This is a genomic window from Streptomyces sp. NPDC057617 (assembly GCF_042800555.1).
In the GTDB taxonomy this organism is placed as follows: domain Bacteria; phylum Actinomycetota; class Actinomycetes; order Streptomycetales; family Streptomycetaceae; genus Streptomyces.
In genome coordinates, this window is the sequence record NZ_JBHVGV010000003.1 from 115,344 (window position 1) to 199,770 (window position 84,427).

71 protein-coding genes, 1 other RNA gene, 1 pseudogene and 1 riboswitch (1 of these 74 running past the window's edge) are annotated in these 84,427 nt (G+C 71.2%); of the genes and pseudogenes, 31 read left to right on the top strand and 42 right to left on the bottom strand.

The window, feature by feature from the left end:
• Together ACFU9P_RS09450 and ACFU9P_RS09455 are read right to left on the bottom strand one after the other, a co-directional pair.
• Nucleotides 1-309: the 5' end (the start) of a carbohydrate ABC transporter permease gene (locus tag ACFU9P_RS09450; protein WP_376377258.1), read on the bottom strand. 648 nt of this gene lie to the left of the window's left edge; 309 of the gene's 957 nt are visible here — the first part of the coding sequence; the start codon lies at nt 307-309; its stop codon lies beyond the left edge, outside the window.
• An 11-nt stretch (nt 310-320) separates the two neighbouring features.
• The gene (locus tag ACFU9P_RS09455) at nt 321-1,649 is read right to left on the bottom strand and encodes an ABC transporter substrate-binding protein (protein WP_384078882.1); all 1,329 of its coding nucleotides are present in this window, start codon (nt 1,647-1,649) and stop codon (nt 321-323) included.
• 192 nt (nt 1,650-1,841) lie between these two features.
• On the opposite strand from ACFU9P_RS09455, the gene ACFU9P_RS09460 reads away from it, so the two are divergent.
• Nucleotides 1,842-2,882 carry a LacI family DNA-binding transcriptional regulator gene (locus ACFU9P_RS09460; protein ID WP_384078439.1) on the top strand — a complete coding sequence of 347 codons (1,041 nt, stop codon included), beginning with the start codon at nt 1,842-1,844 and terminating at the stop codon, nt 2,880-2,882.
• A gap of 45 nt (nt 2,883-2,927) precedes the next feature.
• Nucleotides 2,928-3,170 (top strand): DUF2277 domain-containing protein, encoded by a 243-nt coding sequence (locus tag ACFU9P_RS09465; RefSeq protein ID WP_384078440.1) that lies wholly within the window; start codon nt 2,928-2,930, stop codon nt 3,168-3,170.
• Nucleotides 3,171-3,231: 61 nt separating this feature from the next.
• On the opposite strand, the gene ACFU9P_RS09470 is transcribed toward ACFU9P_RS09465, so the two are convergent.
• The 4 genes from ACFU9P_RS09470 to ACFU9P_RS09485 all read right to left on the bottom strand — a co-directional run bounded on the left by ACFU9P_RS09470 (nt 3,232) and on the right by ACFU9P_RS09485 (nt 7,804).
• A complete protein-coding gene (locus ACFU9P_RS09470) occupies nt 3,232-3,903 on the bottom strand; it encodes a DedA family protein (protein WP_384078441.1) in 672 nt (223 codons plus the stop codon).
• A gap of 209 nt (nt 3,904-4,112) precedes the next feature.
• Nucleotides 4,113-4,559, bottom strand: coding sequence for a DoxX family protein (locus tag ACFU9P_RS09475; RefSeq protein WP_376377266.1), 447 nt, complete (start codon nt 4,557-4,559; stop codon nt 4,113-4,115).
• Nucleotides 4,560-4,626: 67 nt separating this feature from the next.
• Nucleotides 4,627-6,708, bottom strand: a complete 2,082-nt coding sequence (locus ACFU9P_RS09480; protein WP_384078442.1) for an FAD/NAD(P)-binding protein — start codon at nt 6,706-6,708, stop codon at nt 4,627-4,629.
• A 214-nt stretch (nt 6,709-6,922) separates the two neighbouring features.
• On the bottom strand, nt 6,923-7,804 hold the full coding sequence (locus tag ACFU9P_RS09485) for an SDR family oxidoreductase (RefSeq protein ID WP_376377387.1): 882 nt from the start codon (nt 7,802-7,804) through the stop codon (nt 6,923-6,925).
• 85 nt (nt 7,805-7,889) lie between these two features.
• Here ACFU9P_RS09485 and ACFU9P_RS09490 point away from each other — a divergent pair, with 85 nt between their 5' ends.
• A complete protein-coding gene (locus tag ACFU9P_RS09490; RefSeq protein WP_376377269.1) occupies nt 7,890-8,468 on the top strand; it encodes a TetR/AcrR family transcriptional regulator in 579 nt (192 codons plus the stop codon).
• Nucleotides 8,469-8,520: 52 nt separating this feature from the next.
• Here the strand turns inward: ACFU9P_RS09490 and ACFU9P_RS09495 are convergent, their stop codons facing one another.
• From ACFU9P_RS09495 to ACFU9P_RS09505, 3 genes are all read right to left on the bottom strand, one after another.
• Entirely contained in the window at nt 8,521-10,299 is a 1,779-nt protein-coding gene (locus ACFU9P_RS09495; protein WP_384078443.1) for an alkaline phosphatase D family protein, read from the bottom strand.
• A gap of 177 nt (nt 10,300-10,476) precedes the next feature.
• The gene (locus ACFU9P_RS09500; RefSeq protein ID WP_376377273.1) at nt 10,477-11,130 is read right to left on the bottom strand and encodes an HNH endonuclease family protein; all 654 of its coding nucleotides are present in this window, start codon (nt 11,128-11,130) and stop codon (nt 10,477-10,479) included.
• 511 nt (nt 11,131-11,641) lie between these two features.
• Nucleotides 11,642-12,124, bottom strand: coding sequence for a nitroreductase family deazaflavin-dependent oxidoreductase (locus tag ACFU9P_RS09505; protein WP_384078444.1), 483 nt, complete (start codon nt 12,122-12,124; stop codon nt 11,642-11,644).
• Nucleotides 12,125-12,411: 287 nt separating this feature from the next.
• Between ACFU9P_RS09505 and ACFU9P_RS09510 the strand changes: the two genes are divergently transcribed.
• A complete protein-coding gene (locus ACFU9P_RS09510) occupies nt 12,412-13,170 on the top strand; it encodes an ABC transporter permease (protein ID WP_376377277.1) in 759 nt (252 codons plus the stop codon).
• Between the two features lie 51 nt (nt 13,171-13,221).
• Here ACFU9P_RS09510 and ACFU9P_RS09515 read toward each other — a convergent pair whose 3' ends face one another.
• Both ACFU9P_RS09515 and ACFU9P_RS09520 read right to left on the bottom strand, forming a co-directional pair.
• Nucleotides 13,222-13,362 (bottom strand): hypothetical protein, encoded by a 141-nt coding sequence (locus ACFU9P_RS09515; RefSeq protein ID WP_384078445.1) that lies wholly within the window; start codon nt 13,360-13,362, stop codon nt 13,222-13,224.
• 24 nt (nt 13,363-13,386) lie between these two features.
• Complete coding sequence (locus ACFU9P_RS09520) at nt 13,387-14,250, bottom strand: NAD(P)H-binding protein (RefSeq protein ID WP_384078446.1); 864 nt, start codon at nt 14,248-14,250, stop codon at nt 13,387-13,389.
• Between the two features lie 90 nt (nt 14,251-14,340).
• Here ACFU9P_RS09520 and ACFU9P_RS09525 point away from each other — a divergent pair, with 90 nt between their 5' ends.
• Nucleotides 14,341-15,090, top strand: a complete 750-nt coding sequence (locus ACFU9P_RS09525) for a TetR/AcrR family transcriptional regulator (protein WP_376377284.1) — start codon at nt 14,341-14,343, stop codon at nt 15,088-15,090.
• 60 nt (nt 15,091-15,150) lie between these two features.
• Here the strand turns inward: ACFU9P_RS09525 and ACFU9P_RS09530 are convergent, their stop codons facing one another.
• A complete protein-coding gene (locus tag ACFU9P_RS09530) occupies nt 15,151-15,837 on the bottom strand; it encodes an HAD-IA family hydrolase (RefSeq protein ID WP_384078447.1) in 687 nt (228 codons plus the stop codon).
• Between the two features lie 207 nt (nt 15,838-16,044).
• Nucleotides 16,045-17,265: a peptidoglycan-binding protein gene (locus tag ACFU9P_RS09535; protein ID WP_384078448.1), complete on the bottom strand. Its 1,221-nt coding sequence runs from the start codon at nt 17,263-17,265 to the stop codon at nt 16,045-16,047.
• A 184-nt stretch (nt 17,266-17,449) separates the two neighbouring features.
• Between ACFU9P_RS09535 and ACFU9P_RS09540 the strand changes: the two genes are divergently transcribed.
• A complete protein-coding gene (locus ACFU9P_RS09540; protein WP_384078449.1) occupies nt 17,450-19,501 on the top strand; it encodes an MFS transporter in 2,052 nt (683 codons plus the stop codon).
• An 18-nt stretch (nt 19,502-19,519) separates the two neighbouring features.
• Here ACFU9P_RS09540 and ACFU9P_RS09545 read toward each other — a convergent pair whose 3' ends face one another.
• Both ACFU9P_RS09545 and ACFU9P_RS09550 read right to left on the bottom strand, forming a co-directional pair.
• A complete protein-coding gene (locus ACFU9P_RS09545) occupies nt 19,520-20,035 on the bottom strand; it encodes a GNAT family N-acetyltransferase (RefSeq protein ID WP_384078450.1) in 516 nt (171 codons plus the stop codon).
• 80 nt (nt 20,036-20,115) lie between these two features.
• Nucleotides 20,116-20,784, bottom strand: a complete 669-nt coding sequence (locus ACFU9P_RS09550; protein WP_384078885.1) for an O-methyltransferase — start codon at nt 20,782-20,784, stop codon at nt 20,116-20,118.
• 390 nt (nt 20,785-21,174) lie between these two features.
• On the opposite strand from ACFU9P_RS09550, the gene ACFU9P_RS09555 reads away from it, so the two are divergent.
• Complete coding sequence (locus tag ACFU9P_RS09555; RefSeq protein ID WP_384078451.1) at nt 21,175-21,528, top strand: hypothetical protein; 354 nt, start codon at nt 21,175-21,177, stop codon at nt 21,526-21,528.
• Nucleotides 21,529-21,893: 365 nt separating this feature from the next.
• Nucleotides 21,894-23,936: a bifunctional glycosyltransferase 87/phosphatase PAP2 family protein gene (locus ACFU9P_RS09560; RefSeq protein ID WP_384078452.1), complete on the top strand. Its 2,043-nt coding sequence runs from the start codon at nt 21,894-21,896 to the stop codon at nt 23,934-23,936.
• A gap of 25 nt (nt 23,937-23,961) precedes the next feature.
• Here the strand turns inward: ACFU9P_RS09560 and ACFU9P_RS09565 are convergent, their stop codons facing one another.
• From ACFU9P_RS09565 to ACFU9P_RS09585, 5 genes are all read right to left on the bottom strand, one after another.
• Nucleotides 23,962-24,882, bottom strand: coding sequence for an ECF transporter S component (locus ACFU9P_RS09565; RefSeq protein WP_384078453.1), 921 nt, complete (start codon nt 24,880-24,882; stop codon nt 23,962-23,964).
• The gene (locus ACFU9P_RS09570; RefSeq protein WP_384078454.1) at nt 24,822-26,969 is read right to left on the bottom strand and encodes an ATP-binding cassette domain-containing protein; all 2,148 of its coding nucleotides are present in this window, start codon (nt 26,967-26,969) and stop codon (nt 24,822-24,824) included. The genes ACFU9P_RS09565 and ACFU9P_RS09570 overlap by 61 nt, the downstream gene beginning before the upstream one ends.
• The gene (locus tag ACFU9P_RS09575; protein WP_384078888.1) at nt 26,966-28,135 is read right to left on the bottom strand and encodes an energy-coupling factor transporter transmembrane component T; all 1,170 of its coding nucleotides are present in this window, start codon (nt 28,133-28,135) and stop codon (nt 26,966-26,968) included. The genes ACFU9P_RS09570 and ACFU9P_RS09575 overlap by 4 nt, the downstream gene beginning before the upstream one ends.
• A gap of 143 nt (nt 28,136-28,278) precedes the next feature.
• Complete coding sequence (locus tag ACFU9P_RS09580; protein ID WP_384078455.1) at nt 28,279-29,049, bottom strand: SCO2322 family protein; 771 nt, start codon at nt 29,047-29,049, stop codon at nt 28,279-28,281.
• Nucleotides 29,046-30,395: a prenyltransferase/squalene oxidase repeat-containing protein gene (locus ACFU9P_RS09585; protein ID WP_384078456.1), complete on the bottom strand. Its 1,350-nt coding sequence runs from the start codon at nt 30,393-30,395 to the stop codon at nt 29,046-29,048. The genes ACFU9P_RS09580 and ACFU9P_RS09585 overlap by 4 nt, the downstream gene beginning before the upstream one ends.
• Nucleotides 30,396-30,589: 194 nt before the next feature.
• Nucleotides 30,590-30,664, bottom strand: a riboswitch (cobalamin riboswitch).
• A gap of 503 nt (nt 30,665-31,167) precedes the next feature.
• Between ACFU9P_RS09585 and ACFU9P_RS09590 the strand changes: the two genes are divergently transcribed.
• The 3 genes from ACFU9P_RS09590 to ACFU9P_RS09600 all read left to right on the top strand — a co-directional run bounded on the left by ACFU9P_RS09590 (nt 31,168) and on the right by ACFU9P_RS09600 (nt 35,173).
• Entirely contained in the window at nt 31,168-33,618 is a 2,451-nt protein-coding gene (locus tag ACFU9P_RS09590; protein ID WP_384078457.1) for a lamin tail domain-containing protein, read from the top strand.
• Between the two features lie 159 nt (nt 33,619-33,777).
• Nucleotides 33,778-34,200, top strand: coding sequence for a hypothetical protein (locus tag ACFU9P_RS09595; protein ID WP_384078458.1), 423 nt, complete (start codon nt 33,778-33,780; stop codon nt 34,198-34,200).
• A 7-nt stretch (nt 34,201-34,207) separates the two neighbouring features.
• Entirely contained in the window at nt 34,208-35,173 is a 966-nt protein-coding gene (locus ACFU9P_RS09600) for a hypothetical protein (RefSeq protein ID WP_384078459.1), read from the top strand.
• 21 nt (nt 35,174-35,194) lie between these two features.
• On the opposite strand, the gene ACFU9P_RS09605 is transcribed toward ACFU9P_RS09600, so the two are convergent.
• The gene (locus ACFU9P_RS09605; protein ID WP_384078460.1) at nt 35,195-35,824 is read right to left on the bottom strand and encodes a TetR family transcriptional regulator; all 630 of its coding nucleotides are present in this window, start codon (nt 35,822-35,824) and stop codon (nt 35,195-35,197) included.
• Nucleotides 35,825-36,080: 256 nt separating this feature from the next.
• Here ACFU9P_RS09605 and ACFU9P_RS09610 point away from each other — a divergent pair, with 256 nt between their 5' ends.
• From ACFU9P_RS09610 to ACFU9P_RS09630, 5 genes are all read left to right on the top strand, one after another.
• Entirely contained in the window at nt 36,081-37,481 is a 1,401-nt protein-coding gene (locus ACFU9P_RS09610) for a glycosyltransferase family 4 protein (protein ID WP_384078461.1), read from the top strand.
• A 227-nt stretch (nt 37,482-37,708) separates the two neighbouring features.
• On the top strand, nt 37,709-38,440 hold the full coding sequence (locus ACFU9P_RS09615) for a class I SAM-dependent methyltransferase (RefSeq protein ID WP_384078462.1): 732 nt from the start codon (nt 37,709-37,711) through the stop codon (nt 38,438-38,440).
• Nucleotides 38,441-38,442: 2 nt separating this feature from the next.
• Nucleotides 38,443-39,549 (top strand): prenyltransferase, encoded by a 1,107-nt coding sequence (locus ACFU9P_RS09620; protein ID WP_384078891.1) that lies wholly within the window; start codon nt 38,443-38,445, stop codon nt 39,547-39,549.
• Nucleotides 39,550-39,687: 138 nt separating this feature from the next.
• Nucleotides 39,688-40,281, top strand: a complete 594-nt coding sequence (locus ACFU9P_RS09625) for a hypothetical protein (RefSeq protein WP_384078893.1) — start codon at nt 39,688-39,690, stop codon at nt 40,279-40,281.
• A 49-nt stretch (nt 40,282-40,330) separates the two neighbouring features.
• Entirely contained in the window at nt 40,331-41,110 is a 780-nt protein-coding gene (locus tag ACFU9P_RS09630) for a maleylpyruvate isomerase family mycothiol-dependent enzyme (protein ID WP_376377322.1), read from the top strand.
• A 125-nt stretch (nt 41,111-41,235) separates the two neighbouring features.
• Here ACFU9P_RS09630 and ACFU9P_RS09635 read toward each other — a convergent pair whose 3' ends face one another.
• The 4 genes from ACFU9P_RS09635 to ACFU9P_RS09650 all read right to left on the bottom strand — a co-directional run bounded on the left by ACFU9P_RS09635 (nt 41,236) and on the right by ACFU9P_RS09650 (nt 46,080).
• A complete protein-coding gene (locus tag ACFU9P_RS09635) occupies nt 41,236-42,057 on the bottom strand; it encodes a DUF5336 domain-containing protein (protein WP_376377323.1) in 822 nt (273 codons plus the stop codon).
• A gap of 259 nt (nt 42,058-42,316) precedes the next feature.
• Nucleotides 42,317-43,273: an N-acetylmuramoyl-L-alanine amidase gene (locus tag ACFU9P_RS09640; protein ID WP_384078463.1), complete on the bottom strand. Its 957-nt coding sequence runs from the start codon at nt 43,271-43,273 to the stop codon at nt 42,317-42,319.
• A gap of 148 nt (nt 43,274-43,421) precedes the next feature.
• Entirely contained in the window at nt 43,422-44,096 is a 675-nt protein-coding gene (locus ACFU9P_RS09645) for a class I SAM-dependent methyltransferase (RefSeq protein WP_384078464.1), read from the bottom strand.
• Nucleotides 44,097-44,244: 148 nt separating this feature from the next.
• Nucleotides 44,245-46,080, bottom strand: coding sequence for an MFS transporter (locus ACFU9P_RS09650; RefSeq protein WP_384078465.1), 1,836 nt, complete (start codon nt 46,078-46,080; stop codon nt 44,245-44,247).
• Between the two features lie 250 nt (nt 46,081-46,330).
• Here ACFU9P_RS09650 and ACFU9P_RS09655 point away from each other — a divergent pair, with 250 nt between their 5' ends.
• Nucleotides 46,331-47,779: an MFS transporter gene (locus tag ACFU9P_RS09655; protein WP_384078896.1), complete on the top strand. Its 1,449-nt coding sequence runs from the start codon at nt 46,331-46,333 to the stop codon at nt 47,777-47,779.
• Nucleotides 47,780-47,913: 134 nt separating this feature from the next.
• Here ACFU9P_RS09655 and ACFU9P_RS09660 read toward each other — a convergent pair whose 3' ends face one another.
• From ACFU9P_RS09660 to ACFU9P_RS09685, 6 genes are all read right to left on the bottom strand, one after another.
• Nucleotides 47,914-48,546 carry a response regulator gene (locus tag ACFU9P_RS09660; RefSeq protein WP_384078899.1) on the bottom strand — a complete coding sequence of 211 codons (633 nt, stop codon included), beginning with the start codon at nt 48,544-48,546 and terminating at the stop codon, nt 47,914-47,916.
• Between the two features lie 84 nt (nt 48,547-48,630).
• Nucleotides 48,631-49,917 (bottom strand): sensor histidine kinase, encoded by a 1,287-nt coding sequence (locus ACFU9P_RS09665; protein WP_384078466.1) that lies wholly within the window; start codon nt 49,915-49,917, stop codon nt 48,631-48,633.
• Entirely contained in the window at nt 49,914-50,660 is a 747-nt protein-coding gene (locus ACFU9P_RS09670; RefSeq protein WP_384078467.1) for an ABC transporter permease, read from the bottom strand. Before ACFU9P_RS09670 ends, ACFU9P_RS09665 begins: the two co-directional genes overlap by 4 nt.
• Nucleotides 50,657-51,607 carry an ATP-binding cassette domain-containing protein gene (locus tag ACFU9P_RS09675; RefSeq protein WP_384078902.1) on the bottom strand — a complete coding sequence of 317 codons (951 nt, stop codon included), beginning with the start codon at nt 51,605-51,607 and terminating at the stop codon, nt 50,657-50,659. Before ACFU9P_RS09675 ends, ACFU9P_RS09670 begins: the two co-directional genes overlap by 4 nt.
• Nucleotides 51,608-51,764: 157 nt before the next feature.
• Nucleotides 51,765-51,944 (bottom strand): hypothetical protein, encoded by a 180-nt coding sequence (locus tag ACFU9P_RS09680; protein WP_217308845.1) that lies wholly within the window; start codon nt 51,942-51,944, stop codon nt 51,765-51,767.
• A 149-nt stretch (nt 51,945-52,093) separates the two neighbouring features.
• Entirely contained in the window at nt 52,094-53,428 is a 1,335-nt protein-coding gene (locus tag ACFU9P_RS09685; protein WP_384078468.1) for a hypothetical protein, read from the bottom strand.
• Between the two features lie 309 nt (nt 53,429-53,737).
• On the opposite strand from ACFU9P_RS09685, the gene ACFU9P_RS09690 reads away from it, so the two are divergent.
• From ACFU9P_RS09690 to ACFU9P_RS09705, 4 genes are all read left to right on the top strand, one after another.
• Nucleotides 53,738-54,814 (top strand): ABC transporter substrate-binding protein, encoded by a 1,077-nt coding sequence (locus ACFU9P_RS09690; protein WP_384078469.1) that lies wholly within the window; start codon nt 53,738-53,740, stop codon nt 54,812-54,814.
• Between the two features lie 231 nt (nt 54,815-55,045).
• On the top strand, nt 55,046-55,912 hold the full coding sequence (locus ACFU9P_RS09695; RefSeq protein WP_376377402.1) for a Nif3-like dinuclear metal center hexameric protein: 867 nt from the start codon (nt 55,046-55,048) through the stop codon (nt 55,910-55,912).
• Complete coding sequence (locus tag ACFU9P_RS09700) at nt 55,909-56,652, top strand: zinc ribbon domain-containing protein (protein ID WP_376377404.1); 744 nt, start codon at nt 55,909-55,911, stop codon at nt 56,650-56,652. Before ACFU9P_RS09695 ends, ACFU9P_RS09700 begins: the two co-directional genes overlap by 4 nt.
• The gene (locus tag ACFU9P_RS09705) at nt 56,652-58,175 is read left to right on the top strand and encodes a bifunctional RNase H/acid phosphatase (protein WP_384078470.1); all 1,524 of its coding nucleotides are present in this window, start codon (nt 56,652-56,654) and stop codon (nt 58,173-58,175) included. Before ACFU9P_RS09700 ends, ACFU9P_RS09705 begins: the two co-directional genes overlap by 1 nt.
• 29 nt (nt 58,176-58,204) lie before the next feature.
• Here the strand turns inward: ACFU9P_RS09705 and eda are convergent, their stop codons facing one another.
• Nucleotides 58,205-58,828, bottom strand: a complete 624-nt coding sequence (eda, locus tag ACFU9P_RS09710; protein WP_384078471.1) for a bifunctional 4-hydroxy-2-oxoglutarate aldolase/2-dehydro-3-deoxy-phosphogluconate aldolase — start codon at nt 58,826-58,828, stop codon at nt 58,205-58,207.
• 91 nt (nt 58,829-58,919) lie between these two features.
• On the bottom strand, nt 58,920-59,726 hold the full coding sequence (gene yaaA / locus ACFU9P_RS09715; RefSeq protein ID WP_384078472.1) for a peroxide stress protein YaaA: 807 nt from the start codon (nt 59,724-59,726) through the stop codon (nt 58,920-58,922).
• Between the two features lie 115 nt (nt 59,727-59,841).
• Here yaaA and rnpB point away from each other — a divergent pair.
• The 3 genes from rnpB to ACFU9P_RS09730 all read left to right on the top strand — a co-directional run bounded on the left by rnpB (nt 59,842) and on the right by ACFU9P_RS09730 (nt 62,085).
• An RNA gene (rnpB, locus tag ACFU9P_RS09720) (RNase P RNA component class A) lies at nt 59,842-60,244 on the top strand.
• 403 nt (nt 60,245-60,647) lie between these two features.
• Entirely contained in the window at nt 60,648-61,727 is a 1,080-nt protein-coding gene (locus tag ACFU9P_RS09725) for a serine/threonine-protein kinase (protein ID WP_384078473.1), read from the top strand.
• A 4-nt stretch (nt 61,728-61,731) separates the two neighbouring features.
• Nucleotides 61,732-62,085: a DDE-type integrase/transposase/recombinase gene (locus tag ACFU9P_RS09730; RefSeq protein ID WP_384078474.1), complete on the top strand. Its 354-nt coding sequence runs from the start codon at nt 61,732-61,734 to the stop codon at nt 62,083-62,085.
• Nucleotides 62,086-62,187: 102 nt separating this feature from the next.
• On the opposite strand, the gene ACFU9P_RS09735 is transcribed toward ACFU9P_RS09730, so the two are convergent.
• The 5 genes from ACFU9P_RS09735 to ACFU9P_RS09755 all read right to left on the bottom strand — a co-directional run bounded on the left by ACFU9P_RS09735 (nt 62,188) and on the right by ACFU9P_RS09755 (nt 68,492).
• Entirely contained in the window at nt 62,188-63,615 is a 1,428-nt protein-coding gene (locus tag ACFU9P_RS09735; protein ID WP_384078475.1) for an MFS transporter, read from the bottom strand.
• On the bottom strand, nt 63,612-64,859 hold the full coding sequence (locus ACFU9P_RS09740) for an aminotransferase class I/II-fold pyridoxal phosphate-dependent enzyme (RefSeq protein ID WP_384078476.1): 1,248 nt from the start codon (nt 64,857-64,859) through the stop codon (nt 63,612-63,614). The genes ACFU9P_RS09735 and ACFU9P_RS09740 overlap by 4 nt, the downstream gene beginning before the upstream one ends.
• The gene (locus tag ACFU9P_RS09745; protein WP_384078477.1) at nt 64,852-65,814 is read right to left on the bottom strand and encodes a hypothetical protein; all 963 of its coding nucleotides are present in this window, start codon (nt 65,812-65,814) and stop codon (nt 64,852-64,854) included. Before ACFU9P_RS09745 ends, ACFU9P_RS09740 begins: the two co-directional genes overlap by 8 nt.
• 145 nt (nt 65,815-65,959) lie before the next feature.
• Nucleotides 65,960-66,721 carry a hypothetical protein gene (locus tag ACFU9P_RS09750; RefSeq protein ID WP_384078478.1) on the bottom strand — a complete coding sequence of 254 codons (762 nt, stop codon included), beginning with the start codon at nt 66,719-66,721 and terminating at the stop codon, nt 65,960-65,962.
• A gap of 52 nt (nt 66,722-66,773) precedes the next feature.
• Nucleotides 66,774-68,492 (bottom strand): PEP/pyruvate-binding domain-containing protein, encoded by a 1,719-nt coding sequence (locus ACFU9P_RS09755; RefSeq protein ID WP_384078479.1) that lies wholly within the window; start codon nt 68,490-68,492, stop codon nt 66,774-66,776.
• A 439-nt stretch (nt 68,493-68,931) separates the two neighbouring features.
• Here ACFU9P_RS09755 and ACFU9P_RS09760 point away from each other — a divergent pair.
• Nucleotides 68,932-69,242: pseudogene (locus ACFU9P_RS09760) on the top strand (transposase); the annotation flags it as partial.
• A gap of 84 nt (nt 69,243-69,326) precedes the next feature.
• The gene (locus tag ACFU9P_RS09765; RefSeq protein ID WP_384078480.1) at nt 69,327-69,695 is read left to right on the top strand and encodes a tyrosine-type recombinase/integrase; all 369 of its coding nucleotides are present in this window, start codon (nt 69,327-69,329) and stop codon (nt 69,693-69,695) included.
• Nucleotides 69,696-70,177: 482 nt separating this feature from the next.
• Here ACFU9P_RS09765 and ACFU9P_RS09770 read toward each other — a convergent pair whose 3' ends face one another.
• The 3 genes from ACFU9P_RS09770 to ACFU9P_RS09780 form a co-directional block, all read right to left on the bottom strand.
• A complete protein-coding gene (locus ACFU9P_RS09770; RefSeq protein ID WP_384078481.1) occupies nt 70,178-75,682 on the bottom strand; it encodes a beta strand repeat-containing protein in 5,505 nt (1,834 codons plus the stop codon).
• A 326-nt stretch (nt 75,683-76,008) separates the two neighbouring features.
• Nucleotides 76,009-76,161 carry a hypothetical protein gene (locus tag ACFU9P_RS09775; RefSeq protein ID WP_376382828.1) on the bottom strand — a complete coding sequence of 51 codons (153 nt, stop codon included), beginning with the start codon at nt 76,159-76,161 and terminating at the stop codon, nt 76,009-76,011.
• A 34-nt stretch (nt 76,162-76,195) separates the two neighbouring features.
• Nucleotides 76,196-76,483 carry a DUF1360 domain-containing protein gene (locus ACFU9P_RS09780; RefSeq protein ID WP_376382826.1) on the bottom strand — a complete coding sequence of 96 codons (288 nt, stop codon included), beginning with the start codon at nt 76,481-76,483 and terminating at the stop codon, nt 76,196-76,198.
• 441 nt (nt 76,484-76,924) lie between these two features.
• Between ACFU9P_RS09780 and ACFU9P_RS09785 the strand changes: the two genes are divergently transcribed.
• On the top strand, nt 76,925-79,009 hold the full coding sequence (locus tag ACFU9P_RS09785) for a HelD family protein (protein WP_384078906.1): 2,085 nt from the start codon (nt 76,925-76,927) through the stop codon (nt 79,007-79,009).
• Nucleotides 79,010-79,174: 165 nt separating this feature from the next.
• Here ACFU9P_RS09785 and ACFU9P_RS09790 read toward each other — a convergent pair whose 3' ends face one another.
• Nucleotides 79,175-80,101: an alpha/beta hydrolase gene (locus ACFU9P_RS09790; RefSeq protein ID WP_384078482.1), complete on the bottom strand. Its 927-nt coding sequence runs from the start codon at nt 80,099-80,101 to the stop codon at nt 79,175-79,177.
• A gap of 197 nt (nt 80,102-80,298) precedes the next feature.
• On the opposite strand from ACFU9P_RS09790, the gene ACFU9P_RS09795 reads away from it, so the two are divergent.
• The 4 genes from ACFU9P_RS09795 to ACFU9P_RS09810 form a co-directional block, all read left to right on the top strand.
• Complete coding sequence (locus tag ACFU9P_RS09795) at nt 80,299-81,222, top strand: helix-turn-helix domain-containing protein (RefSeq protein WP_384078483.1); 924 nt, start codon at nt 80,299-80,301, stop codon at nt 81,220-81,222.
• A gap of 137 nt (nt 81,223-81,359) precedes the next feature.
• Nucleotides 81,360-82,952 carry an FAD-dependent monooxygenase gene (locus tag ACFU9P_RS09800; protein WP_384078484.1) on the top strand — a complete coding sequence of 531 codons (1,593 nt, stop codon included), beginning with the start codon at nt 81,360-81,362 and terminating at the stop codon, nt 82,950-82,952.
• 5 nt (nt 82,953-82,957) lie between these two features.
• Nucleotides 82,958-83,698 (top strand): TetR/AcrR family transcriptional regulator, encoded by a 741-nt coding sequence (locus tag ACFU9P_RS09805; protein ID WP_384078485.1) that lies wholly within the window; start codon nt 82,958-82,960, stop codon nt 83,696-83,698.
• Between the two features lie 206 nt (nt 83,699-83,904).
• Nucleotides 83,905-84,427: PadR family transcriptional regulator (locus ACFU9P_RS09810; RefSeq protein ID WP_384078486.1), on the top strand; the 523-nt coding region annotated here is incomplete at its 3' end.

The window sequence follows — 84,427 nt, forward strand, 5'->3', positions numbered from 1 at the left end:
CAGCACACCGAGCCCGGTGAGCAGCACACTCAGCCAGAGGCTCTTGATCATCACGGGGTCGTGGAACAGCGTGACCCAGTTGTCGAAACCGGCGAACTCCGGGGCGCCCAGACCGCCCCAGCGGGTCAGGGACAGTACGGCGACCAGCACCAGCGGCACGATCGCGAACAGGCCGAAGAACAGTGCGGCGGGCAGGGCCCAGCCCACCCCCGGCCGGCTGACGCCCGTCCGGCCGGACGGGCGCTCGCGGGGGGCGGCAGCGGCGGCACCGGAGGCGGTGCCGGGGGCGGCGGCCATATCGGATTTCATGCTCAGGGGCCTCAGGACGTGGTCAGGGCCTGCATGGCCTTGATGAATCCGTCGGCGTCGATCTGCCCGTTGAAGAACTGCTGGACCGCCGTCAGCAGGGGCGTGGCGTTCGTCTGGAGGTACGCCTGGTCCCAGGAGAGCTGGAACGAGGGCGCCTTGTCGACCAGGTCGAACTGGTACTTCAGATACTCCGCGTTGTCCGCCGAGTCCAGGAAGGGGGCGGTGTTCGTGGTGGTGGGCAGATTGCCGATGGCGAGCTGCGCCTTGACGAACTCGTCGGAGTACATCAGCTTCAGGAACTTGGCTATGTCGTCGGCGTGCTTCGTGCGCTTGAGCACCGAGTAGAAGTTGTTGGTGTTGCCGACGACGGACGCCGGATCGCCCTGGCCGCCCTCGACGGTCGGGAAGCTGGTGTAACCGAGATCCTTCTTCGCGAAGTCAGGGTTGTCGTTCTGGTGGGTCGAGAACTCCCACGAACCCATCAGCTCGAAGCCCGCCTTGCCGGTCGCCAGCAGCGCCGCGGAGCCGCCGTCGGTGAACTTCACGGAGTCGTAGTTGGTGCCGAACGCGCCGGAGTCGACCAGCTCCTTGAGCATGCTCAGCGCCTTCTTGCTGTCGGCGCTCTCCCAGACGCTCTTGTCGCCGGAGAGGGCCTTCTGGAGCAGTCCGGGGCCGGCGATCCGGTCGTACAGGTACTCGAACCACATCAGGGTGGGCCAGCGGTCGCCGCCGCCGAGCGCGATGGGTGTGACGCCCTTCGCCTTCAGCTTCCGCACCGCGTCGAGCAGCTCGTCCCAGGTCTTCGGCGGCTGCACACCGGCGTCCGCGAGGACCGCCTTGTTGTGGAAGAGCAGCACGGGCTGGGTGCCGCGCATGGGGATGCCGTACGCCTTGCCGTCCACCTTGGCCGTGTCGTACACCGACGGCAGGAAGTTCGACTTGAGGCCGCCGAGATCGCCGGGGTTCTTGGCGATCAGGTCGTCGACCGGCAGCAGCAGGTCCGCCTTGACGAAGGGCTGGATGCTGCCGCCGCCCCAGTTGAAGAAGACATCGGGTGCCTGCGGGGTGTTGATGATGGTCTGGAGCTTCTGCTGGTAGTCGGCGCCCGGAACGGTGTCCAGGACCGCCTTCACCTCGGAGGTCTTGTTGAAGGTGTCGACGATCTGCTTCTCCACCTTGTTCGCGGAGTCGCCGTAGACCAGGACATGGAACTCCCCGGCGCCGCCGGCGGAGCTGTCACCACCGCCGCAGGCCGCGAGGCTCAGCCCCAGGACGAGCGTCACCCCGCCCGCGACGGCCTTCGAGAGCCGGCCGCGTTTCGAGAACCGGCCGCGTGTCATCCGTGCGCGTGTCGTCGCTGCGCTTGTCTTCATCGACAGACCTCTCGACCTTTCGAAAGTATCGGCCACATTGCCGAAAGTATTCTGGCGAGTGACCGTAGAACCCCTCCACGGACCGGTCAACAGCCCCGTCGTCGCGCGACCAAACCGTTACCGACTTGCGGTGACTCCCGGTGGCTTATCCTTCGGTCCATGCGTGATGACAGGAGTGCAGGCCGGGTCACCCTGGCCCAGGTGGCTACGCAAGCCGGGGTTTCGCTCTCGACAGTTTCGAAGGTCCTCAACGGGCGTCCCGATGTCGCGGCTCCGACCCGGGTCAAGGTGGAGGCGCTGCTCGAAGAGCACGGGTACCGGCGCTCGGCGCCCGGCGCGCCCGAGGCACCCCTCATCGAGATCGTCTTCCACGAGCTGGACAGCACCTGGTCGATGGAGCTGATCAGAGGCGTGCAGAACATCGCCAAGGAGACCGGGGTGAGCGTGGTCCTCACCGAGACCGGCACGCGGCACTCCCCGGGCGCCGACTGGGTCGAGGGCGTGCTGCGGCGCCGCCCGCTCGGGGTGGTGCTGGTCTTCTCGACGCTCCCGGACGACCTCAAGAAGAAGCTGTGGTCCCGGGCCATCCCGTTCGTCATCATCGACCCGGCGGGCGATCCCGAGCCCGATGTGCCCTCGGTCGGGTCGGCCAACTGGGCGGGCGGGCTCGCCGCCACCCGGCATCTCACCGAGCTGGGCCACCGCAGGATCGCGGTGATCACCGGGCCCGAGGACATGATGTGCTCGCTGGCGCGGCTCGACGGCTTCCGCTCGGCGATGAGCATGGCAGGACTCGACGTCGATCCTGAGCTGGTGCGCTTCGGCGACTTCCATGTCGAGTCGGGCCGTACGCACGCGATGGAACTGCTCAGCGCTCCCGACCGGCCGACCGCGATCTTCGCGGGCAGCGACCTCCAGGCGATGGGGGTGATGGAGGCGGCCCGGGTGCTGGGGCTGCGGATCCCCGCGGACCTGTCGGTGGTGGGGTACGACGACATCCCGCTGGCGCAGTGGTCGAGCCCGGCGCTGACGACGGTGGACCAGCCGCTGGTGGCGATGGCGGAGGAGGCGGCGCGGATGCTGCTGAGACTGCGGAAGTCGGACCAGGCGGACGCGCGGATCGAGTTCGGGACGAGGCTGGTGGTACGGGACAGCACGGCGCGGCTGACTCCGGGGCCGTCGGGTCCGTCGGGGGACTAAGGGCTGGCCGGGGGCGTTGTCGTACCCATGGTTCACACTTGGGGCATGTGCCGAAGCATCAAGACTCTCCGTCCGCCCGTCCTCCCCGAGGAGGCCACCGAGGAGGACATCCGGGCCGCCGCGCTCCAGTACGTGCGCAAGGTCTCCGGCTTCCGCGCGCCCGCCGCGCACAACCGCGAGGTCTTCGACCGGGCCGTCGACGAGATCGCGGAGGCGACCGCGCGGCTGCTCCGGGACATCGAGATACGGGGCGTGGGCCAGGCCCGTACGGCGGCGGGGAGCGCCTGAGCCGGTCTGATCGCCGTACTTACGGGTGCTTTCGCGCCGTACGTAGTGCGGGTACGAGCCGTCAGGCGGCCGGGGCCGGGGTCCGGTCCGGGCGCTTGACGATGTACGCCGCCAGCGCGCCCGCCGCGAACAGCGCCAGCACGGACACCGCCGTGCCGGTCCAGCTCGCGCCCAGCCACTGGCCGCCGAAGTAGCCGAGGCCCGCGCTGTAGCCCGTCCACGCCACGCCCGCCAGCGCCGACCAGGGCAGGAACTCCCGTGCCTTGCGGTGCGCCACACCCGCGCCTATCGAGACGATCGAGCGCCCCGCAGGGACGAAACGGGCGAGGACGACGAGGATGCCGCCGCCCCCGGCGAGCGCGGTCCCGAGCCGTTCCTGCGCGGTGGCCAGCCAGCGCGAGCGCGTGATGGCCAGGCCCAGCCGGCCGCCGCGCCGGGCGATACGGAACGCGAAGAGATCACCGAGCACGGAGGCACCGGCCGCGCACAGCATCAGGATGAGCAGCGAGGGCACATCGGCGGGCACTTCACCGGGCACCTGCGCCATGTGGTCAGCCGCTTCAGCGACGGCCGCCTCGGCGACGGTGGTCGAGCCCGCCGCCGCGGCCGTCGCGGCTGTCACCACCAGGACGCCACTGGGCAGTACGGGCAGGAACACATCCAGCAGGACGGAGACACCCACGACCGCGTAGATCCATGGGCTGCCCGTGAGCGCGCCCAGACTTTCCAGCACCTTCTCGACTCTCCCCGCCCGTTCCCCGCCCGCGCCTGTGACAGTGCCGCGGTCGCAGGGAAGCGGCAGGGCGGCTGCCGTCGTACAGCGTACGCCTGTGCGGTACGGAGAGTGAGGGCGGGTCGCACGACGCCGGCGTCCGGACCTCGTACGGAGTCGGTCCGGTCGCCGGCGGGCGGGCGTGCCACAAGGCTGTACAAGGCTCAGGCTCAGGCGGGCACCGCCGTACGCCGCTCCTGGCCGGCCCGCTCGCCCTCGCCGCCGGCGCCTCGCGAGGAGAACAGCCGGTCCAGCGAGAGTGCGCCGGGGCCGGTGAAGACGATCAGCAGGAACGCCCAGCAGAACATGGCGGCGGGCTCGCCGTTGTTCTGCATGGGGAAGAGGCCCTCGGGCTGGTGCACATTGAAGTAGGCGTACGCCATGGAGCCCGAGGACACCAGTGCCGCCACCCGGGTGCCGAGGCCCAGCAGGACGAGACTGCCGCCGACGAGCTGGATGATCGCGGCGATTCCGCCCGGCCAACTGCCCGCGGAAACGGTGTCCTTGCCGAAGAGGCCGAAGAGCGAGGCGGCTCCGTGGCAGGCGAAGAGCAGCCCGACGACGATACGGAACAGCCCTATGGCGTACGGCTGGGCATGGTTGAGGCGTGTGTACATGGGGGGTAGTACTCCTTCGATCGATTGGTCTGGACCGATGAGAAGCTCCCCCTCACGTTAGGCAGACCTAATCAATGCTTGCAAGTTCAACATTTTGCCGTGGATCATTTCGCGCCGAGTCTTCCGCCGGCTCTTCCGTGACCCTGATGTCCGGAGTGCGCAGGATGGCCCGTGCCACCGCGTCGGTGTCCGCGAGCATCACCGAGTCGACGCCCGGCCGCGCCCCTGCCGCGGTCACCCAGTGCACCCCTTCCGTGGGCACCCCGAGAGCGAACCTCCGTGGGTGAGGTTCCCCCTGGCGGCCTATCAGGTGGTACGGACGGCGTGTTACATCCAGGCCGCCGGTTTCGTAACCGCCGACCCGGTGCGGCCGGCACTGACCGGTCTTCAGAAGGCGTGAGAGCAGGGGGTCGCAGCTCCGTCTCAGATCCGGTTCCGGCAGCCGGGCCTCGATCAGGGTCGTGGCCCGTACGGCGGAGCCCGGCACATCGGGGGACTCGGCCACGAACGCGCCGTCCACCGCCCGTACCGCCGTGCGCGGCCCGATCACATCGAGCACCCCCGCCTCGATCAGCGCGGCCATCTCCTCGATACGGCGGCGCGGCGGGCCGATGGAGAGGAACGCGTTGAGCGGGGTGTACCAGCGGTCGAGATGGTCACGCCGGGACGATCCGGAGAGACCGGCGTGGTCCACGATCTGGCGCACCTCGTTCCGTACGTCGCGCAGCACGTCCAGGGCCGCCTTGACCGGGCCCGCGACATTGCCGAGCGCCGCCTCGGCCGCGTCCCGCCGCAGATGGGCCAGCAGCCAGGCGCGGTGATCGGCCGGGTCGCGGAAGGACTCGCCGCGGTACGGGCGCGAGATCCGGTCCCAGGACCAGCGGGCGTCCGGGGCGATCCCGGCGGCGTCCAGGACCGCGGACTCCTGGGGGCTGCCGTGGGGAGCGGCGAGGAAACGGTCGAGGAAGTCGTCGCGGCCGCGGGTGTGGCCCCGCCCCGCTGAGGCGCTTCGCGAGGCGCTTTCCGGTTCCGGGGTGCTCTGTGAGGTGCTTTCCGAGGCGCTTTCGCCGAGCATCGTCGCGTAATAGACCGCCTCCACCTCCTTGGCGACCAGCGGCCATATCTCGTCCAGGAAATCCGGCGGATCGCCCTCGTCCGCGCGCTTGCGGAACACCGCGATCACATCCGGGGTCAGCACGAGCGGCAGATGCCGCCCCGACGGCCCCTTCGCGTTGTCGCCGCGCGCCTGGTACGGGACTCCGCGCCGCGATCCCGCGTACAACTGCGGCTCGCGCCCGGACGGGTGGTATACGAGAACGCCCTCGGCGTCCCGCGCGAAAATGCCGCCGCGGCCGGCCGTCAGCAGCGCCATGTGGTCGAAGAAATTGAGACCGAGGCCCCGCAGCAGAACCGGTTCGCCCGGCGCGGCCCCGGACAGGTCGACATCCGCGGGGTTGGCGGGCGGCAGATAGCGCAGCCGGTGGCGCTCGGCGTACTGCGCGAGGGTCGCCTGGGTCTGGCCGGAAACCACCGGTAGATGGCCCTGCGCGAGCACCACCGCAGAGAGGCCGGAAATCACGGTGCCATCGTCGAGGACAAGCGTCTGGGAGGGCCGGTACGGGGTGGACGAGCGGGAGGTACCGGCTGAACAGGACGCATCGGTGGGCGAGTTCAAGCCATCGGCGCCATCATCCGTACCGTCGTCGAGGCGGATCGCGCGGGCCCGGTGGACCTCGACCGTCACATTTTCCGGCGCGTTCTCCACTGTTGTGCGGAACGCCCACTCCAGATAGCGGCCGTAGGAGGCGCGGCTCGGATACTCGTCGGGGCCGAGCCGCTCCTCGGAACGGCTCGCGGCCCACTCGTACAGGCTCGGACCCGGACGTATCGGGCCGGCGCACTCGACGCTGGGGTCGGTGAACACGGTCACCTGCGAGGCCACGGTGTTCATCAGCAGCTCGGCCGGCTGATCCGTACGCCACACAAGACCCGCGCCCGGCGGCGCGGGATCGACGAGATGAACGGTCAGCGGCGCGTCCGGCGCCAGTTCGGGCACGGACGCGCAGAGTCTTTCCAGGACCGAGGTGCCGCGGGGACCGGCGCCGACGACGGCGAATGAGCGGGACTTGGGAGGCCGTGCATCGGACAAAACTGTGACTCCCGGGGCATGTGGGGTACGGGAAGCGGATGGTCCGCATCATCATGCCGCTGCCGACCCGGCAGCCGAAGCCTTGGGCCCAGGATCACGCCTTGTGTGAATGATCACTGAATCCCTGTCAGGGGTGCCGGGGGGCGCCGCGGGTGTCGGTCCGTATGCCGGGATCAGGGGGGGACCGCAAGCGCCGCGATGTCCCGGCCGTCGGTCAGGGCTGGATGTTCTCCAGGTCCTCCAGAAGGCGCGGGTGCTTCGGCTCCCAGCCGAGCGCCTGCCGGGTGTGGGTGCTGGACGAGGGCTGGTCGGCTGCGAAGATCGGGCCGAGAGGGCCGTAGGTCTCCGCCGGCACCGACTCGACCGGCAGGCCCAGCCGCCGGCCGATGACCGCGGCGATGTCACGCACCTTGTCCCCCTCGTCGGCCACGGCATGCCAGGCGGTGCCGGCCGGCGCGGTCTCCAGGGCGAGCCGGAGGAGGACTGCCGCGTCGAGCGCGTGCACGGCCGGCCAGCGCTGTGCGCCGTCGCCCGGGTAGCCGGACACCCCGGTCCGGCGCGCGATGCCGGCCAGCATTCCCGCGAACCCGCCCGTGCCCTGGTTGTGGACCGTGCGCGGCAGGCGTACGGCCGTGCTCCGGACCCCGCGCGAGGCCAGGCCCAGGACCGCCGTGACCGCACGGCCACGACCGCCGACCGGCCCCTCGGTCGGCACCGGGTCGGCCTCGGTGGAGACGCGGCCCGGCACATAGGGCGTGCCCGAGACGGTGACGAAGGGGCGGTCGCTGCCGACGAGTTCCTCGCCGAGGGCCGCGAGGGCGGCGCTTTCCTCGGCGATCGCCCCTGCGAGGGCGTCGGGGCTGCTGAAGTCGTTGGCGAATGCCAGGTGGACCACCCCGTCGGCCCGGGCGGCGCCGGCGCGAAGGACGTCCAGGTCGGCGAGGGCTCCCCGGAGCGGCTCGGCGCCGGCCGCCTCGGCGGCCAGCGCGGACGCGTCGGAACGGGCGAGCGCGAGAACGGTGTGGCCGTTGCCGAGCAGTTCGGCGACGACGGCGGAACCGATCAGACCGGTGCCACCCGTGACAAAGACATGCATGGAGATCTCCCGCAAGTGATGGGACTCTTGTCCCGTCACCATAGCAGGGTGATGGGACAAGAGTCCCATCACGTATGATGGCCTCATGGGTCGGTGGGAACCAGGCGCGCGCGAACGCCTTGTCGTGGCTGCTGTCGACCTGTTCACCGAGCAGGGGTACGACGCCACGACGGTCGCGCAGATCGCCGAACGCGCCGGAGTCACCAAAAGCACCTTCTTCCGGCACTTCCCCGACAAGCGCGAGCTGCTGGTGGCCGGACAGGAGACGCTGAGCCGGCTGCTGGCCGAGGGGATCGCCGAGGCGCCCGGCAACGCCAGCGCGCTTGAGGCGGTCGCTGCCGGTCTTGAGCGCGCGTCGAGCGCGATGGGCGCCATGAATCGCGAGCTCGCTCCTCGCTTGAAGGCGGCCGTCGCCGCCAGCGCCGAACTTCAGGAGCGGGACGCCCTCAAAAGCGTCAGCCTCGCGGCCGCGATGACAGCCGCTCTGGTCGCCCGCGGCGTACCCGGTCCGACCGCGGCTCTCGCGGGCGAGCTGGGCGTCCTCGCCTTCAAACGGGGGTACGCCGAATGGTCCGAGGGCGACCGTGACGGCAAGGACGAACTCGCCGGGTACGCCCTGGCGGCCCTGGACGAGCTGCGCGCGGCGAGCGCGTCGCTGGGCTGACCGGGCAAACCCACCCGTCGTTCAGGCTCACCCGTCGTTCGAGGTCAGGTGTTCAGGGAGTCAGAGAGCGCTTCTCTGCTGTTGTCAGCTCGTCGTCGGTGGCGCCGGTGCGGGCCTGGTCGAGGGTCAGCTCGGCTGAACGGCCGCGCAAGGCCAGGGTCATGAGCTGGTTGGCGAACCAGGGGCCGCCTGTTTTACGCCAGGTCATCGCGGAAGCGCCGATCCGGCCGTGGCGGGTCAGGGAGTGGCCCAGGCGACGGGCCGCGCGGCTCCAGCCGAGGCGGAAGCCCAGCTTGATCCAGCCGGGGACGGAGTTGTGGACCGGGGAGCAGGTGAGCTGGAGGATCCTCGCGTCGGGTGTGGCGTCGGCCGGCCAGGTGGGCTCGGCCACGTACGCGTGGTGGACATCGCCGGACAGTACGGACACCGTCGCCGGGGCGCCGGGCCCGCGGCCGGCCTCCGCGATCAGGGCGGACAGCCGCTCGAACGAGGCGGGGAAGGCGGCCCAGTGCTCCAGATCCGCCGCGCGCCGCAGCTTCTCCCCGAACCGGGCCCAGCGCGGGCCGCGTTCGCCCCGGCAGAGCGCCGCGTCCCAGGACTCCACGTCGTGGATGAAGGGCGGCAGCAGCCAGGGGAGCGAGGTGCCGATGAGGAGATGGTCGTACGGGCCGGGCTCCGTGACGTACGAGCCCGGTGCGGACGGACTCGTTGCGGACGGGTACGGGCCCGCCCCGGCCGGAAGCGGCGCCACCGAGGCCCGGTCCGCCGGGGGCCCGGCCGTGGCGCGGCCGTCCATTATCTGGTCGCGCACCCACTGCTCCTCGCTCTTGTCGAGCATCGCGCGGCGCGACTCCTCCAGGACCCGGGCGCCCCGCGAGTCGACCATCAGCAGCCGGGTGCGGCCGAAGTCGCGCCGGTAGCTCCAGCGCACACACGCCGGGTCGCGGTCGGCCTCGGTGGCGAACTGCCGTAGCGGTACGGTCCCGTCCGGCTCCGCCCGTACCGCCGCGTACAGCGGGTCCGCCGCCAGCTCCGCCGGGGAGAGATTGCCGAGGTGCTGGTAGACCCAGTACGACATCAGCCCGCTGAGCACCCGCTCCTGCCACCAGGGCGTCGCCCGCATGTCGGCGAGCCACGCGGCGCTGGTGTTCCAGTCGTCGACCAGGTCGTGGTCGTCGAAGATCATGCAGCTCGGTACGGTGGAGAGCAGCCACCGTACGTCCGGGTCGCCCCAGGACTCGTCGTACAGATAGGTGTATTCCTCGTAGTCCGCGACCTCGGCGCCCGGCGGCTCGGCAGGATCGCGCTGCTCCGCCAGCTTGGCGCGGGTCGCCTCCGAGGTCTCGTCGGCGTACACCTGGTCGCCGAGGAGGAGCAGTACGTCGGGCCGGGCGGCCGTGGGATCGGCCGCCAGGTGTCCGGCGAGGGTGCCCAGCGCGTCGGGGCCGATCGGATCGGGCTCGCCCTGCGCGGGTGACGCCCACCGGCAGGACCCGAACGAGACGCGCAGCTCCGCGGCTTCGGCTGCGGGGTCCGGGCTGTGGATCACGCTCGGCGGGAAGGCCGCGAAGGCCGGGTCCTCCGGCGGCCAGACCCGGCGGCCGTCGAGGAGCACGTCGTACGTGGTGGCGGTGCCGGGGGTGAGGCCGGTCACCTGGACGAGCGCGTAGTGGTGGCCGGCGACCTGGAACGTACGGGACGTTCCGTACGCGCCGTCCGCGCACCGGACCTCGGCCTCGGCGGGCCGGTCGGCCTCGACCCACACGCTCGCCGTACCGCCGCCGCCGAAGTCCACGTACCGCAGCAGCGGTCCCAGGCGCAGTCCGGTCATGATTGCCCTCCTCCGTCGCACCGTAGGGTACGGAACGGCGGAGGAGGGCGGGGAGGCGGTCCCGGCCGGTGTGGGGGGCGGGGAAGGGCCGGGAGCCGAGCCGCCGGGTCAGTGCGGCAGTGGGTCGGTGAGGCGCTGGCGGCCGGGTGTCGGCAGCCAGATCTCAGTGGCCGGGTGTCAGCAGCCGTTCAGGACGCTGGTGAGCGCGCTCTTCTCGGCCGAGTCGACGCTGAGGTTGTAGTAGTACTTCACCTGGACCCAGGCGCGGACATAGGTGCAGCGGTACGCGGTGCGCGGCGGCAGCCACTCGGCCGGGTCGCGGTCGCTCTTCGACTGGTTCACGTTGTCGGTGACGGCGATGAGCTGCGGGCGGGTGAGGTCGTTGGCGAAGGACTGGCGCTGCGAGGTGGACCAGCTGCTGGCGCCGGAGGTCCAGGCCTCGGCGAGCGGCACCATGTGGTCGATGTCGACGTCGGACGCGGCGCTCCAGGTGGCGCCGTCGTACTGGGAGTACCAACTGCCGCTGGTGGCCTGGCAGCTCGAGTTCTGCACGACGTTCGTGCCGTCGCGCTTCAGCACGACCTCGCGGGTGTCGCAGGAGCCGGACTGGGTGATCCAGTGCGGGAACAGGTCACGGCTGTAACCGCTGGTGGAACCTTCCGCCCGGACGGTGAGCTGGCCGAGGTAGCTGCGGGCGGTCGCCGCGCTGACCGGGGTGGGCATGGCCGCCTGCGCCGAGGGCGCGGTGAGCAGGGTGGTGGCGGTGGCGAGGGCGGCCGAAGCGGCGAGGACGGCGATACGGGGCATTCGACGCGCGTAGATACCAGACATGCGAACTCCCTTGAGGTGGGGGGAAGCTGACGGGACCGTGTGGGGGGTGGGGTGTACGGGCCGGGCCGCGCGAGATCGCGCGGATCCGGCCGCCATCGTGGTCGTGGCGGGTTTCCGTGGGGTGGGTACCAGGTAACAGGGTGGCGACATGAGCACGTCACATCAAGAGGCTATGGCCGCCGGGTAGTTCCTGGCTGGTGGGCAACTCGCCTCAATCGGGGCAAAGTTGACGCTGCGGAGGCGGCTGCGCACGCGGGGGCGCGGCGCGGTGCGCGGGGCGCGGGGGTACGGCGCGGGGTTCGGGGGTGCTGTACGCCCCGGACGGGCGGGGCCGGGATGCCGTACGCGCCGGGCCGGCGGTGGGCCGACGGGCCGGAGCGCTGTACGTGCAGGGTCGGCCGGGTGCCGGGTGCCGGGTGCCGGGTGCCGGGTGCCGGGGTGCCGTACGCGCCGAGCGGGCCGGGGCCGGTGTCTTGATCTGTGCGTGGCCGGTGGGGGTGGGGTCCGGAGCTCAGTTCCCCGTCGGCGCCGGGGCGTTCGCCGGCCCGGCCGGGTGCTCGGGTTCGAGTACGAAGACGGGGATCACGCGGTCGGTCTTCTCCTGGTATTCGGCGTACGGCGGATACGCGGCGACCGCGCGCTGCCACCACTGGGCCCTCTCGTCCCCGGTGAGTTCACGGGCCGTCATGCCCTGGCGTTCGGGGCCGTCCTGGAGATCCACCCGCGGGTCGGTCTTGAGGTTGAAGTACCAGACCGGGTGGCTCGGGAAGCCGCCCTTCGAGGCCACCGCCGCGTACCGCCCCTCGTGCTCCACGCGCATCAGCGGAATCTTGCGGATCCTGCCGCTCTTCGCGCCGCGCATCGTGACAATGACGACCGGCAGGCCCGTGTCCCAGAGCGTTGTGCCCTGTGTGCCGCCCGAACTCTCATACAGCTCGACCTGGTCGCGCACCCACTGCGCCGGACTCGGCTCGTACTCGCCCTCAAGAGGCATCGCATTCACCCCATCGTCGTGTACGGATGATGTCGGGACAGTCCAGCACAAGCCCCGCGCGAAGGGGAGACCGCCCTTCCCGCTCTGCCGACAACTTCAGGTGGGACGGCAAAGTTCCGCCTGTCGCACCCGGCGACCTCGCCCAGGTCAGGGACCACCTCCGACCTGGACGGTCTACTGACCGGACTCGACCGGCACACCGCCGCTCACCAGGAAGAATCCTCCGCCGGGCCCGCTACATGATCAACCCCGAGGGACTTGCGAACCCGACCACTTAGGCTGGGGGCGTGCTGCTGCGGGTCGATGTCACCTTCTGGGTCGTGCTCGGGCTGCTGCTGGTCGCGGCCGTGGGCGTGGCCGCGTTCGCGCGGCTGGGGCGGGCCCGTGAGATCGCGGTCGCGGGGATACGGGCCGCGGTCCAGCTCGGCGCGGTCTCGCTGGTGATCGGCTGGGTGATCGGGGCGGTCGCGCCCCTGCTCGGCTTTGTGGCGCTGATGTACGGCGTCGCCGTATGGACCGCGGGGCGGCGGGTCACCCGTAACCGGACCTGGTGGTGGGCCGCCCTGCCCATCGGGGCGGGGGTGGCGCCCGTCATGACCGTACTGCTGCTGACCGGCGTCGTACCGCTCAAGGGCATCGCGGTGATCCCGGTCGTCGGCATCCTGATCGGCGGCGCGCTCACCGCGACGGTGCTGAGCGGTCGCCGCGCGCTCGACGAACTGCACGCGCGGCGCGGCGAGGTCGAGGCCGGGTTCGCACTCGGGCTGCCGGAACGGGACGCCCGGATGGAGGTGGCCCGGCCCGCGGCGGCGGACGCGCTGCTGCCGGGCCTGGACCAGACGAGAACGGTCGGCCTGGTCACCCTCCCGGGCGCCTTCGTCGGCATGCTCCTGGGTGGCGCGTCCCCCGTACAGGCGGGCGCGGTACAGCTCTTCGTGCTGGTGGCACTGATGGCGGTTCAGGCGGTGGCGGTGGGTACGGTGCTGGAACTGGTCGCCAGGGGGCGGCTGAACCGGGATGAAACGGAAGACCCGCAGAGGCGGTGAACAGCGAGGTGCTGCTCACCGCGTCCGTTCGGCGGCAGGCGCGGACCGGCGTCAGTTCACCATGTGCCCGACGAGGTCGGCGGCCCGCGTGGTGCCGCCCTCGGCTCGCGCGTCGGCCTGGAGCGGCGTCGAACGGCGGGTGACCCCCGGGCCGGCGACGAGTTCCATCTCGTCGGCGAAACGCGGGTCCACGGCGAATGGGGCGCGGTCAATGCGTCACTTGCCGGACAGATGCGTGCGCAGCACCGTGTCCAGGGCTATGGGTTCGCGGCCGAGCAGGGTGGCCAGGGTCGGGTCCACGGCGGCGAATTCGCCGGCGCGGCCGGCGGCGAAGATGCCCAGTAGCTGATCCGCCGTTTCTGCGGGGGCGCCGTTGCTCACCAACTGCTTGCGGAACTGGTCGTCGGGTGTGGTGGTCCTTGTGATGGTGCGGCCGGTGACTTCGGTGGCGATGGCGGCGATGTCGTCGAAGGTGAGCGCCTGTGCCGCGGTGAGCGGTGGCGTGGGGCCGTCGAAGAGGCCTTCGGCGGCCAGGATGGCGGCGGCCGCGTCGGCGAGGTCGGGGTGCGCGGTCCAACTGACCGGACCGTCGGCGGGGAGCGTGATCTGGCCGGACTCCATGGCATGGCCCAGGAACCGCACCGCGCTGGCCGCGTAGAAGCCATTGCGCAGCGAGGTGAACGGCACGCCGGAGGCGCGCAGTGCTTCCTCGGTGGCGGCGTGGTCGCGGCAGGCCTGGAAACGCGACGAGGGGCCGGCGCCCATGTGGCTGGTGTAGAGGATGCGGCGGGCGCCGGCCGCGACAGCTCCGTCGATCGCGGCGCGGTGCTGCCGTACGGCCTCCTCGCCCAGCGTGTCAACAGAAACGATCAGCACCTGCGAGGCGCCCTCGAAGGCGTGGGCGAGGCCGGCGGTGTCGGTGAAGCTGCCTTGCCGTACCCGCACTCCCCGGTCGGCGAGAGCCTGTGCCTTCTGCGGGTCGCGGACACTGACGCCGACCCGGTCCGCCGGCACGCGTGTCAACAGCCTCTCGACGATCTGGTGCCCGAGCTGTCCGGTGGCTCCGGTCACGATGATCATGATGCCCTCCAGTGAGCTGTTTCCAGTGGAATCACTTGAAGAGTATCATTGATAATAACGTCGGAAGCGTGCACGCGGTATCGTTGATACATGTCACCACGTCCACAGAGCGGGAGCGGCGCTTCCGACGCCGCGGCCATCGGTCGCGAACAGACCCGGCAGCGGGTCATCGACGCTGCCATCGACCTGCTGACGCGCGGGGGCCGCGACGCGGTCACCACCCGCGCGGTCGCTGATGCGGCGGGCCTGCAGCCGCCGGCCATCTACCGGCTGTTCGGTGACAAGGACGGGCTGCTCGACGCGGTGGCCGAGCACGGCTTCGCCGCGTTTCTCGCCACCAAGCACATCGACCCCGACCCGCGGGACCTCATCGAGGACCTGAGAGCCGGCTGGGACGTCGCGGTCGAGTTCGGTCTGGCCAATCCCGTGCTGTACACGCTGATGTACGGCGAGCCCACGAGAGCCGGCTCGGCCGCCTTCAAGGCCGGCATGGAGATTCTGATGGGCCGTATCCGGCGCCTCGCCGCCGGCGGCTGGCTCCGCGTCGACGAGGAACTCGCGGCCCAGATCATCCATGCGACGGCGCGCGGCGCGGTGCTCACCTGGCTGTCCCTGCCGGAACACCGGCGCGACCCGGCCCTGTTGACCACTCTGCGGGAGTCCATGGTCGGCGCCGTGACCAACCAGCAGCCGGCCGTGCGGGACGCGGGGCCGGCCGGTGCTGCCCGCGCATTGCGCGCCGCGCTGCCCGAACAGATGGCCCTCAGCGGCGCGGAGCGGCAGCTGCTGAAGGAGTGGCTGGACCGCCTCGCCGCCGACGAAGGAGCCGCCGCCGATTGAGGCGTCGGCGGCTTGTGCGCAGCAGGTCGTACGGGCCGTACAGGCCCGAGTGAGGGGGGCCTACGACCTCGTGTGCAGGCGGATTTCGCCCGTCGGGAGTGCTTCCACTCGTAGTTCGGTCAGGTCCTGGACGTGGATGTCCGGGGTCAGTGCCGCCGCCCGCGGGCCCACGCCCACCACGCGCATGCCCGCCGCGCGGGCCGCCGTGATGCCCGCTTCCGAGTCCTCCAGCGCCACGCAGTCCTCCGGTGCGAAGCCCAACTCGGCCGCGCCCAGCAGGAAGCCCTCCGGGTGCGGCTTGCTCGCGGCGACGCTCTCGGCGGTGACACGGGTCTTGGGCATCGGGAGTGCGGCCGCGGTCATACGGGCCTCGGCCAGGGGGACGTTCGCCGAGGTGACCAGGGCGTGGGGAAGGGCGGCGATGGCCGCCATGAAGGCGGGCGCGCCGGGGATCGGGACGACGCCCTCGGTGTCCGCGGTCTCCTCGGCCAGCATCCGCTCGTTGTCGGCGAGGTTCAGTTCCATGGGCCGGTCGGGCAGCAGGGCGGCCATCGTCGCGTACCCCTGGCGGCCGTGGACCACCTTGAGCACCTCCTCCGGGTCCAGCCCCTGGCCGACCGCCCAGCGTCGCCAGATGCGCTCCACGGCCGCGTCGGAGTTGACGAGGGTGCCGTCCATGTCGAGCAGGAGGGCGCGGGTGGTCAGGACGGACACGGTCGTCGTCGTGGTGGCGGTGGTGGCCGTCATCGGCGTGACTCCAGAGGTGCGGGAGCGGAGACAAACGGGACAGGGGCAACGGCAGCGACCGGGCGTGACGCGCGGACGGAACAGGGTGGGCAGACGGAGCAGGGCGGGCGGGCGGAACAAGGCAGGCAGAGCAGACAGAAGCGGCTCCGCCCGCCGGTCAGGGTATACGGGCGGAACCACTTTGTTTCGACACTATACAAAGCGAGCTCAGTTCCGTCGACCGTGGCCCCTCGTCTCGGCCTCCAGAGCCCGCCGGGTGTTCGGTCCGTAGATGCCCTCCGGGTCGCCCTCGATGCTCTTGTACGACTGGTAGATGTGTACGGCGCGCTCGACGCGGTCGTCGTACTGCCCATCTGCCTGGCCGCGGAACAGCCAGACCTCCTGGAGCCGGTATTGCAGCTCCACCACCTCGGGGCCCGAGTCCCCCGGCCCGAGCGACCCGCCCTGCGGTGCCTGAGAGGGGCGGCGCGGGGGCGGGGGCGGCTGGGACGAGGGGGTCTTCGGCGGGGTGCTGGACGGGCGCGGGGCGGAGGTCGGCGGCGGGTCGGCGGCGGGCGGGACCTCGCTGAGGGTGGGTGTTGGGGAGGGGGAGGGCGTGGCGCTGGGGCTGGGGAAGGCGGAGCGGGTCGGGGACGCCAAGGACCTCGACGGCCCCCTCGGTGCCGCGACACCCACGGTCGGCCGGTCGCGCGTCTGCTCGGGCAATGCCTGTTCCGCCGGCTCGTCCCGCGAGAACAGCCCGCCCGCGAACGCCGCCGTCCCGATCACCGCCAGCGCCGCCGCGCCGATCACCAGGGCCCGGTACCGCTTGCGGCGCGGTGGCGGCGGCGCCGGGTAGAAGCTCGCGGGAGGCGGTACGGGTGAGCCGGCTGCGGGCGCGAGGGGCGGCATCGGGCCCGCGGTACGGAAGGCCGGCGGCGGCCCGGCGCTGTCGTCGTCCGCGTCGAGTGTCACGTACGGCCGTACGCGCAGCGGGTTGAAGTCCTCGGCCTCGGCGATCTCTTCGGCGGCGGCGCGCTGGAGGCCCGCCTGCCGGGCGGCCTCGGCTTCCGCCGCGGCGTTGCCTTCGGCCCCGGCTCGGGCGGCGGTCGCTTCGGCGGTCCCGGCGCCGGCCGCTCCGGCGGCCTGTGCCTCCGTACTGGCGGCCTTGGCCGAAGTCGCGGCAGCAGCCCCCGCGCCGGCCGCCGATGCCTCCCCCGAAGCCCCTGCCCCAGCCACCGGCGGCACCACCCCCGGCACCACCGCCCGCAGCACCATCGTCGTCTCGGCGTCCGGCTGCGCCTGCGCCTCCGTCGGCCGCGCCCCCTGCGCCTCCGCGTCCCGCCGCCGCGCCTCCGCCGGTTCCTTCCGTATCGCCTCGCACCCGCAGCCGGGTCCGCCTCCGGCGGTGCGCGGCGTACCGCATTCGGGACAGAGCTGTCCGGTCAACGTGGGTCCCCTCCCCTTGAACTGCCGCCGATTATGCAGGCCGTGTGAGAACTGTGTGCGCGCCCCCAAGCCCTTCGGTCGCCCTCCGGCAGTCCTCTGGCAGTCCTCCGGCCGCACTCAGCGGGCCATAACGGGACACAACGGTCAGGATGGAAACCCCCGGTGGATCCAAGGAGATGTCCCGATGGTTCAGCATGTGAGCACCCCCGTCATGCGTCCGGTCCCAGCCGAGGACCGGAGCCAGCCCACCGTTCTGGTCATCATCGGCGCCCTGCTGCTGGGCCTGCTGCTCGCCTCGCTCGATCAGACCATCGTCTCCACCGCGCTGCCGACCATAGTCAGCGACCTCGGCGGTCTTGAACATCTGTCCTGGGTGGTCACCGCCTATCTGCTGGCGTCGACCGCCGCCACCCCGCTCTGGGGCAAGCTCGGCGACCAGTACGGCCGCAAAAGGCTCTTCCAGATAGCCATCGTCATATTCCTCGCCGGTTCCGCGCTCTGCGGCACGGCCCAGGACATGCCCCAGCTCATCGCCTTCCGCGCGCTCCAGGGCCTCGGCGGCGGCGGGCTGATCGTGCTGTCGATGGCGATCGTCGGCGATATCGTCCCGCCGCGCGAACGCGGCCGGTACCAAGGGCTGTTCGGCGCGGTCTTCGGCGTGACCAGTGTGCTCGGCCCGCTGCTCGGCGGCTTCTTCACCCAGGAGCTGAGCTGGCGGTGGGTCTTCTACGTCAATCTGCCGATCGGCGTGGTCGCGCTCGCGGTCATCGCCGCCGTCCTGCGCATACCGGTGCACGCGACCCGGCACACCATCGACTACCCCGGCACCTTCCTGATCGCCTCCGTCGCCACCTGTCTGGTCCTCGTCGCCTCGCTCGGCGGTACGACCTGGGCCTGGGGCTCCGCCGAGATCATCGGCCTCGCCGCGCTCGGCGCCGTACTGCTCCTTCTGTTCATGGAAGTCGAGCGGCGCGCGGCCGAACCCGTCCTGCCGCCACGGCTCTTCCGGCTCAGGACCTTCACACTCGTCGCGGTCATCAGCTTTGTCGTCGGCTTCGCGATGTTCGGCGCGATGACCTATCTGCCGACGTTCCTTCAGGTCGTCCAGGGCGTCACCCCCACCATGTCGGGGGTGCATCTGCTGCCCCTGGTGGCCGGGCTGCTGATCACCTCCACCGTGTCCGGGCATCTTGTCAGCCGGACCGGCCGCTGGAAGGCGATACCCGTGCTGGGCGCGGCCGTCACCGCCGTGGGACTGCTGCTGCTCCATCAGCTCACCGTGACCAGCTCCACCTGGGAGACCAGCGCGTATCTCTTCGTCTTCGGCGCGGGCCTCGGACTGGTCATGCAGGTTCTGGTCGTGGTCGTGCAGAACGCCGCCAGCTACCGGGACCTGGGCGTCGCCACCTCGGGCGCGACCTTCTTCCGCTCGATCGGCGCGTCCTTCGGTGTCGCGATATTCGGTACGGTCTTCAGCAATCTGCTCGCCGCCCGGCTGACCCATACCCTGGCCGGCCAGCCGCTGCCGCCCGGTGTCGGTCCTGGCCGGCTGTCCGCCGATCCGCGGGCCATCGAACTGCTGCCGCCCGCGCTGCGCGCCGACGTACTGCGCGCGTTCTCGACGTCCATCACCGATGTCTTCCTCTATGCCGTGCCGGTCGTGGTGCTCGCCTTTGTCGTCGCCTGCTTCCTCAAGGAGGAGCCGCTGCGCGGTTCGGTGACCGCGCCCGAGGCCAGCGAGACCCTGGCGGCCAACCCGGTCGAGCGCTCCTCCCACGACGAGGTCGCCCGCGCGCTCTCGGTGCTCGGCACGCGTGAGGGCCGCCGCCGGATCTACGAGAAGATCACCGCGAAGGCGGGGTACGACCTGCTCCCCGCGGCCAGTTGGCTGCTGCTGCGCATCCGGCGGCAGGGCTCCGTACGGCCCGGGCTGCTGGTGGAGCGCCTGACCGTACCGCTCAGGTCCGTCACCGACGCGTCCCGGCAGGTGGAGGAGCGCGGCCTGGCCAGGCGCGAGGGCCTCGAACTGACCCTGACCGCACGGGGCGCGGAGACCGCCGAGGCGCTGGCGAAAGCGCGCGAGGAGTCCCTGACGGAGCTGCTGGGGGACTGGTGGCAGCCGGACCGGCCGGCGGCGGAGCTGGAGCGGCTGGTACGGAACCTCAACAGCGAACTGTGCGGCTCCACCGGCGAACGCCCCCCGGCCCCGGCCCCGCCGAGGGACCACGCGGCCTGAGCCGGACCGCCTGCCGGTTCACCGGACCCGCTCCCGTCCCGGGATGTCCCTGCCGTACCAGATCTCGCTGTACGGGCCCGGCTCGCCGTACGGCGGGATCTCCCGGAAGCCGTGCTTCACGTACAACCCCCGCGCCTCGACCAGATCGAGCCGGGTGTCGAGTACGAGCCGCCGGGCCCCGAGCCGTACCGCCGCCTCCTCCAGGGCGGCCAGCAGCGCCCCGCCGCCTCCGGTGCCGCGTACGGCGGGGCTCACATACACCCGGGTCAGCTCCGCCGTCTCCCCGTCCCCGTCCAGCAGCCGCAGCCCGCCGCAGGCCTCGGCCCGGCCGCCGTACCGGCCGACGACGAACTCCCCGGTGGGCGGTACGAGTCGGTCGGCCGGGTCGGCCGCGTCGTCTGTGAGTCCCTGGTCGATCTCGGCGTCGGTCGCGGGGCGTCCCCAGTAACGGCCGGCGACCTCGGCGTAGTAGGCGCGGCGGAGGCGGGTGGCGTCGGGGGTGGTGAAGGGTTCGGGGCGTACGGACCAGGTCATGGCGGAATCGGTACCAGCAGGTGGGGCTGTCGGGCCACCGGATTACGGGCACCCTCGCCGCGCTCCCGGACGGCTCAGGCTCAGGCCAGCACCCGCGCCAGCGCGAAGCCGTCGTACCCCTTGGTGCCCACCGTCTGGACCGCGGTCGCGGAGAGGCGGGGGTTGGCCGCCATCAGTTCGGTCATACGGCGGGTGCCCACCACCGAGGGGTCGTCGCTCGACGGGTCGGCGACGGCTCCGTTTCGTACGACGTTGTCCACGACGATGACACTGCCCGGGCGGGTCAGCTTCAGCGACCACTCCAGATAGTGCGGATTGTTCCGCTTGTCCGCGTCGATGAAGACGAAGTCGAACGGGCCCGCGCCCTCGGCCTCCAGCACCGGCAGCGTCTCCAGCGCCGGCCCCGTCCTGACCTCGGCGATCTTGTCGAGCCCGGCCCTGGCGAGGCTGGCGCGGGCGACCTCGGCGTGGACCGGGTCGTACTCCAGGGAGATCAGCCGGCCGTCGTCGGGCAGCGCACGGCCCAGCCAGATGGTGCTGTAGCCGCCGAGCGTGCCGATCTCCAGGACCGTGCGGGCGCCCTGGATGCGGGCGAGGAGGTGCAGCAGCTTGCCCTGGTTCGGGGCGACGTTGATGGCGGGCAGGCCGGCCGCGTCCGCGGTGGTCAGCGCCGCGGTGAGCGCTTCGTCGGCGGGGGCGAGCTGATCGGTGAAGTAACGGTCGACTGCGGTCCACTGCTCCTGGGACATGTGGGACATGGGGGCCTCTCGTCCGTGTGCGGGTGTGCCGAGTTAGTTTCCGCTGGGAACATACCTCAGGGCCTGGGCGCGGCAATGGCCCTCGGGGCGCGGGCAACGGCCCTTCTCGTACGGGCGGGTGGCCGCTCGGCGTACCGATCGGTGGCCGAAAGGTGCCTATTTACCCCGGCATGTGACCTGCCTAGTGTGTTCGTGCCCGCCGCCGGGCGGGGCGTGCATGGCATATATGGCGTACATGGCTGGGGGGTCATCGGCATGCGTTCATTCGGTGTTTCGGGAATCGGTGCCGCAAGAAGGCGTCTGGTGGCGGGGGCCGCCGCGCTGGGGGCGGCCGTCGCGATGTCGGGGGCGATGAGCACGCCCGCGTAGAAGGTGCGGACCGTGACGGTCAGTACGACCCTGTCGGAACCGACCAGCCTCTTCTGGAATGTCGAGGCGGAGGTGGGATTCGGGGTGCAGAAGTCCTACGCCACCACCGACACCCTGTCGAACACGGTCTCGGCCACGGTTCCCCCGGGCGGTTACGGCTTCTACAAGGGGGTGCGTGTGGTGGAGGGGACGTACGGGCGCTCCTGGTGCCCGGACGGCACGGTGTGGCGGGACATCAACGACGACCAGTACTACCGGACCTATGCGCTCGTGCCGGACGAGGGTTACGTCACCTGCGGTGAGACGCCCGAGCCCGGGACCGTACGGGCCCTCGCCGCCGAGCGGCTCAAGCCGAACTGCGACTGACGGTCCGACTGACCGGCTGACCGGCTGAGACTGACTGACCGCACGGCCTGCGAAGGCCCCGATCGATCGACCTACCGCACAGGGCCCGCGAAGGCCCGCTCACGCACCGCCGGACGGCGCCGCAGCTCCCCGGGAGCCGCGGCGCCGACTCGCGTACCGTCCCCGTAGCCCTCCTAAACCCCGAAGCGAGGGTCATCGGCGCGAAACAGGGGTGACAGTCAGGCGAAGAGGGGGTTGCCTGAGTCTTCCCGAGGGGGCAGTGCGAGGCTCTTGCCCCAGAGACGGCGGTCACGGCCGGCAGGCACGGCGGTCATGGCCGGCCGTCACGGCGGTTTCGGCGGTTTCGGACGGAGGGTCGGCGCGGCGTGGTGAATGCGGAGCACAGCGTGCACGGCGGTGCGGCGGCGGGCGGCGCGGGAACGGGCTTCGGCACGGCCCGCGCGGTGCTCTGGCTGCTCGCCGCCGTACTGGCGGTCAGACAGGCGGCGGCCGTCCTGAGGCAGCCGCCCGGCCGGCGGCTCACCGATCTGGAGACCTGGATCGGCGAGAACGGCGTGCTGCACATGACGGGCTCGCTGTACGACACCGGGAAGTTCACCGGGACGCCGTTCGCCGGGCTGGTGCTCAAACCGCTGTCGCGCGCGGCCCAGGAGAGCCTCGGCATCGCCTGGACCTTCGGGACGCTGCTGCTGGTCGTCGCCCTCGGCCTCGTCGTCGCCCGCGCGCTCCCCGGCCGGATCTCCCGCCGTACGGGACTGCTCGCCGCGCCCGTCACGATCAGCCTGCTCATGCTGTCCCTGCCGGTGCGCAACAGCTTCTACCTCGGCCAGACCAGCATCATCCCCGTCCTGCTGGTGCTGGTCGGCTGCTTCGTCGTACGGGGCGAACGCGGCTCCGGCGTCCTCGTGGGGATCGGCGCGGCCCTCCAGCCCGCCGTCCTGCTCTTCGCGCCCCTGCTCTGGCTGACGGGCCGCAAGAAGGCGGCCGTGTCATCGGCGGGGACCTTCGCGGTCTGTACGACGCTGGCCTGGGCGGCACTGCCGAGCGACTCCTGGGCGTACTGGGTGCACCATGTCGCGGGAGCGGGCCTCGGCGAGCGCCCCGACAGCCTCGCCAACCAGTCCCTGCACGGCGCGCTGCTCCGGCTGGGCCTGACCGGCCCGCTGGAGATCGTCCTCTTCGTCGCCCTCGCCGCGGCCGTCGTCTTCTTCGGGCTGCGCCGCGCGGTCCGTTACGCCCGCGACGGACAGCTACTGCTCGCCGTCGCGCTGACCGGCTGTGCCGCGATCGCGGTCTCGCCCACCGCCTGGCAGCACCAGCTTCTGTGGGTGCTGCTGGCGCTCGTCGGCCGGGTCGGTACGCGGGCCAGGGACCGGCTGGTGTGGCCGGCGGTGGTGGTGCTGGTGATGACCCTGCCGGGGAAGATGCTGCTGCCGAACCTGGAGGTGCTGTATCCGCTGCGGGACAACGTGCCGCTGCTCGCGGCGCTCGCGGCGGCCTGCGCGGTGCCGTTCCTGACCCGCGCCTCGCCGTATTTCGAACAGCCCGTCGCGACCGAGTACGCGCGGCCGGTGCCCGCGCGCTGGCGCCGGATCCCGCTGCTGCCGTTCTGGCGGCGGCTGCTCGGCCGCCCCAATCTGCTGCTCGAACTGCTCGCCATCCGCGTCGGCTACTCCGTCTACTCCCATATCCGGCTCGCCGCGACCGGGGGCCGCGAGGCCGCCGAGGCGCACGGCCGCGAGATCGTCGCCGTCGAGCGTGCGCTGGGCATCGACATCGAGCACACGCTCAACCACGCGGCCGTGAAGGCGGAGTGGGTGGGGAGCTTCTTCAACTTCTACTACACGTCCTTCCACTTCGTGGTGCCGCTGACGATCCTCGGCGTCCTGTACGTACGCCGGCCCGCCGACTACCGCTGGGCGCGCTCCTCGCTCGGCTTCGCCACCGTCCTCGCGCTGCTCGGCTTCTGGCTCTATCCGCTGGCGCCGCCGCGGCTGATGCCGGGGATGGGCTTCATCGACACGGTGCACGGGCCGCAGGATCTGACGAACCCGGACTACGGGGCGCTGACCGCGCTCACCAACCAGTACGCGGCGATGCCCTCGCTGCACTTCGGGTGGTCGCTGTGGTGCGGTCTTGTGATCGTCGTGCTGGCGCCGAAGACCTGGATGAAGCTTCTCGGGCTGCTCCATCCGCTCTTCACGGTCTGCGCGATCGTGGCCACGGCCAACCACTGGGTGCTGGACGCGGTGGGCGGGGCGGCGGTGGTGGGGGCGGGCTTCGGGCTGACATACGTACTGGCGGGGCCGAGGAGGCTGCTGCCGAAGGAGGTGGCGCGGTCGGATCCGTTCCCGAAGGGGGCGGATACGGCCGTGCCGGCGCGGGGAGCGGTACGGGAAGCCCAGTAGACGCGGGTCTTAGCGCGGCTCGGGCTCAGCGTGGCCCGGCCGGCGGCTCGGGCGGCTCGGGCGGCTCGAAGACCGGTTCCGCGTCGAACACCGCCCTGCGGGTCGCCCGGCGCAGCGCCTTCAGTACGGTCGCGCCGACCGTCAGCGTCAGTACGACCGTGAGCACGGCCCGGCCCAGGTCCCAGCCCAGAGAGGTCACCGCGCAGTACGCCAGGAAGCGGACCAGGTTCTCGTGCAGCGGGTCGCCAGGGTGGAAGGAGATCCCGGACGAGGGCCCGCCGAGCCCGCCGATGGTCGTCCAGCCCTGGAGGTTGGTGACCGTACCGTACGCGAACGCCGCGGCCGCCCCGTACAGCGCCAGCATCAGCAGCTCACCGCGCCCGCGCAGCCGGTCCGGCCCCGGCAGCAGCCCCGCGCCCATGGTGAACCAGCCCATCGCCAGCATCTGGAACGGCATCCACGGCCCCACCCCGCCGGTCAGCAGCGCGGACGCGAAGAGGGTGACCGAGCCGAGTACGAAGCCGAATCCGGGGCCGAGGACCCGGCCGCTCAGCACCATCAGGAAGAACATCGGTTCCAGGCCGGCCGTGCCCGCCCCGAGCGGACGCAGCGCCGCGCCCACCGCGGCCAGTACGCCGAGCATCGCGACGGCCTTGGCGTCCAGGCCGGAGTCGGCGATCGTCGCGACCACGACCGCGACGAGGAGGGGGAGCAGGGCGGCGAAGAGCCAGGGCGCGTCCTGGGAGTGGGCGAGGCCGGACGACGGATCGGCGAGCAGCGGCCAGCCGAAGGCGGCGATCCCGATCGCGGTGACGAGGACGAGGGCGCAGACGGCGCGGGGGCCGAGACGGACGGGGCGGACTGGGCGGGCCCCCGGGGTCGGGGTCACTCGGCGGCCTCGCCGTATTCGCGCAGGGCCGTACGTATCTGACTCACCGTCAGCCATGCGCTCGGCGCCATGACCTTCGCGACCTGGGGCGCGAACGCCGGTGACGACACCACCACCTGGGCTGTCGGACCGTCCGCCACGATCTCGCCGTCGGCCAGGATGACCACGCGGTGGGCCAGTTCGGCGGCCAGTTCGACATCGTGCGTGGCCAGGACGATGGCGTGCCCCTCGGCGGCGAGCCCGCGCAGCACGCCGACCAGTCGGGCCTTCGCGGCGTAGTCCAGACCGCGGGTCGGCTCGTCGAGGAGCACCAGGCGGGGCCGCCCGGTCAGTACGACGGCGAGGGCCAGCGCGAGCCGCTGCCCCTCGGACAGATCACGCGGATGCGTCCCGTCCGCCACCTCCGGCAGCAACTCCCGCACTAACGCCCGGCAACTGCCCGCCACGGCCCCCGCGTCCCGGTCCGCCGCCGCGCACTCTGCGGCGACGGTGTCGGCGTACAGCAGATCGCGCGGCTCCTGCGGTACGAGCCCGACCTCGCGGATCAGCTCACGCGGCGGGGTACGGTGCGGGGCGCGGCCCGCGACGAGCACGGAGCCGGTCGCGGGTGCGACCATCCCGACCAGGGCGCCGAGGAGGGTCGACTTCCCGGCCCCGTTACGCCCCATCAAGGCGACGGCCTCCCCGGCCTCGACGGTCAGCGACACCTTGCGGAGAGCCTCGACGCGCCCATGCCGGACGGTGAGCCCGGCGACGTCGGCGAGGGGTTCTCCCGGGCGCGCGGTCGGGGCCGTGGCGGCGCCGCGGCGCCGCAACAGCCGTCCGAACCGGGTCCGGCCGGAGACGACGCGGGACCCGCCGCCCGGAGCCACCTTGTCGGGCGCCACGCCGTCGGGTGCCACCTCATGGGGTGCCTTCCCGGCGGCTGCCACCCCGCCCGGCGCCACCCCGTCGGGTGCCACGTCGGCGGGAGCCGTCCCGGACGGTGCACCCCCGGCCGGGGCAGGCCCGCTGGGCGCTGCCCCGCCCGGGGGTGCTGCGGCGGGTGGGGCCCCGTCACGTGGTGCTTCGCCGGTGGCGGTCTCGCCGGTGGCGGTCTCGCCGGTCGGCGCGTCGAAGGAGCTGGCCCGGGCGGATGCCTTCCTGGCGGGCGCCACCCCGTCCGGGGCAGGACCGGCCGGTGCCTTCCCAGCGGGTGCCACCTCGGCGGGCGCCAACCCGAAGGGCGGCGCAGCACCCGCCGGAGAGCCCTCGGAGGCAGGTGCCTGGCCGGCACGCACGGTCGCGGCCGTCGGCGTCCTGGGTGCCGTGCCCGGTTCCGGCTCCCGCCCCGCCAGGCGTTCCCGCAGCCCCTCCGCCCTGCGTCTCGCGTCCCGTACCGACAGCGGCAGCGGGTCCCAGCCGGTCAGGCGGCCCAGGGCCACCACCGGGGGGTGTACCGGGGACATCGCCATGATGTCGGCCGGGGTGCCTGCCACCGGGGCCCGGCCGGGGCCCGGGAGCAGGATGATCTGGTCGGCGTACTGGACCACGCGTTCCAGGCGGTGTTCGGCGAGCAGGACCGTTGTGCCCAGGTCGTGTACCAGGCGCTGGAGGACCGACAGGACCTCTTCCGCCGCCGCGGGGTCCAGCGCCGAGGTCGGTTCGTCGAGGACCAGGACCCTGGGGTGCGGGGTCAGGACCGAGCCGATCGCCACGCGCTGCCGCTGGCCGCCGGAGAGCGTGGCGATCGGGCGGTCGCGGAGGTCGGCCAGGCCCAGCAGGTCGAGCGTCTCCTCGACCCTGCGGCGCATCACATCGGACGGCAGGCCCAACGACTCCATGCCGTAGGCGAGTTCGTCCTCGACCGTGTCGGTGACGAAATGGGCGAGCGGGTCCTGGCCCACCGTGCCGACGAGATCGGCGAGTTCACGCGGCCGGTGGGTACGGGTGTCGCGCCCGCCGACCGTGACCCGGCCGCGCAGGGTGCCGCCGGTGAAGTGCGGGACGAGGCCGGACACCGTACCGAGCAGCGTCGACTTCCCGGACCCCGACTGCCCCACCAGCAGCACCAGTTCGCCCTCGGGGACCGTGAGATCGACCCCGCTGACCGCGGGCGCGGAGGCGTCCCCGTACACCACCGACACCTGATCGAACCGGATCACGGTCCACTCTCCTCGACCAGAGACACGGGCGCAGACACAGGCACAGACAGGGGCGCAGGCGCAGGCGCGATCCACGCCGGCAGCAGCCCCAGCAGCACCCCCGCCGCCGGCCACAGCGGCAGCGCCGGCGCCGTCAGCGGTACGACACCCGGGTGCAGTGCGCCGGGGTCCACCGCGTCCGCGACGGCCATCAGCGCCGCGACCGCCGCGCCCGACCCGGCGACGAGCCAGGCGCGTACGCCCCACCGGTCGGGCCGGTAGCGGGTACGGACCGACCGCCGGCCGCCCAGCCACAGCCCGCCCACCGCCGCGGCGAGCCCCGCGCCCAGCAGCGGCAGCCCGTACCCCGCGCCCGCCGTGGCGAGCAGACCGTACGATCCGGCGCAGACGCCCAGCAGTCCGCCGAGGGTGAGCGCGGTGGTGGTGTGCCGTACGAGGGGAGGGACCTGGGCCGTACGCCCGTACCCCCGCGCGTCCATCGACGCCGCGACCGCCACCGAACGCTCCAACGCCCCTTCCAGCACCGGCAGTCCGATCCGCAGGAGCGCCCCGAACCCGCCGGCCGTCCGGCCGCGCAGCCTGCGGGCGGTGCGCAGCCGGACCGCGTCGGCGACCATGTTCGGCGCGAAGGTCATGGCCACCACGACCGCCACCCCCGCCTCGTACAGCGCGCCCGGCAGCGACTTGAGCAGCCGGGCCGGGTTGGCGAGCGCGTTCGCCGCGCCGACGCAGATCAGCAGGGTGGCCAGCTTGGCGCCGTCGTACAGCGCGAAGACGAGCTGCTCGGCGGTCACCCGGCCGCCGATCCGAATCCCCGCCGCCCAGTTGGGCAACGGCACTTCGGGCAGCGTGAACAGCGGATGCGAACCGGGGACCGGCGAGCCGAGCAGCACCGAGAACAGCAGCCGGATGACCAGGACCGCCAGCCCGAGCCTGACGAACGCGGCGTACGAACGGGCCCAGGGCGCGTCGGTACGGCGGGCCGCCACCACATAGCCCGCGACCCCCACGAGCAGGGCGAGGAGGAGAGGGTTGGCCGTACGGGACGCGGCGGTGGCCAGACCGAGCGCCCAGAGCCACCAGGCCCCGGCGTGCAGGGCGTTGGAGCGGGTGGCCTCGGGCGCGCGCAGCGCGGAGGGACGGCCAGGACGGCCAGGACGGTCCATGGTGCGGCTCGTGCCGCGGCTCGCGGAACGGTCCGCGGAACGGCTCGCGGTACGGGTCGCCGCGCGGGGCGCGGTGGTACGCGGCGTGGCGGGCCGGGTCATGGCGTACGGCTCGGGCTCATCGCGGACGCGTCGCGGGCCGGTCATCCGCGCCGGCGGCGGGCCCGGCGCAGACCGGCGGCGGCGAGGACGAGAACGGCGGCGGCTCCGGCGAGAAGACCGATGGAAGGACCGCTGTCGCCCTCGGGTTCGGGATGGCTGCCGGGCTCGGTGGGGGCCGGGGCGCCGCTGGACGTCGGAGCGCCGGAGTCCGTAGGAGCGCCGGAGTCCGCCGGAGCGGTCGGCGCGCCGGTCCGGTCCGTACCGTCGTCCGCCACCTGCTCACCGCACCCCGACTCCGGGTAGCCGGATATCGCGCAGAGCAGGGCGTTGGAGTCGTACCGCAGCGGCTTCGCGATCGCCGCCAGCGCCTCCGCCGCCGTCGCGTCCTCCCCGAGCCTGGCGCACCCGGTGCGGGGAGCGGGCGGGCGCTCGCCGTCCGGGGCATCGGCGGCCGTACCGTAATCGACGACCACGGCGATCCGCTTGCGCCCGGTCTCCTCGGGCGTGGCACCGCAGACCGCCGCGAAGCCGGCCTCTTCGCGCGGCCGGGACGCGTCCGCGCTGTCCGCGCTCACCGCGAAGCGGAAGCCCACGACGGTGCCGTCGGCGGGCCGGGCCGTGGCCGGGCCCTCGGCGGCATAGGTCCAGGCGCCGCCGTCGCTCTCCCAGAACGACCAGTAACGGTAGCCCGCCGCCTGGGCGTTCCCCGTCCCCAGGACCAACGCGGTACCCAGGACGAACGCGCCGACCAGAGCCGCGTACACCACCGGAGCCGCGTTCACCAACAGCCGGAAGCGCCGCGTGCCGGTCACGGCTGCTCGCTTCTCTTGCGCCCGTTGATCAGGAAGGGCATGCCCGCGCAGACCACCACCGCGATCCCGAGTATCCACAGAATCCCGCCGTCGCGGCCGCTGTTCCCGACGCTGCTGGTGACCGCCGCCGCGGGAGCGGGCGCGGAGGCCATGGCCTTCGGCCTGGGCCCGGTCGCGTTCAGCCGTTCGACGAGGTCGATCCCGCCGAAGTTGCGCGGGTCCGTGCCCGTGGCGTGCGCGGCGAAGATGAGCTGCGCGTAGGCCGCGGGACCGTTCTCCTGGGCCCAGGCGCCCGAGTTCCGCTTCAGCCACTCCAGGGCGCCCGAGGCCTGGTCCCCGTATCCGGCGGCCGTCAGCGCGACGACGGCGTCCGCCGTATTGCCGGTGTCCGGCAGCGGCTCGCTCTCCTCCGCGCCCGGCATCGGCGGCTGGTCGAGATGGCCCTTCGCGGCGAGCGCGGACGCCAGATAGGCGGCGCCGTTCCTGGCGACCCGCTCAGGACCGGGATCGGCCGTCGGTACGCAACTCGGCGCGGGGCCCGCGTGCACCGGCCAGGCCATCATCCGCTTGCCGAGCCCGCCGAGGACCGCCGCCGCGGTGGCATCGTCATTGGCGGTCAACCCGCCTGCCTTGTCCGGCTGGTACGCGAAGGCCCCCGCGTCCGCGCCCTCCGCCGCGTCGCACGGAATCGCGAGGGCGACCAGCGCGTCGTACGCGTTCCTGTCCTCGGACGACCGGAGGGAGCTGGGCCGTACCCCGGAGGTGGTCAGCGCGCCGATCACCAGCGAGGTGGAGTTCGCGTCGGTCGGTGTGCCGGGGAGATAGCCCCAGCCGCCGTCCTTGTTCTGTACGGACCGGAGCCAGCCCATCGCCTTTTCTATGGCGGGCCGTTGACCGCCGAGCGTGGAGAGCGCCTGGATGGCGGCGGCGGTGGCGTTGGTGTCGACCGCCGTCTTCGCGTCGCAGGGGACGGCGGGATCGGGGCGGTACGCGGGGAACGCACCGTTCGCGCACTGCTGGCCCTTCAGCCACGCGACGGCCTGGTCCGCCGGGCGCACCCCGGCCGCGAACTGCCCCATCATCGACAGGGACTGGCGCCACACACCGTCGTAGGTGGGGTCCTTCTCGCCGTAAAGCCCTGGCGGGAGGGCGGCGGGCGCGGGGGACGGTACGGAGGGCGAGGGCGAGGCTTCGGGGGAGGCGCCGGAAGAGGCGTCGGCGGAGGAGGCCGGGGAAGGGGCCGGGGAGACGGGGACATCGCCTCCCGCCACGGCGGCCGGCGCGAACGCCACGCCGAGCAGGGCCGATACGGCGAGCGCCGCTGCACAGCGGCGAACGGTGGTCATGCGGCTAGGGCCCTCTCCTGCGGGAGCCGGCGCGGGCACACCACCGCCCCTTCCGGCGGGGGCCGGCCCGCGCCACGGCGGGCCATCCACCCCTGCCGGTCGCGGCATTGGGCACCAGACTCCGGCTCCGTAATCCTCGACGATGCCGGCCACCGGCGGTTTCCGGTGGCACGAGCCGGTCACGACCGCGTACGGGGCGTTCCGGCTGCGCCGCCGGGCGAGGGCGGCTCACGGTTGCGGGTCAGCGCCGGTTTCGCACCGGCTTTCCCCCGTACGGGCATGATGACGACCCGCCCACTCTATCGGCCGCACAGGACACGCTGGTGCCGGGACCGCTGGGGGTACGGGCCGGGTGCGGCTGGGACCGCTGGGCGTACGGGCCGGGGGCACCCCGTACCGCTTCCGGCGGGCGCGCGGCCTGCGCCGGGGCACCCCGTACCGCTTCCGGCGCGCACTCATCCCGTACCCCGACTCGTACGCGCACCGCACCCCGGCCCGCACACGCGCCCCACTCCGGGGCGAGTCCGACATCTCCGTACCCGGTGCGCCATGTCGTCCGACGGGCGGGTTAAGTCCGGCGAACAGTGGGGAAACACTTGCCCGTTGCGGCGTGGCCCCTCTTGTTGGCAGTGTGTCTACGCGCGTATCTTGAGCCGGCTTTCTGGCTTCTCGTACCACTCCTTCACACCATGTCCGCCCTACCGCCACGCCTTTGACCGCACCCCCCGCGCCAGCACGCACCCGACAGAACCCGTAGCAGAAAGAGCCCATCGTGCCCCAGTCCATACCCCCGGCCCCGCGCGGTCGGCGCGCCCGCCGTATCGCCCTGGCGCTCCCCGTCGGCCTCGTCGGAACGCTCATCGCGCTCCCGTTCACCGCGCAGGCGGCCCCGTCGGCCGACGCCGTGATCGCAGAGGTCTACGGCGGCGGCGGTAACTCCGGCGCTTCCCTGACCAATGACTTCATCGAGCTGGGCAACGCCGGCAGCGGGGCCTTCGACCTCACCGGCTGGTCCGTGCAGTACCTGCCCGGTGCGCCGACCGCCAGCTCGAAGTGGCAGGTCACCCCGCTGTCCGGCGCCATCCCGGCCGGCGGCAGCTACCTCGTCGCGGAGAGCAAGGGCACCGGCGGCGACACCCCGCTGCCCACCCCCGACGCGAGCGGCGCCATCGCGATGTCCGCGACCACCGGCACGGTCGCGCTCGTCCACTCCACCACCCCGCTGGCCTGCCTCAACGCCGCCGACTGCGCGGCCGACGGCACCATCAAGGACCTGGTGGGCTTCGGTACCGCGGCGGTCCGTGAGACCTCGCCGGCCGCCGGCGCGAGCAACACCGCCTCGGTCTCCCGCAACGCGGCCCTCGCCGACACCGACAACAACGGCGCCGACCTGACCGCGGGCGCGCCCACCCCGCGCAACGCCGCGGGCGGCGGCAGCGACCCGGGCGACCCGTCGCCGTCGCCGAGCCCCAGCACCTCGGAGCCGGCGCCGGACCCGACCCCGGGCCCGCTGCGGATCCATGACATCCAGGGCAACACCCGGATCTCCCCGCACAACGGCGAGACCGTCACCAATGTCCCCGGTGTGGTCACCGGCGTACGCTCCACCGGCTCCTCGCGCGGTTTCTGGATCCAGGACACGCAGCCGGACAACGACCCGGTCACCAGCGAGGGCGTCTTCGTCTTCACCGGCTCGACCACCCCGCAGGTCAAGGTCGGCGACTCGGTGCTGGTCTCCGCGAAGGTCGCCGAGTACTACCCGGGCGGCGCCTCCTCCGGCGCGCAGTCCCTCACCGAGCTGAGCGGCCCGACCACGGTCGTGCTGTCCTCCGGCAACGCGGTGCCGTCGGTCGAGCTGGTCAGCTCCAAGACGCTGCCCAAGGAGTACGCGCCGAACGTCGGCGGCGAGAGCATCGACCCGCTGACGCTCCAGCCCTCGGTGTACGCGATGGACTGGCTGGAGTCCCGTGAGGGCATGGTCATCCAGGTCGGCGACAGCCGGGTGGTGGGTGCCTCCAACTCGTACGGCGAGACCTGGATCACCACGCACCCCACCAAGAACCCGACGCCGCGCGGCGGTGTGATCTACACCGACTACGACGACCCGAACCCGGGCCGTCTGCTGGTCACCGCGCTGACCGCCGACAAGCCGGTGGCCAATGTGGGCGACACCCTCAAGGGCGCGACCGGTCCGGTCGACTACGGCACGTACGGCGGCTACAGCATCCAGGCGACCGCTCTCGGCGCGGTCACCAAGGGCGGTATCCAGCCGGAGGTCGCGGAGAAGGGCGACTCGGACGAGCTGTCGGTCGGCACGTACAACGTCGAGAACCTCGACCCGACGGACCCGCAGGACAAGTTCGACCGGCTGGCCCAGGGCATCGTCAAGAACCTCGCCTCGCCCGACATCGTGAGCCTGGAGGAGATCCAGGACAACAACGGCGCGAAGAACGACGGTACGGTCGCGGCCGACCAGACCCTCGCTAAGTTCATCCAGGCCATCAAGGCCGCGGGCGGCCCGGCGTACGAGTGGCGCTCGATCGACCCGCAGGACGGGACGGACGGCGGTGAGCCGGGCGGCAACATCCGTACCTCCTTCCTCTACAACCCGCTGCGTGTCACCTTCGTGGACCGCCCGGGCGGCAACGCCACGACCGGCGTCGAGGTCGTCACGTCCGGCGACCGGAAGAACCAGGACATCACGCTGTCCGTCTCCCCGGGCCGCATCAACCCGGGCTCGGACGCCTGGCGCAGCAGCCGCAAGCCGCTGGTCGGCGAGTTCTGGTTCCGCGGTTCGCAGGTCTTCGTGATCGGCAACCACTTCAACTCCAAGGGCGGCGACCAGCCGGTCCACGGCCGCTTCCAGCCCCCGGTCCTCAGCTCCGAGACCCAGCGCCTGGCCCAGGCCAGGGAGGTCAACGCCTTCGTCTCCGACCTGGTCGACAAGGACAAGAACGCCAAGGTCGTGGTCCTGGGTGACATCAACGACTACCAGTTCTCGGCCCCGCTGGACGTCCTGACGGGCAAGGTCCTCAAGGACCTGATCAACACGCTCCCGAAGAACGAGCGCTACAGCTACGTCTACGACGGCAACTCGCAGACCCTGGACCACATCCTGGTCAGCAAGGGCATCAAGAACCCCGAGTACGACGTGGTCCACATCAACGCGGAATTCGCCGACCAGGCGAGCGACCACGACCCGCAGGTGGTCCGCTTCAAGTAACTCCGCCTGAGCGGCCCGCTTTTACATCTGTGGCGTGTGCGCGGCAGTCCCTGTTCCGGGCCTCGCGTACACGCCACAGTCATGTTTGCTGTTGCTAGGTTCACGGGAGCAACGGAACGAAGCGATCGGCCATCATCGACTCGGCGGGGACGGGGGCGCATGGAACTCAATGAGAAATGGCGCGGTGTGGTGGGCGAGGAGGGGGACCCCGGAGCCGGTATGCGTCTGGCTTCCGCCGGTGCTCCACAAGCAGGCCCGGGCGCCGGTCTTCAGGCCGACCCGGTGTCCTGGACCACCGCGGGCGGTGTCGCGGGCACGCTGCGAACCTCCGCCGCCGCCTCCGTCACCGACCTGGAGACAGCCCTCGAAGGTCTCGCCGCCGCCACGGCGGGCTTTGGCGCGACGGCCGCGGTGGAGGGGATCCGTACCGGCTGGAAGGACCGGCTCACTTCCGTACGGGACGAGTGCGGGCGGCTCGACGGCGCGCTGAGAAGCGCCGGCCGCGACTTCGGCGAGCGCGAGACCACGACCAGGGACACGATGCGGTCCGCGGTCCCCGAGCAGCCCACGAGCGGGGGCTGAACCGGCCGTGCCGACCTGGCAGCAACTGCGCGACGCGAAGCTGAACGAGTACGAGGACGCCGCCGACGGCTGGGGCAGGGTGTCCAGCCGGGCCAACGCCGCCAAGGACCGCGTCGACAACGAGATGCTCGCCGGGATCCGCGGGACCCAGCGGGGCGAGGCCGCCACCGGGGCGGTGGCCGACCTTGAGCGGCTCAGCCGCAACTACCAGTACATCCACACCGAGTGCGGGCTCATCAGGACCGCCCTCAACGGCCTGGCCGCCGAACTCGCCGCCCCGCAGCGGAAACTCGGACAGGCGCTCGAAGACGCCGAGAACGCACGGTTCACCGTCCACCCCGACGGCTCCGTCGAATACCCGGCCTCCGCCGACGTACCCGTACCGCTGGCACCCGGCCGCGGCGGCACCGCGCGCCCCGGCGCCCCCGTCCCGCTGCTCCCCGGCCTGGCGGAGGGAAACGGCGACCCCAACAGAGCGCGGGCGGAGGAGCTCGCGGAGCGGATCGCGGCCGCGGTGCGCGAGGCCACCGAGATCGACGGCCGGTACGCGGGCGTCCTGCGTGAGCTGAACACCACGGGTGGCCTCACCGTCGACGACAGCATGTTTGCCGATGCGGCGCAGGACACCCGACGCCTCCAGCAGGCCGCCCGCGGCTATGCCGGCGCGCAGGACATCCCCGTCCGGCACCCCTGGAGTCTCACCGCCGCCACCGACGCGGAACTCGCCCAGGCCATGACCCGCCTCAAGGAGGGTCTCCCCGAGCAGGGCTGGAAGATCACCCGGTACGGAAGGAACAACAGCCCGGCGAAGAGCCTGGAACTGACGGCGGACCACACCGGCAAGAAGTTCGGCGTCAATGTCGAGTTCTGGGAAAAGGGCACCTCCGGCAACGACAATCCGCCGTCCCTGGTGGTGACTGTCGTCTCGGGCTGCTTCCAGGTCCCGGAGGGCGAAAAGGTCAAGCACTACTGACCGGGGCGCCAGCCCGGACCGCTACCGCTCCGGTGGCGGGAGGAGGCGGCAGGCTGTTTCGATGTCCGTCTTTACCTGGGCGATCGTGGCGCGGCCCGAGAGCCAGGTGATGAGTGTCGCGTGCCAGGTGTGTTCGATGACGCGGATCGCGGAGAGCTGTTCGAGGGTGGGGGGTGTGCGGGACGGGGGCGGGGCCATGGCGTCCAGGATGATCGCCGTCGTACGGCGCGAGACCTCGTCCACCTCGCGGCTGACGCTGCGGTCCGCGAAGGTCAGGGCGCGGACCATCGCCTCCGCGAGGTGCGGGTCGCGCTGGAGGGCGCGGAAGGCGCGCATCAGGGTCTCGGCGACCCGTTCCGCGGGGTCGTCCGCGCTCGGCGGGCGTTTGCGGAGGGTGGCGTGCAGATGGTCCAGCCGGTCCTGCATCGTGGCGACCAACAGATGGATCTTGGACGGGAAGTAGCGGTACAGCGTGCCCAGGGCGACCCCTGCCTCCTCGGCCACCTCGCGCATCTGGACCGCGTCGAAGCCGCCCCGGCAGGCCAGTTGGTGCGTGGCGGTCAGGATGTCCCTGCGGCGGGCTTCCTGACGTACCGTCAGAGTCGCAGCCGCCGGAGGACCTGACGCCGCTCCGGCTGCTTCCGCTGTCATCCGTCCGTCCTCCAGCCCCATCGCGCCTCGCCCGTAAGCCCCGTCGCGCCTCACCGCCTCCGGACCGCACAGCATGGCAGGGGCGCGCGCCGTGGCGCGAATCACCCGATCCGGCCGGTACAGCCACGCTACTTGCCGGTAAATTCGAAACCCGTGACCGGACAAGTCTGAAACTTGTTCTAGATTGGCGCCGGCGGTTACGCTCCGGCGAAACGTGGACCGCGCGGTGAATTCGTGCTGGGAGAAGGGGGCCGGAGTGACCGCTGAGGCCATGGAGGCGGGCACCGGAGCCCCAGGCCCTGCCCGGCGCGGAGGCCCGTGGCGAGCCACCGGACAGGACTTCGCCCCGGACAGCGAACGGCCTCTCCGTATCGCTCTTCTCAGCTACAAGGGCAATCCTTTCTGCGGCGGCCAGGGCGTCTACGTCCGCCATCTCTCCCGCGAACTCGCCCGCCTCGGCCACAGCGTGGAGGTCATCGGCGCCCAGCCCTACCCCGTACTCGACGACGGCGAGGGCGTACGGCTCACCGAACTGCCCAGCCTCGACCTCTACCGGCAGCCCGACCCGTTCCGTACGCCGAAGCGCGACGAGTTCCGGGACTGGATAGACACCCTTGAGGTCGCCACGATGTGGACGGGCGGTTTTCCCGAACCCCTGACCTTCTCACTGCGCGCCCGGCGCCATCTCGCCGCCCGCGCGGGGCAGTTCGACATCGTGCACGACAACCAGACGCTCGGTTACGGACTCCTCGGCGACCTCGGCGCCCCGCTGGTCACCACCATCCATCACCCCATCACCGTCGACCGGCGGCTCGATCTCGACGCCGCCGAGGACTGGCGCAGACGCGCCTCCGTACGACGCTGGTACGGCTTCACCCGCATGCAGAAGCGCGTCGCGCGCCGGCTGCCGTCCGTCCTGACCGTCTCCGGCTCGTCGAAGCAGGAGATCACCGAACATCTCGGGGTACGGCCCGACCGTATCGATGTCGTGCACATCGGTGCCGACACCGAGCTGTTCTCGCCGGACCCGGCCGTGCCGGAGATCCCCGGCCGTATCGTCACCACCGCCAGCGCGGACGTCCCGCTCAAGGGTCTCGTACATCTCGTCGAGGCCCTCGCCAAGGTCCGCACCGAACACCCCGCCGCACATCTCGTCGTCGTCGGCACACGCCCCGAGTCCGGGCCGGTCGCACGGGCCATCGAACGGTACGGGCTCGAAGGCGCCGTCGAGTTCGTCAAGGGCATCTCCGACGCGGAGTTGGTGGGGCTGGTGCGGGGCGCGCGGATCGCCTGTGTGCCGTCGCTGTACGAGGGGTTCTCGCTGCCGGCGGCGGAGGCGATGGCCACCGGTACGCCGCTGGTCGCCACCACCGGAGGCGCGATCCCCGAGGTCGCGGGCGTGGACGGGGAGACCTGTCTGGCCGTACCGCCCGGTGACGCGGGTGCGCTGGCCGCCGCGCTGGGACGGCTGCTCGGGGACGCGGAGCTGCGCGCCCGGCTGGGGGCGGCGGGGCGCGAGCGGGTGCTGAACCGGTTCACCTGGGCGCAGGCCGCGCGGGGGACGGCGGAGCTGTACCGCGAGGCGATGGCCCGCCGGTCGCAGTCGCGGAATCGGAACCGGGACCGTGATCGGACGGCCCGCAGCGGCGCCCGTTGATGCCGATGCCGTACCGGTCGCCCGTGCCCGCGTTACCCGCCGCGCGATAACCGCGCACGCCGTACCCGTACGCCCGTACACGTACGCCCGTACCCCCGCTCCGAACCGACGCGATCCGAACCGACCGCGACTCGAAGCGACCGCGACTCGAACCGACGCAACCCGACCCGAACCGACCCGACCCGAACCGAATCGACTCGATCCGACCGCGAAAGCAGGACGACCCTGTGCTGACCGTGGACTTCACCCGTTTTCCGCTCGCCGCGGGCGACCGTGTGCTCGATCTGGGGTGCGGCGGGGGCCGGCACGCCTTCGAGTGTTACCGGCGGGGGGCCAGGGTCGTGGCGCTCGACCGGAACGGCGACGAGGTCCGCGAGGTCGCCAAGTGGTTCGCCGCGATGAGGGAGGCGGGGGAGGCCCCGCAGGGCGCCACCGCCACCGCCATGCAGGGCGACGCACTCCAACTCCCCTTCCCCGACGCCTCGTTCGACGTCGTCATCGTCTCCGAGGTGATGGAGCACATACCGGACGACAAGGGGGTGCTCGCCGAAGTGGTACGGATACTGCGGCCCGGCGGACGGATCGCGGTCACCGTCCCGCGGTACGGCCCGGAGAAGGTCTGCTGGGCGCTCTCCGACGCGTACCACCAGGTCGAGGGCGGCCACATCCGGATCTACAAGGCCGACGAACTGCTGGGCAGGATACGGGAGTCGGGGCTCAGGCCGTACGGTACGCACCACGCGCACGCACTGCACGCGCCGTACTGGTGGCTCAAGTGCGCGTTCGGGGTGGACAACGACAAGGCGCTGCCGGTCCGTGCGTACCACAAACTGCTGGTCTGGGACATCATGAAAAAACCGGCCGTCACCCGGGTCACGGAGCAGTTGCTGAACCCTGTGGTGGGCAAGAGCCTTGTTGTGTACGCGACGAAGCCGCGCCGCCCGGCGGACGCCAAGTGACCTTGCCCAGCCGTGGTCCCGATGCCACGGAACACCTTGTCCTGCCCGGAGTGCTCACGGCGGAACAGGCCGCCGAGACGGTCGCCGGGATCCTCGCCGTACAGCGGAGGGACGGCGCGATCCCCTGGTTCCGGGGGCACCATCTCGACCCCTGGGACCATGTCGAGGCGGCGATGGCGCTCGACGCGGCGGGCGAACACGGGGCGGCGGCGCGGGCGTACGAGTGGCTCGCCCGGCACCAGAACGAGGACGGGTCGTGGTACGCGGCGTACGACGACGCGGGTGCTGGCGCTGGTGCGGCTTCGGCTTCGGTGCTCGTCCCCCGCGACCTCGGGCGCGAGTCGAACTTCGTCGCCTACGCGGCCGTTGGCATCTGGCACCACTATCTCGCCACCGGCGACGACGCGTTCCTCGACCGCATGTGGCCCGTCGTGCACGCGGCGATCGAGTTCGTCCTCGTACTCCAGCGGCCCGGCGGGCAGATCGGCTGGAAGCGCGAGGCCGACGGCACGCCCCTCAACGACGCGCTGCTCACCGGCTGTTCGTCCGTACACCAGGCCCTGCGCTGCGCGCTCGCGATCGCCGAGGAACGCGAAGAGCCGCAGCCCGACTGGGAGTTGGCGGCGGGCGCGCTCGGCCACGCGATCCGCAGCCACCCCGAGCGGTTCCTCGACAAGAGCCGCTACTCGATGGACTGGTACTACCCGGTGCTGGGCGGCGCGGTGACAGGCGCGCAGGCCACCGCGCGCATCGACGCCGGCTGGGACCGCTTCGTCGTGCCGGGCCTGGGGGTTCGCTGTGTGGTGCCCAACCCCTGGGTGACCGGCGGCGAGAGCTGTGAACTCGCCCTGGCGCTCTGGGTGATGGGCGAATCCGACCGGGCGCTGGAGGTGCTCCAGTCCATCCAGCATCTGCGCGCGGAGGACGGGATGTACTGGACGGGCTACGTCTTCGAGGGCAACCGCGCCGTCTGGCCGGAGGAACGCACCACCTGGACGGCCGGCTCACTGCTGCTGGCGGTGGCCGCGCTGGGCGGTGACGAGGCGACCACGGCGGTCTTCGGCGGTGAACGCCTGCCGCGGGGCCTGGAGCCGGACTGCTGCCGCTGACCGGACGCCGGGGCGGGAGCGGACGCCTGGGCGGGTGCGGACAGTGAGCGGAACCCGGATGGGCCAGGCCCGGTGGTGCCGGTACGGCGGTGGGGGGACGCTTCAGGGAATCCCTCAGGGAGGTCCGCCGTGTCTGTGATGGCCCCCAGAGACACCGCTGCCGGTGACGCCCCGATACGCGCCCGGATTCGCCGCGCCGTTGTGGCGGTTCTGCTGTCCTGTGCCCTGGTGCTGTCCACGGCCGCCTGCGGCGGTGACGGGCGGGACAGTACGGGCGACCGGGCGACGGCGAGACCGGTGGCGGCGACGAGTTCCGCGCAGGCGCAGAAGTTGGCCAAGACCCGCTTCGTCGCCAACGCCGGGCTGGCGGCGGGCGCCGCGTACCAGTGGATCGTCAAGCCGTACCGCGAGGGCAAGTTCAAGAAGGGCGCGAGCGGCCGGAAGCTCGCGCTGATCAAGGCGGGGCTCGCCGGTGCCTTCGCGTACAACCGGCTGAAGGCCGCGGCCGAGAACGCCAAGGGCGATCCGCTGCTGGCCAAGGCGGTGGCCCCGCTGGAGGCCGGGATCGCCTCGCTCAAGGGGATCGGCGCGAAGCTCGGCAAGGGGGAGGCGGGGAGCGCGGAGGTCCGTACGGTCGAGAAGGTCATCGGTGATGTGAAGGACGCGGGGAGCAGCGCGGGCGCGACGGTGAAGGACAAGGTCCCGTCGGTGTCGCAGCTCAGTGGCGGGTGAGTGCCATATCCGTTGGCCGCGCGGGGCTCCCGCTGCCTAGGGTGCGCGCATGACGCTTCTCGGACATGACCGCTACTGCGACGAGATCGTGGCGCAGACCGACCGGCTGCGGGCCGTACTCGCCGGCGCCGATCTCTCCGTGACCGTACCGAGCTGTCCCGACTGGACCCTCGGGCAGCTCGTACGGCATGTCGGCGCGGCCCACCGCTGGGTCGAGGAGATCGTACGGACGCGGGCGCAGGAAGAGATCCCCGACGAAGGGGTGCCCGAGTTCGAGGGTCCTGACGACTCCGATCCGGCCGCGCTGGCCGCCTGGCTCGCGGAGGGGGCCGGGACGACCGCCGCCACGCTGCGGGCGGCCGGTCCCGGAGCGGGGGTGTGGAGCTGGGGCTGGGAGCGGAACGCCGGATTCTGGGCGCGCCGGATGACCCATGAGACGGTGATCCACCGGGCGGACGCGGCGCTGGCCGCGGGGGTGCCGTACGAGGTGGATCCGGCGGTCGCGGCCGACACGATCGACGAGTTCCTCCAGTGCATGACCTTCGCCCTGGCCGCCGGTGACCCGGAGGCCGCCGAACTGCGCGGCGCGGGCCGCAGCATCCATCTGCACGCGACGGACGTGCCGGACGCCGAGTGGCTGATCGAGTTCGCGGACGACGGGTTCACCTGGCGGCGCGGGCACGAGAAGGCGACGGTCGCGCTCCGGGGCCCGCTCACGGAGGTGCTGCGGGTCTTCTACCGGCGGCTGCCGGCGGACAGCGAGCCGGTGGAGGTGCTGGGGGACGCGAAGCTGCTGGACTTCTGGCTGGAGAGGGCGTCGTTCGGCTGAGGCCGGGACGGAGCGCGGTGGGTTGTCCGTACGGCGTACCGCCGTCTCACCCGTACACGACGACGGCCCCCGCCGTGAGGCGAAGGGCCGTCGTCGTGGTGTGAGCCGCGGGAAGCGGTTCGGGTTCAGCCGCGCTGGATGCCTGAGGTGTCCTGGAGTACGCCCCGGCGGCCGTCCTGGGTCTGGGCCACCAGGCCCTGGCCGCGCTGTTCGACCGCGAGGTACCACGTGCCGGGCGCCAGTTCCGCGATCGGGGACGGCGAACCGTCCTCGCCGAACAGCGGACGCGCCACCGGCACCGCGAACCAGAACGGCGCGAAGTCCCCGGCCGGCGCCGTGCCGCCCGCCGGCGGCTGGCCCGGCTGGCCGCCGCCGAACAGACCGGCCTGCCCGCCCTGGCCGCCCTGCGCGCCGAACGGCTGGGCCTGGCCCTGCGTACCGTACGGCTGCTGGCCGCCCGGATATCCGTACCCCTGCTGCGGACCGCCCGGCTGTCCGCCGTACGGCTGCGGCGTCCGCGGCCTCGGCGCGCCGATGAGCGCGCCCTTCAGCGCCGGTACGAGCGGAGTCGCGACGGCCGCGCCGGCCAGCACCAGCGCGGCGATGAAGCCGAGGATCAGACCGCTGCCCGCGTCGATGCCGTCCAGGCCGATCAGCGACCAGAGCGCCGTCCAGGCCGCGAATATCGCGAGCGCCACACCGAACTGCCCGAGGTCGAGCCCCACGATCTTCCGCGGCTGCGGAAGCGCGCGGGCGGCGACGATCAGTCCCGCGGCGATGACCCCGGCCAGGTGGATGCTCATCACGGTGCCCAGCGAGTCCCAGGCGTTCGGGGCCGAGGACCCGAGGACGCTGGAATCGTACAGATTGAGGAACGAGGCGATGAACAGCAACACCGCTGCTCCGATCACCACGCCGTCGCCTCGAGTGAGGGAGCGGATGTTCACGTGAAAAGTCCTTCGTTGTCGTCTCGTCAGGCGGTCGGGTGCGGTCGGGGCGGTCGACGCGCACGCCGGAATGCGGCGGTGCGCGGTGTGAAGCCCGGGGGCGGCTCCGTATCGTACGGATGAATGTATCGTCTGCCCGGTCGGGCCGTCCGCCCGGTATCGGGCCCGGTAGCAGGGCTGTTACGGGTCCGATGGCCAGGCTGTTACCTGGTCAGGGCCGCGGCAGGACCTTCACGATCACTTCATGGATCTCCCATGGTCACTTCATGAGAAATCCCTTGATTCCGTCCGCGAGCCCCTGCGCCGCCTTCTGCCGCCACTCCGGGGCGGTGAGCAGGGCGGCATCGTGTGAATCGCGCATGTTGCCGCATTCCACGAAGACCTTGGGAACCTTTGACAGGTTCAGTCCGCCGAGATCCTCGCGGACGTCAAGGCCCGTACCGCCGCCCAGGTAGTTGGCGGGGGCGCTGCCGGTCTCGCGGGCGAAATTCCCGGCGATCCGCTCGCCGAGTTCGCGGGACGGGCCGACGATGGCGGCGGTGTCGGCCGCGCCGCCCTTCACCAGGGCGGGAAGGATGACATGGAATCCGCGGTTTCCGGACGCCGAACCGTCGGCGTGTACGGAGATGACGGCGTCAGCCTTCGCCTTGTTGCCGATACGGGCACGCTCGTCGACGCAGGGGCCGAAGGGGCGGTCGGCGTCCTGGGTGAGGGTGACCGTCGCGCCGAGTTCCCGGAGCAGGGTGCGCAGCCGGTGGGACACATCGAGGGTGAATGCGGCCTCGGCGTAACCGGAATCGGTGGCAGTGCCGGTGGTGTCGCATTCCTTGCTGGTCGTTCCGATATCTACCGGTTTATTGATCTCGGCGGGGTGGTCGCGATTGGTGGGATTGTGCCCGGGGTCGATCACGACGACCTTGCCGGTGAGGGGCCGGCCCGGCGGGAGCGGGGAGCCGGGAGGGCCGGGATCGGGATCGGCCGAAGGATCGGCCGAAGCGTCGGCGGAAGGACTCGGCGTAGGGGTGGCGGGGGCGGTGGCTACGGAGGGGGTTCCGGCGGCCGCGGCGGAGGGTGGACCTCCGCTTTCCGCTCCGCTCGTGCCCTGGTAGACGAGCCACCCCGCCAGCGCGCCGGGCACCAGCGCGGCGACCGCGACGGTGAGACTGCTCCGGCCTGAACGGCGGCGGACGGACTGCGGGCTCTCGTCGTACGACACCGTTGCGATGCTAGTGCGTACGCCGGGCGTGGGAGGGGGTGCTGCGGTGTGTGCCGCCGTGGTGTGTGCCGCTGTGCTGTGTCCTCAGGCGCCGAACGGGCTGCTGTGCTGTGTCCTCGGGCGCCGGACGGGCTGCTGCGTTGTGTCCTCAACCGCCGGACGGGCTCGTTTTCAACCGCGTGCGGCGCAGTACGCGGAGGGAGCCGGTCGCGGGGAGTTCCGTGAAGGCGCCGGACGCGAGGGCCCGTACGTACACGCGGTAGGGTGCCTGTCCGCCGTCCGCCGGGTCCGGGAACACGTCGTGGATCACGAGCAGTCCGCCCTCGGCGAGATGCGGCACCCAGCCCTCGTAGTCCCCGGTCGCGTGCTCGTCGGTGTGGCCGCCGTCGATGAAGACCAGCCCGAGCGGGCCGCCCCAGACCTTCGCGACCTGGGGCGAGCGGCCGACGACCGCGATCACGTGCTCCTCCAGACCTGCCCGCTGGAGCGTGCGGCGGAAGGCGGGGAGCGTGTCCATCAGGCCGGAGTCCGGGTCGACCAGGCTCGGGTCGTGGTACTCCCAGCCCGGCTGCTGCTCCTCGCTGCCGCGGTGGTGGTCGACGGTGACCGCGACCGTGCCGGCCTCCCGGGCCGCGCCCGCCAGCAGCAGGGTCGAGCGCCCGCAGTACGTGCCCACCTCCAGGAGGGGCAGGCCGAGGGCCGCCGCGTCGGCCGCCGCCGCGTACAGGGCGAGCCCTTCGTGTACGGGCATGAACCCCTTGGCGGCCTCGAAGGCGGCGAGGACATCGGCTGCGGGTACGGTCCCGGCGGTCCCGGTGGACATGGGCGGCGGCTCTCCTCGGGCTGATCCTGCTGGTGTTGCTGCTGATTCTGCTGCTTCTGCCGTTCGTGTCCTGCCGTTCCTGCTCGTACAGGCCGCCTGCTCCTGCCGCCCGTACAGGTCGCTTGTTCCTGCCCGTACGGGCCGCCGGTCAGACCGACGGCACCGCCGCCGTCCGCTCCGGTGACGGCGCGCTCTGCGTCAGCACCAGATCCGCCTCGACCGGCACCCCGTCCCCCGGATACACCGCCGGGCGCGCGTGCGGCGCGTACCCCGTGGCCGTCCCCGCCAGTACGTAGTGCCCGCCGGCCGGCGGGAGCAGTGCGTACCGGCCGTCCTCGTCGCTGGTGGTGAGCCCCGCCTGCCGGCCCCCGCCGTCGATGAGTGTGACATTGGCCCGCGCCACCGGCGTACCGTCCGGGTCCAGCACCCGCCCCCGGAATCCGCCGGACCCGGCGACGAGCGTGCGCGGCCTGCCCCGCTCGTCCGCATCCGCAACCGCAACCGCATCCGCCGTAACAGCCCTGAGACCCGCGGCGGACTTCGCCGACCGCTGCGACGGCAGGAACACCGCCAGCGCCAGACCGATGACCACCGCTCCCGTGGCGATGGCGAACGAGATACGGAAGCCGTGCAGCGTGGGCACAGCCACCCCGCCCGAGACGACCGAGGTGTGGGCCAGCACCATGCCGATCACCGCGCTGGACACCGAGGTGCCGATGGAGCGCATCAGCGTGTTCAGACCGTTGGCCGCGCCGGTCTCCGACGGGTCGACGGCACCGATGATCAGGGCGGGGAGCGAGGAGTACGCGAGACCGATGCCCGCGCCGACGACCACCGAGATGACAACGGTCTGCCAGGCGGCGCTCATCAGGCCGAGGCCCGCCCCGTACCCGACACCGATGACGAGCATGCCGATCATCAGCGAGACTTTGGGGCCGCGCCGGGCGGAGATCCGGGCGTACACCGGCGCGGTGAACATCATCGCCAGCCCGAGCGGTGCCACGCACAGCCCCGCCACCACCATCGACTGACCGAGACCGTAGCCGGTGGCCTTGGGCAACTGGAGGAGCTGCGGGAGTACGAGCGAGATCGCGTAGAAGGCGACCCCGACCATGATCGAGGCGAGGTTGGTGAGCAGCACCTCACGGCGCGCGGTGGTACGGAGATCCACCAGCGGCGCGGAACTCCGCAGCTCCATCAGGCCCCAGAGCAGCAGGATCACCACCGCCAGACCGAACAGTCCGAGGGTGGTGGCCGAACCCCAGCCCCAGTCGCTGCCCTTGGTGATGGGCAGCAGCAGGGCGACGAGCCCCGCGGAGAGCCCGATCGCGCCGAGCCAGTCGAACCGGCCGGTGGCCCGTATCGACGACTCCGGTACGAAACGGACGGTGAGCAGCATCGACAGCACACCGAGCCCGGCCGCGCAGAAGAACAGTGCGTGCCAGTCGGCGTTCTGCGCGACCAGCGCCGCGCCGGGCAGGGCCAGTCCGCCGCCCACGCCGATCGAGGAACTCATCAGCCCCATCGCGGAGCCGAGGCGCTCGCGCGGCAGCTCGTCGCGCATGATGCCGATGCCGAGGGGTATCGCGCCCATGGCGAAGCCCTGGAGGGCCCGGCCGACGATCATGATCACGAGGTCATCGGTGAATCCGCAGATCAGCGAGCCGATCACCATCACGGCGAGGCTGGCGAGCAGCATCCGGCGCTTGCCGAAGAGATCGCCGAGGCGGCCCATGATCGGGGTGGAGATGGCACCGGCGAGCAGGGTCGCCGTCATGACCCAGGTGGCGTTGGCCGGCGCGGTGTGCAGAAGTTCGGGCAGGTCCTTGATGACGGGAACGAGCAGGGTCTGCATGACCGCGACCGTGATGCCCGCGAAGGCGAGTACGGGGACGATGCCGCGGCCGGCACCGCCGTTCCCGGCCTGGCGGGTCTGCGGATCCGGGAGTGCCCCGGCGGGCTGATCGGTCGGCGTCTGTTGCATACGTGCGGCCTCCGGGCAGGACGAAGTGACGGTGTGCGGGTTGCGTGTGACGGCAGAGGGATACCCACCGGCGGACCGTACGGATCGCCAGGTGGGTGCAGTGTGAAACCTTCCCGGCCGTCCGGTTATTCCGGCGACAGGCAGGGCGGGTTTCTCAGACGGGCCGTCATGTCCGTTATGTCTATTACGTTCGCGAGGTGGCCGGATAACCCGATGTACGGACCGCTCCTGGGCTGCGACCATGACGCGCATGGTCCGAGTCGCCGAAGAAGCCGAGCCCGCCCACATATCCGGTCCCGCCGGGCCCCGCACCCGCACTCGTACCCGTACCTGGGCGGTGGTCCTCGCCGCCTGCGCGGGACAGTTCCTCGTCGTCCTCGATGTGTCCGTGATGAATGTCGCGCTGCCCTCGCTGCGCGCGGACCTCGGACTCTCCGCCGCCGGTCTGCAGTGGGTGCTCAACGCCTACTCGATCGCCTTCGCCGGCTTCATGCTGCTCGGCGGCCGGGCGGCGGATCTCTTCGGCAGGAAGCGGATGTTCCTGACCGGGCTCGCGGTCTTCACCCTCGCGTCCGTCGTGGGCGGACTCGCGCAGGAGGGCTGGCAGTTGATCACCGCCCGCGCCGTACAGGGGCTCGGCGCGGCCGTCCTTGCGCCCGCGACGCTCACGCTGCTGACCTCCGCCGTACCGGACGGACCCGCCAGGACCCGGGCCGTGGGCACCTGGACGGCGGTCGGCGCGGGCGGCGGGGCGGCCGGCGGGCTGGTCGGCGGCGCGCTCACCGATCTGCTGTCCTGGCGCTGGGTGCTGCTCATCAATGTGCCGGTCGGGGTGCTGCTGCTGGCCGGGGCCGCGGTGTGGCTGGCGGAGAGCCGCACGGACGTGGCGCGGCGGCGCGTCGATCTGCCCGGCGCGATCCTGGTCACGGCCGGTCTGGCGGCGGTCGCGTACGGCATCGTGCAGACCGAGGAGCGCGGCTGGGGCGCGGCGGCCACGCTGCTGCCGCTGGCCGGGGGAGTGGTGCTGCTCAGCGTGTTCGTGGCGGTGGAGTCGCGGGCGAGGGTGCCGCTGATGCCGCTGGGGCTGTTCCGGGTACGGAGTGTGTCCGCGGCCAACGCGGCGATGTTCATCAACGGTTCCACGTCCTTCACGGTGTGGTTCTTCATGACGATGTACGCGCAGAACGTGCTGGGGTACGGGCCGCTGGAGGCGGGTCTCGCGCTGGTGCCCAGCTCGCTGAGCATTGTGTTCGGCTCGAAGCTGGCGCCCCGGCTGATCCCGGTGACCGGCGCCCGCGCGCTCGCGGTGACGGGGGCGCTGGTGGCGGTGGCCGGCTTCGGCTGGCAGTCGATGATGACGGCGGACGGACCGTACTTCTCGGTGATCCTCGGCCCAGGCCTGCTGATCATGACCGGTCTGGGGGTGGCTGGCACCACGCTGGCGGCGCTGGCCACGGCGGGCGCGGAGCCGGGCGACGCCGGTCTGGTCTCGGGCCTGATCAACACCTCGCGGACCATGGGCGGGGCGCTCGGGCTGGCGGTCCTGACCACGGTGGCGGCGTCCCGTACGGCGGGCGGGACGAGCCCGCAGGCGCTGACGGACGGATACGCGCTGGCCTTCAGAACGGCCGGCACGGTGCTGCTGGCGGGGACGCTGCTGACGGTGCTGTGGCTGCCGCGCGGTTCGTCGGAGGCGTGAGGTGCGTTTGTGCGGGCCTGATCCGGGGCGGGGCTCCTGACCCGGGGCAGGTCTTTGATACGGGGCGGGTCTCCCGATCCGGGGCAGGTCTTCTGATACGGGCGCTCAGAGCCGGCGGCTGAGAGCCTGGCCGCTCAGAGCCAGCCCTGGCGGCGGGCGGCCCGTACCGCCTCCATCCGGTTGCGGGTGCCGGTCTTGCCGATGGCCGACGAGAGGTAGTTCCGTACGGTCGACTCGGACAGCCGCAGCCTGGCCGCGATGTCGGCGACCACCGCGCCGTCCGCCGAGGCGTTCAGTACGTCGCGCTCCCGGGCGGTGAGCGGGCTCGGGCCCGCGCTCAGGGCGGCCGCCGCGAGGGCGGGGTCGATGACGGTCTCGCCGGTCAGCACCCGGCGGATCGCGGCGGCCAGCTCCTCCACCGGGCCGTCCTTGACCAGAAAGCCCGCGGCCCCCGCCTCCATGGCGCGGCGCAGATAACCGGGCCGGCCGAAGGTGGTCAGGATCAGCACCCGGCAGCCGGGCACCTCGTCCCGGAGCAGCGCGGCGGCGTCGAGACCGCTGATCCCGGGCAGTTCGATGTCCAGCAGCGCCACATCGGGGCGCGAGTGGTGCGCGGCGTCCACGATCGCGTCACCGCTCGCGACCTGCGAGACCACCTCCATGTCCGGCTCCATGCCCAGCAGCAGGGCGAGCGCGCCCCGCAACATCCCCTGGTCCTCGGCGAGAAGGACGCGTACGGACGTGGCCGGCCTGTGGTCCCGGGGCATCTCTGTCACGTGCTCAGGGTAGGGCGGCGGGGGCGCTCGTGATCAGGCGCGATCGGGCGCACGAGGGGGCGCGCGGAGTGCTGCTCAGGTGCCCACGGTGTCCATGTCGTCCACGTTGCCCACGTTGTCCACGGGGAGGAGGGCGGTGACCTGAAAGCCCTTGCCCCCGGCCTGTGCCGGGCCCGCTTCGAGGGAGCCGCCCGCGGCGGCGAGGCGTTCGGTGAGGCCTTTCAGGCCGGTGCCGCCGTACGCCGGGCCGCCGGTACCAACGTCCGTACCTGTACCTGTACCCGTACCCGTACCGACGCCGTCGTCCGTGACCGTCAGTCTGACCCGCTCCGGCGAGCCGTCCACCGCGATCACGCAGTGGGTCGCGGCGCTGTGCCGTACGGCATTGGTGACGGCCTCCCGTACCACCCAGCCGAGCAGCACCTCCGCCCAGGGTTCCAGCGGCGGCCCGGACTGCCGTACGACCGGTTCGATCCCCGCGGCCGTCAGGGCCGAGCGCGCCCGGTCCAGATCCGTGGCGAGGCTGCCCTCGCGATAGCCGGTGACCGCCTCCCGGATCTCGGTCAGGGCCTGTCTGCCGACGGACTCGATGTCGGAGACCTGCGCCATCGCCGCGGCCTGATCGTGCGGCCCCAGCCTGCGCGCGGCCTCCGCCTTGACCACGATCACCGACAGGGTGTGGCCGAGCAGATCGTGCAGATCGCGCGAGAAACGCAGCCGCTCCCGCTCCACCGCCGAGCGGGCCAGCTCCTGGCGGGTGGCGCGCAGCTCCATCACCGTCTCGGCGAGCGTGAGGATCGCGGCGGTCACCATCATCGAGATGAAGGTGCCGTACGCGATCGTGATCGCGTCCCAGCCGTCGTGGTACGCGCCGATCGCCCCGGAGGCGGCGGCCAGCGGCACGCTCACCCAGAGGAGGGCGCGCCCGCGCACCACACTGCCGCAGGCCAGCCCGAAGAGCGGGAAGAACAGCAGCCAGCTCCCGCCGTAGAGACCGCCGAGGCCGAAGGTCATCAGCCCCATGCCGACGAGCGACCACCTGGTGGCGGCGCTCTTCCGGTGGGCGGGCACGAAGGACCTGAACACCACCGAGACATAAAGGGAGTTGAAGACCAGCAGACCGATGCCGCCGAACCACGGGTTCGGGGTCCTGCCCTGTACGAGATTGGAGAAGGAGCCGAGGCCGAGGAGCAGCCAGGGCAGCATGGCGTAACCGTTGGGCGGTCCTGGCCGCTCACCGTCCTTGCCCAGCGCTTCACAGTTGTGGCCGCCGGGGTCCTGGTCTCCGTGGTCCTGGTTTCCGTGGGCGTCTCCGTGCCGGACCTTGGTCCGCTTGACCCATCGGTCTCTGATCAGTGTCATACCGTCCTCGCCGACTTGCGGTACGAGACCACAGCGTACGAACCGAACACGAACAGCCAGCCCAGCAGAACGGCGACGGTCAGGGCGCCGGGGGCCGAGCCCCGGGTGACGGACCAGCCGAGGTCGGCGAACCGGTTGGCCGGGGTGTAGCCGGCCAGCGAGCGCAGCCAGCCGGGGAACAGCTCGACCGGGAACCAGAGCCCGCCCACCACCGCCATGCCCATCAGGCAGCCCACATTCACCACGCCGGTCGTCTGCGCGGAGAGCCGGTAGCCGTTGCCGATGCCCAGCAGGGTGAAGGGCAGCGCGCCCGCCCAGAGCAGCACGACCAGCGCGGCCCACTGCCCGGCCCCGAGCCGTACGCCGTTGACCAGACCGCCCGCCGCGAGGACCGCCAGCAGCGCGGGCAGGACGGTCACGGACCCGGCGAGCGCCCGGCCGAGCACCACCTGCCGGGGCGGTATCGGAGTGATCCGCAACTGGCGGAGCCAGCCGAGCGACTTGTCCTCGGCGATACCGGTACCGGTGCCGACGGCCGAGCCGAGCGCTCCGTACGCGGCCATGCCGACCATGGAGGCGATCTCCCAGTCCGTACCGCCGTCCGCGCCCCCGGCGCCGCCCACATTGGTGAACAGCAGATACATCACGACCGGCATCGCCGTCCCGAAGATCACAAAGCCGGGGTCGCGGAGGGTCCTGCGCACTTCGAGTGCGACGTAGCGCAGCAGTACGGGAGTCCTCATCGCGCCGCCTCCTTGTCCTGGGACAGGGCGTCCCGAGTGAGAGCGAGGAAGGCGTCTTCGAGCGTCGCCGGGACCACTTCGAGCCGGCGGACCGCGCCGAGCCGGGCGAGGGCGAGGACCGTGGCGTCGGAGTCGTCGGTACGGAGCAGGGCGCGGCCCCCGCGTACCTCGGCCGACACAACACCGGGCAGCAGGGGGAGTTCTTCAGCACGGACGGGGAGGTCTTCGGGACGGAGGCCGGCCGCCGGGGCCAGGTCGAAGGAGACGAGATGCCCGCCGACCGTGCCCTTGATCAGTTCGCTGGTGCCGTCGGCGACGATCCGGCCGTGGTCGAGGACGACGATCCGGTCGGCATAGGTGTCGGCCTCCTCCAGATAGTGGGTGGAGAAGAGCACGGTGTTGCCGCGGTCGGCATAGGCCCGCATGGACGCCCAGCAGGCGCGCCGGGCCTCGACATCGAGGGCGGCGGTGGGTTCGTCCAGGACGACCAGCTCGGGGCCGCCGGCCAGCGCGACCGCGAACCGGACGCGTTGGGTCTGGCCGCCGGACAGCTTGTCGACACGGCGGTCGGCGAGATCGGTGAGCCCGGCGAGCGCGAGCGCCTCGGCGACGGGCAGCGGGCGCGGAAAGGCGCTCGCCACGAAGGTGACCAACTCCCGTACGGTCACCCGTCTGATGGGCCGCCCGTCCTGAAGCATCGCCCCCACCCGTCCGGCCGCGACAGCCCGCGCCGGCGGCCCGCCGAAGAGCCGTACCGTACCCGCGTCCGGCTCGTCGAGCCCGAGGAGCAGGGCAATGGCGGTGGACTTCCCGGCGCCATTGCGCCCGAGAAGCGCGACGGTCTCACCTCGCGGAATATCGAGCCCGACCCCGTCGACGGCCAGAACCGCCCCGAAGGCCTTGCTCACCCCGTCGAAACTCACCGCAACAGGCTGCGCGTGTTCCATGTGCGTCATGCCAACGACGCTACGGAGCAACCCCGTTGACCCGGCAGATGCGGATGTACGGACTCGCCCAGTACAAATGTCCTAGTGCATAAGTCCGTACAGGAAGAGGCCGCCGCGTACGAGCCGCGGCGGCCTCTTCTCGTGTGTCGGACACGGCCTAGGCCGCGTTGCTGTGTTCCCCCTCCGCAGGGCGGCGGTGGCGGCCGTGGGCCGGAGACATCGAGTCCTCCGTCGACGCCGCGCCGCCCCGGTGCTTTCCGAGGCTGCTCAGCTCGCCCTGGTCGGCGGCCGTCCCCTGCGGGCGCTGCTGAGTCGTGTCGGTTCGGGCTTCAGACATGTGGGAAGTCACCCCGTCGTGATCGCTTCTGTTGTGACGCAGGGCTCCGGCTTTCCCTGTACCGCCCCGGCAGAGTGACGGTCACCGTCCACACATCACAGCCCCCGACAGTGCCCGGTCGGTACGGCCGCGCAGCCCCGGACGAAAGTCTATCCAGGTGCCTCGCGCCCGCTGAGAGGCGCCTGCTGCAAGGGAACCGGCCTGCACATCACAGGAGTTCGTGGTGGTGCGGATGGTTCCATACCCAGGGATTCCGTTTGTGAGAGTTCCGCCGACGCGGCCGGCCTCGACGCGATCGGCCTCGATACCGCCGGCCTCAATGCCGCCGGCCGGACGGGCTCCAGGGACGCCGCCGAGGTCACCGGCTCGGGAGGCGCCGCGATGCCGGCCACGCCGCACGGCACCTCCCTCGTCGCGTACGGCAGCCGCAACACCCCGTCCCGGGTCCACAGCCCGGCCCCCGCCAACCACCCCTGGGGCACGGGCAGCCGGTGGAGCTGACGGCCCATCGGACGCCACACCCCAAGACCGCTGCCCGCCGCGCCGTCGATCCGCAGTGCCACCGCGCAGCTCTCGGGCATCAGCACCTGCCCCGGCTGTACGGCGAACGGGGTCACCGCGCAGTCCGCGAGGCGCAGGCACTCCGGGAAGCGCACCGGACGCAGACTGCCCAGCACCCCCCAGCCCAGCCGGTCGTGGCCCGGCGCGTCCGAGCGGATCAGCAGCAGCCCGCTGTCGGGGTCGGCCAGCAGCAGCCGGTCATTGCTCTCCTCGGTGATCTGGAGCAGGGGCGTCACCTCGCCACCGCGCCCCAGATCGACGGCGACGGCCTTCACCACACCGTCCCGCTCCCGGTCCAGGGCCAGTATCCGGCCCGTACGGTCGAGCCAGACGCCCCCGGAACAGCGGCCCGCGATCTCCGCCACCCGCTCGGGTCCGAACGCGCCGCCCGCCACCAGCCAGACCGTGGTGGAGTGTTCGCCGGGGACCAGGGCGTACGCGCTGCGGCCGTCCGGGGAGGGCGGCAGCAGCGTCAGCCGGTCGCAGCCGAGGGCGCCCACCGGCACCTGGCCCGTACCGGGGCCGGTCGGATAGAGCAGCGAGAAGTCATGGCGGTCCGCGACCCGGCGGCGGATGAGCACGCGTCCGTCGGTCAGCGGCAGGACATCCGTGTCGGGCTCCTCGGGCTGGTCGAGGGGGAGCGGTACGGCGTACGGTTCGGGGCCGTCGAGGGTCCACCGCTCGGGGAACCAGGCGTCCGCGCCGCCGGTCCCGCCTCCTTCCTCCCTCCCGCCGGTCCCGTCCCTCCCGTCTCCGTTTGCGCCGGTCCCGCCTCCGTTGCCGCTCCCGTTTCCGTTCCCGCCGCTCCCGTTCCCGCTTCCGAGCGTCAGTCGCGCCGCGTAGGTTCCGTCCGCCGTGATCGCGAACCCCGTACGCCGTGGCGCTCCGACCTCCGCAGCTGTCTCGATGGCACAGACCGTCATCGGTTCGTCACCTCCGGCGACGAAGCTAGTTTTCGCACTTCCTGCCGAACAACACGAGGTCGACCACTTCACCTATATGGGTGGCCATGAAGGGATTTGGCGCGAGGTGCGGGGGCGGGTGTGCTGGCCGAGGAGAGGCATGGATAAAGTTAGGCACACCTAAGTCGGCATCCGGGCCGACACCGGACCCGGCTCCGCCTCCGGACCCGGCTCCGCCTCCGGATCCGGCACCGGCGACCAGGCCGGTGCCGGCCCGGTGCCAGGGCCAGAGCCGGCACCCCGGCCAGTACCTCTTAGGAGCAGATCAAGATGTCCATACGACGCCGTGGCTCAGCCGCAGTACGCCGTGGCACCGCCGCCGTGGTCGCTCTCGCCGCCGCGCTCACCCTCGCGGCCTGCGGCAGCGGCGGCGACTCCGCCGGCTCCGGCAGCGGCTCCGCCTCGGGCGGCGCGGAGAACGACGCGGGGAAGAAGGCCGCCGTCGCCACCGGCGGCAAGGACTTCGCCGACGCCGCCAGGAAGACGGCCACCTTCGGCACCGACGCCGCCCCCGGCCAGTTCCCGCGCACCATCACCCACGCCATGGGCACGACCGAGCTGAAGGCGCGCCCCGAGCGGGTCGTCGTCCTGGACGTCGGCGAGTTCGACAACGTCGTATCGCTCGGCGTCAAGCCGGTCGGTTACGCGCCCACCGAGGGCGACGACGGCATCCCGAGCTATCTGAAGCAGGGCGCCGGGAACCCCAAGGACGTCGGCACCATCAACAGCCTCAACCTTGAGGCGATCGCCGCGCTCAAGCCCGATCTCATCCTGGGCAGCCAGCTCCGCGCCGCCGACAAGTACAAGGAGCTGTCCGCGATCGCCCCGACGGTCTTCTCCATCAGGCCCGGCTTCCCCTGGAAGGAGAACTACCTCCTCAACGCCCAGGCGCTGGACCGTACCGCCGAGGCGAAGGCCGCGCTCGCCGCGTACGACAAGAAGGCGGCGGCCCTCGCCGCGGACTTCGGCCCCGACAAGCCGACCGTCTCGATGGTGCGCTACATGCCGGACAAGCTGCGGCTGTACGCGAAGGCGTCCTTCATCGGCACGATCCTGGACGACGTCGGCCTGCCGCGGCCGAAGAACCAGCAGATCGAGGATCTGGCCGTGGAGATCAGCCCGGAGAAGATCGACGACGCGGACGCCGACTGGATCTTCACCGGGGTGTACGGCGACCCCTCCAAGACCGAGCGGGACACCGCGCGCTCCAACCCGCTCTGGAAGAACCTGAAGGCGGTCAAGGAGGGCCGGGCCAAGGACGTCAAGGACGAGACCTGGTACCTGGGCCTCGGCGTGACGGCGGCGGGCCTGGTCCTGGACGACCTCCGCGGGTACCTGGTCAAGTAGCGGTCAAGTAGCGGCCTGCGCAGGACAAGGCGGGGCGCAGCGGCCCGGCCGGGCCTGCGCCCGGCAGGCGGGAGCCAGGTAGGAGCCGGACAGGAGCCAGGTGGGAGCCGGGCAGGAGCCAGGCAGGAGCTACGCGGGAGCCGGACAGGCGTCCGGCCCGAGCCGCGAAGAAGCCGATCGCTCATGGCCGGTGGGGCACGGAGGACAGGTAGCCTTTGCTCCGTGCCCCCCGTGCCCCGACTGTCCGAAGTGATCACCGCCCTCGACGCCCTGTGGCCCCCCGAGCGGGCCGAGGAGTGGGACGCCGTCGGTACGGTCTGCGGCGACCCGGACGCCACGGTCACCCGGGTCCTCTTCGCCGTCGACCCCGTCCAGGAGATCGCCGACGAGGCCGTCGAGCTGGGCGCCGAGCTGATCGTCACCCACCACCCGCTCTATCTGCGCGGTACGACAACGGTCTCCGCCGCCACCTTCAAGGGCCGGGTCGTACACACCCTCATCAAGCACGACATCGCGCTCCACGTCGCCCACACCAACGCCGACACCGCAGACCCCGGAGTCTCCGACGCCCTCGCGGGCGCGCTCGACCTGCGGATCGTACGGCCCCTCGTACCTGACCCCACCGATCCGGCGGGACGGCGCGGACTCGGCCGGATCTGCGAACTCGACCACCCCGCCACCCTCCGCGACTTCGCCGCCCGCGTCGCGCACCGGCTGCCCGCCACCGCGCAGGGCGTACGGCTGGCCGGCGACCCGGAGGCTCCCATCCGTACGGTCGCGGTCAGCGGCGGTTCAGGGGACGGCCTGTTCGACCAGGTCAGAGCCGCCGGCGTGGACGCGTTCCTCACCGCGGACCTCCGCCACCACCCCGCCTCCGAGGCCACTCAGCGCTCCCCGCTGGGACTGGTCGACGCCGCGCACTGGGCCACCGAATGGCCCTGGTGCGAGCAGGCCGCCGCCCAGCTCGACGAGATCTCCGACCGCCATGGCTGGGACCTGCGGGTCCATGTCTCGAAGACGGTCACCGACCCCTGGTCCGCCCACCACCAGTCCTCTTCCTGGTCCGCCCACCACCACTCTTCAGGAGCCCCCAACTGAACGCCGCGCCCGCCGACCAGATCCGACTCCTCGACGTCCAGGCCCTGGACGTACGACTCTCCCAGCTCGCCCACAAGCGCGGCTCGCTGCCCGAGCACGCCGAGATCGAGTCGCTCACCAAGGACCTCGCGCAACTCCGCGACCTGCTGGTCGCGGCCACCACCGAGGAGAGCGACACCGCCCGCGAGCAGACCAAGGCGGAGCAGGATGTCGACCAGGTCCGCCAGCGCGCCGTACGCGACCAGCAGCGCCTGGACTCCGGCGCGGTCACCTCGCCCAAGGACCTGGAGAACCTCCAGCGCGAGATCGTCTCGCTCGCCAAGCGCCAGGGCGACCTGGAGGACGTCGTCCTCGAAGTCATGGAGCGCCGCGAGTCCGCGCAGGAGCGGGTCGCCGAGCTGACGGAACGTGTCTCCGCCGTCCAGGCCAAGTCCGACGACGCCGCCGCACGCCGCGACGCCGCGCTCCAGGAGTTCGACGGGCAGGTCGCTGCCGTCACGAAGGAGCGCGAGGTCATCGCCGCGTCCGTACCGGCCGATCTGCTCAAGCTGTACGAGAAGCTGCGCGTCCAGCAGGGCGGGGTGGGCGCGGCCCGGCTCTACCAGCGCCGCTGCGAGGGATGCCGGCTCGAACTGAACATCACCGAGGTCAACGAGGTCAGGGCGGCGGCGCCGGACACGGTGCTGCGCTGCGAGAACTGCCGCCGGATCCTGGTCCGTACCGCCGAATCGGGTCTGTGATGGCACGGGTCGCACGCTTCGTCGTGGAGGCCGACGGCGGCTCCCGGGGCAACCCGGGGCCCGCGGGGTACGGCGCGGTCGTCCTCGACCCGGTCACCGGCGAGGCGCTGGCGGAGGCGGCCGAGTACATCGGGATCGCGACGAACAACGTCGCCGAGTACAAGGGGCTGATCGCGGGCCTGAAGGCGGCGAAGGCGCTGGACGCGGACGCGTCGGTACGGGTCAGGATGGACTCCAAGCTGGTCGTCGAGCAGATGTCGGGGCGCTGGAAGATCAAGCACCCGGACATGAAGCCGCTGGCGGCGGAGGCGGGGCGGATCTTCCCGGCGGGGCAGGTCAGTTACGAGTGGATCCCGCGCGAGAAGAACAAGCACGCGGACCGGCTGGCGAACGAGGCGATGGACGCGGGCCGGAAGGGCAAGCAGTGGGAGCCGTCGTCGTCCACGGCGGCGCTGGACGCGGCAGCGGCGAGATCGGCGGCGCGCGCTTCGGGTGCTTCGGCGGGTGCTTCGGCTTCCGGGGGTGCTTCGGCGGGTACGGCGGGGGCTTCGCGTACGCCGGGTGATGCGGCGGCCGGCGCGGCGAAGGCGCGGGCGGCACTCTCGGGCGGGGGTACGGGACCGGGGCGGCCGGGAACATCCGGCGCGGCGGGGCGGGCGCAGGGGCAGGGTTCCGCGGGGACGCTCGCGGCCGGTGAGCCGGGTACGTCCGGTACATCTGGTGTGTCCGCCGGTGGCGGTGGCGGTGCCGGTTACGCCGAGCCCGGCGCTCCCGATGAGACCGCCGCGACCGACGGCGACCTGATGACCGTGGCCGAGACCGCGACCGCCGCCCCGGCCGCGGCGGCCGGCGCCAAGGCCGCCCCCACCGTCGGCTGGGGCGCCTCCGCCGACCTCGGCACCCCCGCCACCTTCGTCCTCCTCCGGCACGGCGAGACCGCCCTCACCCCCGAGAAGCGCTTCTCCGGCAGCGGCGGCAGCGACCCCGAACTGTCCGCCGTGGGCCGTCGCCAGGCCGAGGCCGTCGCCGCCGCACTGGCCGCGCGCGGCACCGTACAGGCCATCGTCTCCTCGCCGCTCAGGCGCTGCCGCGAGACGGCGGGCGCCGTCGCCGCCCGGCTCGGCCTGGACGTCACGGTCGAAGAGGGCCTGCGCGAGACGGACTTCGGCGCGTGGGAGGGGCTGACCTTCGCCGAGGTACGGGAGCGCTACCCCGACGACCTCAGCGCCTGGCTCGCCTCACCCACCGTCGCGCCGACGGGCGGCGGCGAGAGTTTCACCGCGGTCGGCCGCCGGGTCAGGGCGGCGCGGGACCGGCTGCTGGAGCGGTACCAGGGACGTACGGTACTGCTCGTCACCCATGTCACGCCGGTGAAGACGCTGGTCAGACTGGCGCTGGGGGCACCGCCCGAATCGCTGTTCCGGATGGAGCTGTCGGCGGCCTCGCTGTCGGCGGTGGCGTACTACGCGGACGGCAACGCGTCGGTGCGGCTGCTGAACGACACGTCCCACCTGCGCCACTGACGTCCGGGGCAAGGCCAGGGCTCAGAGGCTCAGACCGCCCCACGCACTGCCGACGCCTCCCGGGCCAGCGCCTCCACCCGGTCCCAGTCCTTCGCGGCGAGCGCGTCCGGCGGGATCATCCACGTACCGCCGACGCACCCCACGTTCGGCAGGGCGAGATACGACGGGGCCTTGGCGGCGGTGATCCCGCCCGTGGGGCAGAAGCGGGCGCGGGGGAGCGGGCCCGCGAGGGACGAGAGATACGCCGTACCGCCCGCAGCCTCCGCCGGGAAGAACTTCATCTCCGTCACCCCGCGCTCCAGCAGCGCCACCACCTCCGAGGCCGTCGAGACGCCCGGCAGGAACGGCACTCCGGAGTCCCGCAGGGCGTTGAGCAGCGCGTCCGTCCACCCCGGACTGACCAGGAAACGCGCGCCCGCCGATACGGCGTCGGTCACGGCCGCGGCCGAGAGGACCGTACCCGCTCCGACCACCGCGTCCGGCACCCCGGCCGCGATCGCGCGGATCGCGTCCTGCGCGGCCGCGGTCCGCAGGGTCACCTCGATGGCGGGCAGCCCGCCGTTGACCAGGGCGCGGGCGAGGGGTACGGCGTCGGCGGCGTCGTCGAGGACGACAACGGGGATGACGGGGGCGAGGTCGAGCACGGAGGTCATGGCGCTCATCCTGCCGTGCGCCCACTATCCTCCGCAATGATCGTTGCGCATGATGCAACGCAACAGGGCTGTCCTGCTCAGTGGATCTCCCTCAATGGATTTCCGTGACGACCACATCCAGGGCCCAGGTCCGGCCCGCCTTGGCCGGAGCCGTCGCCTCGACCGTATGGCCGAGGTCCCGGAGCGTCTCCACCAGTGCGGCGGGATTCTTCGGCCGGGCGCCGGCCGTCAGCAGATCCCGTACGATCCGGCCCTTCGTCGCCTTGTTGAAGTGGCTCACCACGGACCGCTTCTCGGCGCCGGTCACCGGGTCGGTCTGCGAGTGGAGGACCCGTACGGTCGCGGTACGAGCGGCCAGTTCGCCGGTCGGCCGCCAGGCCGCCGCGTACGCGGACGACCGCAGGTCGAGCACCATCCCGCCGCCCGCCGCCTCGGGCAGTACGGTCTCCATGGGCTCGCGCCAGTACGAGCCCAGCGCGCCGAGCCCCGGCAGCCTGACCCCCATCGAGCAGCGGTACGGGGGGATGCGGTCGCCGATCCGTACCGCACCCCAGAGCCCGGAGAACACCAGCAGCGACTTCCCGGCCCTGCGGCGCGCGGCGGTGTCGAGCGTGGCCAGGCCCAGCGCGTCGTACAGCACCCCGGTGTAGATCTCCCCGGCCGGCCGCGTACCGGCGGTCCGCAGCTCCGCGTTCTTCGCGACCTCGCCCCGCAGCCCCTCACTCAGCCCGAGCACCTCGCGTGCCTTCTCCCCATCACCCGCACACAACTCGACCAGCCCGTCGAGCACGGCGGCCCTGGCCGGGGCGAGCCCGGGCAGCGACAGGGATTCAAGCTTCAGCGAAGCACCGCGCCCGGAAGGGGCCTTGCCTTCCGACGGCGGCAACAGCACGAGCACGTGACTTCTCCTCAGGGGTACGGGGACGGCTCCGCGTCAGCGTAGGCGACCCCCACCGAGGCGCACCGAGGTGATCGGGCCCGGCCCCGGCGGGTACCATGGTCAATACGGCAGACGAGCCGGGCGGACGGCCGCGTGAGGTCCCCCAGGGGCTTCCCGAGGAACGTCCGGGCTCCACACGGCAGGGTGGTGGGTAACGCCCACCCGGGGTGACCCGCGGGACAGTGCCACAGAAAACAGACCGCCGGGGACCTAGGTCCCCGGTAAGGGTGAAACGGTGGTGTAAGAGACCACCAGTGCCCAGGGTGACCTGGGCAGCTAGGTAAACCCCACCCGGAGCAAGGTCAAGAGGAGCGCCGTAAAACGTGCTCTGCGCGGACGTTCGAGGGCTGCCCGCCCGAGTCCGCGGGTAGACCGCACGAGGCCGACGGCAACGTCGGCCCTAGATGGATGGCCGTCTCCCCGGCCGCCGCAAGGCACCGGGCGAACAGAACCCGGCGTACAGCCCGACTCGTCTGCCGCTTAGGGCTTCTGATCAGTAGAAACGGAGATCAGAGGCCTTCTCCATGTATGTGTGGGTCTCGCTGGACCCTGGTCCGCACTGGTTCAAACGGGATCGCGCGTCGACGTATGCAGCCACGAAGGTAGCCATCCCTTGCGGGTCGGCGAGTCGGGGAACCGTGGAGGGCGCCTGCCTGATCCAGGGCCTTCTACGGCGGAGCGAGCGGAGTGTTGACTCCTTCTGGCTACGCCGGTGTTTCTCCAGGTTCTGGGGCGTCCTCGGATGGGACGTCGCCTCATTTGGATCGTTGGGTAGTCTGCACCGCGTGGCGGGACACACCGCCGGGGAGAGCTACGGCCAGCATGGACATGCGCGGGCCGCGCGCCGGACGCCGGACGCCGAGGGGGAGCGAGGACGCCGTGGAACCGCTGAGGGGTGACGACCCCACTCACATCGCGGGCTTTACGCTGCGCGGCCATATCGGCTCCGGCGGTATGGGCCGGGTATATCTCGGCGAGTCACCCGCCGGACAGCAGGTCGCCGTCAAGGTCATCAAGACGTCCGTTCTGGACACCGAGACCCGCAGCAGGTTCGTCCTCGAAGTGGAGAACCTCAGGAAGGTCTTCGGCCCCCGGGTGGCAGCCTTCGCAGGTGCCGACCCGCTCGCTGACCAACCCTGGCTCGCCGTCGACTACGTCCCCGGCCCCGACCTCCTGCACCACGTTCGCGACCACGGCACGCTCCCGCTCGTCGAGACTGCGAGCCTCGGCGCGCTGCTCGCCGAGGGACTCACCTCTGTCCACCAGGCTCAGCTCCTGCACCGGGACCTCAAGCCGCAGAACATCCTGCTCGGCCCCGACGGCCCCAAGGTGATCGACTTCGGCCTCGCGGTGCTCGCGGAACGCCGTACGACACTGACCGCGACGGGTGTCGTGGTCGGCAGCGTCCTGTGCATGCCGCCCGAGCAGGCGGAGGGCACTCACCAACTGACCCCGGCGGCGGACGTGTACGCCCTCGGCGTGGTGCTGCTCTTCGCCGCCACCGGCCACTACCCGTACGACGGTGACAACTGGCTCGCGGTCGCGGCCCGGATCGGCGACCCGCACCAGGCCCCGGACCTGACAGGATTGCCCACGGAACTGACGCCCGTCGTGTCTTCGATGCTCGCCTTCGACCCGGCCGACCGTCCCTCCCTCCCGGACGTCACCGACGCACTGGTGGCGGTCCTCAACGGCTCCGGCGTCTCCGCCCGGCAGGCCCGGCAACGGCTGATCGCGCGGACGGCACCGCATGCGGGTGTTCGCCATGGCCGCGACGTCCTTGGCGAACTCACTCCATATCCCCTTGACCGGCGCGAAGCCCGGGAGCGCGAGGGCGTCCACGTCGGCTGCAAGCGCGTCGGGCGGCTCATGCGCCAGGCCGGCCCTGGCCGGGATCAGCCCGCGCCGGACGGGCAAGGGCTTCACCCGCCGGGACCCCGACGCCGACTTCGCTCCTGACCTGGTGCAAAGCGACTTCACCGCGAAGGGGCCGAACCGATTGGGGGTCACTGATCTGACGGTGATCGCGACGCTGGAGGGACCGCTGTGGCTGTCCGCGATCCGCGACACATTCTCCCGCCGGGTAGTGGCCTGGGAAACCTCCGCCCGCGCGGACGCAGACCTGGTGCTGACCTTGCTGGAATACGCCCTCGCCAGCCGCGAAGTCGCGCCCGGTGAACTCATGTACAACCCCCGCCGCATCCAAAAACGGCTCGGCCACCTCAGCCCAATCGAGTATGAGGAGCAGCACTACGCCGACCAGGCAGCGACCGAACCCGTGAACCTGAAACCACGTCAGCCCGCCCTGACCAGCTAGTCAGCCACACCCGCACACCGGGGGAACCGCATGGCGGTGACACTCCGAGGGTCCGTTTCGGCTGAGCTGGCGAGATGCGTTGCGGCGTGGCGGACAACACGATCAGCGGAGCGCCTTGTGCCGCTTGATCGTTGCCAGCGCGAATACGGCCACCGCTGCCAGGGCGGCCGCAGCGGTCAGCATGGCCAGGCTGATTCCGTCAGCGATGGATCCCGGTGTCGCGTGCGCGCCCTGTTTGACGGTGTGGTGGTCGGCGAGCGAAACGAGAAAGGCGATACCCAGGGCGGTTCCGATCTGGGTGGCGGTATTGATCAGGCCGCCGGCCAGACCCTGATCGGCGTCGGGAACATCGGCGGTCGCCGTCATCGCGGCCGTTACGAAGAAAGGGCCGAAGCCGAGGCCGCAGATGACCATGCCTACCACGACATAGCCGTATCCGCTGTTGGCGTCGGCCGTTCCGAGTATGACGAGGCCGACGGCGAAGACGGCGATACCAGTGATCAGAACACGCCGTGCTGTGAACGCCGCCGCGAGGCGGGGCGTGAACTGCGAGACCACCGCGGTGACGATACCGAGGGGGAGTACGGAGACTCCGGCGTCGATCGGCCCGTTCAGCCGGACGTTCTGGAAGAGCAGGGACAGCAGCAGTGTCAACGCGCCCATGATGCCGGTTACGAACAGCACCACGGTGTTGACGGCGCTGACGGAACGGATGCGGAAGATGCGCAGCGGTACGAGCGGGGCGACCGAACGCCGCTCGACAAGGATGAAGCAAGTGCTGAGGACAGCACCCAGGATGAGAGGAAGACCGGTCTTTACCGGGTCCCAGCCTATGGCGCCGGCTTCGCTGATGCCGAGCAGCAGGGCCCCCGAGCCGAGCGTGGCGAGAACAGCGCCGGGGATGTCGTAGCGGCGGGGTTTGGGCACGACCCCTGATTCGGTGAGGAGCACGAGAGCGAGGGGCGCGACGATCGCGACGAAGGGGACGTTGATGAGCAGGACGGCACGCCACGAGACGAGTTCCGTGAGGAGCCCGCCGAGGATGACACCGATGGAGAAGCCGCTCGCTGTGGCTGAGCCGAACCAGCCCAAGGCCCGCTGCCTGAAGACGGGGTCGGGGAACGACGTAGTGATGAGGGAGAGGAGGGCGGGTGCGATCAAGGCTGCCGCGGCTCCCTGCGCGGCGCGCATGACGAGGAGAAGTGGGAAGCCCTGGGCGACGCCGCCGATCAGGGACGCCACGCCGAAGACAGTGAGTCCCAGAACGAACATCCGGCGGCGGCCGACGAGGTCGGCCAGCCGGCCGCCAAGTGGCAGAAGACCGCCGAAGGCCACGGCGTAGACCGTCACGGTCCACAGCGAGGCATTCGTCGTGATCGTCAGGGAGGATTCGATATCGGGAAGTGCGAGATTGACGACCGAGAAGTCGATCATCAGCATCAGCTGTGCGATGCAGAGCAGGGCCAGTGCACCATTCCTGGAGCGAGTCCTGGTTCCTTTGCCTGTGCCGGAGATTTCCACTTCGGTCATGTTGTTTTCCCTGCGAAGTCAGTGGGAGCGACCGGCCCGGGACGTGTGGCGATGCAGCTGAGTCGTTCCATGGCTGTGAACAGCGACTGTGGGGCGGTGGCGAAGTTGAGACGTAGGAATCCCGGGGATGCGCCGAACCGAGTGCCGTCCAGGAGGCGTACCCCGGTGTGCAGTCTTATCCGCTCGGCCAGCTCCGGTACTTCTCCGGTCAGCCGCAAGGCGCGAGCGTCGATCCACAGGAGGAACCCGGCCTCCGGCTCACTGCTCGGCAGTGGGAGGGAAAACTCCGTCAAGGCCTGGCGGGTGACAGCCGCAGTCCCGGCGAGGTGACGCACACGTGCGTCCAGCCAGTCATGACTGCTGGGGGCCAGGACGGCTTGGGCGACGGCGTCGCCGAAGAAGCTGCCTTCGTAGTATCCCCAGGAACTGAGTCCGCTCAAGATGGCCCGGCGTTGGACAGGAGTGCCGGTCACCGCGAACGATGTCTGCAGCCCTGAGACGTTGAAGGTCTTACCGGCAGAGTGCAGGACGATCCAGTTGCGGTTGTCGGCCACGGTGGCCCAGGGGCGGTGCCGCACGCCGGGGTAGGTGAGGTCGCTGTGCACCTCGTCACTCATGACGAGGACCCCCGCCTGTTCGGCTGCGGCGGCGACGCCGGCCAGCTCTTCGGGAAGCCATACCCGTCCGACCGGGTTGTGTGGGCTGCACAGGACCAGCGTCCCGGCGCCGGATGCACGGAATTCGTCCGCGAGCCTCTGCGGGTCCAGGGTGTAACGCAGATCGGGGTCATGCGTCAGGGGCACGGTTCTTACGACGGCTCCCACCGCGCGGGTCACCTTCAGGATGCCGCTGTAAACCGGGGTACAGACCACGACGGGGCGGCTCAGGTCGGCGCACGTTTCCAGTGCCATGCGCAGGGCTGCTTTGACGCCGAAGGGCAGGAGCAGGATCTCGTCTTCCCTCACCTGCCAGTCGTGCCGGTCCGCGTACCAGTCACGGATCCGGCCGCGCAGCATCTCGGAGGCAAGGGTGTAGCGGATGTTGTCCCGGTTCGCCCGCGCGTGTACGGCTTCCAGGGCAGCAGGAGGGCTGGAGAAATCCATGTCGGCGATGTCGAGGCCGATGAGCTGTCCCGGCGCGGTGGTCCCTGGTGTGGAAGCGAAGTCGTGGTGCCTGACCGCGTCGGACGCACCGGTGATATGACCGGCAGTGAAGTGCGCGGAAGCCGGCTGCCTGTCAGTCACGGTTGAATCCCAGGCTCCGGCGCAGGATACGGAGGGCGTTTGAGGCCAGGTCGCGTGCGCGTTCGGTGCCCTCGTCCAGCAGGAGGTCGAGGGAGAGCGGGTCCTTTTCGAGTTCCTTGATCCGCTCGCTTATGGGGACGATCACTTCGGTGAGCCTGGTCAGCAGCAGTTCCTGGGCTTGCTCCGGAGTCATCTCGCGCCGGCGCAGAGCGTCAGCGATCCGATTACCGTCCTCGGTGCGGTCGAGGGCCTCAAGGTAAACCTGAGGAACGCAGCGGCCGTCTTCTGCCCACATCTTCGTGTGGGCGACGATTGTGCGGAGTTCTGCCCTGCCGGAGCGCAGCGGAATGGTGTTGCCCCGGCTGCGGCTCATCTTCCGTCCGCCGTCCAAGCCGGGCAGGTCGAGGGTGGAGACCACGGCGACCGGCCCCGGGAGAACCACATCCCATTGTTCCCGGAGGCGGTCAAGCAGTGTACGGGCAAGGGCGACGTGACCTGCGTTGCCCTCACCGACGGTCACGCGCGTGGCACCGATGCCGATGATGTCTGCGGATTCCAGGACAGGCCAGCCGAGCAGGCCGAGGGACGCGGGGTTTCCGGGCCCCGTTTCGCGGCGGAGGAAGCCGGCCTGGGCGGAAAGCTCATCGACGCTGGCGAAGTTCTGGAGCAGAGTGTGGATCAGGGAGAGCTCCGGGACTTCCGACTGCCGGTAGAAGACGCACTGCAGGGGGTCGATGCCCGAGGCTATGCACTCGGCGACCAGCATGCGGCAGCGGTGCGGAATGTCGGCGGTGACCGTGCGCTCTGCGCGAGGCGCGAGCATGTGGAGGTCCGCGACGGTGAAAAATGCCTCGTCGCACCCCTCCATCTCCTGGCCGAAGGGGGCCACCGCACCCCGATAGTGCCCGAAATGCAGAGGGCCGGTCGGCGGAGCACTGGTCAGCAGACGAGACATCGAATCTTCCTGTGATGATGGATGGCACACAACCGTGACCCCCTGCTGCCCCGGCCGACGGGGGCTCCCGCGCGGGAGCACGCCGTACCGGTAGGGGCCGGTGCCGGAGTCGGTAGGGCCTCCGGCACCGGGTGATCAGGCTGCCTCAGGTGGCCGGCTTGACCGTGATCTCGTGTCCCGCACCCACTCCGTAAGGCAGCACACCCTTGCCTCGGACTTCGCCGAACTCGTGCAGGTCGAAAGAGCTGCCCGGGTAGACGACCCAGGTGCCGTCTTCCAGCTCCATCATTCGCTTCCAGTACACGGCGTCGAACGTCTCTCCGCCGACTTCGACGACGAGCTTGTCGCCGTACTCGAAGCTCTGCTTTCGCATGGGGAACTTGGCGTTGCCGAAGTTGTCGACGTGCACGATGGTGCCTTCGGTGGGCAGCGTGCGGCGGATCTTGTCGGCCGGGAACGGCTTACCGATCTCCGACATCGGCTTGCCGGCCGCGAACTGCCCGACGGCGGGACCGTGGACGAACTTCCCACCGAACGGCACGAAACCGGGGTCGTGGACCTCATAGCACTCCGCCACGCCGAACTCGTCGACGAGCCAGCCCGCCGCCCCGGTGTTCGTCCCTTCGAAGACGAACCCGTTCTCGGTTCGGCCGATGATGCGCTCGGTGCGCTCCTGGATGCTGTTCATGATGAACATGATCATGGTGTCGGGTGTGGATATCTCCGCCACCAGCCGCACCATGAAACCGGCGTTGAGGACGGAGAAGGGCTGGACGGGTACCAGCGGCTCAATTCGGATGTCCGCGTCCGGGTTGTATGCCTCAGCGGCGCGGAAGATGGAGGATCGCATTTCAACGAAAGCCACATCGGTACAGTCGGAGACTACGACAATGCGCTTGATGGACACAAATACTCCTCAGGTGGGGCGGATCAATGTACGGGGATGGCCAGTGCCTGCGTCAGGACTTCTGGGTGAAATGCACTGCATCGAGGCCCAGTCCGAGCATGTCGAACAGGTCCTTGCCGTCGAGCGGTGCTATCTCAGCGAGCGGGACATCACAGAGCACCAAGAAGTTCTCGACAGCTTCCGCATTTTCGCTCTCCAGTCCGAGATAGGACTGATTCGCGCCGGGCCAGAAGTTGAACTGAAGCCGTACCCCGTTCACCTCGGCCGTTTCGATGCGCCGCTCCTGGACGGGACGGTCGACGTAATGCAAAGACCGCAGCAGTTCGGCACCGACATCCGTCGACTCCACGCCGACGTGAACTTCCTCGTCGAACCGGAACGGCCGGTCCGGCAGCAGATTCGCCCGCTTGAACTGCACCCGGCATGCGTCCCCACTGCTCTGGATCCGGGCGCTGATCCCGCAGTACGAGCGGTCGGGATCGTCGAAGGGCAGGATGCTCTGCACGCGATCCATGATCTCGACATCATGAGTGCTCAAATAGGCACGTACCCGGTCCTGGAACACAGGGTCGAAGAGCACGGTTTCATAGCGCCCCTGATACTGATGTCCCGTGGTGCCCCGCAGACCGGCCTGGCGCATCGCTGCGAAGATCGCCTTCTTGCGCTCGACGGGAGGAAGTTCGAGCAGAGGCGCCAGACGGCCGGCTACCGCGTCCACCAGGACCGGCACACCGACAAGGCTGCTGGGTGTATCAACATCAGCCAACAGCACAGCGGGGATGGCGAGTTCACGGGTCAGGGCAGCTGAATGGGAGAGCGCGTTACCCACACGGACGACCAGTGCCGACGCGTCCCGCAAGCGGTCGAGTTCACCGGCCGTGGGCATACCGTCAAGGATGACTACCTGGCCCAGACGCGCCGGACCTTCACCTGCCGGCGTGAGCACACCTACGCCGTATCCCGGTGAGAGCACCTCGTCGACGGCGACAGCTCCGGCGGTTTCGGGCCGGGTCATGCGCAGTGGCTGCGCCACCGGTGGAACAACGATGTCGCGGGACTGGAAGATGTACAGCTGCCCCTCGTGCAAACCCCACTCAACGTCCTGTGGGCTGCCGAATTCGGCTTCCAGGCTGTGCCCGAGTGTCGCCAGGACCTCGCTCAACGTGCCCTCGGTCACGGCCCAGTCCCGGCGACCAGCGGGGGAGGCGGCTCCACCGCTGCGCGAGAGAGTGAAGCGATCCATCGCCCCGAGCCCCGCTACCACCCGGGTGCCCAGCCCCTTGCTGGACTCCACCAGCATCGTGGCGTTCTCCGCGATCGGGTTCCTGCTGTACAGGACGCCCGAGACCTCGCAGGGCACCATACGCTGGATCAGTACGTTCATCGGCGCGCGTTCGGTCGCGCCATGCATCGAGCGGTATGCCTTCGCGTCCACGGAGTCCGCACTGTCCCGGCACGCTTGGATGGCAGTGAGGACCTCGTCCGTCGTGCGGCGGTTCAGGTAAGACTCGTACACACCGGCGGCACTCGCGAGCGGCGAGTCTTCATCGGCCGAGGAACTGCGCACTACCACCGGAGATCCGGCGAAGACCGTTTCCATCAGCTCCCCCACGTCCTCGGCGAGCTCTTCGGCACTGGCCTTGGAATATCCTTCCTCGCTGATTACATAAGCGGTAGGTACTGGAAATCCAGCGCTGAGCATTCTCCGCAGACGGTTCGCTTTGGCTCCGACGTCGATATGACATCGCTCCAGCGGAAAAAACAAGTACATAGAAAATTAATCCTATTCGATACGAATGGGGTGCCCCCGGGATCACGCGCGACCCGTCGGCCAATTCTGAGGCAGGGCCGCATCCGCGAGGAACGGTGCGCGCCTTCATTGCCTTCCGGTACGGAGTTCTTTGCCTTCCCGTCCTGTGGCGCATCGGCTGTCCTAATTGTTCGTAACTGATTGGTGTGCATATTCTGGGGGTGTCTGTGTGATTGTGACTGTTTAGCCTCGATCTTGCATGAGCCCTCGTTCGATGTTGGCGGGGGCTTTTTGCTTGGCGGTTCTCGGTTCGTTCTGGAGGTGTGAGGTTCCCCCGCTGCACGGGAGGTACTGACTAGGAGGGTGTCTCGGTTACCGGTAACCCGGTTGCGGTTCGTGATCATTCATGCGGGATGATCTCGGTATGCGTGATGGGGATGGGCTGTTTGAGGTCGAGCCCTACACCGAAAAGCACGGCTACCCGCCCTACGATCCGCGGCTCATGGTGCGTCTCCTGATCTACGGCTACACCACCGGCGTCCGCTCCTCCCGGGCGATCGAGCGCCGCCTGGCCGACGACGTCGCCTTCCGGTTCCTGGCCGCCGGGCAGGAACCGGACTTCCGTTCCATCGCCCGGTTCCGTCGCCGCCACCTCGATGCGCTCGCCGGCCTGTTCGCGCAGTCGCTGCTGAGGACCAGACCTTCGGCGTGGACGGCAAGGAGGCGGACCTACCCGCCGAGCTGGATCGGCGTGAGAAGCGTCTGGCGAAGCCCCCGAGATGCGGGGAATGGTGACAGCAGGTCACATGGCTGGATCCCGAGGAGCCCGACCTCGCACGAGAGGACCGGCGCAAGGTGACGGTTCGGCTGCTCGTTTACACGGGGCGGCGCGGCGCGATCAACCGCACCACCTGGAACACCAAGGCGTGGGAGCCCGCGCTCGCGACTGCGGGAGTCATCCCGCCGCTGCCCGAGCGACAGCCGGGCGAGAAGCCGTCGCGTGTATGGGAGCCGAGCCGAGAGCACGGCTTCCACGTTTTGCGCCATACGTACGCCGCGGTGATGCTCGAAGCCGGTGAGTCGATTGTCTCGCTCGCGAAGTGGCTGGGGCATTCCGACCCGGCGTTCACGCTCCGGACGTACACGCATTTCATGCCGCAGGCCGGCGCGCGTGGGCTGTCTGCCATCGAGGCGTGGTTCACGGACTCGGCTGAAAGTCCCTGAGAAGTCCCAGAGGGCGGGACCAGCCGCCGGATGCCCGTAAACGTGCAGGTCGGAGCTTGATTGCTCCCTGGGCGGGGCAGAACCCGGCGTACAGCCCGACTCGTCTGCTTTTACGGCCCTGACCAGGGACAACGACCTGGTTGGGGCCACATTGCGTCCGTTGACGCTTCCCGCTGGATGCCTTGACGACGTCGGCCGGCGGCGGGTCGCCGGGCGCGCTGGACGATCCGGTCGCGGTGAAGTGCGTGGCAGCGGCCGTCATCGCCGCGAACGCGGCCCGGGTGAACTGGTTGGTGTAGATGGCCAGGGAGACCCGGCCTCGCCCAGCTCCTTCGCCAGGTCGGGCACCTGACCGTGGGGCCTTGTCCTGGTCTCCGGGCAGCGGGCCGGCCGGTGGGCGGGCGGTGCCGATCTGTTCGGCGGCTGCACGCCCGCGTCGGGCCGCGGTGTGCGGCCCGACGCGGTCTGTGCGGCCGGGTGGGTTACGGGACCGGCGGGACCGGGACGAAGGTCAGGCCCGCCGTGACCGAGGACCGTGCGAAGCAGCCCGCTGCGGCGAACGACGCCGTGTAGCTGGCCGCCGTCACGATGGTGGCGGGAACGGTGACGGTGGGCGGGGCGAGGGTCGCCACGCCGCTGGCGTCGGTGACGGCCGTGCCGATCAGGATCGGCCCGGTCACTGCGTTGGCGGTGAAGGTCACCGTCATGCCGGGGATCGGTGCGTTGGTCGCGGCGTTCCTCAGCGTCGCGTTCATGGTCTGGATGACGAAGGTGCCATTGAGCCGCAGCCGGACCTGCCGGGGTGCGGCCGTGAGAGTGGTGGCCACGCTCGTCGCGTTGATGACCACGGAGCCCGTTGACGCCCCGAAGCACGGCGCGCCGTTGTAGTGGGCGGTGATGGTGCCGGAGGACAGGCTGGTGGAGCTGAAGCAGGCTTGGCCGGCGGCGTTGACGGCGACCGTCGCGTTAAGGCCGCCGGGGCCGGTGAATGTCACTGTGCCGGTGGGTGTGCCCGAACCTGGCGCGTTCGTCGTCACCGTCGCACACACCGTCACTGACTGCCCGCAGACAGACGGGTTCGGCGTCGCGGTCACCGTCGTGGTGGTCGCCGCCGGGTTGACCGTGGCGGTGGCCGTACCGGTGGAGCCGGTGAAGCACGGCGCGCCGTTGTAGTGGGCGGTGATGGTGCCGGAGGACAGGCTGGTGGAGCTGAAGCAGGCTTGGCCGGCGGCGTTGACGGCGACCGTCTGGTTGAGCCCGCCGGGGCCGGTGAATGTCACTGTGCCGGTGGGTGTGCCCGAACCTGGCGCGTTCGTCGTCACCGTCGCACACACCGTCACCGACTGCCCGCATACCGACGGGTTCGGCGTGAGCGAGACCGTGGTGGTGGTGGCGGCGGGGTTGACCGTGACGGCGACGGTGCCGGACGAGCCGGCGAAGCAGGGTCCCTCACCGTTGTATGTGGCGGTGATTGTGCCGGTGGACAGGGAGGTCGTCGTGATGCAGGCCTGGCCGGCGGCGTTCAGAGCCACCGTCTGGTTGAGCCCGCCGGGCCCGGTGAAGGTGACGGTGCCGGTCGGGGTGCCCGAACCTGGCGCGTTGGTGGTGACGTTGGCGCAGACCGTCACCGACTGACCGCAGACGGACGTGCCGGGGGTCGCGGTCACGGTCGTGGTGGTCGCCGCCTCGTTCACGGTGACGGCGACGGAGCCGCTGGAGCCGCCGGCGCAGCTGCTGCCGTTGTACGTGGCGGTGACCGCGCCGGTGGACAGGGAGGTGGTGGTGATGCAGGCCTGACCACTCGCGTTCAGCGGCACTGTCTGGTTGAGCCCGCCCGGACCCGTGAACGTCACCGTCCCGGTGGGCGTGCCCGAACCCGGTGGGGTGATGGTGACCGTCGCGCAGATTGTGACGGACTGGCCGCACACCGATGTCGCCGGTGTCGCCGTCACCGTCGTGGTGCTGGCGGCCGGATTGACCGTGAGGGAGGCGGCGCCGGTGGACGGCAGGAAGCAGCTGCTGCCGTTGTAGACGGCGGTGACGGTGCCGGTGATCAGCGAGGTGCTGGAGAAGCACGCCTGGCCACTCGCGTTCAGCGGCACCGTCACGTTCAGCCCGCCGGGTGCGGTGAAGGTGACGGAGCCGGTCGGCGTACCGGAGCCCGGCGCGTTGGCGGTGACGGTTGCGCAGAGCGTGACCGACTGGCCGCAGACGGACGGGTTCGGCGTGGCCGTCACGGTCGTGGTGGTGGCGGCCGGATTGACGACGAGGACGACGGAGCCCGCGGATGCCGCGAAGCAGGGACCCTCACCGTTGTACGTGGCGGTGATCGTGCCGGAGGCCAGGGACGTACTGCTCAAGCATGCCTGTCCGCCGGCGTTCAGCGGCACCGTCACGTTCAGGCCGCCGGGGCCGGTGAACGTCACCGTGCCGGTGGGTGTACCCGAACCCGGCGCGTTCGTCGTCACCGTCGCACACACCGTCACCGACTGCCCGCAGACAGACGGGTTCGGCGTCGCGGTCACTGTCGTGGTGGTCGCCGCCTCGTTCACCGTGGCGGTGGCGGTGCCGCTTGACGCGGTGAAGCAGGCTGCGCCGTTGTATGTGGCGGTGACCGTGCCAGTGGAGAGGGAGGTGGTGGTGATGCAGGCCTGACCACTCGCGTTCAGCGGCACTGTCTGGTTGAGCCCGCCCGGACCGGTGAATGTCACTGTGCCGGTGGGTGTGCCCGAACCGGGCGCGTTTGTCGTTACGGTCGCGCAGACCGTCACCGTCTGCCCGCAAACCGACGGGTTCGGCGTGAGCGAGACTGCGGTGCTGGTCGAGGCCGGGTTGACCGTTGCGGTGGCGGTGCCGCTCGACGCGGTGAAGCAGGCTGCGCCGTTGTACGTGGCGGTGACCGTGCCGGTGGTCAGCGACGTCGTGGTGATGCAGGCCTGACCACTCGCGTTCAGTGGCACTGTCTGGTTGAGCCCGCCGGGGCCGGTGAATGTCACTGTGCCGGTGGGTGTGCCCGAACCGGGCGCGTTCGTCGTTACGGTCGCGCAGACCGTCACCGTCTGCCCGCACACCGACGGGTTCGGGGTGAGCGAGACCGCGGTGCTGGTCGAGGCCGGGTTGACCGTGACCGTGACGGTGTCGCTGGACGCGGCGAAGCACGGGCCCTCGCCGTTGTAGACGGCGGTGACGGTGCCCGAGGCCAGGGTGGTGGTGGTCAGGCAGGCCTGGCCGGCAGCGTTCAGAGCCACCGTCTGGTTGAGCCCGCCGGGGCCGGTGAACGTCACCGTGCCCGTGGGCGTACCCGAACCTGGCGCGTTCGTCGTCACCGTCGCGCACAGCGTCACCGTCTGCCCGCACACCGACGGGTCGGGGGTCGCGGTGACCACCGTGGTCGTCAACGCCTCGTTCACCGTCACGTCGACCGTGCCGGTGGACGGCGCGGCGCAGTCGTCACCGCTGTAGGTGGCCGTGACGGTGCCGGAGAGCGTGGCGGGGGCGGTGAAGCAGGCCTCGCCGGCGGCGTCCAACGGCACCGTCTGGTTCAGCCCGCCCGGGCCGGTGAAGGTCACCGTCCCCGTGGGCGTACCCGAACCGGGCGGGTCGATGGTGACGCTCGCGCAGAATGTGACCGTCTGGCCGCACACCGACGGGTCGGGGGTCGCGGTCACGGTCGTGGTGGTCGCCGCCTGGTTGACCGTGACGTCGACGGTGCCGGTGGACGGGTTGGCGCAGGAGCTGCCGTTGTAGGTGGCCGTGATCGTGCCGGTCTCCAGCGAGGTGGTGGTCAGACAGGCCCCGCCGGTGGCGTCCAGGGTGACTGTCTGGTTCAGCCCGCCCGGGCCGGTGAAGGTCACGGTCCCCGTGGGCGTACCCGAACCGGGTGGGTCGACGGTAACGCTCGCGCACACCGTCACCAGCTCACCGCAGACCGAGGGGTCGGGCACTGCCGTCACCGTGGTGGTGGTGTCGGCGGGGTTGACCGTGACGGCGACGGTGCCGGACGAGCCGGCGAAGCAGGGTCCCTCACCGTTGTATGTGGCGGTGACCGTGCCGGTGGACAGCGACGTCGTGGTGATGCAGGCCTGGCCGGCGGCGTTCAGAGCCACCGTCTGGTTGAGCCCGCCGGGCCCGGTGAAGGTGACGGTGCCGGTCGGGGTGCCCGAACCTGGCGGGTCGGTCGTCACCGTGGCGCACAGGCTCACCGTCTGGCCGCAGACGGACGGGTTCGGGGTGGCGGTGACCACCGTGGTCGTCGACGCCTCGTTCACTGTCACATCTGCCGTGCCGGTGGACGGGTTGAAGCACGCCGCGCCGTTGTAGACGGCCGTGACCGTCCCGGTGGTCAGCGTGGTGGTGGTCACGCAGGCCTGTCCGGTGGGGTCGAGCACGGCGGTCTGGCTGAAACCGCCCGGAGCTGTGAACGTCACCGTGCCCGTCGGAACGCCGGAACCGGGGGCGTCGGTGGTGACCGTCGCGCAGAACGTCACCAACTGACCGCACACCGACGGGTCCGGCGTGACGGCGAGAGTGGTCGTGGTGTCTGCCGGGTTGACTGTCACGTCCGTGCTGCCGGTCGAACTCAGTGCGCAGCTGTCGCCGTTGTAGGTGGCCGTGATCGTACCGGTGGCCAGCGCGGTGGTCGTGACGCACGCCTCGCCGGTGGCGTCCAGGGTGACTGTCTGGTTCAGCCCGCCCGGGCCGGTGAAGGTCACCGTCCCCGTGGGCGTACCCGAACCGGGCGGGTCGATGGTGACCGTCGCACAGACCGTCACGAGCTCGCCGCAGACCGACGGATCGGGGACGGCGGTGACCAAGGTGGTGGTCGTGGCCTGGTCGACCGTGACCGCGACCGCTTCGGCTGAGCCCGCGAAGCACGGGTCCTCGCCGTTGTAGACGGCGGAGACCTCTCCGGTGACCAGTGTGGTGGTGGTGACACAGGCCTGGCCACCGGCGTCGAGGGGGACGGTCTGGTTGAGACCGCCGTCGGCCGTGAAGGTCACCGTGCCCGTCGGTGTGCCCGAACCCGGTGGCTGGGCGGTGACCGTCGCACAGATGGTGACGCTCTGTCTGCACACGGACGGGTCGGGGGCGACTGTGACGTCGATGTTCGTCAGTGCCTCGTTCACCGTCACGTCGACCGTGCCGGTCGACGGCGCGGCACAGGAGTCGCCGTTGTAGGCGGCGGTCACCGTGCCGGTGGCCAGCGAGCCGGTCGTCACGCAGACCTGGCCGGCGGGGTCCAGCACGGCGGTCTGGCTGAAGCCGCCGGGACCGGTGAAGGTCACCGTGCCCGTGGGGACGCCGGCGCCGGGCGGCTCGATCGTGACCGTCGCGCAAAGGGTGACCGGCTGGCCACAGACCGACGAGTCAGGGCTGGCCGTCACCACCGTCGTCGTGTCCGCCTGGTTGACCGTGACGTCGACGCTGCCCGTGGAGCTCGCGGCGCAGTCGTCACCGCTGTAGGTGACCGTGACGGTGCCGGTGATCAGCACCGCCGTCGTCACGCAGGCGTGGCCGCTGCCGTCGAGCACGGCGGTCTGGTTGAGCCCGCCGGGACCGGTGAAGGTGACGGTGCCGGTCGGGGTGCCCGTGCCGGGCGGGTCGATGGTGACGGTTGCGCAGAGGGTGACGGTCTCGCCGCAGACCGAGGGGTTCGGGCTGGCCGTCACGACGGTGGTGGTGTCCGCGGCGTTGACGACCTGGTTCACGAGGCCGGACGACGACGGGTCGAAGGTGCTGTCGCCGCTGTAGGCGGCGATCGCCTGGTGGGTGCCGACGCTCAGGTCGTCGATGGTGACCTGGGTCTGGCCGGTGGCGTCCAGGGTGCCGACGAGCGTGGGCCCGTCGTCGCTGATGATGACGCTGACGGTGCCGGTCGGGGTGGTGGTCTCCGGCGGTACCGGGGAGACCTGAACGGTAAAGGTGACCGACTCCCCGCAGACCGAGGGATTGGGAGACGATGTCAGCGTGGTGATGGAACTGGCCATGGCGCAGCCTCCTTTGGGAGTGTACGAGGCCAGAGCGACCCGACGCCCTCCGGGTGACAGCGGAAATGGCACGCCGCAATGAAAGAAGCTGTGTCGGCGCATTACTCACCTGGTCACGCGGGCGCCGGGGAATCACTCTCCAGCGTTTCCCAGTAGGCGCCCTGGTCCCATTCATCCGCCATACGGGTGCACGCAATTTCACCCGTATGGCGGAGCGCCCAGGGGGGGGCGGGGGCGTAATTCAGATATTCTCCGGTACCCACCGGCGCGGGAATACATAAAGGCCGTCCGCCCCGCTCACGGAAAGCGCACCGGCGGTACGGCGACTACTGGTTGACGACGATGACGGTGCCGCCGCCGCGCCGCCGCGCGGCCTCGGCCTCCTGGCGGGTGGGGTAGTCGCGCATTGCTCCGTTCGGCAGGACCAGCCGGTAGATGGTCGCTCGTCCGCCGCCACGTGCACCGCAGTTGCATCCCATGGGAACTCCTCCTTCGTGCTCCGTCGTACTTCCTTCAGTCGAGCCAGGTGGATGCCAGGCCCGCCAGGTAGGACAGCGTCAGGACCATGGCGACCGCCTGGAAGACGGTGGTGTCGCCAGCCAGAAAGGCGAGCGGCACGACCGATGCGGCGACCCAGATCCCCGTGCACCAACCGCAGGTGACCAGATAGGCGGGACCGGATTCGTCCCCGAAGCGATCGGCCACCCACGTGCGCAATCCGGCAGCCAGTACGTCCTTGGTTATGAATCTGGTGATACGACAAATCGCGCCGAGAGCCAGAAGAAACACCACCGGGTCCATGCAATTCATCGTAAGACGAGCCATATTTATGCGGTAGGCCCTTGCGCAAGCATTTCCATGACAGGAATACGCAAGGAAAACAAGTGCTCTTGTGGTGCTTATGGGGCGCACTCCTCCGGGCCGCGGCCCGGACGCGCGTGATCGCCCGGAGGACGACGTGCCCGACTGCGAGGCCACCCGTGTGGTGCACTACGCCGCGATCCGCCAGCCCCTGGACCCGAGGTGCACGCATCGCCGCCGCGGTGGTGCCGGTGCCGTCGGCGGGGGCATGCACCGGCGAACCGGGCCTGGGCGGCTGAAGCCGACAAGTAAGTCAAGCCTTACTTTCATGGATATTTTTCTGCATAGTGGAGGGCCGAGTCGAGAGGGGGTCGGCCGTTGCCGCAGGTGGATCAGGGTGCAGCAGGACAGGTCGAGGCCGAGCAGGCGCACGTAACGGCCATGTACGCGCTGCTCGATGAGCGATTGGCAGACGTACGGGCCCAGTTGGCGGACGTGCTGAGGTCGTCCGCCGGCAGTGCGGGCGAGGTGTACGCGCGCGATGTCGCCGCGGAGCGTCTGGCGCGGCAGGTTCGCCGGCTTGAGGGGGCCGAGGAGGGGCTGGCGTTCGGCCGGATCGACGGTGCGAACGGAACCGTCCTGCACATCGGACGGCTCGGCCTGTACGTGGGTGACCGGGACCTGCCGCTGCTCGTCGACTGGCGGGCGGAAGCGGCGCGGCCCTTCTACGCGGCGACGGGCGTCCACCCGATGGGACTGCGGCGCCGCCGTCACCTGCGGGTCGAGGAACGTGCGGTACGCGCGGTGAGCGACGAACTGCTGGACGGATCCGCGCCCGCGGTCGGTGACATCGTCGGTGACGGTCCGTTGGCGGAGGCGCTGGAGGCGCGGCGCACGGGGCGGATGCGCGCGGCGGTGGCGACGTTGCAGGCGGAGCAGGACGCGATCGTCCGGTCCGCGCATCAGGGGGTGACGGTGGTGCAGGGCGGCCCCGGCACGGGCAAGACCGTCGTCGCGCTGCACCGGGCGGCGTACGTGCTGTACGCGTTCTCGCGCGCTGCCGAGCGTGGTGTCCTGGTGCTCGGGCCGAACGCGCGGTTCCTCGACTACGTCTCCCGGGTGCTCCCTTCGCTCGGGGAGAACGACGTGGACCTGGCGACGTGCGGGGAACTGGCCGGAGTGATCCCCGTCGCGGCGGAGCCGTCCGATGTCGCACGGCTCAAGGGGAGTTCCGCAATGGCCGAGGCGCTGGTGGACCTGGTGCGCTCCCGGCAGGCGCCGCCGGACGCGGGGTTCGCGGTGCGTGTGGCGCAGGAGTGGGTCCGTCTCGAAGGCGCGGATGTCGCGGCGGCACGAGAGGCCGCGGCAGCGAGCGGCCTGGCGCACAATCGTGCGCGGGACGTGTTCAAGGAGCATCTGATCGGCACGCTCACGAGCGCGCTGGAACGCGGCACCGTCGAGGCCCTCGATCACATCGACGCCGAGATCGCCGAGAGCACGGGTCTCGACCTCGATGCCGCGGCCGAGGCCGACCTGCGGGCGCTCGGCTTCCATGACGCACCGGCCGCCGACCCGGCCGAGATGTTCGACGCGGACGCCCTCCGCGCGAACCTCATGGGGGACGCGCACGTCGACCGTGCGGTGGAGGTTCTCTGGCCACGGCTCGCGCCCGAAGCGCTCGTACGGGACCTGCTGACGGACACCCGCACCATGGCCGCACATCTGCCGTCGCTCACCGGTGACGGCCGCTCCCGGCTGCTGCGCTCTCCTGACGCCGCGTGGACCGATGCCGACGCACCGCTGTTGGACGAGGCGGCACATCTGGTGGACGGGCCGCCGGAGCGGACGTTCGGGCACGTCGTCGTCGACGAGGCCCAGGAGCTGACCGCCATGCAGTGGCGGATGGTGATGCGCCGGTGCCCGGCCAGGTCGATGACGCTGGTGGGCGACTTCGCCCAGGCAGGTCCCGCGACGGCAGCGAGGGACTGGTCCCAGGCGCTGGACCCGCATCTCGGCAGCCGGTTCACCCTGCACACCTTGACCGTCAGTTACCGTACGACGCGGGAAATCCTGGCGACCACCCGCGACCTGCTCGCCCGGATCGCCCCCGGTCGGACGCCGGGCCGGTCGATCCGCCATGGCGAACATCCCCGCAACCTCACCGCGTGCCCGCACACACTCGCCGCCACTGTGGCCGCGGAACTCCAGGCACAGGCCGCGGCGCACCCGGGCGAACTGCTCGCCGTGATCTGCGCGGATGCCCGAATCAAGGACATGGCATCCGCCGGTGTCGCACAGTGGGCGCGCCTCGTGCCGGCGTCCGAGGCCCGCGGGCTGGAGTTCGACGCCAGCGTCGTCGTCGCCCCGGAAGAGATCGCCGCGGCCCGCCCGAGCGGCGAACGTGACCTGTACGTCGCCCTCACCCGTGCCACCAAGAGACTGTGCACGATCGCCGTCCGCCCCGTGTCACATCACGCCTCATGCCCCCCTCTGAGGGCACTCGGAGCTGATACCTCGACGGGCTGACACGGCACCGAGCCGTGCCGGTTCGCCGGAGCGAGCACACCGCGCCGGCAGCAGCGTCGAGAACCGCTCCCGGATCGGGCCAAGGACGTCAAGGGCGTCAAGGACAGAGGACGCCGGCGCAGAAGGACAGAGGACGCCGGCGCAGGCACGAAAGCGCCTTGAGTCTCAGGCGGCCCGGCCGAGCTGTGCGGTGAAGAAACCGGTCAGCTTCTCCACGACCGGGCCGACGTACTGCTCCTTGTCGTAGAGGTCGACATGGCTCGCGCCCTCGACCCAGTGGATCTGCTTGGGGCCGACCGCCTTCTGGAACGCCTCGATGCTCATCCACGAGGTCACCGCGCGGGTCCCGACGACCATCAGCAGCGGACGCCGCCCGATGAGCGGCATGGGCGCGAAGGCATCGAAGGCGGCCATCTTGTCGATACTGGTCCAGTCGAAGAAGGACGCCGAGCGCGGGTGCTGCGCGCGCGGGGTGCGGTAGTACTCGAAGCCCTCGGCGCCGTGCTCGCCGCCCAGCGCGCGGGCCTGCTCGATCGACTCGGGGAAGAGGGTGAGTACCGGCGGTTTCCCGCCGGCAGCCGTGGTGGTACGGGCGTTCGCCGCCGCGTCCAGCATGCTCCGGAACACCGTCGGGTCCTGCGTACCCTCGGCGCCGTGACGGAACTGGCGGGCGATGTCCACTGCGCTCACCGTGGCGACGGCCTTGATCCGGTGGTCGCCGCCCGTGGCGGGCAGGACGTAGCCGCCGGCGGCACAGATACCGAGCGCGCCGATCCGGTCGGCATCCACCTCGGGACGGGCGGTGAGGCAGGAGACACCGGCCTTGAGATCCTCGATGCGCTGGGCCGGGTCCTCCAGTCCGCGCGGGATCCCCCCGCTCTCGCCCTGGTAGGCGGCGTCGAAGGCGAGGGTGACGAAACCCCGCTCGGCGAGCCGGCTCGCGTAGAGCCCGGCCGTCTGCTCCTTGACCCCGCTGCCGGGGTGGCCGACGACGATCGCCGGACGGGGGCGGTCGTCGGTGGCCGGCGGGGCGTAGAGGTGACCGGCGAGGGTGATGCCGGCACTGTCGAAGGTGACGTCGGTTCTCATCACGGAGTGCTCCGTTGCGCTGTCGGGACAGAACCCAGGGCGAGCTGGGTTCCGGCCGGGCGAGTGGGGTTCCGGCCGGGCGCCGTGCCGCGGCCTGATCCCACCGTCGCCCTGCTCCCGCGCGGGCAACAGAGACAGACTCCTGCCCGGGAAGAAACCTGCCCCCTCAGCGGACAGCGGGCAGCGCACAGAATGGGCATATGACCCCGCCCTCCGGACTCGGCGAGCTCGGCGCCTTCCTCAAGGCCCGCCGCGCCCAGCTCACCCCACACGAAGTCGGCCTGCCCGAGACCGACAGCCACCGCAAGGTCGCGGGGCTGCGCCGCGAGGAAGTCGCCCGGCTCGCCGCGATCAGTGTCGACTACTACACACGGCTGGAGCAGGGCCGGGTCCAGGCATCGGCATCCGTGCTCGCCACTCTCGCACGTGCGCTGCGCCTCGATGACGACCAGCAGACCTACCTCTTCGGGATCGCGGGCAAGACCGACGCCGGACCGCGTCGCCGGCGTGCCGCCCAACGTGTACGCCCGGCCGCCCGCCGCCTGCTCCAGCAGCTCACCGAGACCCCCGCCCTCGTTCTCGGCAAACGCATGGACATCCTTGCCTGGAACCACGCCGCCACCGCGCTCTACACCGACTTCGCCCGCATCCCCGCCGCACGGCGCAACTACGTGTACATGCTGTTCACCGACCCCGCCTTCCGCGGCATGCACCTCGAATGGGAACACGACGCCCGTGACGCGGTCGCAGCCCTGCGCATGGAAGCAGCCAACGGCTCCGACGACCCGGCCCTCGCCCGACTCGTGGGCGAACTCTCCCTGCAAGACACCGACTTCCGCACCTGGTGGGCCGAACACCACGTCAACTCCGGCGGCTACGGCACCAAGCACTACCGGCACCCCACCGCGGGCGACCTCACCCTCGACTGCGACACCTGGGACAGCCCCGACGGCTCCGGCCAACGCCTCATGGTCCTCACCGCGGAACCCGGCTCGACATCGCACGACGCGCTGCGCATCCTCATCTCCTGGGCACCCGCCGGCCAAGCGGTACCAGGCCGCGTAGCGATACCAGGCCGCGCCGTACCGCCCGCTGATACGGACCGCCGGCATCCGGACACCTGACGAGCAGGGCTCGACCCATTCCAGAAGCCCGACACCTCTGGGGTTTCCCGGGCGGGAGCTGCCTCTTCCTCGATTATCGGCTACGGTGTAGCCGTTAATTGCTCCGCCGGTTGATTGCTCCGTCGAAGGAGGCGTCCGTGTCCGTGGAAGAGAACGTGTGTGACGACACCGACGTGCTGGTGGTGGGTGCGGGGCCGGTCGGGATGGCGCTCGCGCTGGATCTGGTCCGCCGTGGGGTGCGGGTGCGGCTGGTGGAACGGGGAGCGGATACGTTCCCCGGGTCGCGGGCCAAGGGGGTACAACCGCGCACGCTCGAAGTGTTCGACGATTTCGGCATCGTGGATGCCGCACGCGCGGCGGGCGGCCCGTACCCGCCGATGGGCCTGCATGTGGGGCCGGCGTCGGTGAAGTGGGTGATGCAGAAGCCCGCGGCGCCCGACCCGGGCACGCCGTACCCGGACATCCTGCTGCTGCCGCAGTACGCCACCACCGAGATCCTGCGCGGCGCGGTCGAGGAGGCCGGTGTGGCGATCGAGTTCGGCGCCGAGGTCACCGGCGTCACCCAGGACGCCGCGTCGGTCACCGCGGAGCTGGCCGACGGGACGTGCGTGCGGGCCCGGTACGTGGTCGGCACGGACGGCGCGAGCAGCGTCGTCCGCAAGTCGGCCGGGCTGGCATTCACGGGATCCACCGACGAGGCGGACCGGATGCTTGTCGTGGACGGGCGGGTGGCGGGCCTGTCCCGGGACCGGTGGCATGTGTTCCCGCGACTCGGCGGCCGGACGGTCGCGGCGTGCCCGCTTCCGGGCGGCGAGAACTTCCAGGTGATGATCAAGATCAGGCCGGACGATCCGGTCGACCTCTCGGAGCCCGCGCTGGCGGAGTTGTTCGGCCGGCTCGCCGGCCGGGGGATGCGGTTGACGGACGTGACCTGGGCGTCGGTGTTCCGGCCGAATGTACGGCTGGCCTCGGCATACCGGCAGGGGCGGGTACTGGTGGCGGGGGACGCCGCGCACGTGCACACCCCGGCCGGGGCGCAGGGCCTGAACACCGGGGTGCAGGATGCCTACAACCTGGGCTGGAAGCTCGGCCAGACGCTGGCCGGCGCGCCGGACGACCTCCTGGACAGTTACGAGGGCGAGCGGCGTCCGATCGCTGCCGCCGTGCTGGGCCGGTCCTCGGAGCTGTACGCGGGTGCCAAGAAGGCCAGGCCCGGGGCGCTCAGGCGGGGCGCCGACGAGCGGCAGCTCTCGCTGACGTACGCCGGCGGACCGCTCGCCCGGAGCTCGGGCCCGGTCGCCCGGACCGGCACGCTGGAGGTGGGCGACCGGGCGCCGGACGCCGCGCTGGCACAGGAGCGGCTGTTCGACCTGTTGCGTGGCCCGCACTTCACGCTGCTGGCGTTCGGGGAGCGGGCGGGGGCCGAACTGGAGAAGGTGGCGTGGCCGTCGCGCGGCGCGGCGCTGCACCGGCACCGGCTCACGGAACGGACCACCTCCGGCGGGACGGCCGAGCGGGCGGTCCTGGCGACGTACGGGATCACCTCCGACACACTGGTCCTGGTGCGGCCCGACGGCTACATCGGGCACATCGTGACGTACGGCGAGTCGTCCAGCGGGTCTTTGTCCCCCGGCCCTTCGGAGGCACTCGGCTCGGAGGCGCTCGGCTCGGAGGCATGCGACCTTACAGAGCTGCACCGGGCTGTCGCGCTCATGACGCCGCCGCTGTAGTGGTCATGGAACCGCGCCTGATCCCGGGAAGCCCCGCCTGGTGGGCGGCGCGCCCCCGTACGCCGGCGGCGGCGGCCGAGGCGCCGCGCCGCGGGCGCCCCCCGGTCGACTTCGGCCGGATCGTGGCCACCGCGCTGCGGCTGGTGGACGAGGTGGGCGTACAGGCGTTCACCCTGCGGATGCTCGCCGACGCCCTGGGCTCGGGCACCGCGACGCTCTACCGCCACTTCGCCGGCAAGGACGAACTCCTCGTTCACGTCGTGGATCACGTTCTGGGCGATGTCGGCACACCCGCCCCCGGGGCCACCGCGACCTGGCGGGAGTCCCTCACGGCTGTCGCCGATGCCCTGTACCTCACCCTGCGGCGGCACCCCCATGTCCTTCCCCTGCTCATCGCCCAGGTCCCGATCGGTCCCAACGGCCTCGCGCAGCGCGAACGCGTCCTCCAACTCCTGCTGGCGCACGGCTTCCCCGCCGACCTGGCGGCGCGCGCCTTCACCGCCGTGAGCCACTACGTGATCGGCTTCGTCGCCCAGCAGCACGGCCCCGGCTCCGCGGACCCCGACAGCGCCCCCGCCCTGGCCGCGTTCTACCGCGGCCTCGACACCGCCACGTACCCCGCCATCACCACGGCCGCCCGGACACTCACCCGCACACCCCTCGACGAAGAGTTCCGCTTCGGCCTCGCCCTCCTCGTCACAGGGCTGGAGCACCTCGTGGACGGTCACCCGCCCCAGGCGCTGTGACGAAGACGTGGCCTGCCTGGCGGTGAGTTCCCTGTCGAGTTCTGGGCGTTGAGCAGCGGCACGAAGCCCCCGACCGCAAGAGTCGGGGGCTTCTCCGCGTCAAGGGGCCGGCTTGTCGGGGCGCCGGTTTGACGCCCCGATGGATACCGGTTTGACGCCTCAATGGATAACCGCTATCTATTGGTTGTCGTAGAGGAGGGCGGTCCGTGCAGGACGTGGTGCTGGCGCTGCTGGTCAAGGAGCCGTCGCACGGGTACGAGCTGCGCAGCCGGTTGGCGGCGGCGCTCGGACCGTTGGGGGAGACGCTGAACGCCGGGCAGATCTACGTGACGCTCACCCGGCTCGAAAAGGCGGGGCTGGTCGTCCTTGAGCGTGTGGACGTGCCGGTGCGCGGTCCGCGGCGCAAGGTGTACGCGCTGACCGGTGACGGGCAGGAGCGGGTGGCCGCGTGGATGGCCGAGAGCGCCGGGGCCAGAGCGGATGTGACGGAGTTCCACCTGAAGCTGGTGGCCGCCGCCGAATCGGGTCTGGCCGATCCGCTCGCGCTCGTGGACGCGCGGCGGCGAGAGCTGATGCACAGCCTCGCCGAGGCCCAGCGCGCCGCCCTCGCTCATGACACGGACTCGCGGGCCGGGCTGCTTCTGGAGGGCATCGCGCTCCGGCTGCAGGCCGATCTGCGCTGGTTGGAGGCGTGGGGGGGGGGGGGGGGGGCGGAGGCGACAGGAGCAG

Bases quoted from the DNA above. Each gene is read 5' to 3' on its own strand.
- ACFU9P_RS09705 (WP_384078470.1), top strand. From the start codon at position 56,652: ATGGCACGGGTCGCACGCTTCGTCGTGGAGGCCGACGGCGGCTCCCGG.
- ACFU9P_RS09675 (WP_384078902.1), bottom strand. From the start codon at position 51,607: ATGGAACACGCGCAGCCTGTTGCGGTGAGTTTCGACGGGGTGAGCAAG.
- ACFU9P_RS09685 (WP_384078468.1), bottom strand. From the start codon at position 53,428: ATGACGGTCTGTGCCATCGAGACAGCTGCGGAGGTCGGAGCGCCACGG.
- ACFU9P_RS09630 (WP_376377322.1), top strand. From the start codon at position 40,331: ATGACGCTTCTCGGACATGACCGCTACTGCGACGAGATCGTGGCGCAG.
- ACFU9P_RS09655 (WP_384078896.1), top strand. From the start codon at position 46,331: ATGGTCCGAGTCGCCGAAGAAGCCGAGCCCGCCCACATATCCGGTCCC.
- ACFU9P_RS09690 (WP_384078469.1), top strand. From the start codon at position 53,738: ATGTCCATACGACGCCGTGGCTCAGCCGCAGTACGCCGTGGCACCGCC.
- ACFU9P_RS09545 (WP_384078450.1), bottom strand. From the start codon at position 20,035: ATGACCTGGTCCGTACGCCCCGAACCCTTCACCACCCCCGACGCCACC.
- ACFU9P_RS09645 (WP_384078464.1), bottom strand. From the start codon at position 44,096: ATGTCCACCGGGACCGCCGGGACCGTACCCGCAGCCGATGTCCTCGCC.
- ACFU9P_RS09595 (WP_384078458.1), top strand. From the start codon at position 33,778: ATGGAACTCAATGAGAAATGGCGCGGTGTGGTGGGCGAGGAGGGGGAC.
- ACFU9P_RS09465 (WP_384078440.1), top strand. From the start codon at position 2,928: ATGTGCCGAAGCATCAAGACTCTCCGTCCGCCCGTCCTCCCCGAGGAG.
- ACFU9P_RS09460 (WP_384078439.1), top strand. From the start codon at position 1,842: ATGCGTGATGACAGGAGTGCAGGCCGGGTCACCCTGGCCCAGGTGGCT.
- ACFU9P_RS09525 (WP_376377284.1), top strand. From the start codon at position 14,341: ATGTCACCACGTCCACAGAGCGGGAGCGGCGCTTCCGACGCCGCGGCC.
- ACFU9P_RS09455 (WP_384078882.1), bottom strand. From the start codon at position 1,649: ATGACACGCGGCCGGTTCTCGAAACGCGGCCGGCTCTCGAAGGCCGTC.
- ACFU9P_RS09550 (WP_384078885.1), bottom strand. From the start codon at position 20,784: ATGTCCCAGGAGCAGTGGACCGCAGTCGACCGTTACTTCACCGATCAG.
- ACFU9P_RS09735 (WP_384078475.1), bottom strand. From the start codon at position 63,615: ATGACCGAAGTGGAAATCTCCGGCACAGGCAAAGGAACCAGGACTCGC.
- ACFU9P_RS09490 (WP_376377269.1), top strand. From the start codon at position 7,890: ATGGGTCGGTGGGAACCAGGCGCGCGCGAACGCCTTGTCGTGGCTGCT.
- ACFU9P_RS09565 (WP_384078453.1), bottom strand. From the start codon at position 24,882: ATGGCTGACGGTGAGTCAGATACGTACGGCCCTGCGCGAATACGGCGA.
- ACFU9P_RS09660 (WP_384078899.1), bottom strand. From the start codon at position 48,546: ATGCCCCGGGACCACAGGCCGGCCACGTCCGTACGCGTCCTTCTCGCC.
- ACFU9P_RS09500 (WP_376377273.1), bottom strand. From the start codon at position 11,130: ATGTCTGGTATCTACGCGCGTCGAATGCCCCGTATCGCCGTCCTCGCC.
- ACFU9P_RS09625 (WP_384078893.1), top strand. From the start codon at position 39,688: ATGGCCCCCAGAGACACCGCTGCCGGTGACGCCCCGATACGCGCCCGG.
- ACFU9P_RS09785 (WP_384078906.1), top strand. From the start codon at position 76,925: ATGTACGCGCTGCTCGATGAGCGATTGGCAGACGTACGGGCCCAGTTG.
- ACFU9P_RS09540 (WP_384078449.1), top strand. From the start codon at position 17,450: ATGGTTCAGCATGTGAGCACCCCCGTCATGCGTCCGGTCCCAGCCGAG.
- ACFU9P_RS09770 (WP_384078481.1), bottom strand. From the start codon at position 75,682: ATGGCCAGTTCCATCACCACGCTGACATCGTCTCCCAATCCCTCGGTC.
- ACFU9P_RS09775 (WP_376382828.1), bottom strand. From the start codon at position 76,161: ATGGGATGCAACTGCGGTGCACGTGGCGGCGGACGAGCGACCATCTAC.
- ACFU9P_RS09475 (WP_376377266.1), bottom strand. From the start codon at position 4,559: ATGTACACACGCCTCAACCATGCCCAGCCGTACGCCATAGGGCTGTTC.
- eda (WP_384078471.1), bottom strand. From the start codon at position 58,828: ATGACCTCCGTGCTCGACCTCGCCCCCGTCATCCCCGTTGTCGTCCTC.
- ACFU9P_RS09795 (WP_384078483.1), top strand. From the start codon at position 80,299: ATGACCCCGCCCTCCGGACTCGGCGAGCTCGGCGCCTTCCTCAAGGCC.
- ACFU9P_RS09485 (WP_376377387.1), bottom strand. From the start codon at position 7,804: ATGCATGTCTTTGTCACGGGTGGCACCGGTCTGATCGGTTCCGCCGTC.
- ACFU9P_RS09505 (WP_384078444.1), bottom strand. From the start codon at position 12,124: ATGCCTCTTGAGGGCGAGTACGAGCCGAGTCCGGCGCAGTGGGTGCGC.
- ACFU9P_RS09530 (WP_384078447.1), bottom strand. From the start codon at position 15,837: ATGACGGCCACCACCGCCACCACGACGACGACCGTGTCCGTCCTGACC.
- ACFU9P_RS09780 (WP_376382826.1), bottom strand. From the start codon at position 76,483: ATGGACCCGGTGGTGTTTCTTCTGGCTCTCGGCGCGATTTGTCGTATC.
- ACFU9P_RS09805 (WP_384078485.1), top strand. From the start codon at position 82,958: ATGGAACCGCGCCTGATCCCGGGAAGCCCCGCCTGGTGGGCGGCGCGC.
- ACFU9P_RS09670 (WP_384078467.1), bottom strand. From the start codon at position 50,660: ATGAGGACTCCCGTACTGCTGCGCTACGTCGCACTCGAAGTGCGCAGG.
- ACFU9P_RS09585 (WP_384078456.1), bottom strand. From the start codon at position 30,395: ATGACCACCGTTCGCCGCTGTGCAGCGGCGCTCGCCGTATCGGCCCTG.
- ACFU9P_RS09575 (WP_384078888.1), bottom strand. From the start codon at position 28,135: ATGGACCGTCCTGGCCGTCCTGGCCGTCCCTCCGCGCTGCGCGCGCCC.
- ACFU9P_RS09755 (WP_384078479.1), bottom strand. From the start codon at position 68,492: ATGTACTTGTTTTTTCCGCTGGAGCGATGTCATATCGACGTCGGAGCC.
- ACFU9P_RS09665 (WP_384078466.1), bottom strand. From the start codon at position 49,917: ATGACACTGATCAGAGACCGATGGGTCAAGCGGACCAAGGTCCGGCAC.
- ACFU9P_RS09650 (WP_384078465.1), bottom strand. From the start codon at position 46,080: ATGCAACAGACGCCGACCGATCAGCCCGCCGGGGCACTCCCGGATCCG.
- ACFU9P_RS09495 (WP_384078443.1), bottom strand. From the start codon at position 10,299: ATGACCGGACTGCGCCTGGGACCGCTGCTGCGGTACGTGGACTTCGGC.
- ACFU9P_RS09520 (WP_384078446.1), bottom strand. From the start codon at position 14,250: ATGATCATCGTGACCGGAGCCACCGGACAGCTCGGGCACCAGATCGTC.
- ACFU9P_RS09680 (WP_217308845.1), bottom strand. From the start codon at position 51,944: ATGTCTGAAGCCCGAACCGACACGACTCAGCAGCGCCCGCAGGGGACG.
- ACFU9P_RS09745 (WP_384078477.1), bottom strand. From the start codon at position 65,814: ATGTCTCGTCTGCTGACCAGTGCTCCGCCGACCGGCCCTCTGCATTTC.
- ACFU9P_RS09605 (WP_384078460.1), bottom strand. From the start codon at position 35,824: ATGACAGCGGAAGCAGCCGGAGCGGCGTCAGGTCCTCCGGCGGCTGCG.